The organism is Pseudomonas sp. MLB6B, assembly GCF_054508135.1.
The window spans coordinates 4436601-4549398 of the sequence record NZ_CP199313.1; the positions used below are offsets into that span (position 1 = coordinate 4436601).

Sequence of the window (112798 nt, forward strand, 5' to 3'; positions counted from 1 at the left end):
CCAAAGCGCTGAACATTCAACTCGGCTTCAATGCCAACGACGGTGACTGACCATGTTGCGACGCCAGGCCCTGAAACTCGGTAGCGCCCTGCTCGGCGCCCTCAACCTGAGCGGCTGGAGCCTGTCACGCCGCCGCGGCAGTCCTGCGCTGCTGCTGTCGGCCCGTGACGACGGCGACGGCAAGCACTATGCCGTCGGCTATCGCCTGGACGGCAGCCAGGTGTTCGCCACGCCCGTGGGCCAGCGTTGCCACGCGATCATCAACCACCCGACCCGGCCGCTTGCACTGTTCGTCGCCCGCAGGCCCGGTACCGAGAGCTACCTGATCGACCTGCGCGACGGGCGCCTGGTGCAGACCCTGACCTCGCAGCCCAACCGGCATTTCTACGGCCATGCGGTGCTGCACAAGGACGGCGAGTGGCTGTACGCCACCGAGAATGACACCACCGACCCCGGTCGCGGCGTGCTCGGTGTCTACCGTTTCGAGGGCGAGCGCCTGGTGCACAGCGGCGAGCTGTCGACCCACGGCATCGGCCCGCACGAATTGGCCTGGATGCCCGACGGCGAAACCCTGGTGGTGGCCAACGGCGGCATCCGTACCGAGGCCGAAAGCCGCGTCGAGATGAACCTCGACGCCATGCAGCCGAGCCTGGTGCTGATGCACCGCGACGGCACTCTGCTCAGCCAGGAGACCCTGAGCCAGTCGATGAACAGCGTGCGCCACCTGGCCATCGGCCAGGACGGCACCATCGTCGCCTGCCAGCAGTTCATGGGCGGCAGCGAGGAAACCGCCGAGCTGCTGGCCATCAAACGTCCGGGCCAGCCTTTCCAGGCCTTCCCGGTGCCAGAGGCGCAGTTGCAGAACATGGCGCAGTACACCGCCAGCGTGGCCATCCACGACGAACTGCGTCTGGTGGCGCTGACCGCGCCGCGGGCCAACCGCCTGTTCATCTGGGACTTGGACACCGCGGCAGTGCGCCTGGACGCGCCGATGCCCGACTGCGCCGGTGTGGGGGCGGTGCCGGACGGTTTCGTGGTCACCTCGGGACAGGGTCGCTGCCGGCTGTACGATTGCCGCAAACCGACCCTGGTGGGCCAGCCGCTGGAGCTGCCGTCGGGGCTGTGGGACAACCATTTGCACTTGGTCTAGGGCTTCGTGGGGGCGATGGTTCGGCGCGCTACGTCGAGCCTGGGTGACTTGGGTAAGGGTCGTTGGGCCGGCTTCGCCGGCCATCGCGGCTGAACCGGAGCGCCGACCGCCGGAGCGCCGGCCGGTCGCTCCCACAGGTTAGGGCGCTGGACCGGTCGCCCCTACACTCTGTCGCACCATGGCCTGCGTTGGTTATACTGCCCGGCTTTCCCGAACGAATGCCTAAGGGTCCCGCCGCGCATGGATAAGACCTACCAGCCGCACGCCATCGAATCTTCCTGGTACACCACCTGGGAGTCCGAAAACTACTTCGCCCCGCAAGGTGCAGGCGAGTCGTACACCATCATGATCCCGCCGCCGAACGTCACCGGCAGCCTGCACATGGGTCACGGTTTCAACAACGCCATCATGGACGCCCTGATCCGCTTCCGCCGCATGCAGGGTCGCGACACCCTGTGGCAGCCCGGCACCGACCACGCCGGCATCGCCACCCAGATGCTGGTGGAGCGTCAGATCGAGGCCCAAGGGCAGAACCGCCACGACCTCGGCCGCGAAGCCTTCCTCGACAAGATCTGGGAGTGGAAGGCGCAGTCCGGCGGCAACATCAGCCGGCAGATCCGCCGCCTGGGCTCGTCCGTGGACTGGAGCCGCGAGCGCTTCACCATGGACGACGGCCTGTCCGAAGCGGTCAAGGAAGCCTTCGTGCGCCTGCACGAGGACGGCCTGATCTACCGCGGCAAGCGCCTGGTGAACTGGGACACCAAGCTGCACACGGCGATCTCCGACCTCGAAGTGGAAAACCACGACGAGAAGGGCCACCTGTGGAACCTGCGCTACCCGCTGGCCGATGGCGCCACCACCGCCGACGGCGACGCCTACCTGGTGGTCGCCACCACCCGTCCGGAAACCCTGCTGGGCGACGCCGCCGTGGCGGTCAACCCGAACGACGAGCGCTACCAGGCGCTGATCGGCAAATTCGTCGAACTGCCTCTGGTCGGGCGTCTGATCCCGATCGTCGCCGACGACTACTGCGACCCCGAATTCGGCACCGGCTGCGTGAAGATCACCCCGGCCCACGACTTCAACGACTACGAAGTCGGCAAGCGCCACAACCTGCCGCTGCTCAACATCTTCGACAAGAACGCTTGCGTGCTCGCCGCCGCCCAGGCCTTCAACCTCGACGGTCGCCTCAACGAAACGGTCGATACCGCCCTGCCCGCCGCCTACGCCGGCCTTGACCGCTTCGCCGCGCGCAAGCAGATCGTCGCCGACCTCGACGCCCAGGGCCTGCTGGTCGGCGTCGACGACCACGCCTTGAAAGTGCCCAAGGGCGACCGCTCCGGCACCGTCATCGAGCCATGGCTGACCGACCAATGGTACGTCTCCACCAAACCCCTGGCAGAGCCGGCCATCGCCGCCGTGGAAGACGGGCGCATTGAGTTCGTGCCCAAGCAGTACGAGAACATGTACTTCTCCTGGATGCGCGACATCCAGGACTGGTGCATCAGCCGCCAGCTGTGGTGGGGCCACCGCATCCCGGCCTGGTACGACGAGTCGGGCCACGTCTACGTGGGCCGCGACGAAGCCGAAGTGCGCGCCAAGCACGACCTGGGCGGCGACATCGCGCTGCGCCAGGACGACGACGTGCTCGACACCTGGTTCAGCTCGGGGCTGTGGACCTTCTCCACCCTCGGCTGGCCGGAGCAGACCGAATTCCTGAAGAAATTCCACTCCACCGACGTGCTGGTCACAGGCTTCGACATCATCTTCTTCTGGGTCGCCCGGATGATCATGCTGACCATGCACCTGGTGAAGAACGAAGACGGCACCCCGCAGGTGCCGTTCAAGACCGTGTACGTGCACGGCCTGGTGCGCGACGGCCAGGGCCAGAAGATGTCCAAGTCCAAGGGCAACGTGCTTGACCCGCTGGACATCGTCGACGGCATCACCCTCGACGCCCTGCTGGAAAAACGCACCAGCGGCTTGATGCAGCCCAAGCTCGCCGAGAAGATCGCCAAGCAGACCAAGGCCGAGTTCCCCGAAGGCATCGCCAGCTACGGCACCGATGCGCTGCGCTTCACCTTCTGCTCGCTGGCCTCCACCGGCCGCGACATCAAGTTCGACATGGGCCGTGTCGAGGGTTACCGCAACTTCTGCAACAAGATCTGGAACGCCGCCCGCTACGTGCTCGACAAGGGCGAGGACTGCGGCCAGAACGGCGAAGCCTACGAGCTGTCGCTGGCCGACCGCTGGATCATCTCCCAGCTGCAGCGCACCGAAGCCGAAGTCACCCGCCAGCTGGAGCAGTTCCGCTTCGACCTGGCCAGCCAGGCCCTGTACGAGTTCATCTGGAACCAGTACTGCGACTGGTATCTGGAGCTGTCCAAGCCGGTGCTGTGGGACGAGCACGCCCCGGTCGAACGCGCTCGCGGTACCCGCCGCACCCTGGTGCGTGTATTGGAAGTGGCGCTGCGCCTGGCGCATCCGTTCATGCCGTTCATCACCGAAGAAATCTGGCAGCGCATCGCGCCGCTGGCCGGCGTGCAAGGCAAGACCATCATGCTGCAACCCTGGCCGGTGGCGGTCGATGAGCGTATCGACAGCGCCGCCGAAGGCGACATCGAGTGGCTCAAGGAACTGATGGTCGGCCTGCGCAACATCCGCGCGGAAATGAACATTGGCCCCGGCAAGCCGCTGCCGCTGTTCCTCAAGAACGCCAACGCCGACGACCAACGCCGCTTGCAGGAAAACGAAGCGCTGCTCAAGAAGCTGGCCAAGGTCGAGTCCTTCACCGTCCTCGGCGAGGCCGAGGAGGCACCGCTGTCGGCCACCGCACTGGTGGGCGACCTGCAAGTGCTGGTGCCGATGGCCGGGCTGATCGACAAGGATGCAGAACTGGCGCGCCTGAACAAGGAAATCCAGCGCCTGCAAGGCGAAGTGCAGCGCGTGGGCGGCAAGCTGTCCAACGCCGCCTTCGTCGACAAGGCGCCACCGGCGGTGATCGACAAGGAACGCGCGAAGCTGGCCGAGGCCGAACAGGCCCTGGCCAACTTCACCGAGCAGCACGCACGCATCGCCGCGCTGTAACGTTCACCGACGCGGTAGGTGCTGTTTAGGCGGCGCCTTATCGCAGACGCGGGGCAAGCCCGCTGTCGTTGCCCTCCCGGGTGCGGCAGTCGGCTTGCCCCGCGCCGTTTCACAGGATCGACCATGACCGACAGACCCACGCTGCACCCGCGCAACCGCCACCAGGGCCGTTACGACTTTCCGGCGCTGATCGAGGCCCACCCGGACCTGGCGCGCTTCACCCTGATCAACCCGTATGGCAAGCCCAGCATCGACTTCGCCAACCCCGAGGCGGTGCGGGTGTTCAACCGCGCGCTGCTCAAGGCCCAGTACGGCATCCAGCACTGGGACATTCCTGCGCAGTACCTGTGCCCGCCGATCCCCGGCCGCGCCGACTACGTGCACGTGGCCGCCGACCTGCTGGCCGGCGACACGGGTGGCGAGATACCGCGCGGTGCCCAAGTACGCGCGCTGGACATCGGCGTCGGCGCCAACTGCATCTACCCGCTGCTGGGCCACAGCGACTACCGCTGGCGCTTCGTCGGCTCGGACATCGACCCGGTGGCGCTGGCCTCGGCCAAGGCCATCGTCCACGCCAACGGGCTGGGCAAGGCCATCGCCCTGCGCCAGCAGAACAATGCCAAGGCCATCCTCGGCGGGCTGTTGCAGGCCGACGAACGCTTCGAGCTGACCCTGTGCAACCCACCGTTCCACAGCTCGCGCGAAGAGGCTACGCGCGGCAGTGCGCGCAAGTGGAAAAGCCTGGGCAAGCAGGACCCCAAACGCACCCTGCCGGTGCTCAACTTCGGCGGGCAGAACAACGAGCTGTGGTGCACAGGGGGTGAAATTCGCTTCGTGACCCAGCTGATCGATGAGAGCAAGGCCTGCGCGGCCCAGGTGCTGTGGTTCACCACTCTGGTGTCCAAGGCCAGCAATCTGCCCGCCATCGAAGCGGCGCTGAACAAGGCGGGCGTGGCCGCTCGGCAAGTGGTGGAGATGGGCCAGGGGCAGAAACGCAGCCGCATGGTGGCGTGGAGTTTCCATGACGCAGCGGCGCGCCAGGCATGGATCGGGCAGGCGAAACCCGACCCGGCCAAATCCCGGGCATGAAAAAGCCGCGCCCGGCAGCCGGGCGCGGCTCTCATCGCGTCGACAATTACTTGTTGACGGCGTCGGTCAGACCTTTGGCAGGTACGAACTTGACGACTTTCTTGGCCGCGATTTCGATGGCCTTGCCAGTCGATGGGTTACGACCGGTACGGGCAGGACGCTCGGAGACTTTCAGCTTGCCGATGCCTGGCAGGGTGATCTCGGCGCCGTTTTCCAGCTGGTCGGCAACGATCTGGCCCAGTTGCTCCAGTGCGTGCTTGGCGGTGGTTTTCGGCGCATCGATCGCTTCGGCGATGTCGGCAATCAGTTGGTCTTTGGTCAAAGCCATGGTGAATTCCTTAACTAAAAAATCAATGGTTGAGCAGCGTGGCAGGTACGTATCCAGCTGCTGCAGACAGTCTCGAGGGCAGCGCCAATCGGGTATGTAGATACACGAAAAAGCGATTGGTTCGACACGCCGCGCGCTGGCTGCCAGCAATGCGCCAGCCTGTGGGGCGCAAGAACGCGCAAAACTAACACAGGCTGTCGTCAAATTCCCCTGGAGACGTAGGTTTTGCTGAGGTTTTTCAGGGGTTTGCGTAAAAAACAGGCGTTTTGCATAAAAAACGTACAGGGGCCATTTCCGCCAGCCTGCGGCCACTGCGGCACGGCGTCCCTGGGTTAAACTCACCCCTTTGCCGCGCAGGCGCAGCCTGCCCCTTCACATCGAGAGTTTCATGCCAATCCGACACTGCATCGTTCACCTGATCGACAAGAAGCCCGATGGCACGCCCGCCGTGCTCCATGCCCGAGAGGCCGAGCTCAGCGCTTCGGAGGCCATCGAACACCTGTTGAGCGACCTCAACGACAGCTACAACGCCAAGCAAGGCAAGGCCTGGGGATTGTTCCATGGCGAATCCGGCGCCTACCCGTTCAGCGGCTGGCTCAAGGGCTATCTGGACGACGAGCAGGACTTCACCGCGTTTAGCCGCACGGCGGTCGAGCACCTGCAGAAGCTGATGGAAGAGTCCAACCTCTCCACCGGCGGCCACGTGCTGTTCGCCCACTACCAGCAAGGCATGACCGACTACCTGGCCATCGCCCTGCTGCACCACAGCGAAGGCGTGGCGGTGAACGCCGAGCTCGACGTCACCCCCTCGCGCCACCTGGACCTTAGCCAACTGCACCTGGCCGCCCGGATCAACCTGTCGGAATGGCGCAACAATCCCAACTCCAAGCAGTACATCTCGTTCATCAAAGGCAAGAACGGCAAGAAGGTCTCCGACTACTTCCGCGAATTCATCGGCTGCCAGGAAGGCGTCGACGGTCCTGGCGAAACCCGCACCCTGCTCAAGGCCTTCAGCGATTTCGTGGAAAGCGAGGACATGGCCGAAGAAGTGGCGCGGGAGAAGACCCAGACCCTGGTCGAGTACGCCACCAGCCAGACCAAACAGGGCGAGCCGGTCACCCTCGACGAACTGTCGAGCCTGATCGACGAAGACCGCCCTCGGGCGTTCTTCGAGCACATCCGCAACAAGGACTACGGCCTGTCGCCGGAGATTCCCGCCGATAAGCGCACGCTCAACCAGTTCCGCCGCTTTACCGGCCGCGCCGAGGGGCTGTCGATCAGCTTCGAAGCGCATCTGCTGGGCTCGAAGGTGGAATACGACGAAGAAGCCGGCACCCTGGTGATCAAGGGCCTGCCGACGCAACTGATCGATCAGCTCAAGCGTCGCAAGGACTGAGCGCCACGCCCTGGTAGCTGGCGACCAAATTTTCCTTGGCCGACTTGCGCAGCTTCTTCACCAAGCGCTCCTGGCGCAGGGCTTCTGACTTGTCGGGCCATCGCTCGACATACACCAGCGCCTGCGCCGGGCTGGTCTTGAAATAGCGCGCACCCTGCCCTTTCTGATGGCGCAGAAAACGCCGCTCGGGGTCGTCGCTGATGCCGCAATACAGCGAGCCATTGGCGGCGCGGACCAGATAGACGTACCAGGGTTTGCTTGCCGGTACAGGCAATTGTTCACTCACGACGCTCGTTCTTCCCATCATTAGTTTGGTGAGCCCACCACAAGAGGGCTCCACCATGTTCCGTACAGTATCCCGATTGGTCGCCTGCGCCGGCCTGTCCACCCTTGCCGTCGGCGTGCACGCCGCATCCGGTGCGCAAGTGGCCGAACGCATGCAGAACAACTTCGACGCCACGCCGGCACGCTGCGACGGCAATGCCGTTCCGGCCCATGTCTGTTCCGGCGTGCTGATCCGCGCCACCAAACCGTCGCCCAGCTATCACACCTGGCACCACAGCCCCAACACCAAGCTCAAGGGCGGCTTGTCGTTCTCCTACCTGCGCGCCGACCTGCCCGTGACGGCGCTGGCGGCCGATGCGCGCAGCGGCTTCACCCTGCACCCCCAAGCGCAACGCCCTGAAAACACGCTGCCCTACAGCGTGCTCTGCGCTTGGCCCACCGACGGCGACAGCTGGACCCGCAACGGCAATGGCTGCGGCGACAACGATCAGACCGCCAACCGCGAGCAGGCCTGTCACGAGCAGGGCGTGCACACCGCCGAAGACTGGATCGCCCGCTTCCGTCAGACTGGCGACTACAAGCAGCAATGTGCGTTCGACACGCGTTTTGCCCGCGTCCCCGGGCGCGACGAGGCCTTTCATCAAAGCCTGCGCGTCCAACAGATGTATGGCAGTGAATTGCCGTTCGCCTGGAACGAGCTGATCCTCCACGCCTGGAAGGAAGAAGAGTCGAACCGGCTACCGATCCAATCCTTTTTCTACATCGCCGGCATGCAGGGCGCACTCGAGCAGGCCCAAGCCGATCAGCGGGATTGGCACGCGACCTATGGCCGGATCGTTCCTGTGGTCAGGATCGAACTCGCCCGCTCGGCGGCGCAGCGTACCCAGTTCAGTTACCAAGACGCGGATCAGGCCGTCGCAGCTCGTTGATCATCTTCGACTCGCCTGAAAGGCGCGCAGGCCGCGCAAGGCCTGCGCGCGCACCTTGTTGTGCAGCATGGGCGACCAGCCCAACAGCCAACCGGGCACGCCCAGGGCTTGGCGCGACCAGCGCCAGAAATCGAAGCTGTCTCGATGTCGGCAGATCAGACCGTCGCGAAAGCTGAAGCGTGCCTGGCAATCGTTGACCACCCAGCGCTGCTTCGGCCCGAATCGATAGCGCGCCAGCCAATGGGCCTGGCCGTGCTCGGCATCGGCAGCGACCTGATCGACGCTCACCTGCAACCGTTCGGCGCGGCCCACCAGCATGCGCCACATGTCGCCGGCGTCCTGGCCCTGCAAGCGGCCGAACACCGGATCGTCGAACACGACGTCATCGCTGTAGCAGGCGATCATGGCCTCGGCGTCGCGACGCTGGAAAGCCTGGTAGAAGCGCTCGATCAGGGCGCGGTGGGTGTCGGTCATGGCAAGGTCCTGGCGGGGCTCGGGAAACGCACGATAATCCCTCGCGCTCCCCGACGCTATGCCCCTGTGCGGTGGGGCGGCAGCGCTACACGCGCTCGCTGACCGCCTGCACGTGCAACGCCCGCCCTGCCTTGAGGCCGAAACCGATCGCGCCCAGGCCCAGGCCTGCGAAGATCCAGCCCACGGCAGCCCAGCCGTCGGTGAAATCGTGCACCAGGCCTACGGCGAACGGCCCCATCGACGCCAGGGTGTAGCCCACACCCTGGGACATGCTCGACAGGTTCGACGCCACATGGGCGTCCTTGGAGCGCAGCACGATCAAGGTCAGGGCCAGGGCGAAGGTACCGCCCTGCCCCAGACCGAGCAGCACGGCCCAGCCCCACAGCCCGGACAGCGGCGCGTACAGGCAACCGAACAGCCCACCCAGGGTCATCAGCATCACCAGCACGATGGCCAGGCGCTGGTCCTTGCCGCGGGTCGCCAACCAGGGCGCACTGAGCGAGCTGACCAGTTGCACGATGACCGAACCGGACAGTACCAGGCCCGCCTGGGTCGGGCTCAGGCCGCGCCCGATGAGGATCGACGGCAACCAGCCGAACACGATGTAGGCCAGCGACGACTGCAAGCCCATGTACAAGGTGACCTGCCAAGCCAAAGGATCGCGCCACAGCCCGCGCACGCGGTAGGCGGCCTTGTGCAGGCCGTGCCCCTGGCGCGCCTGGGGCGACCAGACCAGCATGGCGACCAGCGCCGGCACCAGCCATACGCCCAGGCCGATGGCCCAGCTATCCGCGAAGTGATGGCTGATCGGCACGCTCGCACCCGCCGCCAGAGCCGCGCCCAGGCACAGGGCCATGGTGTAGACACCCATCAAGGTGCCGGCCTGCTTGGGAAAGTCGCGCTTGACGATGCCAGGCAGCAGCACGCCAATGATGCCGATGCTGGCGCCGGCCAGCAGGCTGCCGACGAACAGGCCGGTCACGCCCAGCGTGCTGCGCAGCAGGATGCCGATGGCCAAGGTCAGCAGGATGCCGAGAATCACCCGCTCGGCGCCGAAACGCCGGGCCAGGCGCGGCGCCAACGGCGCGAACAGACCCAGACAGAGTACCGGCAGGGTAGTCAGCAACCCGGCGGAAGACGCGCTCAGGCCCAGACGCTCGCTCACCTGCCCCAACAGCGGCGACAGGCTCGACAGCGCCGGGCGCAGGTTTAGCGCCACCAGCACCAGGCCCAGCAACAGCAGCCAGGCGCGCTGGGTGGGCGCTGGCGCCTGCTGCACCTGGGCGTCGTCGACTTCGGCGTCGATCAGCAGGTCGTCGAGCTCGCCGGGATGGCGAGCGTTCATAGCGGTCGTTGCAGTGCTCATGGCTGTACTCGCTCAGGATTCGATCAGGTCGCGGCTCAGGCGCTTGGCCCGCTCCGGGTCGCGCTGGGTGAGCGCGTCGAGAATCTGCTCGTGCAGGTCGAAGGTGTGCTGACAGCGCGCGGTGTGGCTCATGTTGTGCTCGACCGCAGCGCGTACCAGCCCGGAGAAGTAGCGGTACAGCTCGCTCAACGCCGGGTTGTGCGCGGCATCCACCAAGCGCTGGTGGAAGACCATGTCGGCCTCCAGGTACGCCTGCAAGTCGCCATGAAAGTGCGCGCCGCTATGGGTCAAGGCTTGTCGAAGCCCTTGCAGATCGGCCTCGGTGCAGCGCTGCGCGGCCAGACCGATGGCCTCGGCTTCGAGGATGTGCCGCGCTTCACGGGCGTGGTCCACGGAGCAACGTGACAAAGCCAGGACTGCCTGCAGAGGGTCCTGCACGGTGCGCAGGTAGCTGCCGTCGCCTTGACGGATCTCGATCAGGCCGCTGAAGGCCAGCACGCGCATGGCCTCACGCACGGTGTTGCGGCTGATGCCCAACTCCTGGGCCAATTCCGGCTCGGTGGGCAGGCGCTCGCCCACGGCCCAGTCGCCGGCGGCGATGCGCGCGCGCAGTTGCTCGACGGCCTGCAAAACCAGCGAGCGTTTGACGATTACAGACATAGGGTCAACCAGTCATAGGATGAATTTCGCAGGCGGCACGATAGATGTTTGTGGCTAGGCAGGCAAGCTCTGATTACAAGTGGGGCGGCGCTCCGGGACGACTGTAATGGCTAGCGTAGCGGCTTCGGTCCAGACCGACCCCTTCCTGCTTCAAAAATACAGCGCTTGAATTGGGCCTGCGACGCAGGCCATCGCGGCTGAAGCCGCTCCTACAGGAAATCATAAGCCCCTGTGGGAGCGGGCCTCAGCCGCTCCTGCAGGAAATCGCAAGCCCCTGTGGGAGCGGGCCTCAGCCGCTCCTACAGGAAATCGCAAGCCCCTGTAGGAGCGGCTTTAGCCGCGATGGCCTGCAACGCAGGCCCAGTACGGGCACTACGGTCTGTCAAGAAAGCGGTGGCCTGAATTGGACCCACGCGCACGTCAGACCAAAGCGTCGAGCAGTGCCTGGTTCATTTCTGGAGTGCCGACGGTGATGCGCAGGAACTGGGCGATCCGCGCTTGCTTGAAATGCCGCACGATCACGCCGTGCTCGCGCAGGCGCGCGGCCAGCTCGGCAGCATCCTGTTGCGGGTGGCGCACAAAGATGAAGTTGGCCGCCGAGGGCAGGACTTCGAAGCCTTTGGCCTCAAGCTGCGCCGCCAGGTGTTCGCGGCTGTCGATCACCTTTTGCCGGGTGGCATCGAAGTATTCGCGGTCGTCGAAGGCGGCGCTGGCACCAGCGATGGCGGCGCGGTCCAAGGGGTAGGAGTTGAAGCTGTTCTTGATCCGCTCCAGGGCTTCGATCAAGTCCGGGTGCCCTACCGCCAACCCTACCCGCAACCCGGCCAACGACCGGGATTTGGACAGGGTCTGGGTCACCAGCAGGTTGTCGAAGCGCGACACCAGGGCGATGGCGCTGTCGCCGCCGAAATCGATGTAGGCCTCGTCCACTACCACCAGCGAATCGGGATGCGCGGTGAGCAGCGCTTCCACCGCGTCCAGCGGCAGCAGGCAACCGGTAGGCGCGTTCGGGTTGGGGAAGATGATGCCGCCGTTGGGTTTGGCATAGTCGGCGATGCGGATCTGGAACTGCTCGTCCAGCGGCACCTGCTCGTAGGCGATGCCGTACAGCCCACAGTAGACCGGGTAGAAGCTGTAGCTGATGTCGGGGAACAGCAGCGGCGCGTCGTGCTGCAACAAGCCGTGGAAGATGTGCGCCAGCACCTCGTCCGAGCCGTTGCCGACGAACACCTGGGCCGTCTCGACACCGTAGTAGTCGGCCACCGCTTGCTTGAGGCGGTCGCTGTTCGGGTCGGGGTACAGGCGCAGGTCGTCGTTCAGCTCGGCGGCCATGGCGGCCAGGGCCTTGGGCGACGGGCCGTAGGGGTTTTCGTTGGTGTTGAGCTTGACCAAGCGGGTCAGCTTGGGCTGTTCACCCGGCACGTAGGGCACCAGATCCTTGACGAAGGGGCTCCAGAATCGACTCATGCTCAGTTCCCCTTGTCTTGGTCGAGGATGCGGTATTCGGCGCTGCGCGCGTGGGCGGTCAGCGATTCGCCACGGGCCAGGACCGACGCGGTCTGGCCCAGCTCGGAGGCGCCTTGCTCGGAGCAGAAAATGATCGAAGAGCGCTTCTGGAAGTCGTACACCCCCAGCGGCGAGGAGAAGCGCGCCGTGCCCGAAGTGGGCAGCACGTGGTTGGGGCCTGCGCAGTAGTCGCCCAAGGCCTCGCTGGTGTGGCGGCCCATGAAGATCGCACCGGCATGGCGGATCTGCGGCAACCAGGCCTGCGGATCAGCCACGGACAGCTCCAAGTGCTCCGGAGCGATGCGGTTGGCCACGTCGATGGCCTGCTGCATGTCGCGCACCTGGATCAACGCGCCGCGCCCGTTGATGGACTTTTCGATGATCTCGGCGCGCTCCATGGTGGGCAGCAGCTTGTCGATGCTGGCGGCCACCCGGTCGAGGAATTCGCCATCGGGGCTGACCAGAATGGCCTGGGCGTCTTCGTCGTGCTCGGCCTGGGAGAACAGGTCCATGGCGATCCAGTCCGGGTCGGTCTGACCATCGCACAGCACGAGGATTTCCGAAGGCCCGGCGATCATGTCGATGCCCACCTGGCCGAACACGTGACGTTTGGCGGTGGCGACGTAGATGTTGCCGGGGCCGACCACCTTGTCCACCTGCGGTACGCTTTCGGTGCCATAGGCCAAGGCCGCCACGGCCTGGGCACCGCCGATGGTGAACACGCGGTCGACACCGGCGATGCAGGCCGCAGCCAGCACCAGCTCGTTGACCTCGCCACGCGGGGTCGGCACCACCATCACCACCTCGCCCACGCCCGCCACCTTGGCCGGAATGGCGTTCATCAGCACCGAAGACGGATAGGACGCCTTGCCGCCGGGCACGTACAGCCCCGCGCGGTCCAGCGGCGTGACCTTCTGCCCTAGCACCGTGCCGTCGGCCTCGGTGTACTGCCAGGAATCCTGCTTCTGCCGCTCATGGTAGAGGCGCACGCGCTCGGCGGCTTTTTCCAGGGCCGTGCGCTGGGCCGGAGAGATGCGCGTCAGCGCCAGTTCCAGGCGCGCGCGATCAAGGATCAGGTCGGCCATGTGCTGCGCCTGCACGCCGTCGAAGCGTTGGGTGTATTCCACCAGCGCCGCGTCGCCGCGCTCGCGTACGCCTTTGATGATGTCTAGAACGCGCTGGTTGACCGCGTCATCGGAAACACTTTCCCAGCTCAGCAGATGGTCCAGATGGCGAGCGAAGTCGGCATCGGCAGCGTTGAGACGGGCAATTGCAGTAGACACGGTCATGACGTGGACCTCGAGTGAGTGACGGATGGTCAGGCGCCCAACGCTACCGTCCCTCCACGCGGGCGCCTGACGAAAAGGGCGTTGACGCGCAGGGACGGGCGCGACCTGCAAGTCGCGCGGCGATCAACCGCGGTGTCGCGACTCGACCGCCTGACGCAGGGCGTCGATCAGGCTCTGGATGCGCCCGTGCTGCATCTTCATGGAGGCTTTGTTGACCACCAGGCGCGAGCTGATGGTTGCGATCAGTTCCTGTGGCTCCAGGCCGTTGGCGCGCAGCGTGTTGCCGGTGTCGACCACGTCGATGATCTTGTCGGCGAGGTTGATCAAGGGCGCCAGCTCCATGGAGCCGTACAGCTTGATGATGTCGACCTGGCGGCCCTGTTCGGCATAGTAGCGCTTGGCGACGTTGACGAACTTGGTGGCCACGCGCAGTCGCCCTTTGGGTTCGGCGGCGCCCACGGCGCCCGCGGTCATCAGCTTGCACTGGGCGATTTGCAGGTCGAGCGGCTCGTACAGGCCCTGCCCGCCGTATTCCATCAGCACGTCCTTGCCGGCCACGCCCAGATCGGCCGCGCCATGCTCGACATAGGTCGGCACGTCGGTGGCGCGCACGATGAGCAGGCGCACGTCGTCCTGGGTGGTGGGAATGATCAGCTTGCGGCTCTTGTCCGGATTCTCGGTCGGCACGATGCCGGCCTCTGCCAGCAATGGCAGGGTGTCGTCGAGGATACGGCCCTTGGATAGCGCGATGGTCAACATGGGAAACGTCGTTCCTTAAGCGGCTGCTGCCGGCCAGGCCCACAGGCCCGGCCGTCTTCGATTCGGCTGGCGCGTCCTTGCGCCGAGACAGACTAGCCCGGCACGCGACGGATCTTCGCGCCCAGCATCTGCAGTTTTTCTTCGATGCACTCGTAACCACGGTCGATGTGGTAGATGCGGTCGATCAGCGTGTCGCCTTCGGCGACCAGTGCCGACAGCACCAGGCTGGCCGAAGCGCGCAGGTCGGTGGCCATGACCGGCGCACCCTTGAGCTGCGGCGTGCCGGTGACGATGGCGGTGTTGCCTTCGACTTGGATTTGCGCGCCCATGCGGTGCATTTCGTAGACGTGCATGAAACGGTTCTCGAAGATCGTCTCGATCACCGCGCCCGTGCCTTCGGCGATGGCGTTGAGCGAGATGAACTGCGCCTGCATGTCGGTCGGGAACGCCGGGTATGGCGCGGTCCGCAGGTTGACGGCCTTGGGCCGCTTGCCGTGCATGTCGAGGCTGATCCAGTCGTCGCCGGTTTCGATCTCGGCGCCCGCTTCCTTGAGCTTTTCCAGCACCGCTTCGAGGATGGTCGGATCGGTGTCCTTGAGCTTGACGCGACCGCCCGTCACGGCAGCGGCAACCAGGTAGGTGCCGGTCTCGATACGGTCGGGCATGACGCGGTAGGTAGCCGAGTGCAGACGCTCGACGCCATCGATGGTGATGGTGTCGGTGCCGGCACCCTGGACGTTGGCGCCCATGGCGTTGAGGAAGTTGGCCAGATCGACCACTTCCGGCTCGCGTGCCGAGTTCTGCAGCACGCTGCGACCGCGCGCCAGGGCGGCGGCCATCATGATGTTCTCGGTGCCGGTGACGCTCACGGTGTCGAAGAAGAAGTGCGCGCCACGCAGCCCGCCTTCCGGCGCCTTGGCCTTGATATAGCCGCCTTCGACCTCGATGGTCGCGCCCATCGCTTCGAGGCCGCGGATGTGCAGGTCGACCGGACGCGAGCCGATGGCGCAGCCGCCCGGCAGCGCCACTTCGGCCTCGCCGAAGCGCGCGACCATGGGGCCGAGCACCAGGATCGAGGCGCGCATGGTCTTGACCAGCTCATAAGGCGCGACCAGGGTTTTGATGGTGCGCGGATCGATTTGCACGGCCAGCTTTTCGTCGATCACAGGCTCGATGCCCATGCGCCCGAACAGCTCGATCATGGTGGTGATGTCGTGCAGGTGCGGCAGGTTGCCGACCGTGACCGGCCCATCGGCCAGCAGGGTCGCGGCCAGAATCGGCAGGGCAGCGTTCTTCGCCCCGGAGATGCGGATCTCGCCATCGATGCGAGTGCCGCCAGTGATAATCAGTTTGTCCATTGGTGTCTCGCCGCCAAGTTGGCTCAGGTGCGCTCAGCCCAGGCTGCGCTGCTGAAAAATTTCATGGTGACCGCGTGGATGCTGCCGTCGGCGATCCAGGGGTTCAGGTGAGCGTAAATCGCTTGCTGACGCTTGACCGGGCTCTGGCCGGCCAGCTCGTCGCTGATCACGTTCAGCTGGAAGTTGCAGCCCTGGCCTTCGACTTCAACCAGGGTTCCGGGCAATTTCTGTTCAAGGAAGCTCTTAACGTCTACGGCCTGCATGCTCAACCTCAATCGGCGCCCAGTGCGCGGGGGTCGGCCATCATACAAAAAAGCCCCTCGCCTGCGAAGCCCAACGAGGGACACGCTGACCGAGGGGCCTCGGGTCTGTACGAAAAGCCTTGATACTTGGTCATGCTGCGTTGAAAACAGACTGGATCGCCAGCCCGGGCTAGGCGCCCCCATCAAAATGCTCACGCACTACAGCACGCTCCGCTCTCTCACCTGTTTTCGCGGGGCCGCCATTGGCCTTGCCTGACCGGCGTCTCAAGACTTTTCATACAGACCCTGCGCATTCGCCATCAATCGCCGCTGAGCACCTCGCCCAGGTCGTAGACCTCGGCGATTCCACGCATCTCCTGGGGCAGCCCGCGCAGCTCCCAGAACTTGCCGGCGGCCTCGGCGTCCCGCATGAAGCTCAGCAGCAGGGCCAGGCCCACACTGCTGGAGCGGGTGACGGCCGAGCAGTCGAGCACCATGCGCGACTCGCGGCTGGCGGCGATCAGGGCCTTGCCCTCGCTGCGCAAGGCCGCGCCGGTGGTGTAGTCGAGCACGCCACTCAAGCGCAGCACGCCCGGCTTGTCCATGCTGACGGCGGCTGCAGTCATTTGACGGCCTTGTCCGGCGAGCTGTCGGCAGTCTGCTTGGCCTTGGCCACTTCGCCCGCCCAACCGTCGATGGTCTTGTCCAGGTCGTTGCCGTTGCGCTGCATGGCGTCGGCGAACTGATCGCGGAACAGCTTGCCGATGTTGATGCCGTTGACGATGACGTTACGCACTTTCCATTCGCCGCCAAGCTTGACCAGGGTGTACTGCACGGGGAAAACCGCGCCGTTGTTGCCCGATACTTTCATGCCGACGCTCGCGCGGTCGCCGTCTTCGCTGCGCGCGGGATCGACAGTGATGCCCTGGTTGTTGTATTCGAGCAAGGCGTTGCCATAGAACTGCATCAGGCTGCGCTTGAAGTTTTCTTGGAAGCGCTGCATCTGCGCAGGGCTGGCCTTGCGCGAATACTTGACGGTCATGATGCTCTTGGAAATGCCGTCGGCATCCACCACGGGGCCCAGAATGCCGTTGAGGGCGTTGTAGAACGCCTGCGGATCGGACTTGTAGCGCGCCTTGTTGGCTTGCAGGTCCGACAGCAGCGCGTCGGTGGTGCTCTTGATCACTTCATGGGCCGACTGCCCGGGGGCGGCCATCGCCAGCATCGGTAGGCAGGCCAGGATGACCAGCAGGCCACGTCGCAGCATCGAAATCATGGAAACTCCTTAATTAGCCGGGGCGGCTTCTTTTGCGTCTTTACCAACCGAGTTGAGCAGGAACTTGCCGATCAGATCTTCCAACACCAATGACGACTGGGTGTCGTGGATGGTTCCGCCGTCCTTGAGCACCTGGTCTTCGCCTCCGACGCTGATGCCGATGTATTTCTCGCCCAGCAGGCCAGCGGTGAGGATAGAAGCGGTGGAGTCGGTGGGCAGGTTGTTGACGCCCTGCTCCAGTTCCAGGGTGACGCGACCGGTGAAGCTGTCGCGGTCCAGGTCGATGGCGGTGACCTTGCCGATGGCGACGCCGGCCATGGTGACCTTGGCACGCACGGTCAGGCCGGCGATGTTGTCGAAGTAGGCATAGACCTTGTAGGTGTCGCTCGCAGGGCTGGCCGACAGGCCGCTCACGCGCAGGGCGAGGAGCAACAACGCCAGAATCCCGGCCAGCAGGAACAGGCCGACACCGATTTCCAGGGTGCGGTTTTGCATCAGAAGTCTCCAAACATCAGGGCGGTCAGGATGAAGTCCAGACCCAGGACTGCCAGCGAGGCATACACTACGGTCTTGGTCGTGGCACGGCTGATCCCCTCTGACGTGGGCTCGCAGTCATAGCCTTGGAACACGGCGATCCAGGTGACCACGAAGGCGAACACCAGGCTTTTGATCACCCCGTTGAGCACGTCGTCGGTGAACGACACGCTGTTTTGCATGTTGGCCCAGAACGAGCCTTCGTAGACGCCGAGCCAGTCCACGGCGACCCACGAGCCGCCCCAGATGCCCACCACGCTGAAGATCAGCGCCAGCAGCGGCAGGGAAATGAAGCCGGCCCACAGCCGTGGTGCGACGATGTACTTGAGCGGGTCTACGCCGATCATTTCCAGGCTCGACAGCTGCTCGGTGGATTTCATGTTGCCGATTTCGGCGGTCAGCGCCGAACCCGCACGCCCGGCGAACAGCAAGGCCGTGACCACCGGCCCCAGTTCGCGCAGCAAGGTCAGGGCGATCATCTGCCCCACCGCCTGTTCGGAGCCGTACTTGGTGAGGATGCTGTAGCCCTGCAGTGACAGCACCATGCCGATGAACACGCCCGACACGGCGATGATCGCCAGGGACATGACGCCCACCGAATAGAGCTGCTTTACCAGCAACTGGAAACCACCGCCGGTGCCACGGCCTAGCAACGCGTTGAACAGGAATAGGCAGGAGCGCCCCAAAATGGCGACGACATCGATGGCCGCGCGGCCAAACAGGCGGATACGTTCGAGAATGGATGTCTTGCGCATCAACGCGCCCCCAGCAAAGCGGCGCGATAGTCGGACGCAGGAAAATGGAAAGGCACCGGGCCGTCTGGATCGCCTTTCATGAATTGGCGAATGCGCGGATTGTCGGAGTTCATCAGCTCGTCCGGCGTGCCTTGGCCCAGCACCTGGCCGTCGCCCACGACATAGATGTAGTCGGCGATGCTGGCGGTTTCCGCCAGGTCGTGGGAGACCACGATGCTGGTGATGCCCAGCGCGTCGTTGAGCAGACGGATCAAGCGCACCAGTACGCCCATGGCGATCGGGTCCTGTCCGACGAAGGGTTCGTCGTACATGAGGATCTGTGGGTCCAGGGCGATGGCCCGAGCCAGCGCCACCCGGCGCTTCATGCCACCGGACAGTTCGTCCGGGCGCAGGTTGATGGCGCCGCGCAGACCGACGGCCTGCAGCTTCATCAGGACGATGTCGCGGATCATCTCTTCGGGCAGCTCAGTGTGCACACGCAAGGGAAACGCGACGTTCTCGAACACGTCGAGGTCGGTGAACAACGCACCGCTCTGGAACAGCACGCCCATCTGCTTGCGCGCATCGAACAGGTCGGCGCGCGACAGGCTCGGTAGGTTCTGCCCGGCCACCCACACTTCGCCCTTGGCCGGACGCAGCTGTGCGCCCATCAGGCGCAGCAGCGTGGTCTTGCCGCAGCCCGAGGGGCCCATGATGCCGGTCACCTTGCCACGGGGAATGCGTATGTCGACGTTGCTGAAAATACTGCGCGAGCCGCGCTGGAAGGACAGGCCCTTCAACTCGACCGCGTAGGCGCTATCCCCACTCATCTAGACTCCTTGCGATACAGCCCAGTGTTCATGGACGCGCGTCCTCATCAGGAAGACACAAGCGTCGCGGGCGGGCCGGTTAGCCGCGAACTATACCACCGCGCCGAAGCCCTTCCCAAGGCTACTGCCCGAGCATTCAGGCTATCGACAGTAAGGGAAAGTTTCAGTCTGACGATCAAAGGTGAGGGTTTTGTGCATTGCAGCTATAATCGCCGCCTTTCCCGCAAGCCATACGTTTCGACCATGAGCCAATCCAGCGAGCTAATCCATTCCGCCCAGCGCACTTTGCGTCTCGAGCTTGAAGCCGTGCAGGGCCTGCAAGCCCGCATCGATGGCGAATTCGTGCGTGCGTGCGAACTGATCCTGGCCAGCAAGGGCCGTGTGATCGTGCTGGGCATGGGCAAGTCAGGGCACATCGGCAGCAAGATCGCCGCCACCCTCGCCAGCACCGGTACCCCTGCGTTCTTCGTGCACCCGGCCGAAGCCAGCCACGGCGACATGGGCATGATCACCCGCGACGACGTGATCCTGGCCCTGTCCAACTCTGGTACCACGGCCGAAATCGTCATGCTGCTGCCGCTGATCAAGCGCCTCGGTACGCCCCTGGTGAGCCTGACCGGCAACCCGCAATCGACCCTGGCCCTGTCCGCCGCCGCCAGGCTCGACGCCCGCGTCGAGCACGAAGCCTGCCCGCTCAACCTGGCGCCGACCTCCTCCACCACCGCAGCCCTGGTGCTGGGTGACGCCCTGGCCATCGCACTGCTCGAAGCGCGCGGCTTCACGGCCGAAGACTTCGCCTTCTCGCACCCGGGTGGCGCCTTGGGCCGCCGCCTGCTGGTCAAGGTCGAAGACGTGATGCACGGCGACAGCGCGCTGCCGGTGGTAGAGCGTTCCACCCTGCTCAAGGACGCGCTGCTGGAAATGTCGCGCAAGGGCCTGGGCATGACCGTGGTGCTGGAAGCCGATGGCACCCTGGCCGGCATCTTCACCGACGGCGACCTGCGCCGTGCGCTGGACGGCAACATCGACGTGCACGCCACGCCCATCGAGGCGGTGATGACCTCACACAGCAAGACCGTCACTGCGCAGATGCTCGCGGCCGAGGCGCTCAAGCTCATGGAAGACTACAAAATCAGTTCACTGGTGGTGGTGGACGCCCACGATCGCCCCGTCGGTGCGCTCAACATGCACGACCTGCTGCGCGCTGGAGTAATGTGATGAACCCGGATCTGTTGCAACGTGGCAAAGCGATCAAGCTGGCCGTCTTCGATGTCGATGGTGTGCTTACCGACGGTCGCCTGTACTTCCTCGCCGACGGCAGCGAGTTCAAGTCGTTCAGTACCCTCGACGGGCAAGGCATCAAGATGCTGCGTGCCAGCGGTGTGATGACCGCGATCATCACCGGTCGCTCCAGCCCGGTCGTGGAACGGCGCGCCCGCAACCTGGGTATCGACCACCTGTTCCAGGGCCGCGAAGACAAGCTGGTTGTGCTCGACGGCTTGCTAGCGGAACTGAACCTGAACTATGAACAGGTTGCCTACCTGGGAGACGACCTGCCCGACCTGCCGGCGATTCGCCGCGTCGGCCTCGGCATGGCGGTGGCCAACGCCTCGCCATTCGTGCGTCAGCACGCCCGCGGCATCACGCTCGCGCGCGGCGGCGAAGGCGCCGCAAGGGAGTTCTGCGAACTCATCATGCAGGCCCAGGACACGTTGGACACTGCCCACGCCCATTACCTGTAGAGCTGCACATGTTTAGCAAAAAAGCCAAGAACATCGTTCTGTTCAGCGTGATCGCCGCCCTGCTGGGCGCCGTGGGCTACTGGAATCTGAGCCCGGAAAGTTTCCTCGACGACACGCCACAGGCGCAGGTCGACGAGAACGCGATCGACTACTATGCGATCAACGCCCACAGCGTGCAGTTTCTGCCCGACGGCAAGCGCCAGTACGAAATGACCGCTGACAAGATCGAGCACGTCAAGGCCAGCGAAGTCACTCTGGTGACCCAGCCGGACCTGCAGATGTACCGCGGCACCGCCTTTCCCTGGCACATCCAGAGCGAGCACGCCGAGGTCAATCCCGATGGCACCGAGGTGGAACTGATCGATTCGGTCAGGATCGCCCGCACCGATGAAAAGAACCGCGACACGCTGATCACCAGCAGCCGCATGACCGTGTTCCCGCAGAAGCAATATGCGCAGACCGAGCAAGCCGTTAGAATCGACGGCGCCGGTGGCACCACTACGGGCACAGGCATGAAGGCGTACTTGAAAGACGGCAGGATGGACCTGCTGTCCAACGTAAGAGGACAGTATGAGGCTCGTTAAAACCCTTCCCCTTTTGCTCAGCCTGAGCGCAGCACTGGGTAGCGCGAGCGCTTGGGCCCTGCCGACCGATCGCGACAAGCCGATCCGCATCCAGGCCGACAACGCGCACCTGGACGACAAGCAAGGCGTGGCCACCTACACCGGCGATGTCATCATCACCCAGGGTTCGATGATGATCAAAGGCAATACCGTGACCATCACCCGTGCGGCGTCCGGCGACATCGACGTGCTCACTTCGGTCGGCAACCTGGCGTATTTCGAGCAGCAACAGAGCGCAGCCAAGCCTGACAAGATGAAAGGCTGGGCAGTGACCATCCAGTACCAGGCGCAGAAAGACCTGGTCGTGCTCACCGATCGCGCCAAGGTGGAAAACGAAGGCAACACCACCGAAGGCGAGAAGATCGTCTACAACACCAAGTCCCAGATCGCCACAGCGGGCCGTGGCGGCAACGTCACCGCACCGCGCCAGCGTATCGACATGGTGATCCAGCCGAAGAAGAAGGCCGAGTGATGGCAACCCTCAAAGCCCAACATCTGGCCAAGAGCTATAAAAGCCGGCAGGTCGTTCGCGACGTCAGCCTGTCCATCGACAGCGGTCAGATCGTCGGCCTACTCGGGCCCAACGGCGCGGGCAAGACCACCTGCTTCTACATGATCGTCGGCCTGGTCCAGGCCGATCAGGGTCGGGTGCTGATCGACGATCTCGACGTCAGCCACCAGCCCATGCACGGCCGCGCCAAGGCCGGTATCGGCTACCTGCCACAGGAAGCGTCGATCTTCCGCAAGCTGTCGGTGGCCGACAACATCATGGCCATCCTCGAGACCCGCAAGGAGCTCGACGGCGACGGCCGGCGTCAGGCGCTGGAAAGCCTGCTGCAGGAATTCCACATCACCCACATCCGTGACAACCTCGGCATGAGCCTGTCGGGCGGTGAGCGTCGCCGCGTGGAGATCGCCCGTGCGTTGGCGACCGCGCCGAAATTCATCCTGCTCGACGAACCTTTCGCCGGGGTCGACCCGATTTCCGTGGGCGACATCAAACAGATCATCCATCACCTCAAGGCCAAAGGCATTGGCGTGCTGATCACCGACCACAACGTACGTGAAACGCTCGACATCTGCGAAACGGCATACATCGTCAACGACGGTCAGCTGATCGCCGAGGGCGATTCGGCTACCATCCTGGCCAACGACCTGGTGAAAGAGGTCTACCTGGGACACGAGTTCAGACTGTGAATGTTCGGCGGGCGTGCCCGCCGCATTGATCGAGGCTGGATCGCACTTTATTTGACACAGCGCCCTAGGCAAACGTTACAGTTTCAGGCATACAACTTGCTTAAAATTGGCGCCGCGGCGCCCTCGTGTAGTGGATGGCGCTTGCGCGCCGGCGAACAAGGTAATTAGCCCCAGCCATGAAACCATCGCTCGTCCTAAAAATGGGCCAGCAACTGACGATGACCCCGCAGTTGCAACAGGCCATTCGTCTGCTCCAGCTTTCCACTCTGGATCTTCAGCAGGAAATCCAGGAGGCCCTGGAATCCAACCCGATGCTCGAACGCCAGGAAGAAGGCGAAGACTTCGACAACAACGATCCCATGGCCGACAACGCCGAAAGCAAGCCTGCCAGTGAAGCGCACGACACTTCCTTCCAGGAGACCACCACCACGGTCGAGAACCTCGAAGAAGGGGATTGGGGCGAGCGCATTCCCAACGAGCTGCCGGTCGATACGGCCTGGGAAGACATCTATCAGACCAGCGCCAGCAGCCTGCCCAGCAACGACGACGACGAGTGGGACTTCACCACCCGCACCTCGGCCGGGGAAAGCCTGCAAAGCCATCTGCTGTGGCAGCTCAATCTGGTGCCGATGTCGGACGTCGATCGCATGATCGCCGTCACCCTGATCGACAGCATCAACCCCCAGGGTTACCTGGAAGACTCCCTCGAAGAAATCTGCGAGGGGTTCGATCCCGAACTGGACATCGAACTCGACGAAGTGCAGGCGGTGCTGCACCGCATCCAGCAGTTCGAACCTGCCGGCATCGGCGCCACGAGCCTGGGCGAGTGCCTGCTGCTGCAACTGCGCCAGCTGCCGGCCAATACGCCGTGGATGGCAGAGGCGCAGCGCCTGGTCAGTGACTTCATCGACCTGCTCGGCAGCCGCGACTACAGCCAGCTGATGCGCCGCATGAAGCTCAAGGAAGACGAGCTGCGCCAGGTCATCGAGCTGGTGCAAAGCCTCAACCCGCGCCCGGGCTCGCAGATCGAGTCAAGCGAACCCGAATACGTAGTGCCCGACGTCATCGTGCGCAAGGACAACGAGCGCTGGCTGGTGGAACTGAACCAGGAAGCGGTGCCGCGCCTGCGGGTCAACGCGCAGTACGCAGGCTTCGTGCGCCGCGCCGACACCAGTGCCGACAACACCTTCATGCGCAACCAATTGCAGGAAGCGCGCTGGTTCATCAAGAGCCTGCAAAGCCGCAACGAAACGCTGATGAAGGTGGCCACGCAAATCGTCGAGCACCAACGTGGTTTCCTCGACCTGGGCGACGAGGCCATGAAGCCGCTGGTCCTGCACGACATCGCCGAAGCCGTGGGCATGCACGAGTCGACCATCTCCCGGGTCACCACGCAGAAGTACATGCACACGCCGCGCGGTATCTATGAGCTGAAATACTTCTTTTCCAGCCACGTCAGCACGGCCGAAGGCGGCGAATGTTCGTCCACGGCAATCCGCGCGATCATCAAGAAACTGGTGGCGGCGGAAAATCAGAAAAAGCCATTGAGTGACAGCAAGATCGCTGGTTTACTGGAGGCTCAAGGCATCCAGGTAGCACGTCGCACCGTCGCCAAGTACCGCGAGTCGCTGGGCATCGCGCCCTCCAGTGAACGCAAGCGGCTGATGTAACGCCTGGATGTGCCACAGCGTTTCAGTGGCAGGTGCAACACCTGCCTCTTTATGCACGGCAATAAGGAGAAGCTGTATGCAAGTCAACATCAGTGGACACCATGTAGAAGTCACCCCACCCCTGCGCGATTACGTGGAGCAGAAGCTCAAACGTCTGGAGGGTCATTTCGACAAGATCACCAACGTGCAGGTCATCATGAAAGTCGAGAAGCTGCAGCAAAAAGTCGAAGCGACGCTGCAGATTCCTGGTGGTGAAGTGGTTGCCAACGCAGAACACGAAGACATGTATGCAGCGATCGATGCGCTGGCTGACAAGCTTGATCGCCAACTGAAAAAACACAAGGAAAAACAGCAAAGCCTGCTGCAAGGCGCAGCGGCCCGCTGACACCCCCCATCCATGATCCGACTTGAAACCATTCTGACCCCCGGCCGTTCGCTCGCGAACGTGCCGGGCGGTAGCAAGAAGCGCGCCCTGGAAAAGGTCGCCACCCTCATCGCCGAACAGGTGCCGGAACTGGAGATGCACGACATCTTCGAAAAACTGGTCGCCCGTGAAAAACTGGGCTCCACCGGTTTCGGCAACGGCATTGCCATTCCTCATTGCCGCCTGCCCGGTTGCACTGCACCGGTCAGTGCCCTGCTGCACCTCGATGCCCCTATCGACTATGACGCCATCGACGGCGCCCCGGTGGACCTGCTGTTCGTGCTGCTGGTCCCGGAAGCGGCCACCGATGCCCACCTCGAGCTGCTGCGCCAGATCGCCAGCATGCTGGACCGCAAAGAAGTACGCGAACGCCTGCGTGCGGCCACCACCAGCGAGGCCCTGTACCAGGTTGTCCTGGACGTTCAGAACGAGGCCTGACCATGCGCCTGATCATCGTCAGCGGTCGCTCCGGCTCCGGCAAGAGTACCGCCCTGGATGTACTGGAAGACCACGGCTTTTACTGCATCGACAACCTGCCGGCCGGCCTGCTGCCGCAACTGACGGAAAACGTCCTGCTCAAGGCTGAGTTGCAGCAGCCCAAGGTGGCGGTGTCCATCGACGCACGCAACCTGCCGGGCCACCTGTCGCGCTTTCCCGCCCTGCTGGAAGATGTTCGGTCAAAGCACATCCAGTGCAACGTCGTGTACCTGGACGCCGACGAAGACATCCTGCTCAAGCGCTTCTCCGAGACCCGTCGTCGCCACCCGCTGACCACTGCGGACCGTTCGCTGGCCGAAGCCATTCGCGTGGAAACCGATCTACTTGGCCCGATCGCGGATTTGGCCGACCTCAAGATCAACACCAGCAACCTCAACCTGTATCAATTGCGCGACTCGCTCAAGCTGCGCTTGCTCAACCAGCCCGAGCCTGGCACGGCGTTTCTGGTCGAATCCTTCGGTTTCAAGCGAGGCATGCCGGTCGACGCCGATCTGGTGTTCGACGTGCGTTGCCTGCCCAACCCTTACTGGAACTGCGAGCTGCGCGACCATTCCGGTCTCGAGCAGCCGGTGATCGACTATCTGGCCGCGCAACCCGATGTCGAGGAGATGTTCCAGGACATCTCCAGCTACCTGCTCAAATGGCTGCCACGCTTCGCCGCCAGCAATCGTGCCTACGTCACCATCGCCATTGGCTGCACCGGCGGCCATCATCGCTCGGTCTACCTCACCGAACGCCTCGGCGCCCTTTTGCAACAAACCCTGAAAAATGTCCAGGTTCGCCATCGCGACCTCTAGCCCACAGGATCCACCCTCCAATGCCCGCCCGTGAAATCACCATCGTCAACAAGCTCGGCCTGCATGCCCGGGCCGCCGCCAAGTTCGTGGGTGTGGCCGGGCGTTTCCCCTGCCAGGTAAAGGTAGGACGCGCACCCGACAAGCTGGTGGACGGCAAGAGCATCATGGCCGTGATGATGCTGGCTGCTGGCAAAGGCACCCAAGTGCATTTGCACACTGAGGGTGAGCAAGCGGACGAGGCATTGGCAGGCTTGGTGGAACTGATCGAGAACAAGTTCGACGAAGGAGAGTAGACCGCCCTCCCCGCACCTGCTTCGATCCTCAGGACATCGCAGTATCCATCACCATCATCAGGCAGAAGCCGAGACATAGCCCCAAGCTGGCCAGGCGGTGGTGCCCATTGCTGCGCGATTCGGGAATGATTTCCTGGGTGACCACCAACAGCATGGCGCCGGCCGCGCATGCCAGGCCCAGCGGCAATAGCAGCTCGGCGACATTGACCAACCAGGCGCAGACCACTGCCGCCACAGGCTCGACCAACCCGGAAGCGGCACCGATCAGAAACGCCCTGAAGCGCGACATGCCCGCCCCAGCCAAGACCAAGGCGATCACCAACCCTTCAGGCACATCCTGCAAAGCGATGCCCATGGCCAGGCTGTCGGCGTCGGGCATGCCGCCGCCGGCGGAGACGCCGATGGCCATGCCCTCCGGAATGTTGTGGGCGATGATGGCGATCACGAACAACCAGATGCGCGCCGCGATCACCGGGTGAGTGCCGTTGCCCACTAACGCCTCGGGTGAGGCGCCAGAGACCTTGAGGTCGACCAGAAACAGGCAGAGTGCTCCGCCCAATAGACCGAAGCTGATCAAAGCGCCAGCGCCCCAAGGGCTGTAGCCGATCGACTGCGCCGCTTCCAGCCCTGGAATGATCAACGAGAACGCCGTAGCGGCCAGCATCACGCCGGCGCCGAAGCCCAGCAGTGTGTCGGCCAGCGCCACCGGCATGCTGCGCACCACCAAGACCGGTACCGCGCCAAGTGCAGTACCCAGCGCGCACAGCGCACCCCCTTCGAGCGCACGCAGCATGCGTGGCTCGAGCTCCAGCCAGGCGATGCCCCGCGCGACCAGCAGCGCAGTGCCGACCAGCACCAGCAAGATACCCAGCGCTTGCCTGAACAGGCGCACGCTACCGACCGACATCACCTGTGAGCGCATGGGCGATCTGCTTATCGAGTGGCTTCGAGGTAACGACGCTCGACTTCCTGCCAGTCGATGACGTTGTAGAAGGCACCGATGTATTCAGGACGGCGGTTTTGATACTTCAGGTAGTAGGCATGCTCCCATACGTCCAGGCCCAGGATCGGCGTATTGCCATGCATCAACGGGCTGTCCTGGTTACCGCTGCTTTCCACCACCAGCTTTTTCTCCGGGGTGACGCTCAGCCAGGCCCAGCCACTGCCGAAGCGGGTCAGCGCAGCCTTGGTGAACGCTTCCTTGAAGGCTTCGAAACCGCCCAGTTCGGCCTTGATGGCTTCGGCGACCTGGCCGACCGGCTCACCGCCGCCGTTGGGCGACATGACGGTCCAGAACAGGCTGTGGTTGGCATGGCCACCACCGTGGTTGGTGACCGGACCGCGCAGGTTCTCGGGCAGTTGCTTGACCGCAGCGACCAGTTCCTCGACCGGTTTGTCGGCCCACTCGGTGTTTTCCACGGCGGCATTCAAGCCGTTGACGTAAGTCTGGTGGTGCTTGGTGTGGTGGATTTCCATGGTCTGCGCATCGATGTGCGGCTCGAGCGCGTCGTAGGCGTAAGCGATTTTTGGCAATTCGTAAGACATGTCAGTGAATTCCGTAGGCAGGGGTTGTGGAGGTCACGTCCGGCTGAGCGCTCAGCTCGCTGGCCACGGCCGCATTGCGATTGAGCAATCGTTCGGTACGAGGGTATTGACCGTATTCGGCGATGAAATTCAGCAATTCTATGTAGGTTCTGGCGCTATGGCGCAAAACAGCGTCGCGTAGCGGCTGCGACAGACGCAGATCCTGGCTGGCCTGCAACAGGCGCTGGTGCGCCGAGCACAGGTAGTCGGCACTCTCATGGGGCTGGTTCAACGCCAGATGCAGGTCGGCCAGGTTGTGGTGGGCGATGACGAACACCGCCACCGCTTCGTCGACGTCATGCCAGCGCTCGAACAGCACCTGGGCCAGGGCCAGGGCTTGCAGATAGAGCTCCCGGGCATCGACCAGATCGCCCTGCTCGAACAGCGCGTTGGCGTGTTGCGTGGTGCGTTTCCAGTGCAGCATGACGAACCTCCTCGGCGCGGCGGGTCAGAGACCGCCGGCAGTCAGTTTTTCCGGGTCCAGCAGGGTTTGCAGCTGGTCGCGGGACAGGTCGGTGTGTTCGAGCGCCACCTCGATGATCGGCCGCCCTTGCTTGTAGGCGGTCTTGGCGATCTCGGCAGCCTTGAGGTAGCCGATGATGGGGTTGAGCGCCGTCACCAGGATCGGATTGCGCGACAGCGCTTCCTTGAGCTTGGCGTCATTGACCGTGAAGCTGCTGATGGCTTTGTCGGCCAGCAGGCGACTGGTGTTGGCCAGCAGCTCGATGCTTTCCAGCAGATTGCGGGCGATGACCGGCAGCATCACGTTCAGCTCGAAGTTGCCCGACTGCCCGGCAACGGCGATGGTGGCGTCGTTGCCGATGACCTGCGCGGCGACCATCGCCGTGGCTTCCGGAATCACCGGGTTGACCTTGCCCGGCATGATCGAAGAGCCCGGTTGCAGGGCTTGCAGCTCGATTTCGCCAAGGCCGGCCAGAGGGCCGGAGTTCATCCAGCGCAGGTCGTTGGCGATCTTCATCAGGGCCACGGCAGCGGTCTTGAGCTGGCCCGACAACGCTACGGCGGTGTCTTGCGAGCCGATCAGAGCGAACAGGTTGGCGCCGGGCACGAATTCTACGCCCGTCAAGGTGCTCAGCTCGCGAGCGAAACCTGCGGCGAACTCGGGGTGGGCGTTGATGCCGGTGCCGACCGCAGTGCCGCCCTGAGCCAAAGCCTGCAATGCCGGCAAGGTGGACTCGATGTGCGCTTGGGCGCCCTTGACCTGCGCAGCCCAGCCACCGAGCACCTGGCTCAGGCGTACGGGCATGGCATCCATCAGGTGGGTGCGACCGGTCTTGATGTGGTGGTGTACCTGTCCGGCCTTGGCTTCGATGGCCTGGGCCAGATGCTGCAAGGCCGGCAGCAACTGCTCGCGCACCGCGAGCGCCGCGCTGACGTGGATGCTAGTGGGGATAATGTCGTTGCTGCTCTGTCCGCAGTTGACGTGGTCATTGGCGTTGACCGCCTCGCCCAGCACGCGGCTGGCCAAGGTGGCGATCACTTCGTTGGCGTTCATGTTGGAGCTGGTGCCGGAACCGGTCTGGTACACATCGACCGGGAAGTGCTGGATGAAGTTTTCGGCCAGCAGTTGCTCGACCGCCTGGACAATGGCCTCGCCCTGGGCCGAGCTGATCTGTTCGAGCTCGATGTTGGCTTTGGCCGCGGCGGCCTTGGCCAGCAGCAGCGCGCGGATGAACTGCGCCGGCATGCGCTGGCCGCTGACCGGAAAATTGTCGACCGCGCGCTGGGTCTGGGCCCCATAGAGGGCCTGGGCCGGCACCTGCAACTCGCCCATGCTGTCACGCTCGATACGGGTCTCACTCATCGTCAAATCCTTGCATCAGTTCTTCGTGGGAAATCGATGGCAGCAGCACGCACTTGGCCAGTTGCAGCGCATAGGGTTGCCAGAGCTGGTTGCATTCGCTGCGGTTGAGGGTGCGCAGGTCCAGCAGCGGGCGCCAGGCCTGGTCCAGGCACTGGCTGCGCCAGTGCCACGGCAGCATGCGGTCGCAGGCGGTGTCGAGCAGCAGGCGGAACGAGGTGAGTGCTACGGTCCAGGGCGCGGTGTCGGTGCAGCACACCAGGTAGCGTCCTTCGGCGAGGTAGTGTTCGATCAGGCGCGGCTCATCGGGCTCGATGGCACAGCGGATGCGGCGGCTCAGCCAGCGCCAGTTTTCCAGGTAGGGCAATTCGTGGAGAACGGTGTTCATGAACAGCATCGACCATGATGTGCAGAATGATATTCATTATTAATTGATAAATAGAATCACTTCAAGAGCCGCCCCACAAACAAAAGACCCGGCGCGATGGCCGGGTCTTCTTTCCAACAGGGATTTTTACGAGGCCATCAGCCTGTCAATTGCCTGCGACGGTCATGCGCTCGATCAACACCGAACCCGTATGGATGTTGCTGCGGGTTTCCAGATCGTTACCGATGGCGACGATCTGCTGGAACATGTCCTTCATGTTGCCGGCGATCGTGACTTCCTGAACGGCGAACTGGATCTCGCCGCTCTCCACCCAGTAGCCAGCGGCGCCGCGCGAGTAATCACCGGTCACCATGTTCAGGCCATGCCCCATCAGCTCGGTCACCAACAGGCCACGCCCCATTTTCTTGATCAACGCGGCCTGGTCGTCGTCGCCATGGGTCACGAACAGGTTGTGCACGCCTCCGGCGTTGGCCGTGCTCGGCAGCTTCAGCTTGCGTCCGGAATAGGTGCCCAACACATACGAAACCAGCTCGCCGTTTTCCACGAATGGCTTGGCGTAGGTGGCCAGGCCATCGCCGTCGAAACCGGCGCTGGCCAAGGCGCGAGGAATGTGCGGACGTTCGTCGAGGGTGAGCCAGCTCGGGAACAGGCGCTGGCCGATGCAGCCTTCGAGGAACGAGGATTTGCGGTAGAGGTTGCCGCCGGAAATCGCCCCGAGGAAGCTGCCGAACAGGCCACCGGCCAACTCCGCAGAGAACAGCACCGGCACTTCGCAGGTCGCTACCGGGCGGGCGCCCAAGCGGCTGGCGGCACGCTGCGCCGCACGCTGGCCGATGCTCACGGGGTCGGCCAGCAGCGTGCCCTGGCGATTGACGTCATACCAATAGTCGCGCTGCATCTGCCCGTCGCCTTCGGCGATCATCACGCAGCTCAGGCTGTGTCGGGTCGAAGCGTAGCCACCGACGAAACCGTGGCTGTTGCCGTACACTCGCACGCCCTGGTGGGTGCTGAGCGAGGTGCCGTCGGCATTGCGGATGCGCGGGTCGGCTTCGAAGGCAGCCGCTTCGCAGACCAGGGCCTGCTCGATGGCCTGCTCGGGGCTGATGTCCCAAGGATGGTAGAGGTCCAGCTCGGGGATGTCGCGGGCCATCAGTTCGGCATCGGCCAGGCCCGAGCATTCGTCTTCGGAGGTGTGCTTGGCGATGGCCAAGGCCGCCGCCACGGTTTCACGGATCGCCTCCGGGCCGCTGGCCGAGGTGCTGGCCGAGCCCTTGCGCTGACCGACGTACAGGGTGATACCGAAACCCTGGTCACGATTGAATTCGACCGTTTCCACCTCGCGCTGGCGCACCGTGGTGGACAGCCCCTGTTCCAACGACACCGCCACTTCGCAGGCGCTGGCGCCCTGGCGTCTGGCTTCGGCGACGATCGCCTCGACCTGCTCCTGCAACGCCGGCAGGTCCTTCGGGCCTACGCTCTGGACTGCACTCATGGTTATCTCCCATCAAATTCTGCGTTCGGCACGGGCCATGCTACGACCGGGCCGGACAAGCGGCCCCCGACTGGTTATCATGGCGACGATTTCCTGCGGACTGCCACCATGGTTGATTCATACGACGACGCCTTCGACGGCGAAAAAAGCAAAACCCAGATCAAGCGCGAGCTGCTTGCGCTGGTCGAACTGGGCGAACGCCTGACCACACTCAAGGCCGACACCCTGGCCCGCCTGCCGCTGACCGACGCTCTGCGCAAGGCGCTGGCCGATGCCAGCAAGCACACCTCGCACATCGCCCGCAAACGGCACATGTCGTTCGTCGGCAAGCTGATGCGCGACCAGGACCTTGAGGCCATCAATGCGGTGTTCGAACAGGTCGACACGTCGAGCCGCCAGTACAACGAACGCTTCCACAATCTGGAGCGCTGGCGCGATCGCCTGGTCGACGGCAACGACGAAGACCTGGAACGTTTCGTCAACGAGTTCCCCGACACCGACCGCCAGCACCTGCGTTCGCTGATCCGCCATGCCCAGCACGAGAAGGCGCGCAACAAGCCGCCAGCCGCCGCGCGCAAGGTGTTCAAGTACATCCGCGACCTCGACGAGCTGCAGCGCGGCCTGCGCTGAGCCCTGGCCGCTCGCCCATCGTGGGGCACGCCGGCTCGGCGTTTCGTCCCACGATGGCGCCCTTCACGCTCCCGTACCGCCTACCGTGATGGCATCGAGCTTCAAGGTGGGCTGACCGACGCCGACCGGCACCGATTGGCCGTCCTTGCCGCACGTACCCACGCCGCTGTCCAGGGCCAGGTCATTGCCGACCATCGACACCCGGCTCATGGCTTCCGGACCATTGCCGATCAACGTCGCGCCCTTGACCGGCGCGGTGATCTTGCCGTCCTCGATCAGGTACGCCTCGCTGGTGGAGAACACGAACTTGCCGCTGGTGATGTCGACCTGGCCGCCGCCCAGGTTGGCGCAGTACAGGCCGCGCTTGACCGAACGAATGATCTCTTCGGGGTCGCTTTCGCCGGCACGCATGTAGGTGTTGGTCATGCGCGGCATGGGCAGGTGGGCATAGGATTCGCGGCGACCGTTACCGGTGACCGCCATGCCCATCAGGCGCGCGTTGAGCTTGTCCTGAATGTAGCCCTTGAGCACACCGTTCTCGATCAGCGTGGTGCACTCGGTAGGCGTGCCTTCGTCGTCGACGCTGAGCGAACCGCGACGGCCTTCCAGGGTGCCGTCGTCAACGATGGTGCACAGCGAAGACGCGACCTTCTGGCCGATGCGCCCACTGAACGCCGAGCTGCCCTTGCGGTTGAAGTCGCCCTCAAGACCATGGCCCACCGCTTCGTGCAGCAACACACCGGACCAGCCGGAGCCCAGCACCACTGGCAAGGTGCCGGCCGGCGCGGGCACCGCTTCGAGGTTGACCAACGCCTGGCGCAGCGCTTCGCGGGCATAGCCCATGACCTTTTCTTCGGTGAAGAAGCGATAGTCGGTACGCCCGCCACCGCCCTGCCCGCCCCGCTCGCGGCGGCCGTTCTGCTCGACGATGACGCTGACGTTGAAGCGCACCAGCGGCCGCACGTCAGCGGCCAGGCTGCCATCGGCGGCGGCGACCAGGATGCGCTCCCAGACCCCGGCCAGGCTGACACTGACCTGCTGGATACGCGGATCCAGGGCGCGAGTCGCGGCGTCGACGCGCTTGAGCAGGTCGACCTTCTCGGCGCGGCTGAACACGTCCAAGGGATTGTCAGCGCCATACAGCGCAGTCACGTCGCGGCTCTGGAACGCCTGCACACGGCCGTTCTGGCCGGCGCGGGAGATCGAGCGTGCGGCGGTGGCTGCGGCGGTCAGCGCTTCGAGGTTGATGGCGTTGCTGTAGGCGAAGCCGGTTTTCTCGCCCGACTGGGCACGTACGCCCACGCCCTGGTCGAGGTTGAAACTGCCTTCCTTGACGATGCCGTCTTCCAGCGCCCAGGTTTCCGAGACCTGGCCCTGGAAATACAGGTCGGCGGCGTCGATGCCAGGGCCCGCCAGGGCGCCCAGCACACTTTGCAGGCTGTCGAGGGTCAAGCCGCCCGGGGCCAGGAGTTGCTCACTGACGGTGGATAACATCTGGCTCATAGTCACTCCAAAAGGTGCGCAGGCCGCACGGCGTCCTGCGAGAAAAAGCGCCGGTGAGCGAACACCGGCATCCGCGTCCGTATGGACGCTTGTTCGTCAGCATCGCGCGTGGCCAGCAGCACGGCCTCGCCCTGTGCCTGTTCGGCGAGTATCCGCCCCCAGGGATCGACGATGGCCGCATGGCCATGGGTTTCGCGCGGGCCTGGGTGCAGACCGCCCTGGGCCGCCGCCAGCACGTAACATTGGGTTTCGATGGCGCGCGCACGAATCAAGACCTCCCAGTGCGCGGCGCCCGTCACCGCCGTGAAGGCCGAGGGCGCGCTGATCAACTGCGCGCCTGCCGCACGCAAGGCGCTGTACAACTCGGGAAAGCGCAGGTCGTAGCACACCGTCAGGCCCAAACGACCGACCGGCGTGTCGGCCACCACCACCCGATCACCTGAAGCATAGTCATCCGATTCGCGATAACGCCCACGGTTGTCGCTGACATCGACATCGAACAGATGCAGCTTGTCGTAGCGTGCGGCGATCTCGCCATCTTCGTCGATCAACAAGGAACAGGCACAGGCCTTGCCGTGGGGTGTGTCGATCGGGGGCAAGGGCAAGGTACCTGCGACTATCCATAACTTGAGGGCGCGGGCGGTACGTTTCAACCACGGCAGGATCGGCCCCTGGCCCAGCGCTTCGTCCAGGCCGATGCGTGCGGCGTCGCGGCGCCCCATGGCGGCGAAGTTTTCCGGCAGCACCGCCAGACGGGCGCCGCCCGACGCGGCCTGTTCGAGTAGCCGCCCGGCTTGGCGCAGGTTGGCCAGCAAGTCGTCCTGGCTGACCATCTGGATCACGGCAATGCTCATGGGCAGGCTCCTAACGACCGCGGGTAAAGGGTTTCACGAAGGTGATCTTAGGCTCTTTCAGAGGGCCCACGACGCGGTAATTGACGCTGGCAAAACGCGCCACCCGGTCGCCGAGCAGCCGGTCGACGATGAACAGCGCCCCGCCGACCACCGGCGCACCCACCAGCAGGGCCGCCAGCGGCAGGTTGTTGGTGACCGGCAGCGCCACTTTGACGTTGGCCACCACCCGCTCATGCACCATGTCCACGGTACCGTCGATCTCGATGTCGCTCGAAGGGCCGGTCATGCGGATCGGCTCGCGAGTGACGTAACGGCCGCGGCTGACCGCGAGCAACGCCTTGACCCGGTCGTAGGCCAGGCCTTTGCCGAACAGGTCCGAGAAGTCCAGGCGCAGGCGCCGGCCCAAGGCGTCGAAATTGAGCAGGCCGAACACGCGCAGGGCCTGGGCGCCGCCGTCCACTTGCTTGAACTGACCGTCGCGCATCGACACCTGCAGGCTGCCGGACACCTTGTCCAGCCCGACCCAGGCCGGTGAGCCCGGCCAGCGCGCATCCACATTGAGGTGGAAATCGCGGCTGGTGACCGAAGGCGCGAAGCCCCAGGCCTCGAGCACATCGGCCAGGTTGCGGCCCGACACGCGCCCCTTGTACCAACTGTTGCTGCGCCCGGTGCTGCCTTCCCAGGCGGCGCTGCCGTTGGCTCGCAGGCCCTTGAGGTCGACGTCGATATCGTCCACCGACACGCCGCGTCCGGTCGGGCGCAGTTTCAGCGCCACACGCCCGTAGAGGTCGTCGCCACGGTAGAGCTTGTCGATGCCAAGGTCCAAGGCAGGCGCCTGGTGAGGGTCGTAGCTGGCCAGCGGGTCGCGCGACGGCGCGCCCGGGTCCTGGTCCGGCTGCGCAGGCGGCAAGCGCAAGGTTTGCAAGCGTATGACCAACGGTGCGTTCTTGGCATCGGCCAGGCGCGCGTCGCCGATCACTTCGCGGCTGTCCAGACGCAGATCCCAGGCGCTGGCACCGCGCCGCAGGCGGACTACGGCCTGGTTGAGGGTCATGCCCGAGGCGTCGATGCGGCCAATGCTCAGGTCCGCGCCTTGCAGCACCTGGCGCGCACTGCCACCCGGATCGTCGCCAGCGAGTTGGCCGGCCTGCTGTTGCCAGGCGCCCAGGTCCAGACTCTCCAGGCGGCCGCGCACCCACAGGCCCTGGCCAGCGGGTGGTGTAGGCTGGCCGCCGCTGCCCAGCAGCAGCTCGCCACGGCCCTCGGTCAGGCGCTTGGCCGGGGCAATGTAGGCCAGTTGCGCAAGATCGGCATAACGCGCGTCCATGCGCCGCTGGCTGCCGTCGAGAGTCATGCTGAAATGGCCATCGCGTGCAGTCGAAGCCGCCTTGCCGAAGGGCGCAGGCAGGTCGATGCGCAGCCCTTTGAGGTTGGAATCGACCAGCAGACGGTTTTCCCGGCTGCCGAGGTCGACCTGCAACTGGTACGGCAATTCGCCGTCCAGAGGCAGCGCCTGCTTGAATTGCAGCCAGTCGGTCAGGGTCTGCAGCGCGATCTGCCCGCTCGCCTCAATACGGGTCTGCATCTGCCCGCCCTGGCCTTGCGCAGTGATCTGCGCGGTCACGGGCCGGTCGAAGGCGCGCAGGCTGATGTCGCGGCCGCTCAAGCCCTTGGCCAGGTCGAACTGGAAATCGCCCGTGACCTGACTCAGTTTCAACTCTGGTGAAGCGATGTTCAGGGTCGCGTCACGCGTGGCGAAATCCACCAGCACCTCGGGCGTTGCGCCTTTGGCCAGCGGAATGTCCAGGCTCAGCTCGCCGCTCAACGGGCCCTTGCCTTCCCAGCCGGCGAACACGTCTTCGGTGCCGATCGGCGCCTCTTGAAGGATTTTCAGGCCGTCGGCCAGTTTGCCGTCGACCTTGCCGCGCACTTGCAGGTGGCTGGGCTGGCCTGGCTTGGCATGGGGAATCTCGACCTTGACCTGGCTCAGCCCGGTGTCGAGTATCCGGCCACGCTCGGCCACCACGCGCACGCCGGCATCGTCGACATAGACCTTGCCATCGACCTGCTTCAGATGCGGCCAGCCTGGCTGGAAGTCGAGCGCGGCGTTGCGCACCGCGAAGAACAGGCTGAGGGTGCGCGAATGGGCCGGCGCATCGTGGTGCAGCGAACCCTGGTACTGGAAGTAGCCCTCGTCCACATCGCCTTGCAGAATGGCGCTGCGCAGCCACTTGTCGACGTCGTCGCCCAGCACTTCGGGCAGGTATTTGGCGGTGTAGCGACCGTCACCCTCGGTCAGGCCCACGCGCAGGTCCATGTAGTCTTCGTGTCCAGGTTCGAGGAACAGCCGAATGAGGAAGTCGCCGGCGATGTTGCCTTCCTTGCCCTTCACCTTCAAGTACGGCGCCACCAGGGTGAAGCTCTGCTTGTTCAGGGTCCAGGTGAGCCGCGCGTTGGCCTGCTCGTAGTGCCAGGGTTTGGCGAAGATCGGGTACAGGTGCAGCATGAAGGCTTGGCTGTCCAGGCGCAGTTCGCCGTGGCCCAGGTCGCCCTGAATGCTGCCGCTGACGTTGTCGGCGCCCGGCGCGCCGTGATAGGCGTCGAAGCCTACCCGTTCCAGGTTGGCAGCGAATTGCGCGCGCTGGTCGCCCTCGGCTTTGGGACGCAGATCGAGGCGCAGGTTGCGCAGCGCGCCGGTCACCTGCAAGGCATCGACGGCCTTCATGGCGGGCTCGGGCAGAGGTGCCAGCGCGTGGATCACCGGGGTCAGGGGGGTCAGGTCGATACGGTCGGCCTGGACTTCCCAGCGCTCTTGTTCGGGCGTCTGAGCGTCGGTCTGTTGCAGCTTCAAGCGCGACTGCCATGCCGTCTCGCCGATCCGCGCCGCCAATGAATCGACCTGTACGGCCAAGCCTTGGGCATTGCGCTCGAGCCAAGCCGAGAGGGCTACCTCTTTCACACTGATCGGCTTGCGTCCTTCATGAGCACCGCGCAGTTGCGGCGCCTGTACTCGGACCACTGCTTTTTGCAGTGTGCGCTTGCCCCATTCCAACCACACCTGACCGCCCGCCTGCAACCGATCGGCCTGCCAGGCGCCGAGCAGGCGTGGCGGTATCCACTGTGCCCACTCGGCCTGCGGCAGGCTCACGTAGGCCTGCACGGCGCCGTCGCGCCACTGCTCGGCGCGGACCTGGCCATGCAGCACGGCCGACAGCGGCTGGCCATCGGGCAGCGTGGCGCGCATTTCGAGCGATTGTCGTTGGCTGCCGGCGCGCAGGCCGAGTTCGACGTAGGTGAGCGTCAGCGGTTCACGCTGCCAAGGATGCAACGTGACCTGGCTGTCGAACAGATCGACCCGGCCCAGTTGGCGCAATTGCTTGAGGATCCGTTCCGGGTCGCTGGGTGCGTCGTCGCGCTGCGGCAGGCCTTCGAGGGTCCACTGGCCTTCCTGGTTTTCACGCACGATGAGTTGCACACCGCTGACCTGCAGGTCGGCCAGACGCACCTCGCGCGACTTGAGGCTGCCCCACAGGTCAGGCACCACCTTGACGTCGTCCAAGCGTAGCGAAGACTGACCCTCGCCGATCTGCACGTCATGCAGGCTGAGCACAGGCGAAAGCCGCAGCCAACGGCCTTCGAGCGCGCCGATGTGTACCGGCACACCTACCGCCTCGCTGACCTTGCGTTCGATGTCGGCGCGGTACTCGGCCACCAGCGGCACCAGCACGCGGCCCAGGCTGGCATATAGCGCCAGCAGTACCGCCAGCAGCGCGCAGGCGCCCAAGCCCCAGCGGGTCAAGGCGCCCGGAACGCGCGTCATACGTCCCATGGCCATGGCCCTCGTAGTCGTATTTCGATAATGGCCACGGGTAACGCGCAGGCCATGCCTGCGCCATCAACCCCGCTCAGAGCAGCACCACGTCGTACTGCTCTTGCGAATACATGGACTCGACCTGGAAGCGGATGGTTCGACCGATGAACGCCTCCAGTTCGGCCACGTTGCCCGACTCCTCGTCGAGCAACCGGTCGACCACCTTCTGATTGGCCAGCACCCGGTAGCCCTCGGCTTGATAGGCGCGTGCCACGCGCAGAATTTCCCGAAAGATTTCGTAGCAAATGGTTTCCGGCGTCTTCATCCGCCCGCGCCCGTGGCAGGCGCTGCACGGCTCGCACAGCACCTGATCGAGGCTTTCGCGGGTGCGCTTGCGGGTCATCTGCACCAGGCCCAGCTCGGTGATGCCGATGATGTTGGTCTTGGCATGGTCGCGTTCGAGCTGCTTTTCCAAGGTACGCAACACCTGGCGCTGATGCTCTTCGTCTTCCATGTCGATGAAGTCGATGATGATGATGCCGCCCAGGTTGCGCAGGCGCAGTTGCCGGGCGATGGCGGTGGCGGCTTCGAGGTTGGTCTTGAAGATGGTCTCTTCGAGGTTGCGGTGGCCGACGAACGCCCCGGTGTTGACGTCGATGGTGGTCATGGCCTCGGCCGGATCGACCACCAGGTAGCCCCCCGACTTGAGCGGTACCTTGCGCTCGAGCGCCCGCTGGATTTCGTCTTCGACGCCATACAGGTCGAAGATCGGCCGCTCGCCGGGGTAGTGCTCCAGGCGGTTGGACAGTTCGGGCATCAGCTCGCCGACGAACTGCGTGGCGCGCTGGAAGGTTTCCCGCGAGTCGATACGGACCTTCTCGATCTTGGCGTTGACCAGGTCGCGCAGGGTGCGCAGGGCCAGGTCCAAGTCCTGGTAGATCACCGTCGGCGCGCCGCAGGTCTTGATCTGGCTGGCGATCTGTTCCCAGAGGCGGCGCAGATAGCGGATGTCCTGCAGGATGTCGTCGGCGCGCGCGCCTTCGGCGGCAGTGCGCAGGATGAAGCCACCGGCGTCCTTCATCTCTTCCCTGGCCATGCAGTCGCTGACCACCTGCTTGAGGCGCTCGCGCTCGGCTTCGTCTTCGATCTTCAGGGAAATGCCGACATGGCTGCTACGCGGCATGTACACCAGGTAGCGCGACGGAATCGACAGTTGCGTGGTGAGCCGCGCGCCCTTGGAGCCGATCGGGTCCTTGGTCACCTGCACCACCAGGCCCTGACCTTCGTGCACCAGGGCGCTGATGGTTTCCACCGCAGCGCCTTCGCGCAGGGAAATCTCCGAAGCGTGGATGAACGCCGCGCGCTCCAGGCCGATGTCGACGAAGGCCGCCTGCATGCCGGGCAGCACCCGCACCACCTTGCCCTTGTAGATGTTGCCGACGATGCCGCGGCGTTGGGTGCGCTCGACATGCACCTCTTGCAGCACCCCGTTTTCGACCACTGCCACGCGTGACTCCATCGGCGTGATGTTGATCAGAATCTCTTCACTCATGGCAGGTTCTCGTCGGAGGTAGCGGCTAATGATGGAGGGCGGTAGGCCGCCTGGCTAGTGGCTATGTGCGATCGAGAGGCACCGACTGCCAACAGGCGACGCCGAACTCGCCGAGCAATGCCGCGGTTTCCTGCAAGGGTAACCCCACCACGGCCGAATAACTGCCGCTCAAATGGCTGACGAAGACGGCGCCCAGCCCCTGGATGGCGTACCCGCCCGCTTTGTCGGCCGGCTCGCCGCTGGCCCAATAGCGCTGCGCTTCTTCGACGCAGATGGTACGAAAGCTGACTTGGCTGGCGACGTACAGGCTGCGCGTACGGGCGCCATCGGTGACGGCGACGGCAGTCAGTACCTGATGCTCGCGTCCGGACAGGCTGAGCAGCAGCGTCTGGGCATGGGCGGCGTCGCGCGGTTTGCCCAGCACCTGACCGTCGAGCACCACGACGGTGTCGGCCCCCAGTACCACGCCGGGCGCTTGCAGCAGGGCGAACCCGGCCTGGGCTTTCGCACAGGCCAGACGCTCGACGTAGTGCTCGGCCGTCTCGGTGGGTCGCAGGGCTTCATCGACCGGCGCGCTGAGCACGGTGAACGACACGCCCACCTGGGTCAGCAGTTCGCGGCGTCGCGGTGAGCCTGAGGCCAGGTAGAACGGGGGCATGGTCATCTCCTTGAAGGTCGCGTCGGGCCGCTGGGCCTTGCGACGGAATCCGCGGCAAGATCGTTGCCGGGGTGCAGCCTGCTTTTGGGTAGGCCTGGGCGCGCCGTTCACGTGCCAGGCCAGCGCGCCGCCAATCCAATCTTGGCGGCGCGTCCGGGCTAGTTGATGCGCAATCTGCGGCGCACGTCGCGCAGGGCAAAGCTCAGCCATGGCCAGAGCAGCGCACTGATGAACGCCGACCACACCAGCGCCAAGGTCGGCAAGCGGTTGCCGGTCAAGGCGCTGAGCCACAGCTGGACCAATTGGGCGATGCCGAAGATCACCAGGATCACCAGGCTCTGTTGCCACATGGGAAAATTGCGCATGCGCTGTTGCAGGCTCAATACCAGGAAGGTGATGAGGGTGAGCACCAGTGCGTTCTGGCCCAGCAGCGTGCCGTAGAGCACGTCTTCGGCCAGGCCCAGAAAGAAGGCGGTGGTCATGCCGACCCGGTTGGGCAAGGCCAGGGCCCAGAACGACACCAGCATCGCCAGCCACATGGGGCGGAACACTTCGAGGAAATTGGGCATCGGCGACACGCTGAGCAGCAGGCCGACGGCGAAGGTCAGCCAGATTACCCAGCCGTAGTTGCTGCGCGGACGAGCCATCATTGCCTCCGGGGTTGTGCTGCGGACGCAGGCGGTTGCGCGGGCGTCGCGGTGCCGGTGGCAGGTGCGGCGCTGGAAGGTGTCGGCGAGGGCGTGGCGGCAGGCGACGTGCCGGTCGCCGGCGCGTTACCTTGCGGCGCCTGGCCCTGTGCGGGGCTGGCCGGGGTACTCGGCGCGGCGCCACCCTGCCCTGTCGCAGGGCTCGCCTGCTCGCCAGCGGCGCCCTTGCGGTCGGCCTCTTCCTGGGCCATGGCCGCTTCGGTAGCGCGCTGCTCAGGAGTGCGGCTGTCGCTGAACACCAGCAGCATGTAGCGGCTGCGGTTCAGCGAGGCGGTGGGAATGGCGCGGACGATGGCGAACGGCTGGCCGGAATCGTGGATCACCTCGTTGACCGTGGCCACCGGGTAGCCGGCCGGGAAGCGCTCGCCCATGCCGGAGCTGACCAGCAGGTCGCCTTCCTTGACGTCGGCGGTGTCGGCGACATGGCGCAATTCCAGGCGCTCCGGGTTGCCGGTGCCGCTGGCGATGGCGCGCAGGCCGTTGCGGTTGATCTGCACCGGGATGCTGTGGGTGGAATCGGTCAGCAGCAGCACCCGCGCGGTATAGGGCATCAGCTCGACCACCTGACCCATCAGGCCGCGGGCATCGAGCACCGGCTGACCGAGGAACACGCCGTCACGCTCGCCCTTGTTGATCAGGATGCGATGGGTGAAGGGGTTGGGATCGACGCCGATCAGCTCGGCCACTTCGACCTTCTCGTTGACCAGCGCCGAAGAGTTGAGCAGCTCGCGCAGGCGCACGTTCTGCTCGGTCAGGGCCGCTAGCTTCTGCAGCCGTCCCTGAAGCAACAAGGCTTCGGTCTTGAGCTTTTCGTTTTCCGCGATCAGTTCGGTACGGCTGCCGAACTGCCCGGCCACGCCCTGCCAGATGCGCTGCGGCAGATCGGTGACCCAGTACGACTCCATCAACACCAGGCCCATCTGGCTGCGCACCGGCTTGAGCACGGCGAAACGCGCGTCGACCACCATCAGCGCGACCGACAGCACGACCAGAACCAGGAGGTGGATGCCCAGCGAGGGGCCTTTGGAGAAAAGCGGTTTAATGGGCCGTTCCTCGTGGACGACTCAGGAGGTCATTGGACATGGGACAACGCACCAGCCTGGTTGCAGGTTGACGGAAACGACGCGGCGAGCGGCGTCAGACGACGCACACAGGTAGCACTGTGGGTGCTACCTGTAAAGCGCGGAGAGAGGCTTCGGCACGCTTGCGCCTACACGGATCACTCGCTCGAGAGCAGGTCCATCGCGTGTTTGTCCATCATTTCCAGCGCACGGCCACCGCCACGCGCCACGCAGGTCAGCGGGTCTTCGGCGACGATCACCGGCAAGCCGGTTTCCTGGGCCAGCAGCTTGTCCAGGTCGCGCAGCAGTGCGCCGCCACCGGTCAGCACCAAACCGCGCTCGGCGATGTCGGAAGCCAGCTCCGGCGGGGACTGTTCCAGGGCGCTCTTGACTGCCTGGACGATGGTCGCCAGGGATTCCTGCAGCGCTTCGAGCACTTCGTTGGAATTGAGGGTGAAGGCACGCGGGACGCCTTCGGCCAGGTTACGGCCACGCACATCGACTTCGCGGGTTTCGCCACCGGGGTAGGCGGTGCCGATTTCCTGCTTGATGCGCTCGGCGGTGGACTCGCCGATCAGGCTGCCGTAGTTGCGGCGCACATAGGTGACGATGGCTTCGTCGAAGCGGTCGCCGCCGACGCGGACGGATTCGGCGTAGACCACGCCGTTGAGCGAAATCAGGGCGATTTCGGTGGTGCCGCCGCCGATGTCGACGACCATCGAACCGCGGGCTTCTTCGACCGGCAGGCCGGCACCGATGGCGGCGGCCATGGGCTCTTCGATGAGGAACACTTCGCGTGCGCCGGCACCCAGGGCCGACTCGCGAATGGCGCGGCGCTCAACCTGGGTGGACTTGCACGGCACGCAGATCAGCACACGCGGGCTGGGCTGCAGGAAGCTGTTTTCGTGCACTTTGTTGATGAAGTACTGCAGCATCTTTTCGCACACGCTGAAATCGGCGATGACGCCGTCTTTCATGGGGCGGATGGCGGCGATGTTGCCAGGTGTACGGCCGAGCATGCGCTTGGCTTCGGTACCGACAGCGACGACGCTTTTCTGGTTGCCATGGGTACGGATGGCAACAACCGAGGGTTCATTCAGTACGATACCGCGCTCACGCACGTAGATTAGAGTGTTGGCCGTGCCCAGGTCGATCGACAGATCGCTGGAAAACATGCCACGCAGTTTCTTGAACATGGGAAAGGGACCCTGGGGAAAGCGTGGGTAAAAAAGAGCGGCAAACTCTAACAATGGCGGGGATTTTGGGCAAGGAGCCAATATGTTAAATTGGCAGTTTTTCCGAGCACGCCAGCAGAAGATCGCGGCCCTTCGACCATCAAAAGCCTGTCATGTTCCCTGTCGGGCAATTGTTCCTTTTTGTTTCCTAGTCCTGGAGAACCCCATGGCGCTTGAACGCTGCGACGTGGAAAAGATCGCTCACCTGGCCCGCCTGGGCCTCGATGAAGCCGAACTGCCACGCACCACCGACGCCCTGAACAGCATCCTCGGGCTCGTCGACCAGATGCAGTCGGTCGACACCGACGGCATCGAGCCCCTCGCCCACCCCCTGGAGGCCAGCCAGCGCCTGCGCCCCGACCAGGTCACCGAACACAACCAGCGCGACCGTTACCAGGCCGTCGCGCCGGCGACCGAAAACGGTCTGTACCTGGTTCCGAAAGTCATCGAGTAAGGGATAGAGCCTGCCATGCACCATTTGACCCTGGCCGAGATCGCCCGCGGACTCGCCGACAAGTCGTTTTCCTCCGAAGAGCTGACCGCAGCGCTGCTGCAGCGCATCCGGTCGCTCGACCCACAGCTCAACAGCTTCATCACCGTCACCGACGAGCTGGCCCTGCAACAGGCGCGCGCCGCCGATGCGCGCCGCGCCGCCGGTGAGAGCGGCGCGCTGCTGGGTGCCCCGATCGCCCACAAGGACCTGTTCTGCACCCAGGGCGTGCGTACCAGCTGCGCCTCGAAGATGCTCGACAACTTCACCGCGCCCTACGACGCCACCGTGGTCGCCAAACTGGCCGAGGCCGGCATGGTCACCCTGGGCAAGACCAACATGGACGAATTCGCCATGGGCTCGGCCAACGAGTCGAGCCACTACGGCGCCGTGAAGAACCCGTGGAACCCCGAACACGTGCCCGGTGGCTCCTCCGGCGGTTCGGCCGCCGCCGTGGCCGCGCGCCTGACGCCGGTGGCCACCGGCACCGACACCGGCGGTTCGATCCGCCAGCCTGCCGCGCTGACCAGCCTGACCGGCCTCAAGCCCACCTACGGCCGCGTCTCGCGCTGGGGCATGATCGCCTATGCGTCGAGCCTCGACCAGGGCGGCCCGATGGCGCGCAGCGCCGAAGACTGCGCCCTGCTGCTGCAAGGCATGGCAGGCTTCGACGCCAAGGACTCCACCTCCATCGACGAGCCGGTGCCCGACTACAGCGCCAGCCTGAACAACCCGCTCGAAGGCCTGCGCATCGGCCTGCCGAAGGAATACTTCGGTGCCGGCCTCGACCCGCGCATCGCCGACCAGGTCCAGGCCACCGTCGATGAGCTGAAGAAGCTCGGCGCGGTGGTCAAGGACATCAGCCTGCCGAACGTGCAGCACGCCATCGCCGCGTATTACGTCATCGCCCCGGCCGAAGCCTCCTCGAACCTGTCGCGTTTCGACGGCGTGCGCTTCGGCCACCGCTGCGACAACCCAAAGGACCTGACCGACCTGTACAAACGCTCGCGCGGCGAGGGCTTCGGCCCCGAAGTGCAGCGGCGCATCATGGTCGGCGCCTACGCGTTGTCGGCCGGCTACTACGACGCCTACTACCTCAAGGCGCAGAAGATCCGCCGCCTAATCAAGAACGACTTCATGGCCGCCTTCGAAGGCGTCGACCTGATCCTCGGCCCGACCACGCCGAACCTGGCCTGGAAACTCGGCGCCAAGGGCAACGACCCGATCGCCGCGTACCTGGAAGACGTCTACACCATCACGGCCAACCTGGCCGGCCTGCCGGGCCTGTCCATGCCGGCCGGTTTCGTCGACGGCCTGCCGGTCGGCGTGCAGTTGCTGGCCCCGTACTTCCAGGAAGGCCGCCTGCTCAACGTCGCACATCGCTACCAGCAGGTCACCGACTGGCACACCCGTGCCCCCAACGGCTTCTGAGGAATTCATACATGCAATGGGAAGTTGTGATCGGGCTGGAGATTCATACCCAGCTCGCGACCCAGTCGAAGATTTTCTCCGGCAGCGCCACCACCTTCGGCTCCGAGCCCAATACCCAGGCCAGCCTGGTCGATCTGGGCATGCCGGGCGTACTGCCGGTGCTCAATGAAGAAGCCGTGCGCATGGCGTGCATGTTCGGCTTGGCGATCGACGCCGAGATCGGGCCGCGCAACGTGTTCGCGCGCAAGAACTACTTCTACCCCGACCTGCCCAAGGGCTACCAGATCAGCCAGATGGACCTGCCCATCGTCGGCAAGGGCCATCTGGACATCGCCCTCGAAGACGGCACCGTCAAGCGCATCGGCGTCACCCGCGCGCACCTGGAAGAAGACGCCGGTAAGAGCCTGCACGAAGACTTCAACGGCGCCAGCGGCATCGACCTCAACCGTGCCGGCACGCCGCTGCTGGAGATCGTCTCCGAACCGGACATGCGCAGCGCCAAGGAAGCCGTGGCCTACGTCAAGGCCATCCATGCCTTGGTGCGCTACCTGGGCATCTGCGACGGCAACATGGCCGAAGGCTCGCTGCGCTGCGACTGCAACGTGTCGATCCGCCCCAAGGGCCAGACCGAGTTCGGCACCCGCTGCGAGATCAAGAACGTCAACTCGTTCCGCTTCATCGAGCGCGCCATCAACAGCGAAATCCAGCGCCAGATCGAGCTGATCGAAGACGGCGGCAAGGTCATCCAGGAAACCCGCCTGTACGACCCGAACAAGGACGAGACCCGCTCCATGCGCAGCAAGGAGGAAGCCAACGACTACCGTTACTTCCCCGACCCCGACCTGCTGCCGGTGGTCATCGAACCGGCGCTGCTCGACAGCATCCGCGCGTCCCTGCCCGAACTGCCGACGCAGAAGGTCGAGCGCTTCCAGGCCCAGTACGGCCTGTCGGCCTACGATGCCAACGTGCTGGCGGCCAGCCGCGAGCAGGCCGACTACTTCGAACAGGTGGCCAAGGTCGGCGGCGACGCCAAGCTCGCGGCCAACTGGGTGATGGTCGAGTTGGGCAGCCTGCTCAACAAGCTGGGCCTGGACATCGACGAGTCGCCGGTCAGCGCCGAGCAGCTCGGTGGCATGCTGCTGCGCATCCGCGACAACACCATCAGCGGCAAGATCGCCAAGACCGTGTTCGAGGCCATGGCCGCCGGTGAGGGCGACGCCGATGCCATCATCGACAGCAAGGGCCTCAAGCAGGTCACCGACAGCGGCGCCATCGAAAGCATGCTCGACGACATGCTGGCGGCCAACGCCGAGCAGGTCGAACAGTACCGCGCTGCCGACGAGGCCAAGCGCGGCAAGATGTTCGGCTTCTTCGTCGGCCAGGCGATGAAGGCGTCCAAAGGCAAGGCCAACCCGGCCCAGGTCAACCAGTTGCTCAAGGCCAAGCTCGAAGGCTGATCGCTACTGCCCCGCCGCCCACGCGGGCGACCGCTGCGTGCTTGCCTTGGGCAGGCACGCAGCGCGTCGTCCACGTCCGCCAAGGAGCCCCTCTCCGATGCACACCCCCCGACTTCTTCTGCCGCTCGTCGTCCTGCTGAGCGGCTGCGCCAGCCACAACGTCGCCCCCCGTAGCTACGACGACACCGGCATGGCGTCCTATTACGGCGCGCGCCATCAAGGCAAGCGCACCGCCAGTGGCGAACCCTTCAACCCATACGCCTTGACCGCCGCCCACCGCAAGCTGCCGTTCGGCAGCCGCCTGCGCGTGACCAACCTGGCCAACCAGCGCAGCGTGGTGGTGCGTATCAACGACCGTGGCCCGCACCGGCGTGGCCGGCTGATCGACCTGTCGCGCGGCGCGGCGGAAAAAATCGGCATGCTGCGTAGCGGAACCGCGCGCGTGCGGGTACAAGGGTTGGGCCGTTAACCCGTGGAGCCTTGACCATTTCCCTGCTCGCCACCCTCCCCCCGTTCAGCCTGCTGCAACTGTGCGCAGGCCTGGTCCTGCTGGTGCTGGGCGCCGAACTGCTGGTGCGCGCCGCCCTGCGCCTGGCCTCTCGCCTGCACGTGCGCCCACTCATCATCGGCCTGAGCCTGGTCGCCTTCGGCAGCACCGCCCCGCAACTGACGGTCAGCTTGCAAGCGGCCTACCAGGGCGCGCCCGATGTGGCGGTGGGCAGCGTGATCGGCAGCAACATCTTCAACATCCTGGTGATTCTGGGCCTCACGGCACTGATCATTCCGTTGCGGGTCTCGCGGCAACTGGTGCGGGTCGACCTGCCGTTGATGATCGGCGCCAGCGCGTTGACCTATCTGCTGGCGGCCAACGGCTATCTGGGCCGCCTCGAGGGCAGCCTGCTGTTGCTCGGCCTGGTCGGTTACTTGCTGGTGCTGTGGCGCCAGTCACGCCACTACGCCCGCGCCTACACCGCGCCCTGCACCCTGCATGTGGGGCGCGCGCGCTTCTGGAGCGTGACTTCGCTGCAAGTGGCCGGAGGCCTGCTGCTGCTCAGTTTGGCGGGATATCTGGTGCTTGAAGCAGCGATCGAACTGGCGACCGACCTAGGTCTCTCGGAACGAGTAATCGGGCTGACCGTGGTCGCCGTCTGCACCTCCCTGCCGGAGCTGGCCGCTGCGCTGGTCGCCGCCGTGCGCGGCGAGCGGGAGGTGGCGGTGGGCACGGTGATCGGCAGCAACCTGTTCAACCTGCTGGGCGTGCTGGGGTTGACCGCGCTGGTCACGCCCGAACCGCTGTCGATCTCGCCCAACGCCTTGGCCTTCGACCTGCCGGTGATGCTCGGCGTGGCCGCGCTGAGCCTGCCGGTGTTCTATTCGGGTTACCGCATCACCCGCGCCGAGGGCCTGGTGCTGCTGGGCCTGTACCTGGCCTACGGCCTGCACGTGATGACGTTCACCGTCGGCATGCCGCTGGCCGGGCGCCTGGAGCACCTGATGTTCTTCTATGTATTGCCAGTACTGTGCACGGTCCTGCTCTACACCACCCTGCGCGCTTGGCGCCGCCAGCACTGAACCGGCTGGCGGCCGTGGGCGTCAGGCCTTGGCCTGGCGCAACTTCTTCAGTTTGAAGGCCACCCACAGCACCGCGATCCAGGCCGGAATCAGCAGCACCGAAATGCGGATCGGCGGCGTCAGGTACATCACAACCAGAATCACCACGATGAAGGCCAGGCACAGGTAATTGGTGAACGGGTGCCCCAGGCTGCGGTAGAACGGCGTCTGCCTCTGGGCCAGCTTGGCCTTGCGGAACTTGAGGTGGGTGATGCTGATGCTCGCCCAGTTGATCACCAGCGCCGACACCGCCAGGGCCATGAGCAGGCCGAAGGCTTCACCGGGCATGAGGTAGTTGATCACCACGCACAGGCCGGTCGCCAGCGCCGACATGCCCAGCGCCACCAGCGGCACGCCGCGCTTGTTGAGCTTGAGCAGCGGTCGCGGGGCGTCGCCTTGGCTGGCCAGGCCAAACAGCATGCGGCTGTTGGCGTAGACGCAGCTGTTGTAGACCGACAGCGCCGCTGTCAACACCACCACGTTGAGCACCGTGGCCACCAGGTCGCTGTCCAGTTCGTGGAAGATCATCACGAACGGGCTGCCGCCCTGCACCACCTTCTGCCATGGGTACAGCGCCAGCAGTACCGCCAGGGCGCCGATGTAGAAGATCAGGATGCGGTACACCACCTGGTTGGTGGCCTTGGGGATGCTCACCCGCGGGTTGTCGGCCTCGGCGGCGGTGATGCCCACCAGTTCCAGGCCGCCGAAGGAGAACATGATCACCGCCAGGGCCATGACCAGCCCGGTCACGCCATTGGGGAAGAAGCCGCCGTGCTGCCAGAGGTTGGCGACGCTGGCTTCAGGGCCGCCGTTGCCGGTGCCGAGCAACCACACGCCGAAACCGATCATGCTGACGATGGCCGCCACCTTGACCAGAGAGAACCAGAACTCCATCTCGCCATAGACCTTCACCTGGGTCAGGTTGATGGCGTTGATCAGTACGAAGAAGATCGCCGCCGTGGCCCATGTGGGGAAGTCCGGCCACCAGTATTTGACGTAGATGCCCACGGCGGTCAGCTCGGCCATGCCCACCAGCACGTACACCACCCAGTAGTTCCAGCCCGATACGAAGCCTGCGAATTCGCTCCAGTAGCGGTGCGCGAAGTGGCTGAAGCTGCCGGCGACCGGTTCTTCCACCACCATTTCACCGAGTTGGCGCATGATCAGGAACGCCATCAGGCCGGCGATGGCATAACCCAGCAGCACCGACGGGCCGGCCAGCTGGATGGTCTGGGCGATGCCCAGGAACAGGCCGGTGCCGATCGCCCCGCCCAGGGCGATCAGCTGGATATGGCGGTTCTTCAACCCGCGCTGCAGCGGATCGGGCGTGTTCTGCTCGTGCATGAGGTGTCCTTTGGCTCAGAAGGCAGTGGCGGGAAGGTAGACGGCAGGGAGCATCTAGATCCATCCGCCCCACTGCAAGACGAAAATGCCGATGTTGGTGGTGATCGCCGCCATCAGCGTGGTGATGACGATGATCGAGGCCGCCAGTTCGTGGTTGCCATTGGCCGCGCGGACCATGACGTAGCTGGCCGCCGCCGTGGGGCTGGCCACATATAGGAAGAGAATGCCCAGATCGGCGCCGCGAAAGCCGCACAGCCAGGCGCCGAGGGTGCCGAACAGCGGCAGCCAGACCATCTTCATCAGGCTGGCGTGCATGGCCAGCCGGCCACTGTCACGCAGCGCCGCCAACGACAGGGTGCCGCCGATGCAGATCAACGCCAGGGGCAGGCTCATCTGTGCCAGGTAATCGCCGGAGGTCAGCAGCCAGTTGGGCAACGGCACCTGGGCATAGGCCATGGGCGTGGCGATGACCACGCTGAGGATCAGCGGGTTGCGCGCCAGGCTCTTGCACAGGCTCCAGGGGTCGGACTTGAGGTCGGGGCTGTACACGGCCAGCACCACCGCCGACAGGCTGTTGTAGAACAGGATTACCACCCCGGCCAACACCGCGCCCAGCGACACCCCGACATCACCGTACAGGCTGGCCGCCAGGGCAAGACCGATGACACCGTTGTTACCGCGAAACGCGCCCTGGGTGTAGACGCCGCGCTCGTGCGGCGGGCAGCGCCAGATCGCCACCCCCCAGCACAAGGCGAAGCCCAGCACCGTGGCCACCACGAAGTAGCCGATCAGGCCGGGGCGAAAGGCCGACGACAGGTCGGCGTGGTAGATGCCGAGGAACAGCAACGCCGGCATGCACACGTTGAACACCAGGTTGGAGGCCACCCGGTTGAAATTGTCGTCGATGACGTGGATGCGTTTGAGCAGCACACCGAGGAACAGCATGGCGAATACGGGCGCCGTGACGTTCAGGGTCTGGATCAGCAGGGCGAGCATGTACGGGGGTGTCCTGGGCGGTGCGGTCAGGGCGTCGATGATACGCCAGTGCTCAGGGCTTGAGGTTTTTTACCCGTGAGAAAAGGCAGTTTCCTACGAAACTGCCCTGATCGAACGACTGGTACTCAGCGCCGTACGGGACGCTTCTGCAACTTGCGCTGCAAGGTGCGACGGTGCATGCCCAAGGCGCGGGCAGTGGCGGAAATGTTGCCCTCGTGCTCGCCCAGCACGCGCTGGATGTGCTCCCACTGCAAACGGTCGACCGACATCGGGTTGTCCGGCACCAACGTGTCGAGGTTGGCGTGTTCGGACAGCAGCGCCGCCAGCACGTCGTCGGCGTCGGCCGGTTTGCACAGGTAGTTGCAGGCGCCGCGCTTGATCGCCTCCACGGCGGTGGCGATGCTGGAGTAGCCGGTCAGCAGCACCACGCGCATGTCCGGGTCCAGCTCCAACAGCTTGGGCAGCAGCACCAGGCCCGAGTCGCCTTCCATCTTCAGGTCGAGGGTGGCGTAGTCGGGCAGGTCGCGCTTGGCCAACTCATAGCCTTCTTCGGCCGAGGCCGCGGTGCTGACGCGGAACCCCCGGCGGCTCATGGCGCGGGCCATGACACGGGTGAAGGTGGCGTCGTCGTCCACCAGCAGCAGGTGGGGCAGTTCTTCGCCTTCGACCTGGATTTCTTCGCTCATCGTTGTTCTCCTGGCGCGCCGTAGGGCAGGCGCAATTCGGTCAGGGTGCCGCCCTGGTCATGGCTGTAGAGTTTCACCGAGCCGCCGGCACGGGTCACGCTGGCCTTGCTCAGGAACAGGCCGAGGCCGAAGCCTTTGCCCTTGGTGGTGATGAAAGGCTTGCCGATGGCTTCGGCAATGGCCGGTGGCACGCCCGGGCCATGATCGCGGATGCTGATCAGAATGTCCTGCTCGTTCCAATCCAGTTGCACTTCGAGGTTGTCCGGGCAAGCATCGGCGGCGTTGTTCAGCAGGTTCAGCAGGGCCTGGGTCAGATCGGGCGGTGGCGACAGGCGCGGCACGTCGCCGTCGTGCAGCCGCTGGAAACGATAGCTGGTTTCCGGGCGCATCAGGTGCCAGCGGTTCAGCGCCTCGTCCAGCCAGGCGGTGACGTCCTGCTCGACGATGGCCATGCGCCGGTTGGCCTCGGCCGCGCGCACCAGTTGCTGCAGGCTGTGCTTGCACGACTGCACCTGGTCCTGCAGCACGATCAAGTCTTCCTGCAACTGCGGGTCGGTGTGGTCCTGGCGCATCTCGTTGAGCAGCACGCTCATGGTCGCCAGTGGCGTGCCCAGCTCGTGGGCGGCGCCGGCGGCCTGGGTGGCGACGGCCAGCAGCTGTTCGTCGCGCAGGCTGTCTTCGCGGCGCTCGGCGCGCAGCTGCTCGGCGTTGCGCAGCTCCTCGGCCATGCGCGCGGCGAAGAAAGTGATCACCGCCGCGGCCAGGGCGATGCTCAGCCACATGCCGTAGACCTGCATGGTGTCGCGCGCCATGGGCATGCTTTCCAGCGGGTAGAACTGCACCAGCAGCAGGCTGTAGGCGGCCAGGGCGATCCCGGAGAGCACCAGCGAGTAGATCCACGGCAAGGTCACCGCGGCGATGGCTAGCGGTACCAGGTAATACGACACGAAGGGGTTGGTCGAACCGCCCGAGTAGTACAGCAGCGCGCTGTGGATCAACAGGTCGCAGGCCAGTTGCAGCGCGTATTCGAGCTCGGTGACCGGCAGCGACAGGCGCAAGCGCAAGGCGGTGAAGGCGCAGAGGAGCGACGACAACGCGAGCGTTATGGCCAGCGACAGCCAGGGCAGCGGCAGCAGTTCGGTCCAGTAGGCGACGCCCACCGAGCCGGCCTGGGCGGCGAGCACCAGCACGCGGATGACGGTCAGGCGCCAGAGGTTCAGGCGGGTGGCGGACAACGGAGGTGGGGCGGCGAGCATGCGCTCTCCTGATGGTGACAGCGGAAAAACCCACGAAGTATACCCAAGCGGCCTTCTTCGCTGAAGCGATGCGGCAAAGCGCCACACTTTGACACAAGGCCAATGGAGTGTCTTTGAACCGCATTCGCCACGCCCGGTCTGATGGCCATGCGGGAAACAGTACCACCCGCCTCGATGCCTTCACCGCCAAGGAGCTTCATATGACCATTCCCCGTCGCAGTGCCGCCGTACTCATCGCCTCCGGCCTGCTCGCCAGCCTGCCGGCGCTGGCCGCCGACGAGCCGCGTTACAACCAGGTTTCGCTGCGCGCCGAAGTGAGCAAGGAAGTGGCCCGCGACCTGATGGTCGTCACCCTCTACACCGAAGCCCAGGACAACGACCCCGGCAAGCTCGCCAAGCAAGTCACCGATGTGATGAACAAGGCCGTGCAGCAGGCACGCACCGTCCAGGACGTGAAGATCAGCCAAGGCAGCCGCAACAGCTACCCGGTCTACGACAACAAAGGCCAGAAGATCAACGGCTGGCGTGAACGCGCCGAACTGCGCCTGGAAAGCGCCGACTTCCCGGCCTTGTCCAAGCTCACCGGCGAGCTGCTGCAAGACCTCAAGATGGGCGGCATGGACTTCTCCATCGCCCCGGCCACACGCAAGACCAGCGAAGACGCCCTGCTCAAGGAAGCGGTCGATGCCTTCAAAGCCCGCGCGCAACTGGCTACCGAAGCCCTGGGCGGCTCGGGCTACAAAGTGGTCAACCTCAACCTCAACAGCAGCGGTTACCCACGCCCTTACCTGCGCAGCGCGCCGATGGCGATGAAGGCCATGAGCACCGATGAAGCGGCGCCGTCGCCGGACGTCGAGGCGGGCACCAGCGAAGTGAGCATGAATGCCGACGGCATGATCGAGATTCAGATGCCACAAGGGCAGTGACGACAGGGAACGGAGGCGCGCAAGGCGCCTCCGTTCAGTCTCCAAAGTAAGTATTCCTTCATGCTTTTGGGCAACTTCCTACATCAAACTACTATCTTTCTGATTAACTGAAAAATCACGAAAAACGTCGATCAAGCATTTAACGCTCGATCAAATCGCGACAAGTCGCTGTAACTTACATCGATGCGACATCGATGTACGTTCGTTCTACTTTTTCGCCGTCATTGCCCTTCCGAGCGTTGCAATGACCCCTACCCTGGACAAGTATCCCTGGGTCGGCTCACGAGGCCATCTCACTCGAAAAAGTACAAGAATGAGGCCAACATGCTCAAAACCGCAGTTCTCCCTCTTCTGGTCGGAGCAGGCTTTCTGCTCGGCAGCATGCACGCCCACGCCGCGTCCAACCTGGTGTTCTGCTCCGAAGGCAGCCCCGCCGGATTCGACCCTGGCCAATACACCACCGGCACCGATTTCGATGCCTCGGCCGAAACCCTGTTCAACCGCCTGACCCAGTTCGAGCGCGGCGGCACCGAGGTGATTCCCGGCCTGGCCGAGCGCTGGGAGGTGTCCGAAGACGGCAAGGCCTATACCTTCCACCTGCGCCAAAACGTCAAGTTCCACACCACCGACTACTTCAAGCCTAGCCGCGCCTTCGATGCCGACGACGTGCTGTTCACCTTCAACCGCATGCTCGACCGCAACCACCCGTTCCGCAAAGCCTACCCGTCCGAGTTCCCGTACTTCACCGACATGGGCATGGACAAGAACATCGCCAGCATCGAGAAAATCGACTCGCACACCGTGCGCTTCACGCTGAATCAGGTCGATGCCGCATTCATCCAGAACCTGGCCATGAGCTTCGCCTCGGTGCAGTCGGCCGAATACGCCGATCAACTACTGAAAAAGGGCAAGCCCGCCGAGATCAACCAGAAGCCCATCGGCACCGGCCCGTTCGTGTTCGGCAAATACCAGAAAGACGCGCTGATCCGCTTCAAGGGCAACAAGGACTACTGGAAACCCGAAGACGTGAAGATCGACAACCTGATCTTCGCCATCGCCACCGACCCTTCGGTGCGCATGCAGAAGCTACGCAAGAACGAATGCCAGGTCACCCTCTTCCCACGCCCGGCCGACATCGCCGAGCTGAAGAAGGACCCTAACCTGCAAATGCCCGAGCAGGCCGGCTACAACCTGGGCTACATCGCCTACAACGTCATGGACAAGATCAAGGGCAGCGACCAGCCCAACCCCATGGCCCAGCTCAAGGTGCGCCAGGCGCTGGACATGGCGGTGAACAAGGGGCAGATCATCGAGTCCGTGTACCAGGGTGCCGGGCAACTGGCGGTCAACGCCATGCCGCCGACGCAGTGGTCGTACGACACCAGCATCAAGGACGTGCCCTACGATCCGGAAAAGGCCAAGGCCCTGCTCAAGGAAGCCGGCATCAAGGAAGGCACCGAAATCACCCTCTGGGCTATGCCCGTGCAACGCCCCTACAACCCCAACGCCAAGCTGATGGCCGAGATGCTGCAGGCCGACTGGGCCAAGATCGGCATCAAGGCCAAGATCGTCAGCTACGAATGGGGCGAGTACATCAAGCGCTCCAAGGGCGGCGAGAACGGCGCCATGCTGATCGGCTGGAGCGGCGACAACGGCGACCCGGACAACTGGCTCGGCACCCTGTTCGGCTGCGATGCGCTGGAGGGCAACAACTTCTCCAAGTGGTGCTACAAGCCCTATGACGACCTGATCAAGCAGGCCAAAGCCACCACCGACCACGAGCGGCGCAGCGAGCTGTACAAGCAGGCGCAGCGCATCATCAAGGAACAGGTGCCGATGACGCCGATCGCCCACTCCACCGTGTACCAACCGATGCGCAAGAACGTCGAAGGCTTCAAGATCAGCCCGTTCTCGCTCAACTCGTTCTATGGCGTCAGCGTGAAATAACCCGCGCCCTCCAGTCGAACCGCATGCCCAAGGAAGGGCCACGCACCGCTACAAGGAGTTGCCATGCGTATCCCCTTCCTGCTCTGCGCCCTGCTCGGCGCGGGGTTGCTGAGCCACACCTCCACCACCCTGGCCAAGAGCCTGGTGTTCTGCGCCGAAGCCAGCCCGGCAGGGTTCGACATCGCGCAGTACACCAGCGCCACCGACAGTGACGCCAGCACGCCGATCTACAACCGCCTGGTCGAATTCGAACGCGGCGGCACGGCCGTGCACCCGGCCCTGGCAACGGCCTGGCAGGTGTCCGAAGACGGCCTGCGCTACACCTTCCAATTGCGCGAAGGGGTCAAGGTGCACAGCAACAAGGCCTTCACCCCCAGCCGCGACTTCAACGCCGACGACGTGCTGTTCACCTTCCAGCGCATGCTCGACCGCCAGCACCCCTTCCGCCTGGCCTACCCCGCCGAATTCCCCTACTTCGTCAGCATGGGTTTCGACAAGAACCTGCTCAAAGTGGAAAAGCACGGCCCGTTGAGCGTGACCTTCCACTTGGCCCAAGTCGATGCCGCGTTCATCCAGAACCTGGCCATGGCCTTCGCCTCGATCCTCTCCGCCGAATACGCCGAGCACCTGCTGGCCGAGGGGCGCCCCAGCGACATCAACCAGCAGCCGATCGGCACCGGGCCGTTCGTCTTCCAGCGCTACCAGAAGGACGCGCAGATCCGCTACCGCGCCAACCCCGCCTACTGGGCGCCGGACGAGGTCAAGGTCGACACCCTGGTGTTCTCCATCAATACCGACCCCTCGGTGCGGGTGCAGAAGCTGCGCCGCAACGAATGCCAGGTCACCCTCAACCCGCGCCCCGCCGACCTGCCCGCGCTCAAGGCCGACCCGGCCATCGAGGTCTTGCAGCAGGCCGGCTTCAACCTCGGCTACATCGCCTACAACACCCACCGCGCGCCCTTCGACCGGTTGGTGGTGCGCCAGGCCCTGGACATGGCGGTGAACAAGCGCGCGATCATCGACGCGGTGTATCAGGAAGCCGGGCAGATCGCGGTCAACGCCATGCCGCCGACCCAATGGTCGTATGACGCCAGCATCACCGACGCCCCCTTCGACCCAGAAAAAGCCAAAGCCCTGCTCAAGCAGGCCGGGGTCACGGAAGGCACCGAGATCACCCTCTGGGCCATGCCCGTGCAGCGCCCCTACAACCCCAATGCCAAGCTCATGGCGCAGATGCTGCAGGCCGACTGGGAAAAACTGGGCTTGAAGGTGCGCATCGTCAGCTACGAATGGGGCGAATACCTCAAGCGCCTCAAGCAAGGCGAACACGACATCGCCCTGGTCGGCTGGACCGGTGACAACGGCGATCCCGACAACTGGCTCGGCACCCTCTTCGGCTGCGCCGCCATCGGCAGTAACAATTATGCGCGGTGGTGCGACCGGCCCTACGACGCTCTGGTGACCCAAGCCAAGCGCATCACCGACCCGGCCGAGCGCAGCGTGCTCTATCAACAGGCGCAGCAGCGGCTCAAGCAGCAGGTGCCGATCACACCAGTGGCGCACTCGACGGTGAGCCAGCCGCTGCGCGCCACGGTGAGCGGTTTCAAGGTCAGCCCGTTCGGCCGTAACACCTTCTCCGGCGTCAGCACCGAATAACCCTATCCGTATGCCCGGGAGCGCTTCTGCACTTCCGTGGCCGCGTGCGCCCGGCATTTGCCTGCGGCCCAACACCCGATCGAGCGACATGCAGCGCCAACACCCCTATGCGACACCCCTACCCGCGCCAACGCGGGCCATAACTAGAAAGGAGCATGCACCATGAAAACACCCTACCTTGCCGCGGCTTTGGCCCTGGGCAGTTTCAGCGAAGCGGCCCTGGCCGAAGCGGTCAGTCAGGCGTTCATCCCCCTGCAACGCGCGGCCTCCGCGCAGGAGCAGGCACCCGGCTTCGTCGAAGGGCAAAGCCTGTCCGGCACCACGCGCAACTGGTATGCCCGCGAAACCGCCGCGCGCGGGCCGCTATGGCGCTACTACAAGGCCGACGGCACCCGCCACGACAGCCACAGCCGGGAAAACTGGCTGCAAGGTACCATCCTCAACTACAGCTCGGGCTTCACCCAGGGCACGCTGGGTTTCGCGGTCGAGGCCGCCGGCTACAACGCCGTGGCCCTGCTGCAGGACCGCGAAAAAGTGGCCGGCCCCAACAACCGCACTCTGACCCACAGCGACGGCGACGTGATCGCGCAATGGAGCAAGCTGGGCCTGGGCAATCTCAAGGCGCGCCTCTCCAATACCATCCTCACCGTCGGCCGGCACACGGTCGATACGCCGGTGATGGCCTACATCGGCAACCGCGCCCTGCCGTCGAGCTTCCAGGGCGCCAGCCTGCACAGCGCCGAGTTCGACACCCTGAGCTTCGATGCCGGCACCTTCGACCGCGTCTCGCCGCGTACCGAACAGAGCCTGAGCAAGTTCCGCAGCGAGTACGGCGCCACCGGTGTGGAGACCGACCGGGTGAGCATGTTCGGCTTCACCTACCAGCCGCTGGCAAGCCTCACCACCAGCCTGTACGCCTCCAAGGTCGACGACTTCTGGCACCAGTACTACTTCGGCGCGGTGCACGAACTGGGCGACAGCGACACGCTGAGCCTGTCGACCGGACTCAATTACTACAAGACCCGCGACACCGGCCAGCGCAAACTCGGCGAAATCGACAACGACACCTACAGCCTGTCCTTGGCCCTCACCCACCAGGCGCACACCGTCCAGGTGGCCTGGCAGCAGGTCAACGGCAACGAGTATTTCGATTACCTGCACGAAACCAACGGCATCTTCTTGGCCAACTCGCTGCTGTCGGACTTCAACGGCCCCAACGAGAAATCCCTGCAGCTCTCGTACGTGCTGAACATGGCGCCCTTCGGCGTACCAGGGCTCAAGTTCAACGTGTACAACGCGCGCGGCTGGGGCATCGACGGCACCCATTACCGCGGCACCGGGTACGACGTGGCCGGGTTGCAAGGCGAAACCCACTACGAATACGGCATCGGCACCAGCTATGCGATCCAGAGCGGCCCGTTGAAGGACACGGCGATCCGCGCCACCTACACCACCCACCGCGCCAGCAAGAACCAGGGCGATGGCAGCCTGAACGAGTTCCGGGTGGTCACCACCGTACCGTTCAACATCCTTTGACACGCACTGCCATGGCGCCTTGCCGCGCCATGGCAACTATCCTGCAACGATCGCTCAGGAGATCGCATGAAAACGCCCGCACTCACCGCCGCCTTGCTGTCGCTGTGCCTGGGCCTGGCCGGCCAGGCGCTGGCCAAGCCCCTGGTGGTCTGCACCGAAGCGAGCCCCGAGGGCTTCGACGTGGCGCAGTACACCACCGCCGTGACCTTCGATGCCGCCGCCCAGACCCTGTTCAACCGCCTGGTCGACTTCGTGCCCGGCAGCACCGAACTGCAACCTTCGCTGGCCGAACGCTGGACGGTCAGCGACGACGGCCTGGTCTACACCTTCCACCTGCGCCGCGGGGTGCAGTTCCATCGCACCGCCTACTTCACGCCCACCCGGGAATTCAACGCCGACGACGTGCTGTGGAGCTTCCAGCGCCAGCTCGATCCCAAACACCCCTGGCACGACAAGGCCAGCGTGGGCTTCCCCTACTTCGAGAGCATGGCTTTCAGCCAGTTGATCCGCTCGGTGGAAAAGACCGATCCCTACACCGTGGTCTTCACCCTCAAGCGTCGCGAGGCGCCATTCCTGCACGACCTGGCCATGGGCTTCACTTCGATCTACTCCGCCGAATACGCCGACCAACTGCTGGCCGCGGGCAAGACCGCTGAACTCAACAGCAAGCCGGTCGGCACCGGCCCGTTCGTGTTCCAGCGCTACCGCAAGGACGCGCAGATCCGCTATACCGCGCACCCGGACTACTTCCTCGGCGCGCCGCCGGCCGACACCCTGGTGTTCGTCATTACCCCCGACAACAACGTGCGCCTGCAAAAGCTGCGCGCCAACGAGTGCCAGGTGGCGCTGTACCCCAAGCCCGACGACGTACCGAGCATCGAGGCCGACCCGCAGCTGAAGGTGGCCTCGATCGAAACCCTGGTCACCAGCTACATCGCCCTCAACACCCAGCACCCTTTCCTCAAGGACGCGCGCGTGCGCAAGGCCATCAACCTGGCCTTCGACCGGCGCACCCACGTCGAACAACTGTTCGGCCCCGGCAACGCGCTGGAGGCGACCAACCCCTTCCCGCCCACGGTGCTGGGCTTCGACGGCGACCTGCGCAACCCGCCCTACGACCCCGAGCAGGCCCGCGCCCTGTTGCAGGAAGCCGGCGTGCCGACCGGCACGGTGCTGACCCTGTTCACCCGCAACGGCGGCGGCCCGAGCAACCCCAACCCGCGCCTGTCGGCCGAAATGCTGCAAGCGGACTTGGCCAAAGTCGGCCTGGTGGTCGACATCCGCGTGATGGAGTGGGCCGAGATGTTGCGTCGCGGCAAACGCGGCGAACACGACCTGCTGGCCAGCGGTTGGGCGGGCGACAACGGCGACCCGGACAACTTCCTCACCCCCCTGCTGGGCTGCGAAGGGGCCAAGAGCGGCGAGAACTACGCCCGCTGGTGCGACCCGCGCTTCCAGACGCTGATCGACCAGGCGCGGGAAATCATCGAACCTGCGGCGCGCGGCAAACTCTATGAGCAAGCGCTGAGGGTGTACGATGAGGCCTGGCCGTGGTTGAACATCGCCCACCCAAGGGTGTTCACCGCCATGCGCCAAAACGTCGAAGGCTTTCAACCCAGCCCGCTGACCAACAACAACTTCGCCACCACCCAGGTGAAGTAGTTCAGAACAACGATCGCCGGCACCGACAGGCAGCCGGCGGCACCTGCCGTGCCGGCTGACCGTCGCATGGCCTGAAGAGGTACCGACATCCATGTTGAGTTTCATTGCCCGCCGCCTGGGCCTGCTGATCCCGACCTTCTTCGGCATCACCCTGCTGACCTTCGCCCTCATCCGCCTGATCCCCGGCGATCCGGTCGAGGTGATGATGGGCGAGCGTCGGGTCGACCCCGAGATGCACGCTCAGGCCATGGAGCGCCTGGGCCTGAACAAGCCACTGCCGGCGCAGTACCTGGACTACATCGGCAAGCTCGCCCATGGCGACCTGGGCGAATCGCTGCGCAGCCGCGAAAGCGTGTGGAGCGAATTCACCACCCTGTTCCCCGCTACCCTGGAACTGGCCGGCGCCGCCTTGCTCTTCGCCGGGGTCGTCGGTCTGCTGGCCGGGGTGATCGCCGCGCTCAAACGCGGGTCGCTGTTCGACCATGGGGTGATGGGCATTTCGCTGGCCGGCTATTCCATGCCGATCTTCTGGTGGGGCCTGGTGCTGATCATGTTCTTCTCGGTCAGCCTGGGCTGGACACCGGTGTCGGGGCGCAACGACGTGCTGTTCGACGTGGAGCCGGTGACCGGCTTCATGCTCATCGACACCCTGCTCAGCGGCGAGGAAGGCGCGTTCAAGGATGCGGTGATGCACCTGATCCTGCCGGCCATCGTACTGGGCACCATTCCCCTGGCGGTGATCGCGCGCATGACCCGTTCCTCGATGCTCGAAGTGCTGCGCGAAGACTACATCCGCACCGCCCGCGCCAAGGGCCTGTCGCCAGCGCGGGTGGTGTTCATCCATGGCCTGCGCAACGCGCTGATTCCAGTACTGACGGTGTTCGGCCTGCAAGTCGGCGCCTTGCTGGCCGGCGCCGTGCTGACCGAAAGCATCTTTTCCTGGCCGGGCATCGGCAAGTGGCTGATCGAGGCCATCGGCGCGCGGGACTACCCGGTGGTGCAGAACGGCATTCTGCTGATCGCCTGCCTGGTGATCCTGGTCAACTTCGTCGTGGACATCCTCTACGGCCTGGTCAACCCCCGCATCCGCCATCAGCGCTGAGGACTCGCCATGACCACGCCTACGCTCAAATCCATGGTCGCCGCCCAGCCGGTGGACCAAAGCCTGCTCTACCCCTCCCCCTACAAGGAATTCTGGCACGCCTTCTCGCGCAACAAAGGTGCAGTGGCCGGGCTGTTCTTCATGTGCCTGGTGGTGTTCTGCGCCCTGTTCGCCCCCTGGGTGGCGCCGCACAACCCCAGCGAGCAGTACCGCGATTTTCTCCTCACCCCGCCGGTGTGGCTCGACGGCGGCACCTGGCGCTTCGTGTTCGGCACCGACGAGCTGGGCCGCGACCTGCTCTCGCGGCTGATCCAGGGCGCGCGCCTGTCGCTGCTGATCGGCCTGTCGTCGGTGGTGCTGTCGCTGATTCCGGGCATCCTCATGGGCCTGTTGGCCGGCTTCTTCCCGCGCATCCTGGGCCCGGCGATCATGCGCCTGATGGACGTGATGCTGGCCCTGCCGTCGCTGCTGCTGGCGGTGGCCATCGTCGCCATCCTCGGCCCTGGGCTGATCAACACGGTGATCGCCATCGCCATCGTCTCCTTGCCCTCCTACGTGCGCCTGACCCGCGCGGCGGTGATGAGCGAGCTGAACCGCGACTACGTCACTGCCGCACGCCTGGCCGGTGCCGGCCTGCCGCGACTGATGTTCGTCACTGTGTTGCCCAACTGCATGGCACCGCTGATCGTGCAGGCCACCCTAAGTTTCTCTTCGGCGATCCTCGACGCTGCTGCGCTGGGCTTCCTCGGCCTGGGCGTGCAACCGCCGACGCCCGAGTGGGGCACCATGCTGGCCTCGGCCCGCGACTACATCGAACGCGCCTGGTGGGTGGTGAGCCTGCCCGGGCTGACCATCCTGCTCAGCGTGCTGGCAATCAACCTGATGGGCGACGGCCTGCGCGATGCGCTGGACCCGAAACTCAAGAACGCCGCCTGAGGAGAACGCCATGTCCCTGTTGACGATCGACAACCTGAACGTGCGCTTCGGCGACGCCAATGCAGTACCCGTAGTCGACGGCCTCGACCTGTCGGTGGAGGCCGGCGAGATCCTGGCCATCGTCGGCGAGTCGGGCTCGGGCAAGTCGGTGACCATGATGGCGCTGATGGGCCTGATCGATGCGCCCGGGCGCATCACCGCCGACACCCTGAATTTCAATGGCAGCGACATGCTGACTCTAAGCCGCCGGCAACGGCGCAAGGTGGTCGGCAAAGACATCGCGATGATCTTCCAGGACCCGATGACCGCGCTCAACCCGAGCTACACGGTGGGTTACCAGATCGAAGAGGTGCTGCGCCAGCACCTGGGTCTGAAGGGCCGTGCGGCACGCCAGCGCGCCCTGGAGCTGCTGCGCAAGGTCGAGATTCCCGCCCCCGAGAGCCGTCTGGACGCCTACCCGCACCAACTGTCGGGCGGCATGAGCCAGCGTGTGGCGATCGCCATGGCCATCGCCGGCGAGCCGCGCCTGCTGATCGCCGACGAGCCGACCACCGCGCTCGACGTGACCATCCAGGCGCAGATCATGGAACTGCTGGTGGCCTTGCAGAAGGAGCAGGACATGGCGCTGATCCTCATCACCCACGACCTGGCCGTGGTCGCCGAAACCGCGCGCCGGGTGTGCGTGATGTACGCCGGCCAGGCCGTGGAGCTGGGCCAGGTGCCGACCCTCTTCGACCTGCCGGCCCACCCCTACAGCGAAGCGTTGCTGGCGGCGATCCCTGAGCACAGCCTGGGCGCCGAGCGCCTGGCCACCCTGCCCGGCATCGTGCCCGGCCGCTACGACCGGCCCCAGGGCTGCCTGCTGTCGCCGCGCTGCCCCTACGTGCAGGACGACTGCCGCCAACAGCGCCCACCCCTCGAGCCCAAGGCGCATAGCCTGGCGCGTTGCTTGCACCCATTGAACCAGGAGGTGGCGTGATGGCCGTCGTTCTCACCGCTCGCGACCTGACCCGTCACTACAGCGTGTCCCGTGGCCTGTTCAAGGGCACGGCCGTGGTCCAGGCGCTCAATGGCGTTTCCTTCGAACTCGAGGCCGGCAAGACCCTGGCCGTGGTGGGCGAATCCGGCTGCGGCAAGTCCACCCTGGCCCGCGCCCTGACGCTGATCGAAGAGCCCAGCGCCGGCTCCCTGCAGATCGACGGCGTGGAAGTGGCCGGCGCCGGCAAGGCCGAACGCAAGCAATTGCGCCGCGACGTGCAGATGGTGTTCCAGAGCCCCTATGCCTCGCTCAATCCGCGACAGAAGATCGGCGACCAATTGGCCGAACCGCTGCTGATCAACACGTCCCTGAGCAAGGCCGAGCGCCGCGCACGGGTGCAGGCGATGATGGAGCAGGTGGGCCTGCGCCCCGAGCACTACCAGCGCTACCCGCACATGTTTTCGGGCGGCCAGCGCCAGCGCATCGCCCTGGCCCGGGCGATGATGCTGCAACCCAAGGTGTTGGTGGCCGACGAGCCGACCTCGGCGCTCGACGTGTCGATCCAGGCCCAGGTGCTGAACCTGTTCATGGACTTGCAGCAAAAATTCGACACCGCCTACGTCTTCATCTCGCACAACCTGGCCGTGGTGCGCCATGTGGCCGACGACGTCCTGGTGATGTACCTCGGCAAACCGGTGGAGATCGGGCCGAAGACCGACCTCTACGACAAGCCGCTGCATCCTTACACCCAGGCGCTATTGTCAGCCACTCCGACCATCCACCCCGACCCGGCCAAGCCCAAGCTGCGCATCAGCGGCGAACTGCCCAATCCCTTGAACCCGCCCAGCGGCTGCACCTTCCACAAGCGCTGCCCCTATGCCACCGAACGCTGCGTCAACGAAGTGCCTCTGCTGCGCCCGGTGCATACCCGGCAGGTGGCTTGCCACTACGCCGAGCAGTTCCTCTGACGCTTGAAACGTCGACATGAAAAAGGGGCCGCGATTGCGGCCCCTTCTTCGTTCGACGTTCTTCGACTCAGTGCACGAAGATGGCGATCAGAATGATGATTGGAATTGGGATCCCGAGGAACCAAAGCAGCAATGAACGCATGGTGAATCTCCTTGATGAGTCGTCTTAACGAACGGTACGGGTAGTGGCGTAGGTGTCTTCGACGTAGACCACGCGGTCACGGCGACGGCCACCGAAGAGGGCGGCGAGGCTGGCGAAGAAGGCGCCGCACAGCAGGGCGACGAAGGTCCACAGCGCGGTCCATGCAGCGACCTTGGTCGCGGTGTCGGCAGCTTGTTGGGCCTCGACCTTGGCTTGTTGCACTTGAGCCAGGACCTGGTCCACACGGGCTTCGGCTTCAGGCTGGGTCAGACGGGTACGCTGGGCAACCAGTTGCGCGAGGTAGGTGCGGTCGGCCGGCTCCAGGCTGCCGCCTTGGGCGATGCCGCGGGCCAGAATGCGAGTGGCGACGCCGTTGGCGGCATCTTCGCTCACGCTTACAGGTGCATCGCTACGGAACAGACCGTCGACGAAGTAGCCCATAGGGTCGGCATTGCTCGACGAACCATCGGCGGTGGCGGCAGCGGCGGCGCCTGCACCGGCTACTACGCTGGCACCGGCTTTGGCGCCTGCACCGATCACGTTACCGGCAGCGCTGACGATCAGCACGCCGGCGACCAGCACCGAAACGGCCCACGACAGGAAACCATGCGCGGTGTCACGGAAATACACTTCGTCGCCGTGCAGGTTGGCCCACTTCACCCGTAGACGACCGGCGAGGTAACCGCCTGCGCCCGAGGCGATGATCTGCGTCACCAGCAACCATACGATGGTCGAGATACCCAACGCTTGTGCGCTGGCGCCTTCGTTTTCCCAAGGCGAGGTCGCGGCGAAACCTAAACCGGTTCCCAGTACGACAAGGATGAGTGACAGGGACGCTGCGGCGGCAGCACCGGCGAAGATAGCGGCCCAGGATACGCCCGAACGGTTCGGGGCCTCGGAGACAGCGGTTGGCAGATCGGCAGTGGTTATCATGACTCGGCGCCTTATGAAGGTGAGCAAAACTTTTGTGGGGCTTGCATAGGGGGACAGTGCAGCCCGCGTGCCAGATATGACTAAAAATGACTTTCAATTAAATCAACGACTTACGAAAAATTCCTTTCTTAGAATCGTGCGAAACGCCCGAAGCCATTCAAATGGAGTGGGCGTATTGCAGGGTCGCTGCGGCAACTGGACGCATGCTGGCGCATCAGGCTTGTCGGCGATGACGCAGCGATGCACTATCGCGCCATGACCGCCCCTCTTCTTCGCGATGGCCCCGAGCAAACGCCGCTGACGGCGGACGTGGTCATGCGCTATCACCTGAGCTGGAAACACCGCGACCTAGACGCTGTGATGGCGCTCTATCACCCGCAGGTGCGCTACCACGACTACTTTCAGAACCGTGTGCTCGACTACGTGCAATTGCGCGACTACGTGAAGGTCTGCCTGCCTCACCACGCCGGGGAAGACATCGTGCACAACGACCGGATTCGCGTGGACGGCTGCAAGGCGTTCATCCAGTACGAGGTGACGGTGCATGGGGGCGAGGGGCTGGTCACTTTCCAGTCCAGCGAGGTCATCACCGTCAGCGACGGGCTGATCTGCCAGGTGAACGAATACGCGACCCTGGTGCGCGAGACGGTCGCCAGCCGCGGCGACCGGCAGGCCCGCCCGGCCACTAGCCGCCTGGGGCTGTCGCCGCGTCAGTTGAGCACCATGGCCCAGGACCTGGAACAATACTTCCAGCGCCGCCGCCCCTACCTGGATCCCGAATTGGACCTGCAACGGGTGGCCAGCGAAAGCGGCTACAGCCGCAACCAGATTTCCTACCTGCTCAACCAGGTGTTGGGGCAGAGCTTCTACCGCTACGTCAACCAGGCGCGCTTGCAGCATCTGCTCGGGCAACTGGAGGCGGGTTCGAGCGGCGCGCGCGTCGACGAGTTGGCCTTCGCTGCGGGGTTCAACTCGCTCTCGGCCTTCTACAAATGCTTCCGCGAGCGCACCGGGCTTTCGCCCAAGGCCTACCTAGACCAGAAACGTCCCGTATAGACCCCACCCCGCTTTTCTCTGCGTGCACGCACGCAAGACATCGCCCACATCGCCCGACTAGCATCCTCTCCACACCTGCAACGGCAGTAGGAGGGGTAGCGATGCAAGCCTGGCGCACGATCAGCCTGTGGATGGACCAGCTCGACGAGCCGCTCGACCCACGCCCGTCCCTGCAACACGACCTGGACGTCGACGTGTGCATTATCGGCGCCGGCTACACCGGCCTGTGGACCGCCTACTATCTCAAGCGCCAGGCCCCGCACCTGCGCATCGCCATCCTCGAAGCCAACACCGCAGGCTTCGGCGCTTCGGGCCGCAACGGCGGCTGGCTGATGGGCAACCTGCTGGGCGAAGACCGCATGCTCGCCACGCTTTCGGCCCAGCAACGCCGCGCCAGCGTCGACCTGCTGCACGGCATCCCCGACGAAGTGCAGCGCGTGCTGCAGCGCGAAGGCATCGACTGCGACTACCGCAAGGCCGGGGTGATCTACTGCGCCGCCCGCTACCCCGAGCAGGAACGCCACCTGCGCGCCTACCTCGACGACCTGTACCGCCAGGGCATGAACGAGGACGACTACCGCTGGCTCAAGCCCGAGCAACTGGCCGGGCAACTGCGTGCCAGCAATGCCTATGGCGCGATTTTCAGCCCCCATGTGGCGACGATCCACCCCGCCAAACTGGTCCGCGGGCTGGCGCGGGTAGTCGAAAGCTTGGGCGTCGCGATCTACGAAAACACTTCCGCGCAAGACTGGCATACCGGCGAAGTGCTGACCGCCCAAGCCCGCGTGCGCTGCCAATGGGTGGTGCCGGCCGTCGAAGGCTATGCCGCCAGCCTGCCGCCGCTTGGGCGTTACCAGCTGCCGGTGCAGAGCCTGCTGGTGGCGACCGAGCCGCTGCCTCCCTCGGCCTGGGAGCGGATCGGTCTGGGCCAGGGCCAGGCGTTCAGCGAGGGCAGCCGTCAGGTGACCTACGGCCAGCGCACGCTCGACGACCGTCTGGTGTTCGGCGCCCGCGGCGGCTACCGCTTCGGCGGCCGTCTGCGCGAGGACTTCACCCTGAGCGAAGCCGAAGTCGAGCTGCGCCGCTACCTGTTCGGCGAACTGTTCCCGCACTTGAAGCACGTGCGCATCAGCCACTCCTGGGGCGGCAACCTGGGCATGGCCCGGCGTTTCCGGCCGCACATGCTGTGCGACCGCCAACGTGGCCTGGCCCTGGCCGGCGGCTACGGTGGCGAGGGGGTGGGCGCCAGCAACCTGGGCGGCCGCACCCTGGCCGCGCTGATCCTCGGCCAACACAACGCACTCACCGCCCAGCCCTGGGTGCACGACAACCGCCCCCTGTCGAGCCTGGCCGGTTGGCCACCTGAGCCGTGCCGCTGGCTGGGCTACAACGCGATCATCCGCAGTTTCGTGCACGAGGACCGCGTGCTCGCCGATCCGGCCAGCCCAGCCTGGCGTCGCCGCTTCGCCACGGGCCTGGCAGGGTTCATGGAAGGCTTCATGCACTGAGTTGCGCCCACCTTCACAGGAGACCCACCGCCATGCACATCACCCAGTTCAAACACACCGACAGCACCGTGCTGGACACCTCCAGCCCAGTCGCCGTACCGCTCGGCGAGCCTGTGGCCGTCACCTCGGTCACCTGCGTGGAACGCAGCGACGGGGTGGAAACCGGCATCTGGGAATGCACCCCAGGGCGCTGGCGGCGGCAGATCGTGCAGCAGGAGTTCTGCCATTTCATCAAGGGCCGCTGCACCTTCACACCCGATGGCGGCGAGCCCCTGCTGATCGAAGCCGGAGACGCCCTGATGCTACCGGCCAACAGCACCGGCACCTGGGACATCCAGGAGACCGTGCGCAAAACCTATGTATTGATTTTCTGATCCGCTGATCGCCTGCCGTTCTTCGACAACAACAGACCAAGCAAGGTAAACCGGACATGCGCACACTCCTCCTCGCCCCCCTGATGCTGACCGCAGGCCTGGCCAACGCCGCCGACTCGGTGAAGATCTACAACTGGTCGAGCTACATCGCGCCCGACACGTTGCAGAACTTCCAGAAAGCCACCGGCATCGTGCCGACCTACGACGTCTACGACAGCAACGAAACCCTCGACGGCAAGCTGATGACCGGCCACTCCGGCTACGACGTGGTGTTTCCGTCCAACCACTTCATGGCCCGGCAGATCCAGGGTGGGGCCTTGAAGCGCCTGGACAAGGCGCAGTTGCCGAATTGGCAGAACCTCGACCCGCGCCTGCTCAAGGTGCTGGAGGTGAACGACCCGGGTAACCAGTACGGCTTCCCTTACCTGTGGGGCAGCACCGGCATCGGCTACAACGTCGACAAGGTCAAGGCGGTGCTGGGCGAGGACGCGCCGCTCGATTCCTGGGACCTGATCTTCAAGCCCGAGTACCTGAGCAAGCTGAAAAGCTGCGGCGTGGCGATGCTGGACAATGGCCCGGAACTGCTGCCGATCGCTCTCAATTACCTGGGCTTGCCGCACCACAGCCAGAAGCCCGAGGACTACGAGAAAGCCAAGGCGCTGTTGATGAAGGCGCGGCCGTACATCAGCTATTTCCATTCGTCCAAATACACCGGCGACCTGGCCAACGGCGACGTGTGCGTGGTGGTGGGCTTCTCGGGCGACGTTCTGCAGGCGAAGAACCGCGCCGAAGAGGCGAAGAACGGGGTCAAGGTGGGCTATTCGATTCCCAAGGAAGGCGCGCCGCTGTGGTTCGACATGGTCGCCATGCCGGCCGATGCGCCGAACGAGAAGGCGGCCTACGCCTACATGAACTACCTGCTGCAACCCGACGTGATGGCCAACATCAGCGACTCGGTGCAGTACGCCAACGGCAACCTCAAGGCCAATGCCCTGGTGCAACCGGCGTTGACCCAGAACACCATGATTTACCCGAGCGACGCGGTGATGGGCAAGCTGTTCGCCCTGGAATCGATGCCGGCGAAGATCGACCGCATCCGCACGCGGATCTGGACCAGCATCAAGGCGGGGAACTAACCACACAGAAACGACCAGCGCCCTGTAGGCGCGGCCGGCTCGGCGCCTCGACAAACCGCGACGGCTGCCATACCCCCTGTGGGAGCGGCCGGTCCGGCGCTCCGGTCAGCCGCGATGGGCGGCAACGCCGCCCCATTCCAGATCGTATCGTTGTTTCTGATGAACCGCGGTGGCTGGACTGGGCCTGCGTTGCAGGCCATCGCGACTGAAGTCGCTCCCACAGAAAGAAGTCGCTCCTACAGGCGATCAATGGTGCTCGCGGGTGGCGCGGAATTTCACGTCCGGCCAGCGCTCTTCCATCAGCGCCAGGTTGACCCGGGTCGGAGCCAGATAGGTCAGGTGGCCGCCGCCGTCGATGGCCAGGTTTTCGAAGGCCTTGGTCTGGAAGTCTTCGAGCTTCTTCTTGTCGTCGCAGCTGATCCAGCGGGCCGACCACACGGTGATCGGCTCGTAGGCGCACTCGACCTTGTATTCCTCCTTCAGACGGCTGGCGACCACATCGAACTGCAGCACGCCGACCGCGCCGAGGATGATGTCGTTGCTGCGCTCGGGGAAGAACACCTGGGTCGCGCCCTCTTCGGCCAGCTGTTGCAGGCCCTGGCGCAGTTGCTTGGACTTGAGCGGGTCTTTCAGCCGCACGCGGCGGAACAGTTCCGGGGCGAAGTGCGGAATGCCGGTGAAGCCCAGCACCTCGCCTTCGCTGAAGGTGTCGCCGATCTGGATGGTGCCGTGGTTGTGCAGGCCGATGATGTCGCCGGCATAGGCCTCGTCGAGCTGTTCACGCTCGGAGGAGAAGAACGTCAGCGCATCGCCCACGCGCAGGTCTTTGCCCAGGCGCACGTGGCGCATCTTCATGCCCTTCTCGTAACGGCCCGAGCAGATGCGCATGAAAGCGATGCGGTCGCGGTGCTTGGGGTCCATGTTCGCCTGGATCTTGAACACGAAGCCGGTGAACTTCTCTTCCACAGGCTCGACGGTGCGCTCGTTGGCTACCCGGCCCAGTGGCCGTGGCGCCCAGTCCACCACCGCATCGAGCACGTGGTCGACGCCGAAGTTGCCCAATGCGGTACCGAAGAACACCGGGGTCAGCTGACCGTTGATGAACTCGTCCTGGTCGAACTCGTGGCAGGCGCCCTGCACCAGCTCCAACTGCTCGACGAAGCTGTCGTACTGGTCGCCCAGGTGCGCGCGGGCCTCGTCGGAGTCGAGCTTTTCGATGATCTTGGTTTCGGTGCGCTCGTGGCCGTGCCCTGGGGTGTAGACGATGATGTAGTCGCCGGTCAGGTGGTACACGCCCTTGAAGTCGCGATAGCAGCCGATCGGCCAGGTGATCGGCGCGGCCTTGATCTTGAGCACCGCCTCGATCTCGTCGAGCAGCTCGATGGGGTCGCGGATGTCGCGGTCGAGCTTGTTGATGAAGCTCACGATCGGCGTGTCGCGCAGGCGGCAGACGTCCATCAGGGCGATGGTCCGTGGCTCGACCCCCTTACCGCCGTCGAGCACCATCAGCGCGGAGTCGACCGCGGTCAGGGTGCGGTAGGTGTCTTCGGAGAAGTCTTCGTGGCCGGGGGTGTCGAGCAGGTTGATCATCTGCTCGCGGTAGGGGAACTGCATCACCGAAGTGGTGATGGAGATACCGCGCTGCTTCTCCATTTCCATCCAGTCGGAGGTGGCGTGGCGGTCGGACTTGCGCGACTTCACGGTACCGGCGACGGCAATGGCCTTGCCCATCAGCAGCAGCTTCTCAGTGATGGTGGTCTTACCGGCGTCGGGGTGGGAAATGATGGCGAAAGTGCGGCGCTTCGCGACTTCGGCGGCCTGTTGGGTCATGGGAAATCGCCTGACTGGGTCTTCGAAAAAGGGGCGGTATGATACCCGATCCTGCCGCTAGACCAAAGCTGTGGCAGCGGCCGGCCCGTGCCACCTCGCAACGCCCAGCCCGCCTGGCCGAAACACGGACCGGTAAGCGCGCTGGCGCTTGGCGTGAAACCAGTGTTTTCACTGGCCGAATCGCCCTCCGATACCTGTTTTTTCCTGCCGAACGCCACCCCAGGCAGTGGATCAACGCTAGCCAAATGCCTGCCAACGTGTAAACCTTTGTGCCCTTCGGAGACGTCCGCTCCCCTGCCGCACCCCGCGTTCCAGGGCTGGCGACACCTGCTTCACGAGCCTGACGAGGCTTGGCTCATGGCGTGATTGGCTGCCGCTCGCCGGCGCCGCGCCGCTACTCGCGAACCCACTGCCCGCCGCTAGCGATGTCGGTCTACCGGGACGTGCGTTCGCCGACCAGAAAAAGGAGTCCACCTGTGGCAAGACGCTACGGAAAAGGGCTGATGGGATGGGCTGCCGTGCTCGTCATCCTGGCCCTGCTGATCCACTGGATCGGCCTCGACACGATCGCCCGCTACCAAGGCGACCTTGGTTTCTACCTGCAAGCGCACCTGGTGCTGGTGCTGGCTTCGATGGCGGCGGCGTTGGCCGTGGGCATCCCCGCCGGCATTGCCTTGAGTCGGCCGCACAGGGTCGACAAAGCCGAGCGCTTCATGCAGTTCTTCAACGTTGGCAACACCATCCCTCCCCTGGCCGTTCTGGCCATCGCCCTCAGTGTCCTAGGCATTGGTGCCGGCCCCGCGATCTTCGCCCTGTTCCTCGCCTCCCTGCTGCCCATCGTGCGCAACACCTACGAAGGCCTGAAGAACGTCCCCGCCTCGCTCAAGGAAGCCGCCACCGGCATCGGCATGACGCCGCGCCAGCAACTCTGGCAAGTGGAGCTGCCCAACGCCGTGCCCATCATCGTCGGCGGCGTGCGCGTGGCCCTGGCGCTGAACGTCGGCACCGCGCCCCTGTCGTTCCTGATCGGCGCCAACAGCCTGGGCAGCCTGATCTTCCCCGGCATCGCCCTGAACAATCAGCCGCAACTGCTGCTCGGCGCCGCCTGCACCGCACTGCTGGCACTGCTGCTCGACGCGCTGGTGAGTTTTTCCAGCAAGCGCTGGCTGGAACGCGGCCTGGCCCACTGAACGAGGACTGTCATGAAACGATTGATCGCCATTGCCCTGGGCGCGGCCTTGCTGTGCGCAAGCGTCGCCCAGGCCGCGCAAAAACCGCTGATCCGCATCGGCGCCCGGGTCTTCACCGAGCAGACCATCCTCGCCGAAATCACCGCGCAGTACCTGCGCGCCAATGGTTTCGACGTGCGCATCACCTCGGGCTTGGGCAGCAACATCGCGCGCCAGGCCCAGGAGACCGGGCAGCTCGACATGCTCTGGGAATACACCGGGGTGTCGCTGGTCTCCTACAACCACATCGAAGAGCGCATGCCCAGCCCCGAGGCCACCTACGCCAAGGTCAAGCAGCTCGATGCGCAGAAAGGCCTGACCTGGCTGGCCCCGTCGAAATTCAGCAACACCTATGCGCTCGGCCTGCCGCAGAAGGTGGCCCAGGCCTATCCGCAGATCGCTAGCATCAGCGACCTGACCCGCGTGCTCGACGACGAATCCGAGCGCAACCACCTGGTGGCCCTGGACACCGAGTTCGCCAACCGCCCCGACGGCCTGGTCGGCCTGCGCGAGCTGTACGGTATGCCGCTGGACCGACGCAACATCCGCCAGATGGACTCGGGCCTGGTGTACACCGCCATGCGCAACGGCCAAGTGTTCGCCGGCCTGGTCTACACCACCGACGGCCGTTTGAACGCTTTCGACATCAAGCTGCTCGAAGACGACCTGCACTACTTCCCCGACTACACCGCCGCCCCCGTGCTGCGCACCGAAGTGCTCGAGGCCCATCCGCAACTGGCGACGCTCCTCGAACCCCTGGCCGCGGCGCTCGACGACCAGACCATGCGCACGCTCAACGCGCGCATCGACGTCGAGCACCAGAGCCCCACCCGCGTGGCCGCAGCCTTCCTGCGCGAGCACGCACTCGGCGAGGTGAAACCATGAGCCTGTTCGATACCTTCAGCCATCTCGACTGGGCGCAGGTGCTGCAACTGACCTTGCAGCACCTGACCCTGGTCGGCGTCGCCGTGGGCCTGGCGATTCTCCTGGGCGTGCCGCTGGGCATCCTGATGACGCGCTTCCCGGCCGTGGCCGGCCCGGTACAAGCCTGCGCCACCGTGCTGCTGACCATCCCCTCCATCGCCCTGTTCGGCCTGCTGCTGCCGTTCTACTCCAAGTTCGGCCAGGGCCTGGGCCCGCTGCCGGCGATCACTGCCGTGTTCCTCTACTCGCTGCTGCCGATCCTGCGCAACACCTACCTGGCCCTGACCAACGTCGAGCCTGGTATCCGCGAAGCGGCGCGCGGCATCGGCATGACCTTCGGCCAGCGCTTGCGCATGGTCGAGCTGCCCATCGCCGTGCCGGTGATCCTCGCCGGGGTGCGCACCGCCGTGGTGATGAACATCGGCGTCATGACCATCGCCGCGACCATCGGCGCCGGCGGCCTGGGCGTGCTCATCCTCACCTCCATCAGCCGCAGCGACATGTCGATGCTGCTGGTCGGCGCCGTGCTGGTCAGCCTGCTGGCCATCATCGCCGACCTGCTCCTGCAAACCCTGCAACGTGCCCTGACTCCAGAAGGACTGCGCTCATGATCGAATTGAAGAACCTCAGCAAAACCTTCACCGCCAACGGCAAGCAGATCAAAGCCGTCGACTCGGTCAGCCTGACCGTCAACGAAGGCGAAATCTGCGTGTTCCTGGGGCCTTCGGGCTGCGGCAAGAGCACCACGCTGAAGATGATCAACCGCCTGATCGCACCCACCTCGGGTCAGGTCTTCATCAACGGCGAAGACACCACGGGCCTGGACGAAGTGACCCTGCGCCGGCACATCGGCTACGTGATCCAGCAGATCGGCCTGTTCCCCAACATGACCATCGAAGAGAACATCACCGTGGTGCCGCGCCTGCTGGGCTGGGACAAACAGCGCTGCCACGAGCGCGCCCGCGAGCTGATGAGCATGATCAAGCTCGAACCCAAGCAGTACCTGCAACGCTACCCGCGCGAACTGTCCGGCGGCCAGCAACAGCGCATCGGCGTGATCCGCGCGCTGGCGGCCGATGCGCCGGTGCTGCTGATGGACGAGCCCTTCGGCGCGGTCGACCCGATCAACCGGGAAATGATCCAGAACGAGTTCTTCGAGATGCAACGCGCCTTGAACAAGACCGTGATCATGGTCAGCCACGACATCGACGAAGCCATCAAGCTGGGCGACAAGATCGCCATCTTCCGCGCCGGCAAGCTGTTGCAGCTCGACCACCCCGACACCCTGCTCGCGCACCCGGCCGACGAGTTCGTCAGCAGCTTCGTCGGCCAGGACAGCACCCTCAAGCGCCTGCTCCTGGTCAAGGCCGAAGACGCCGCCGACAATGCCCCGTCGGTCAGCCCGGAAACGCCGGTGGCCGATGCCTTGGAACTGCTCGACGAGCACGACCGCCGCTATGTGGTGGTGACCGATGCGGCGAACAAGGCGCTGGGTTATGTGCGCCGCCGTGACATGCACCGCCAGCAGGGCACATGCGGCGACTTCCTGCGCCCGTTCAACGCCACCGCGTCGCACGAAGAGCACCTGCGCATCCTGTTGTCGCGCATGTACGAGTTCAACCGCGCCTGGCTGCCGGTGCTCGATGCCGAGCAGGTGTTCCTCGGCGAGGTGACCCAGGAGTCGATCGCGGCGTATTTGAGTTCGGGCCGTTCGCGGGGCGCGAAGACCAGCATCGTGTCGCCGGCCGAGGCGGTGTCCTGAAGCGCTGAGAAAAAATGCGCCAGTAACAAAAAATTTATGGCCACGCCGTCCGTGCATTCGCACAGGTGGCGTGGCCATAAATATGCACAGTTGTAGGAGCGGCTTCAGCCGCGATGGGCTGCGCAGCAGCCCCATCCAGACCACCGCAGGGTCCATGCGGTAACGCATTCGCTCGGTTGGGCCGACTACGTCGGCCATCGCGGCTGAAGCCGCTCCTACAAGGGGTCATCCACAATATTTAACGCTTGCCGATCCCACCGGAACATCCGCCCGCCGAGCCAGTCGATCACTCAGGGCGCGGGCCGGATTCGCCTGTTGATTCCACGGTCCCCACGCCCTACAGTGCGCGCCGAACGTCCATGCTGGAAACGATCCATCCGGCTCCGACCTGCGCCGTCCAAGGCCGCGTCGAGCCCTCCAACGTGGGGATACGGAGGGCGTTCGTCTGCAACCACTTATTCATTCCGTTTGCCCATGGAGTCCTTGAGCATGTCGATCCAAGTCGAAGACTATTTCGCACGTGACACTTTCACCAAGATGAAGGCGTTCGCCGACAAGCAGGAAACCCCGTTCGTCGTCATCGACACGCAGATCATCAGCAAAGCCTACGACGACCTGCGCGCCGGTTTCGAATTCGCCAAGGTCTACTACGCGGTCAAGGCCAACCCGGCCGTAGAGATCATCGACCTGCTCAAGGACAAGGGCTCGAACTTCGACATCGCCTCGATCTACGAGCTGGACAAGGTGATGAACCAGGGTGTGAGCGCCGACCGCATCAGCTACGGCAACACCATCAAGAAGTCCAAGGACATCCGCTACTTCTATGAGAAGGGCGTGCGCCTGTACGCCACCGATTCCGAAGCCGACCTGCGCAACATCGCCAAGGCCGCGCCGGGCTCGAAGGTCTACGTGCGCATCCTCACCGAAGGTTCGACCACCGCCGACTGGCCGCTGTCGCGCAAATTCGGCTGCCAGACCGACATGGCCATGGACCTGCTGATCCTCGCCCGTGACCTGGGTCTGGTACCTTACGGCATCTCCTTCCACGTCGGCTCGCAGCAGCGCGACATCAGCGTGTGGGACGCGGCCATCGCCAAGGTCAAGGTGATCTTCGAGCGCCTGAAGGAAGAAGACGGCATCGAGTTGAAGCTGATCAACATGGGTGGCGGCTTCCCGGCCAACTACATCACCCGCACCAACAGCCTGGAAACCTACGCCGAAGAGATCATCCGCTTCCTCAAGGAAGACTTCGGCGACGATCTGCCGGAAATCATCCTCGAGCCGGGCCGTTCGCTGATCGCCAACGCCGGCATCCTGGTCAGCGAAGTGGTGCTGGTGGCGCGTAAGTCGCGTACCGCCGTGGAGCGCTGGGTGTACACCGACGTGGGCAAGTTCTCCGGCCTGATCGAAACCATGGACGAATCGATCAAGTTCCCGATCTGGACCGAGAAGAAAGGCGAGATGGAAGAAGTGGTGATCGCCGGCCCGACCTGCGACAGCGCCGACATCATGTACGAGCACTACAAGTACGGCTTGCCGCTGAACCTGGCCATCGGCGACCGCCTGTACTGGCTGTCGACCGGCGCCTACACCACCAGCTACAGCGCAGTGGAATTCAACGGTTTCCCGCCGCTGAAAGCGTTCTACCTCTAAGCCTCGATCAAGGGCCACCCAGCGGTGGCCCTTTCTCCAAGCGTTCTACCCTCCCCCCGTTTCGCTCAGTACTCCAGCTGGAAGCCGTCGGCATCCAGGTTGGCGGGGAAGCGTGCGCGGTAGGCGGCCAGTTCCGTCGCGCGCAGTTGCACGGTGAACACGCCGTCGGCCTCGCCTGCGCTGAGCAGGCTTTCGCCGTGGTAGTCCAGCACCTGGCTGTCGCCGCTATAGCCGAAGCCTTTGCCATCGGTGCCCACGCGGTTCACCGCGGCCACGAAGCACAGGTTCTCGATGGCGCGCGCCGGTAGCAGGCGATTCCAGTGCAGGCGGCGGGCGGCCGGCCAGTTGGCCGTATAGAGCAGCAGGTCGGTGTCGGCAGCGTCGCGGCTCCACACCGGAAAGCGCAGGTCGTAGCAGATCAGGGGGCGAATGCGCCAGCCGTTGAGCTCGAACTGCACCTGGCGCTCACCGGGGGTGTAGTGCTTGTGCTCGCCGGCCATGCGGAACAAGTGGCGCTTGTCGTAATGCAGCAGCTCGCCGTCAGGCCGCGCCCACAGCAGGCGGTTGCGGTGGCTGCCGTCGGCGGCGCGGACGATCACGCTGCCGGTCACCACCGCGCCGAGCTTCTTGGCCTGGGCCTTGAGCCACTTGCTGGTCGGGCCGTTCTCGGCTTCGGCCAGGCGCTCGGACTCCATGGAAAACCCGGTGGTGAACATCTCCGGCAGCACGACCAGGTCGGCACCGGTTGCTTGCTCCAGCAGGGTTTCGAAATGGTCGTGGTTGGCTTGGCGGTCCTGCCAGGCCAGTTCGGTCTGTACCAGGGCGAGGGTCAGGTCGGGCAGTTGGCTCAGATCGCGCATAGTTTCTCCGCCGCGTGCTGCAGCGTCTCCTCACGTTTGGCGAAGCACAGACGCAGCAGGCGTTGCTCGGCGATGGGTTGCTGGTAGAACACCGAGACCGGAATGCTCGCCACACCATGCTCGCGGGTCAGCCACACAGCCATCTCCTGGTCGTTGAGGTCCGGGCGGATCGCCGAATAGTCGACCAGCTGGAAATAGGTGCTTGGGGTGGGGGTATAGCGCAGGCGCGAGCCTTGCAAGAGGTTGCAGAACAGGTCGCGCTTGGCCTGATAGAAGGCCGGCAGCTCATCGATGTGCTCGGGATGCGCGGCCATGAAATCGGCCAGCGCGTGCTGCAAGGGCGTCACCGCGCAGAAGTTGACGTACTGGTGCACCTTGCGCAGCTCGCGGCTCAAGGCCGGTGGCGCGACCACGTAGCCGATCTTCCAGCCGGTCACGTGGTAGGTCTTGCCGAACGAGCTGACCACGAACGTGCGCGCGTACAACGCCTCATGGGCCAACAGGCTAGCGTGCTGGGCACCGTCGTAGACAAGGTGTTCGTAGACTTCGTCGCTGATCAGGTAGAGGTCGCGCTCGGCGACCAGTTGCGCCAGCCGGTCCAGGTCGGCACGCGTGATCAAGGCGCCGCTGGGGTTGTGCGGCGAGTTGAGCACCACCAGCCGCGTGCGCGGGGTCAAGGCGTCGCTGAAAGCCTGCCAATCGATGGCGAAATCGCCGTCGCTCAGTTGCACGTGCACGCAACGGCCACCGGCCAGGGTCACGGCCGGGTCGTAGGCGTCGTAGCAAGGGTCGAAGATGATGGCCTCGTCACCGGGCTGGATCACCGCCTGGATCGCGCAGAAGATCGCCTCGGTGGCGCCGGGGGTGATGGTCACCTCCAGCTCGGGGTCGACCTTGGCGCCATACAGCCGCGCCACCTTGCTGGCCACCTGCTCGCGCAAGGCCGCCAGCCCGATCATGGGCGCGTACTGGTTATGGCCGGCGCTGACATGGCGGCCCACCGCCTCGAGCAAGGGCTGGGGTGCGGTGAAGTCGGGGAAACCCTGGGACAGGTTCAGGGCACCGGTCTGCGCCGCCAGCTGCGACATGGTGGTGAAGATGTTGGTGCCGACGTGGGGCAGCTTGCTGCGGATCATGTAGCCCTCTTCCTACAAGTGCGAGGACTATAAGCTACAAGCTCTGGGCCATAAGAAAAAGCGGCATGGGTCACCCCATGCCGCTTTCTTACCAATGGCCGCAATGGGTCGATCAGCGCTTGTCGCGGCGCTTCTTCTCGGCCTTCTTGTGGTGCGACATCAAGCGGCGCTTCTTGTTGACCTGACGGTCGGTGAGGGTGTTCTTCTTGCCCTCGAAGGGGTTCTCGCCGCCCTTGTACTCAATGCGGATCGGCGTGCCGACCAGCTTGAGCACGCGGCGGTAGGTGTTTTCCAGGTAACGCGAGTACGAACGTGGAATCTTCTCGGTCTGGTTGCCGTGAATCACGATCAGCGGCGGGTTGGCGCCGCCCAGGTGGGCATAGCGCAGCTTGATGCGCCGGCCGTTGACCAGCGGCGGCTGGTGCTCGCTGATGGCGTCTTCGAGGATCTGCGTCAGGCGGCTGGTGGGCCAGCGGGTCACGGCCGACTTGAACGCGGCCTGCACCGACTTGTACAGGTTGCCCACGCCGGTGCCGTGCAGCGCCGAGATGAAGTGGATGTCGGCGAAGTCGACGAAGAACAGCCGGCGTTCCAGCTCGGTCTTCACGTAGTCGCGCTCGCCCGGCTGCATGCCGTCCCATTTGTTCAGGGCGATGACGATGGCGCGACCCGCTTCCAGGGCGAAGCCCAGCAGGTTGAGGTCATGGTCGACCACACCTTCGCGGGCATCCATGACGAAGACCACGACGTTGGCGTCCTTGATCGCCTGCAGCGTCTTGACCACCGAGAACTTCTCGACTTCCTCGTGGATCTTGCCACGGCGGCGCACCCCGGCGGTGTCGATGAAGGTGTACTTCTCGCCGTCGCGCTCGAAGGGGATGTAGATGCTGTCACGGGTGGTGCCGGGTTCGTCGTAGACCACCACGCGCTCTTCGCCGAGCATGCGGTTGACCAGAGTCGACTTGCCGACGTTGGGGCGCCCGATGATGGCGATCTTGATGCCATCCTTTTCACTCGGCCCGGGAATGCGCACCGCTTCTTCGCCTTCGGCGACGTCGGCGTCCAGCGCTTCTTCTTCGGCATCGCGCGGGATGTGTCCGAGCACCGACTCCATCAGCGCATTGATGCCGCGGCCCTGTGCGCCGGCCACCGGCACGGCGTTGCCCATGCCCAGCGGCGAGAACTCGGCGCGGGCCACGTCGGCATCGATGTTGTCGATCTTGTTGGCGACCAGCACGGCGGACTTGTTGCGCTTGCGCAGGTGCTCGGCAATCATCTGGTCGGCTGCGGTCATGCCGGCACGGGCATCGACCAGGAACAGCACATAGTCGGCTTCTTCGATGGCCAGCAGCGATTGCTCGGCCATCTTTTCGTCCATGCCGACTTCGTCGCCGGTGATGCCCCCGGTGTCGACCAGGATGTAGGAGCGACCCTGCCAGCTGGCATCGCCGTACTGGCGGTCACGGGTCAGACCCGACAGGTCGCCGACGATGGCGTCGCGGGTCTTGGTCAGGCGGTTGAACATGGTGGACTTGCCGACGTTCGGCCGCCCTACCAAGGCGATTACGGGAACCATGCGGCTCTCCACTGGTGAATTCTTGAAAATGCAAAGGCCGCTGCAGGGCAGCGGCCGGAGTTCGTGCGGTGCCGGCGGCACCGCGGCTCAAGGTCGGCAAGACCCTGAGCATAGCGTCAGCGCAGGGTCAGTGCCTCGAGCTTGCCGCTGTTGCCGAAGACATAGATGGTGTCGTCGACCACCAGGGGCCGGGCGCGCAGGCCATCGCTGTCGATCCGCTCACGGCCGACGAAACGGCCGTCGACCTGGCTGAGCAGGTGCAGATAGCCTTCGAAGTCGCCCACGGCCACATAGCTGGAGAACACTTCCGGCGCCGAGAGCTGACGACGCGCCATGGTGTCGTTGCTCCACAGGGCGCTGGAGGAGCGCTCGTCGACGCTTTCCACCGTCCCCGACGCTTCGCTCACGTAAACGTTGCCGAAGCCCTGAGCCACGCCCACGTAGCTGGAGGCGTCGCGCTGCCACAGCACACGGCCGCTTTCCACGTCCAGGCCCGCGACGCGGCCCTGATAGGTGCTGACGTACAAGGTGCCACCGGACAGCAGCAAGCCGCCGTCGATGTCCACCACGCGCTCGAGCTCGGAACGGCCTTGCGGCACGGCCACGCGGCTTTCCCAGACCGGCACGCCGTTCTGGATGTCCACGGCGACGACCTTGCCGGTCGACAGGCCGGCGATGGCCAGACGGTTGGTGACGACTGGCGCGCCGGTGCCGCGCAAGGTCAGCACGGCCGGCGAGCTTTCGTAGATCCAGCGACGCTCGCCGGTGGCGGCGTCCAGGCCGATCAGGCGATCGTCCTGGGTCTGCACCACGACCACGTCACCGTTGTTGGCAGGCGGCGCCAGCACTTCGCTGTTCACCCGCGAGCGCCAGCGCTCGGCGCCGGTGCTCGAGTCCAGGGCGATCACTTCGCCCTTGAGGGTGCCGAGGGTCAGCAGGCCATAGCCCACGCCCACCGCGCCCGAGACGGGCAGATCGAGGTCCTTCTCCCAGACCACGTCGCCGGTGCGGCGGTTGAGCGCGTACACCTCACCGTTCACATCGGAGGCGAAGATGCGGTCGTTCTCGATCGCCGGCACCAGCAGATTGTATTTCTCACCCTGACCGTCGCCGATCGAACGGCTCCAGAGTTTCTTGAGCGCCACTTCCTCCTTGAACTGGGTCAATTCGGCCGGTGGCAGTTCTTTTTTGCCGTTGCTGCTGCAACCTGCGGCCAAAACGGCCAGGGCCAGCACTGCTGCTTGTTTCCAACCGATCACGTCACGCGTCCCCTTTGGCCAAGTCGTCCAGCTTCAATTGCAGTCCACCGGTCGCGGCGTCGTCGGACAACGCGGCCTTGGCCTTTTCGTAGGCGCCGTGCGCATCGTCGGCACGCCCCAGTTGTACCAGCAAGTCACCCTTGAGCTCCTCGCGGCTGGCGAGGAAGGCTTTCTCGGCATCGCCGTCGAGCAGTTTGAGGGCTTCTTCGGCTTTGTCCTGCGCGGCCAGTACACGGGCCAGGCGCTGACGGGAGATCTCGCCCAGGGTGGCGTCGGCCGGCTTGTCCATCACGCCCTTGAGCTCGGCAGCGGCGTCGTCGAGCTTGCCGCTTTCGACTGCGACCTTGGCCACGAACAGGCTGCCGTATTGCGCGTAAGGCGTGCCGCCGAAGTCGCTCTTGAGCTTGCCGGCCAGTTCCGCCACCTTGGCCGTGTCCGGCGTGCCGGTCGGCGTCAGGGTGGTTTCCAGCAGCGCCTGGTACAGGCTCGAAGCCCCCTGGGACTGGTTGGTCTGGTACTTGTGCCAGGCCTGCCAGCCCATCACCACGGCAGCGGCGAGCAAGGCACCGGTGAGCAGCGGTTTGCCGTTGCGGTTCCACCAGTCCTTGGCGCCAGCCAGGCCCTCATCATCGATACTCGACACCCCAATACTCCTTCTCAGCAATTCGGCTATAGAACCGCGTCACGCTTGCGCGATGGCGGCTTGCAGGTGCTCGGCCAGAGCATCCCAGGCAATGTTCTGTTGTTCGCCCTGGCCACGCAGGGGCTTGATACCGACGGTCTCGCCGGCCAGTTCGTCATCGCCCAGGATCAGCGCGAACAGCGCACCACTCTTGTCGGCTTTCTTGAACTGGCTCTTGAAGCTGCCGCCGCCGGCGTTGACCGCCAGGCGCAGGGCCGGCAGGCGGTCGCGCAGGCGCTCGGCCAGGCGCAGACCGGCCAGCTCCGCCTGCTCGCCGAAGGCGCACAGGTAGACGTCGATCTGCCGGCTGATGGCGGCGGGGACTTTGTCGAGGGTTTGCAGCAGCAGAATCAGGCGCTCGATGCCCATGGCGAAACCGACACCAGGGGTAGGTTTGCCGCCCATCTGCTCGACCAGGCCATCGTAGCGGCCACCGGCGCAGACCGTACCCTGGGCGCCGAGTTTGTCGGTGACCCATTCGAAGACGGTCTTGCTGTAGTAGTCCAGGCCGCGCACCAGCTTGGTGTTGATGACGAAGGGAATGCCGGCGGCGTTCAGGCGCGCCTTCAGACCTTCGAAGTGGATGCGCGATTCTTCGTCGAGGTAGTCCTCGAGCTTGGGCGCATCGACCAATACCGCCTGGGTGCCGGCGTCCTTGCTGTCGAGCACGCGCAGCGGGTTGCTCTTGAGGCGGCGCTGGCTGTCTTCGTCCAGATGTTCGAGACGCGCCGAGAGGAACTCGACCAACGCATCGCGGTAGCGGGCACGGGCTTCGCTGGTGCCCAGGCTGTTGAGCTCCAGGGTGACCGCGTCGCGGATACCCAGCTGGCCCCACAGGCGCCAGCTGAGCATGATCAGCTCGGCATCGACGTCCGGCCCGTCGAGGTTGAACACCTCCACACCGATCTGGTGGAACTGCCGGTAGCGCCCTTTCTGCGGGCGCTCGTGGCGGAACATCTGGCCGGTGTACCAGAGCTTCTGCACCTGGCCGTTGCCGGTGATGCCATGCTCGAGCACCGCACGCACGCAGGCTGCAGTGCCTTCGGGGCGCAGGGTCAGCGAATCGCCGTTGCGGTCCTCGAAGGTGTACATCTCTTTTTCGACGATGTCCGTGACTTCGCCGATCGAGCGCTTGAACAGCTCGGTGAACTCGACGATCGGCGTGCGGATCTGGCTGTAGCCATAGCCGTCCAGCAGGCTGGCCACGGTACCCTCGAAGTAGCGCCAAAGCGGCGACTGGTCGGGCAGGATGTCGTTCATGCCACGAATGGCTTGCAGCGATTTGCTCACGGAAAGTCCTTACGAATCTGTTTCTCAGCCACGGGCGATCAGTGCCGCGTCGGCGTCGGCCTTTTCGGCCGCTTTCTGGCGGATGAGCCTTTCCAGCTCATCGACCAGGTTGTCGTTGCCCAGTTTCTGCGACGGCTTGCCGTCGATGTACACCAGGTTCGGCGTGCCGCCGGTCAACCCCACATGGGCTTCCTTGGCTTCGCCCGGGCCGTTGACCACGCAGCCGATCACGGCGACGTCCATCGGCACCAGCAGGTCTTCCAGGCGCCCTTCCAGGTCGTTCATGGTCTTGACCACATCGAAGTTCTGCCGCGAGCAGCTCGGGCAGGCGATGAAGTTGATGCCACGCGAGCGCAGACGCAGGGACTTGAGGATGTCGTAGCCGACCTTCACTTCCTCGACCGGGTCGGCCGCCAGGGAAATGCGGATGGTGTCGCCGATGCCTTCGGCCAGCAGCATACCCAGGCCCACGGCGGATTTCACCGTGCCCGAGCGCAGGCCACCGGCTTCGGTGATACCCAGGTGCAGGGGTTGCACGATCTGCTTGGCCAGTTGCCGGTAGGCATCGACCGCCATGAACACGTCGGAGGCCTTGACGCTGACCTTGAAGTCCTGGAAATCCAGACGGTCGAGGTGCTCGACGTGGCGCAGGGCCGACTCGACCAGCGCGGCTGGGGTCGGCTCGCCGTACTTCTTCTGCAGGTCTTTTTCCAGCGAACCTGCGTTGACGCCGATACGGATCGGGATGCCACGGTCGCGGGCGGCATCGACCACGGCGCGTACGCGGTCTTCGCGGCCGATGTTGCCTGGGTTGATGCGCAGGCAATCGACGCCCAGTTCGGCCACGCGCAAGGCGATGCGGTAGTCGAAGTGGATGTCGGCGACCAGGGGCACGCTGACCTGCTGCTTGATGCGACCGAAGGCTTCGGCGGCGTCCATGTCCGGCACCGAGACCCGCACGATGTCCACGCCCGCATCGACCAGGCGCTGGATCTGCGCCACGGTGGCGGCGACATCGTTGGTGTCGGTGTTGGTCATGCTTTGCACGGCAATGGGCGCATCGCCGCCTACCGCTACGTTGCCGACCCAGATTTTCCGGGATTCGCGCCGTTTGATCGGAGATTCACCGTGCATGTCTTACTGTCCCAACTTGAGGCGAGCGGTCTCGCCACTGGTGAACGGTGCCAGGTTGACCGCCTGGCCGTTGTAGCTGACCTGCGCGCCGCGGGCGAAGCCCAGACGCACGGCGAACGGCGGCTTGCCGCTGAGTTCGAGGGTATCGCCCTTGCGCTTGACCGAGCTGGTCAGCACCTTGCCGTTGCCGTCGGTGACCTGGGTCCAGCAGTCGGCCACGAAGGTCATGGCGATCTTGCCCGCACCTTCGGGTACGGCGGTAGCGCTTTGCGGAGCAGTCACGGGTGCGGTGGCCTGAGCAGGCGCTGCCGGTGTGGTGCTGGGCGCGGTCGAGACGATGGGCGCCTGAGTGGTGGCAGGCTGGCTTGGAGTGGCGGCTGGCGCTGTTGATTCGGTCGCCGTCTGTTCGGTAGGCGCAGGTTGCAGCGCTAACTCGGTCGACTGGGGCTGCTGCGCCGCGGAGACGGCCTGGTCTTCGGGCTCGTCGAGCGGATGGATTTGCGTGGTGCCGTCGGCGCTCTCGACCTCGACGTGCTCCAGGGCCATCTGGGTCAGGTCCTTGCCGCGCAGGGTGCCTTGGTCCTGCCACCAGACGAAGCCGCCGCCGATCACTGCGATCAGCACCAGGAGGCTGACGCCGCGCAGGATGTTCTGCGACAGGCGCCGCGGCTCTTCGATGCGGCCCAGCGAGTGCACGTCGCTGCCCTTGGCATTGGAACCGGTGACTTGGTCGAACGCGGCGACCAACGGAGCCTGGTCCATGTCCATCAGCTTGGCGTAGGCGCGGATGTAGCCACGGGCGAAGGTGTGCCCCGGCAGCTTGTCGAAGGCGCCGGTTTCAAGGTTGTTCAGCGAAGTGACCGTCAGGTTGAGCCTGCGCGCGACCTCGGTCTGCGACCAGCCACGCTGCTCACGGGCCTGGCGCAAGGTGTCTCCAGGGTGCTGGTGAGTCGCTGATGCTGCTTCGGGATGCACGGCGTTCATCGTTGCTCCGACACGTATTGCTGATATTCCGGCGTATCCGGATAAAGGCGTTGTAGTTGCTGCCCTAGGTGGGCGGCATCGATCTCTTCGGTAAACACTCGACCCAGGCGCGTCCCTAGCAGCAGGCTGCGGGCGTCCGGCTCGCTCAGCTGGCTGAAACGGTGGTAGTAGTCCCGAGCCGGCACATAATGCCTGTTTTCGTAGGACAACTCAGCCATTTCCAACAATGCCCTGGGCTGGCGGGGATCGAGTTGCAGCGCTTTGTGCAAATACGCCTGCGCCTGCTGGCGCTCGCCCTGCCTGAGCGCGGTCAGGCCGAGGTTCTCGTAGATTCGCGAGCGCTGAGGATACAGGGTATCGCCGGCCGCTTGGCGAAACATCTGCTCGGCCTGGCGAAAATCGCCCTGGGCGTAGAGAAACGAGCCGTAGTTGTTGCGGATTCGGGTGTCGCCGGGCCGTTGCTTCAAAGCTTCGACGAAGTGGGTGCGGGCCAGGGTCGGCTCGCCCTGCGCCTGGAACACCAGCGCCAGGGCGGCGTGGGCATCGGCATCGCGCGCATCGAGGGCCAGGGCACGGCCCAGAGGTGCCTTGGCCTGCTCGGCGAGGCCCTGCTGAAGATAGCCCAGGCCTAATTGCACATAGGCATGCACCGCCCGCTCGCGCCCTTCGCGCGTCGCCAGAGGATCGCCCGCGCCGCTCGACACACAGCCGACCAGCAGCGAAAACCCAAGAATCGACAGCACGGCGCGCAGGCTCATGGGCGAGGTGTCCGTCAGGGGCGCGCGGCGTTGTCTGACAGTTCGGTGTCGGCAGCCACCTGGCGCACAGCGATGTAGCGCTCGCTGCGGCGGGTGCGGTCCATCACCTGGCCGACCAGCTGGCCACAGGCCGCGTCGATGTCCTCACCGCGCGTGGTGCGGGTGGTGACGTTGAAGCCGGCGTGGTGCAGCAAGTCCTGGAAGCGGCGGATGGCGTTGTTGCTCGGCCGCTCGTAGCCCGAATGCGGGAACGGGTTGAAGGGGATCAGGTTGATCTTGCACGGTACGTCGCGCAGCAGCTCGATCATCTCGGTGGCGTGCTGGGGCTGGTCGTTGACGTCCTTGAGCAGGGTGTACTCGATGGTCAATACGCGCTTGCCGCCCAGGGTGGACATGTAGCCCATGCAGGACTCGAGCAGCATCTTCAACGGGTACTTCTTGTTGATCGGTACCAACTGGTTGCGCAGCGCATCGTTGGGCGCATGCAGCGACAGCGCCAGCGACACGTCGATGTGCTTGGCCAGTTCGTCGATCATGGGTACCACGCCCGAGGTGGACAAGGTGACGCGACGCTTGGAAATGCCATAGCCCAGATCGTCCATCATGATCTTCATGGCGGCGATGACATTGTCGAAATTGAGCAACGGCTCGCCCATGCCCATCATCACCACGTTGGTAATCGCGCGGTCGACTTTGGCTGGAACGGTGCCGAAGGATTTGTTCGCTAGCCACACCTGACCGATCACTTCGGCGGCGGTGAGGTTGCTGTTGAAGCCTTGCTTGCCGGTGGAACAGAAACTGCAATCCAGGGCGCAGCCGGCTTGCGACGACACGCACAGGGTGCCGCGATCGTCGGTGGGAATGTAGACGGTCTCGACGCAGCTGCCGGAGGCAATGCGGATCACCCATTTGCGGGTGCCGTCTGCGGAAATGTCTTCGCTGACCACTTCCGGCGCACGAATTTCGGCAACGGCCTCGAGCTTTTCGCGCAAGGCCTTGCCGACGTTCGTCATGGCGGCGAAGTCGTCGACGCCAAAGTGGTGAATCCATTTCATCACCTGACCGGCGCGGAAGCGCTTCTCTCCGATCGAATCGAAGAACTGTTCCATTTCCTGCTGGGTCAGACCCAGCAAGTTGATTTTGCCAACAGATGTCGTCATGGATTCACCCTCACTCGTAAGCTTTCGCTTAGCGAGTGGTTACCTCGGTAGCAGCGAAGAAGTAAGCGATTTCGCGAGCGGCAGCGGCTTCGGAGTCCGAACCGTGGACGGCGTTGGCGTCGATGGACTCGGCGAAGTCAGCGCGGATGGTGCCGGCAGCGGCTTCTTTAGGGTTGGTGGCGCCCATCAGCTCACGGTTCTTGGCGATGGCGTCTTCGCCTTCCAGAACCTGAACCACGACCGGGCCGGAGATCATGAAGGCAACCAGATCACCGAAGAAGCCGCGCTCTTTGTGCTCGGCGTAGAAGCCTTCGGCCTCGGCCTTGGACAGTTGCTTGAGCTTGGACGCGACGATGCGCAGGCCGGCTTCTTCGAAGCGCGAGGTGATCTTGCCGATCACGTTCTTGGCAACGGCGTCAGGCTTGATGATCGAGAAAGTACGTTGAACAGCCATGGAAAACTCCAGAAGTTTTAGTGTTACGAAAAATTAAACCCGCAAATTATACGCGGGTTCGAGGGCATTGCCTAACCTGCAGGTGTCGCTAATCGGCTTCTTCTATCCAGGCCGCCTGAATGGCCTCAAGGACCTTCTCGCCGCCACGCGCCGGATCGTCACTGAAATCGGGCAATTCCTGCACCCAACGGCTCAGGTTGACGAAATTCAGGTAACGAGGATCGACTTCCGGCTTGCTTTCCGCAAGCTGGATGGCGATCTCAAGTACATCAACCCATTTCAGACTCATGCTGCACTCCTCAATGCGGCGCTTCGGCGGCGTGGTTGAGCGAATACTTGGGAATCTCGATGGTCAGGTCGTCGTCGCCGACCACCACCTGGCAACCCAGGCGCGACTGCGCCTCCAGGCCCCAGGCCTTGTCGAGCATGTCTTCTTCCAGTTCATCGGCCTCATCCAGGGAGTCGAAGCCCTGGCGCACGATGCAGTGGCAAGTGGTGCAGGCCTTGACGCCGCCACAGGCGCTTTCCATCTCGATGTGATGCTCGTGGGCCAGCTCCAGGATGTTGGTCCCGGACGGCACGTCCACGGTCAGCCCCTCGGGACAGAACTTTTCATGCGGCAGGAATTTCACCAGCGGCATCGGTTACTCCTCGATCTCATTCAGGTTGCGCCCGGCCAGTGCGGCTTTGACCGTCGAATCAAGGCGACGGGCGGCAAATGCATCGGTCACCTGCGACAGACGCTTGGTCTGTTGCTCGATGGCGGGGCCATCGGTGCCGGCCAGCAAATCACGTAGGTCCTGCATCTGGAATTGGATGGCTTCGCGCTCTTCGGCGCTGAGCAGGCGCTCGCCATCGGCGTCCAGGGCGCCTTGCACCGCTTCGAGCAGGCGCTCGGCATCGACTTGGTGCTCGCGCAACTGGCGGGCATTGCGGTCGGCGCCGGCGTGCTCGAAGGAATCGGTGAGCATGCGCGCGATTTCGCCGTCGGTCAGGCCGTACGACGGTTTGACCTGGATGCTCGCCTCCACGCCCGAACCCAGTTCGCGCGCAGCCACGCTGAGCAGCCCGTCGGCATCGACCTGGAAGGTCACGCGTATCTTCGCCGCGCCCGCCACCATGGCCGGGATGCCGCGCAGCTCGAAGCGCGCCAGCGAGCGGCAGTCGCTGATCAACTCGCGCTCGCCCTGGAGGACGTGGATCATCATGGCCGACTGGCCATCTTTGTAGGTGGTGAACTCCTGGGCGCGGGCCACGGGAATGGTGGTGTTGCGCGGAATCACCTTCTCCATCAGGCCGCCCATGGTCTCAAGCCCCAGCGACAGCGGGATGACGTCGAGCAGCAGCAGTTCGCCGCCTTCGCGGCGGTTGCCGGCCAGGGTGTCGGCCTGCACGGCGGCGCCGATGGCGACGACTTGGTCGGGGTCGATGGACGTCAGCGGTTCACGCCCGAACAACGCGCCCACCGCTTCACGTACGCGCGGCACGCGGGTCGAACCACCGACCATCACCACCGCCTGCACTTCGTCGAACTCCACGCCACTATCCCGCATGGCACGGCGGCAAGCCTTGAGGCTGGTGGCGATCATCGGTTCGATGAGGCTTTCGAAGGTGGCGCGGCTCAGCTCGCCGGCCCATTGGCCGTGGGCCACCGAGACACTGGCCTGCTCGGTCAGCGCTTCCTTGGCCTGGCGCGCGGTCTGCAACAACAGGCGCTGAGTGGCCGGATCGAGATCGGCGGACAACCCGGCCTGGTCGATGATCCAACCGGCGATGGCATGGTCGAAATCGTCGCCGCCCAAGGCAGTGTCACCGCCGGTGGCGAGCACTTCGAACACGCCGGCGGTCAGGCGCAGGATGGAAATGTCGAAGGTGCCGCCGCCCAGGTCGTAGATGGCCACTACGCCTTCGGCGTTCTGGTCCAGGCCATAGGCCACGGCTGCGGCGGTCGGCTCGTTGAGCAGGCGCAGGACGTTGAGGCCGGCCAGACGCGCGGCGTCCTTGGTGGCTTGCCGTTGGGCGTCGTCGAAGTAGGCCGGCACGGTGATCACCGCGCCCACCAGCTCGCCGCCCAGACTTTCTTCGGCGCGCAGGCGCAGCACCTTGAGGATGTCGGCCGAGACCTGCACAGGGCTTTTCGGGCCTTGTACGGTGTCGATGAACGGCATGTGCGACTCGCCGCCGACGAAGCGGTAAGGCAGTTGCTCGCCCAACTGCTTGACGTCGGACAGCCCGCGCCCCATCAGACGCTTGACCGACAGGATGCTGTTGAACGGGTCGCTGGGCGCCGCATCGCGGGCACTCAGACCCACGTCGGTGCGGTCTTCGAGGTAGCGCACCGCAGAGGGCAGAATGAGGTTGCCTTGGGCGTCGGGCAGCGGCTCGCTGCGACCGCTGCGCACCGCTGCGACCAGGGAATTGGTGGTGCCCAGGTCGATCCCCACGGCCAGACGGCGCTGGTGCGGCTGGGGGCTCTGACCGGGTTCGGCGATCTGCAATAGGGCCATGCTTATCTGAATACCTTAGGCGTCATCACGGGTAACGCCGGGTTAATCGTCGAGGCGCTCTTCGAGCTGGCGCACTTCTTGGGAGAGCTTGTCGAGGAACTGCATGCGGCGCATCAGACGCTCGGCCTGCTCGCGCTCGGCCGGCACGTCCCAGCACTGTGCGAACTCGTCGTCGAGCGCGGTCTGGGCGAGCTTGAGCCGGCGCTTGAAGGCGCCCACACCGTCGATGTCGGCCTCGTCCTGCAGATCTTCGAGCTCTTCGCGCAACTGCATCTGCTGAAGCAGGAACTCGGGATCGTGCACCGTGACTTCCTGCGGCACCTCGTGACCACCGATGGCCAGCAGGTAGCGGGCGCGGCGCGGCGCACTGCGCAGGGTCTGGTAGGCGTCGTTGAGGGCGGCGGATTTTTCCAGGGCGACACGTCGCTCGCGCTCGGAAGCATCGGCGAAGCGGTCGGGATGGACCTCGCGGGCCAGCTCGCGGTAGCGAACGGCCAGCTTGTCGAGGTCCAGGCGGAAGGCCGGCTGCAGGTCGAACAGCGCGTAATGGCAGACAGTACCCACGTCAGGCCTCAGACATTGAAGCTTTCGCCGCAGCCGCATTCGCCGCGCACGTTGGGGTTGTTGAACTTGAAGCCTTCGTTCAACCCTTCCTTGACGAAATCGAGCTCGGTGCCGTCGAGGTAGACCAGGCTTTTCGGGTCGATGATGACCTTCACGCCATGGTTCTCGAACACCTGGTCTTCGCCTGCCAGTTCGTCGACGAACTCGAGCACGTAGGCCAGGCCCGAGCAGCCGGTAGTACGCACGCCCAGGCGGATGCCTTCGCCCTTGCCGCGCCCGTCGAGGGAGCGGCGGATATGGTTGGCGGCGGCTTCTGTCATGCTGATAGCCATCGAAACTCCTTACCTCAACATCGGTGGTCGGCTACAAGAAACTCAGACCAGACCTTTCTTCTGCTTGTAGTCGCGCACGGCTGCCTTGATGGCGTCCTCGGCGAGTACCGAACAGTGGATCTTGACCGGTGGCAGCGCCAGTTCTTCGGCCAGCTGGGTGTTCTTGATGGTCTCGGCTTCGTCGAGGGTCTTGCCTTTCATCCACTCGGTAGCCAGGGAGCTGGAAGCGATGGCCGAACCGCAACCGTAGGTCTTGAACTTGGCGTCTTCGATCACGCCCTGCTCGTTGACCTTGATCTGCAGACGCATCACGTCGCCGCACGCCGGGGCGCCGACCATGCCGGTGCCGACATCGGGGTCTTCAGCGTTCATCTTGCCAACGTTACGTGGGTTTTCGTAATGGTCGATGACTTTTTCACTGTATGCCATGGTGCAATTCCTTCTTCATCAGGTGAGCCGCTCTTGCCGGCGGCTGCTTAGTGGGCAGCCCACTCGATCTTGGAGATGTCGACGCCGTCTTTGTACATGTCCCACAGCGGCGACAGTTCGCGCAGCTTGTTCACGGCCTGGCAGACCTGCTGCGCGGCGTGGTCGATCTCTTCTTCCTTGGTGAAACGACCGAAGGAGAAGCGGATGGAGCTGTGTGCCAGCTCGTCGTTGCGGCCCAGTGCGCGCAGCACGTAGGACGGCTCGAGCGAAGCGGAGGTGCAGGCCGAACCGGAAGAGACGGCGATGTCCTTGAGCGACATCAGCAGCGACTCGCCCTCGACGTAGTTGAAGCTCAGGTTCAGGTTGTGCGGCACGCGGGCGGTCTGGCTGCCGTTGATGTACAGCTCTTCGAGGTCGGAGACCTGCTTGAAGAAGCGGTCGCTCAGCGCCTTGACGCGCACGTTCTCGCTGGCCATTTCCTGCTTGGCGATGGCGAAGGCTTCGCCCATGCCGACGATCTGGTGGGTCGGCAAAGTGCCCGAACGCATGCCGCGCTCGTGACCGCCGCCGTGCACCATGGCTTCCAGGCGTACGCGCGGCTTACGGCTGACGTACAGCGCGCCGATGCCTTTGGGGCCATAGACCTTGTGCGCCGAGAACGACATCAGGTCGACTTTCATGTTCTGCAGGTCGATCTCGACCTTGCCGGCCGACTGCGCGGCATCGACGTGGAACAGCACGCCTCGCGAGCGGGTCAGTTCGCCGATGGCGGCGATGTCGTTGATCGAACCGACTTCGTTGTTCACGTGCATCAACGAGACCAGGATGGTGTCGTCGCGCAGCACCGCCTCGACCATGGCCGGGGTGACGATGCCGTCGGCGCCGGGTTCGAGGTAGGTGACTTCGAAGCCTTCACGCTCCAGTTGGCGCGTGGTGTCCAGGACCGCCTTGTGCTCGATCTTGGAGGTGATGATGTGCTTGCCTTTGGTCTGGTAGAAATGCGCCACACCTTTGATCGCCAGGTTGTCGGACTCGGTGGCACCGCTGGTCCAGACGATTTCGCGCGGGTCAGCGTGGATCAGCTCGGCCACTTGGCGGCGAGCGTTTTCCACCGCTTCCTCGGCGCGCCAGCCGAAGGCGTGGGAGCGCGAGGCCGGGTTCCCGAAGTTGCCGTCCATGGTCAGGCAGTCGACCATTTTCTGGGCGACACGGGGATCGACCGGGGTGGTCGCGGAGTAATCGAGGTAGATCGGCAACTTCATTGAATCTCTCCTATCAGGCGTTGGCGTCGCTCGTCGTCACGGTCAGTCGACGGCGGACGTCTCAATCTTGTCCATGTGCGCGCTATGGCCCGCTACACGGCGCAGGTCCTGGCGATGGGCAACTTCTTGCACCTCGCGGCGCGTGACGAGGTCAGCCAGGCTGATGCCACTGAGGAACGTGTGGATCTGCTGGCTGAGGTCGCACCACAGGTGGTGGGTCAGACAGGTATCACCGGAATGACAATCTCCAAGCCCCTGGCAGCGGGTGGCGTCGACCGACTCGTTGACGGCGTCGATGACCTGGGCCACCTCGATCGTTCCCATGGCACGGGACAGCTGATAGCCGCCACCTGGACCACGAACGCTGGAAACCAGGCTGTTGCGCCGCAACTTGGCGAACAGTTGCTCCAGGTAGGAAAGCGAGATGCCTTGGCGCTCGGAGATATCAGCCAGTGACACCGGCCCGTGCTGCGCGTGCAACGCCAGGTCGAGCATGGCGGTTACGGCGTATCGGCCTTTGGTTGTGAGTCGCATGGCTATGGGCACCACGGGAGTTACGGAATGAGTGCAAGTATGCTATTTCCGAGCATTTGAGTCAACTATAAGACCTAGCGCTTTAGTCGGGATTAGCTCGGGAAGTGGTCGCGAGTGTAGCAGACCGCGGCGCAGGTGCACACGCCGCGGTGCCATCATGGCGAAATCAATGCGGCCTGACGTCGCTGGGCGGCGCAGCCGCGGGCTCGACGAAATCCTCTTCGGGCAAGGCTGGCAACGCTTTGCCGCTATAGTCGCTGCCCAGCTTGGTCAAGGCGCCGCACATGCCTTCGAGGCGCTCGTCCACGGCCTGCAGGTGGTCGAGCATCTGGCCCATGGCGCGCGCCACCGGGTCGGGCATGTCGCCGCTGACCCCGTAGGCGTCGAAGCCGATCTTCTCGGCCATGGCCTTGCGCCTGGCTTCGACGTCGCTGCCCTCTTCGGGCTTGACGATGATGCGCCCGGGAATGCCCACCGCCGTGGCTCCGGCCGGCACAGCCTTGGTCACCACCGCATTGGAGCCGATCTTGGCCCCGGCACCGACGGTGAACGGCCCCAGCACCTTGGCGCCGGCACCGACCACTACGCCGTCTTCCAAGGTCGGGTGGCGCTTGCCCTTGTTCCAGCTGGTGCCGCCCAGGGTCACACCTTGGTAGAGGGTGACGTCGTCGCCGATCTCGGCGGTTTCGCCGATGACGATGCCCATGCCGTGGTCGATGAAGAAGCGTCGGCCGATGGTGGCACCGGGGTGGATCTCGATGCCGGTCATCCAGCGGCCGAAGTTCGACACCAGACGCGCCAGCCACTTGCAGTCGCGCACCCATAAGGCATGCCCGACACGGTGCAGCCAGATGGCGTGCATGCCGGGGTAGCAGGTCAGCACCTCGAACGTATTGCGAGCGGCCGGGTCGCGGTGGAACACGCTCTGGATATCTTCACGCAGGCGTTCGAACATGGCTTTTCAGTCCTTTCTCTTATGCGGCTCGCCGCGCGCGACTTTCTGCGTTTCGGTGAGGATGCCGCGCAAGATGCTCATCTCCGAATGGTTGACCGTGCTGCGCCCATACAGACGGCGCAGGCGCGCCATCAGGTGGCGGGGCTTTTCCGGGTCGAGGAAACCGATCTGCACCAGGGTCTGCTCTAGGTGCTCGTAGAAGCGCTCCATCTCGTCCATGGTCGCCGGTTCTTCGCTGGCGTCGGCCTTCTCCGCGACCGGCGCTGCCTGCTGCGCTGCCAGCCAGGCGGTACGCACCTCATAGGCGAGCACCTGCACGGCGGCGGCCAGGTTCAGCGAGCTGAAGTCGGGATTGGAAGGAATGTGCACATGGAAGTGGCAGCGCTGCAGCTCTTCGTTGGTCAGCCCCGCATGCTCGCGGCCGAATACCAGGGCGACCTGCTCGCCGCCGGCGGCCTGCCCGACGGCCTTGGCGCCGCATTCACGAGGATCGAGCATGGGCCACGGCAGGCTGCGGTCGCGGGCACTGGTGCCCAACACCAGGCTGCAGCCGACCAGCGCCTGCTCCAGGCTGTCGACCACTTCGGCGCCGGCCAGCAGGTCGTCGGCACCCGACGCGCGGGCACTGGCTTGCTCGGAAGGGAAGTCCCTAGGCTGCACCAGCACCAGGCGCGACAGGCCCATGTTTTTCATGGCACGCGCAGCGCCGCCGATGTTGCCGGGGTGGCTGGTATTGACCAGAACAACACGAATATTGTGCAACAAGGCGATGTGCTCACTGTGGCGGGTTTTGGGGGCAGCAATCTTACAGAAGCGACCCCGCCAACGCCACGCGGGCTAACGTGGCACTTTTGCCGACGCGGATTTCTGATAGAATGTCCGGCTTTCTTCTTTAACATTCCAGGTGACCCGACCATGCAGCCTATGCTGAATATCGCGCTGCGCGCCGCTCGCAGCGCCAGCGAACTGATTTTCCGCTCCATCGAACGCCTGGACAGCCTCAAGGTCGACGAAAAGGGCGCCAAGGACTACGTGTCCGAGGTTGACCGCGCTGCCGAAGACGCCATCGTCAAAGCCCTGCGCAAGGCCTATCCGAACCACTCGATCCAGGGTGAGGAAACCGGTTTCCACGCCGGCAGCGGCGAAGACGGCAAAGACTACCTGTGGATCATCGACCCGCTCGATGGCACCACCAACTTCCTGCGCGGCATTCCGCACTTCGCCGTCAGCATCGCGTGCAAATACCGCGGTCGCCTGGAACATGCGGTCATCGTCGATCCGGTTCGCCAGGAAGAATTCACCGCCAGCCGTGGCCGTGGCGCCCAGGTCAACGGCCGCCGCCTGCGGGTCAGCTCGCGCAGCAGCCTCGACGGCGCCCTGCTCGGCACCGGCTTCCCCTTCCGTGACGACCAGATGGCCGACCTCGACAACTACATGGGCATGTTCCGCGCCCTGACCGGCCAAACCGCAGGCATTCGTCGCGCCGGCGCCGCCAGCCTCGACCTCGCCTACGTGGCGGCCGGTCGTTTCGACGGCTTCTGGGAGTCGGGCCTGTCCGAGTGGGACATGGCCGCAGGCGTGCTGCTGATCCAAGAAGCCGGCGGCCTGGTCAGCGACTTCAACGGCGGTCACGACTTCCTCGACAAGGGTCACATCGTCGCGGGCAACATCAAGTGCTTCAAGGCCATCCTCACGGCCATCCAACCGCACTTGCCCGAGCACCTGAAGCGCTAAGTCGGCACGCAGCACCGAGCCCCCGTCAAGCCCGCTTGGTCGTGGCGGCCCGGTGCCTCGGCCCATCGGTCAGGGCTGCACCGCAGCCCTTGTCCGAATACCTCTCCAGAACATTCCTCCAGATCCACTCGGCAAGCCTTGCGCTGTCGGGCGTTTTCGCTCGCCCTCCCGAACCCCACTGCCAATCCGAAGGAATCCGCCGGACCACAGGCGGTCACCTATAGGCAATCGATAACGATCACCTACAGGACAGCATCATGACCCAACTCGCACTAGTCGTAGGCGCCAGCGGCATCGTCGGCAGCGCTACTACACAGTTGCTGCTGGACAACCAGTGGCAGGTCGCGGCCCTGTCCCGCCAGCCGTCTACCCTGCCCGGCGTGATACCGGTCGCAGCCGACCTGCAAGACCCGCAGTCGGTACGCGACGCGCTGGCCGATCTGCGCCCCACGCACGTGTTCATCACCACTTGGTCGCGCCAGGCCACCGAAGCGGAAAACATCCGCGTCAACGCCGCCATGGTGCGCAATCTGCTCGACGCCCTGCGCCCGGCCAAGAGCGTGCAGCACGTCGCCTTGGTGACAGGCCTGAAGCACTATCTCGGCCCCTTCGAGGCCTACGGCAAAGGCACCCTGCCGCAGACCCCGTTCCGTGAAGAGCAGGGCCGCCTGGATGTGGAAAACTTCTACTATGCCCAGGAAGACGAAGTCTTCGCCGCTGCCGAGCAGGACGCTTTCACCTGGAGCGTGCACCGCCCGCACACCGTGATCGGCGTGGCCGTGGGCAACGCCATGAACATGGCCACCACCCTGGCGGTGTATGCCTCGATCTGCAAGCACACCGGCCGGCCGTTCGTGTTCCCCGGCTCGCGCGTGCAGTGGGACAGCCTGACCGACATGACCGACGCCCGGCAGCTGGCCAGCCAACTGCTGTGGGCCGCCACCACGCTTGCGGCTGCCGACCAGGCCTTCAACATCACCAACGGCGACGTGTTCCGCTGGAAGTGGATGTGGAGCCGGATCGCCGAGTACTTCGACATTCCCGCCGCCGAACTCCCGACCTCCCCTGCCCCGCTGGAAACGCAGATGGCCGATGACCAGCGAGCCTGGACGCAACTGGCGGCCGAACATGGCTTGAAGGAAAGCGACATCAATCGCCTGATCTCGCCTTGGCACACCGATGCGGACCTTGGCCGGCCGATCGAGGTGGTGACGGACATGTCGAAAAGCCGCCTGTTGGGCTTCACCGACTACCAGGCCAGCGACCGAGCCTTCTTCGATGCCTTCGACCGGTTGCGCAAGGAAAAGCTGATTCCTTGAGCGATGCGGTGCGGCGGATCGGCCCGACCCGTCGCCGTCGCCGTCGCCGCTGCCCAAGCAAAAAAAATCCGACACCCTCAGGGGTATCGGATTTCTGCATCGATGCCGCGATCCGGCATGTGGACTATTGGCAGCGCATCGTCTTCAATCAGCGCTCGCCGACAATCCTGCCAACAGCCTCACTGCCCCGGCTGCGCCTGGCTCAGGACCAGCTTGCCGTTCTTGTCCAGCGGAATGCTCGAACCGGGGTCGCGGTCCATCTTGATCTGCCCGGCCTGGTCGCCGATGGTGTACTTGACGTTATAGCCCACCACCTTGTCGCTGATATCGTTGACCGTGTTGCAGCGGGTTTGCGTGGTGGTGTAGGTGTCACGACGCTGCATGCCCTCCTGCACCTTGTTGCCCGCATAGCCACCGCCCACTGCGCCAGCCACGGTAGCCAGCTTCTTGCCGGTGCCGCCGCCGATCTGGTTGCCCAACAGGCCGCCAGCGAGGGCACCGACCACCGTACCGGCGATCTGGTGCTGGTCCTTGACCGGCGCCTGGCGCGTCACGGTCACGTCCTTGCACACTTCACGCGGCGTCTTGATCTGCTGCTTGATGGGCTGCACGTCGGTCACCTGAGCGTACTCCGGGCCTTTGTTGACCAAGCTGTAGGTAGCAAACGCCCCACCGGCCGTCACCGCCACGGCACCCAGCACCGTCCCTACCAGCATTGATTTGTTCACGTGAACCTCCTGATCTATCCAGCGGGTCCGCGCCCGCGCTTGTCCCAGCCTTGGAGCGAAAAAAAAGGCGCGAGTTCAACACTCGCGCCTTTCGTTTCGCCCAATGGCGTAGGACTTTTCCTTACGGGCGGTCGTCCACACCTTCAGCTTTGACCGGAGGAATCAGGTCTTCGCTGTTCAGGTTCAGCCAGATCAGCACCACGTTGGCGATGTAGATCGACGAGTAGGTGCCGGCCAATACGCCGATGAACAGCGCCAGGGAGAAACCGAACAGGTTGTCGCCGCCGAAGAACAGCAGCGCGGCGATGGCCAGCAGGGTCGACACCGAGGTGGCGATGGTGCGCAGCAGCGTCTGGGTGGTCGAGACGTTGATGTTCTCGATCAGCGACGCCTTGCGCATGACCCGGAAGTTCTCCCGCACCCGGTCGAACACCACGATGGTGTCGTTGAGCGAGTAACCGATGATCGCCAGGACCGCCGCCAACACGGTGAGGTCGAAGGTGATCTGGAAGAACGACAGGATGCCCAGGGTCACCACCACGTCGTGGATCAGCGAGACGATCGCACCGACCGCGAACTTCCACTGGAAGCGGAAGGCGAGGTAGATGAGGATGCCGCCAAGTGCCAGGAGCATGCCCAGGCCGCCCTGGTCGCGCAGCTCTTCACCGACCTGCGGGCCGACGAACTCGACGCGCTTGAGGGTGGCCGGGTTGTCGCCACCGGCCTTTTTCAAGGCCTCGGCCACTTTGCTGCCCAGTTGCGGATCGTCGCCGGGCATGCGCACCAGCAGCTCGGTGGTGGCACCGAAACTCTGCACGATGGCTTCGTGGAAGCCCGAGCTGTTGAGCTCCTCACGCACGGCTTTCAAGTCGGCCGGGCGTTCGTAGTTCAGCTCGATCAGCGTACCGCCGGTGAAGTCCAGGCCGAAGTTCAGGCCCTTCTGCCACCAGCTGAACAGCGCCAGCACGGTGAGCAGTACGGTGATGGCGAACGCGCTGTTGCGCACGCCCATGAAGTTGATGGTTTTCATGGTTATTCCCTCAGACCCACAGCTTCTTGATGTCACGCCCGCCGCAGGTCAGGTTGACCATGGCACGGGTCACCATGATGGCGGTGAACATCGAGGTGAAAATCCCGAGGGACATGGTGACCGCGAAGCCCTTGACCGGGCCGGTACCCATGGCGAACAGGATGCCGCCCACCAGCAGGCTGGTCAGGTTGGCGTCGATGATCGCGGTGTAGGCACGGTTGAAGCCTTCGTGGATGGCGCGCTGGGCCGACATGCCGCTTTTCAGCTCCTCGCGGATACGCGAGAAGATCAGCACGTTGGCGTCGACCGCCATGCCCATGGTCAGAACGATACCGGCGATGCCCGGCAGGGTCAGCGTGGCGCCCAGCAAGGACATCAGCGCCAGCAGCAGCACCATGTTGCCCGCCAGGGCGATGGTGGCGATCACGCCGAAGCCGCGGTAGATGGCGATGATGAACAGCGAGACGAACAGCATGCCCCACAGCGACGCATCGATACCCTTGGTGATGTTGTCGGCACCCAGGCTCGGGCCGATGGTGCGCTCTTCGGCGAAGTACATCGGCGCGGCCAGGCCACCGGCACGCAGCAGCAGGGCCAGCTCGGACGATTCGCCCTGGCCGTTGAGCCCGGTGATGCGGAACTGGCTACCCAGCGGCGACTGGATGGTCGCCAGGCTGATGATCTTCTTCTCTTCCTGGAAGCTCTGGACCGGCACTTCCTTCTCGACACCGTCGACCGTCTGCTTGACGTAGCGGGTGGTCGGCTTCTGCTCGATGAAGATCACCGCCATGCTGCGCCCGACGTTGCTGCGCGTGGCGCGGCTCATCAGTTCGCCGCCATGGCCGTCGAGACGGATGTTGACCTGCGGACGGCCGTGCTCGTCGAAACTGGCCTGGGCGTCGGTGACCTGGTCACCGGTGATGATCAGACCGCGCTCGACCGGCGCGGAACGGCCGCCTTCGCGGAACTCGAACACTTCGCTGGTGGCCCGCGACGCGCCGGGCTCGGCACCGAAGCGGAACTCCAGATTGGCGGTCTTGCCGAGGATGCGCTTGGCTTCGGCGGTGTCCTGCACGCCCGGCAGCTCGACCACGATGCGGTTGGCGCCCTGGCGCTGCACCAGCGGCTCGGCGACGCCGAGTTCGTTGACCCGGTTGCGCACGGTGGTGAGGTTCTGACGAATCGAGTATTCACGGATTTCGGTGACCTTGGCCTGGGTCAGCGCCAGACGCAGCACGGCGAGGTCGTTGCGCTCGGAGGTGGTCAGGTCGAAATCGTTGAAATTCTTGCGCACCAGGCTGCGGGCCTGTTCGCGGGTGGCGTCGTCGGCGAAGCCGAGCATGATGCCGCCGTCTTGTTGCGGCAGGCTGCGGTAGCGGATGCGTTCCTTGCGCAGCAAGGTCTTCACTTCGCCTTCGTAGACCTTCATGCGCGCGCTCATGGCCTTGTCCATGTCCACTTCCAGCAGGAAGTGCACACCACCGGACAGGTCCAGGCCCAACTTCATGGGGCTGGCGCCGATCTTGCGCAGCCACTGCGGGGTGGTCTGCGCCAGGTTCAGGGCCACGACGTAGTCGTCGCCGAGGGTCTTGCGCACCACATCCTTGGCCGGCAGTTGCGCTTCCTGGTCGCTCAGGCGGATCAGGCCACTGCCCTTCTCACCCAGGCTGGCGCCCTTGACCGCGATACCGGCGTCGGTCAGTGCCTTGCTCACGCGATCCAGGTCGGCCTGGTTGACCTGCAGCGCCGAGCTGGCACCGCTGATCTGCACGGCCGGATCGTCCGGGTAGAGGTTGGGAGCGGAATAAATGAAACCGATCGCCAGTACCAGCACGATCAGTGCGTATTTCCACAGAGGGTATTTGTTCAGCATCACGCCGCCCGTTCAAGACGCGGGGCGCGTTGCGCGCCCCGACTGGAAAAAAAATCGCTGCCTCAGATCGCCTTGAGCGTACCTTTGGGCAGGGTGGCCGCGATGGCGCCCTTCTGGAACTTCAGTTCGACGGTATCGGATACTTCCAGCACCACGAAGTCATCGGACACTTTGACGATCTTGCCGGCGATACCGCCGTTGGTGACAACTTCGTCGCCTTTCTGCAAGTTGCCCAGCAGGTTCTTTTGCTCTTTGGCGCGTTTGGCCTGCGGGCGCCAGATCATCAAGTAGAAGATGACCAGGAAACCGACCAGGAAGATCCACTCAAAACCAGCGGGGCCGGCAGCAGCGGGGGCAGCGGCGTCCGCGTAGGCGGCGGGAATCAGAAAGCTCATGTGACACTCCAGTTGCTAGCGTTATGCAAAGACGGGGTTTGCAATTCGGTGAAGAACACTTAGTCCAAAGGCGGCACGGGAAGCCCGCGCTTGGCGTAGAAGGCGTCGACAAAGGCGGCCAATTTACCCTGTTGAATAGCCTCGCGCAAACCAGCCATCAGGCGCTGGTAATGGCGCAAGTTGTGGATCGTATTCAACATGCTGCTGAGCATTTCCCCACACTTGTCCAAGTGGTGCAGATAGGCGCGGGAGAAGTTGCGGCAGGTGTAGCAATCGCAGGTTGGGTCCAGTGGCGATTCATCGTGGCGATGGAACGCGTTGCGAATCTTGATCACGCCGGTGTCGATGAACAGATGGCCGTTGCGCGCATTGCGCGTGGGCATCACGCAGTCGAACATGTCGACGCCGCGGCGCACACCCTCCACAAGATCCTCGGGTTTGCCCACCCCCATAAGGTAACGAGGTTTGTCAGCGGGCATCTGACCGGGCAGGTAATCGAGCACCTTGATCATTTCGTGCTTGGGCTCGCCCACCGACAGACCGCCGATGGCCAGGCCGTCGAAACCGATCTTGTCCAGGCCCTCGAGCGAGCGCATGCGCAAGTCTTCGTGCATGCCGCCCTGGACGATGCCGAACAGCGCCGCGGTGTTGTCGGCATGGGCATTCTTCGAGCGCTGCGCCCAGCGCAACGACAGCTCCATCGAGGTGCGCGCCACGTCGTGCTCGGCCGGATACGGCGTGCATTCATCGAAGATCATGACGATGTCCGAGCCCAGGTCGCGCTGCACCTGCATGGACTCTTCCGGGCCCATGAACACCTTCGAGCCGTCGACCGGCGAGGCGAAGGTCACGCCTTCTTCCTTGATCTTGCGCATGGCGCCCAGGCTGAACACCTGGAAGCCACCGGAATCGGTCAGAATCGGGCCTTTCCACTGCATGAAATCGTGCAAGCCGTTGTGCTTCTTGACCACCTCGGTGCCCGGGCGCAGCCACAGGTGGAAGGTGTTGCCCAGGATGATCTCGGCGCCGGTGGCTTCGATGTCACGCGGCAGCATGCCCTTGACCGTGCCATAGGTGCCCACCGGCATGAACGCCGGGGTCTCGACCGTGCCACGGGGGAAGGTCAGCCGACCGCGACGGGCCTTGCCGTCGGTGGCCAGCAGTTCGAACGACATTCGACAGGTGCGAGTCATGCTTGATCCTCGGGGCCGCGCGGCGCCGGATTGCGGGTGATGAACATGGCATCACCGTAACTGAAGAAGCGGTACCGCTGTTCGACCGCCGCCGCATAGGCGGCCATGGTCTCGGGGTAACCGGCGAAGGCCGAGACCAGCATCAGCAGCGTGGACTCGGGCAGGTGGAAGTTGGTGACCAGCGCGTCGACCACGTGGAACGGCCGACCGGGGTAGAGGAAGATGTCGGTGTCGCCGCTGAAGGCCTTGAGCACGCCATCGCGCGCGGCGCTCTCCAGCGAGCGCACGCTGGTGGTGCCCACCGCCACCACACGGCCGCCGCGCGCGCGGCAGGCGGCCACTGCGTCGACCACGTCCTGGCCGACTTCCAGCCATTCCTTGTGCATGTGGTGGTCTTCGATCTTATCGACCCGCACCGGCTGGAAGGTGCCGGCGCCCACATGCAGGGTGACGAACGCCTGCTCCACGCCCTTGGCCGCGATCTGCGCCAGCAGGCCCTGGTCGAAATGCAGGCCGGCCGTAGGCGCGGCCACGGCACCGGCGCGTTCGGCGTAGACGGTCTGGTAACGCTCACGGTCGGCGCCTTCGTCCGGGCGGTCGATATAGGGCGGCAACGGCATGTGGCCGACACGCTCGAGCAGCGGCAGCACCTCTTCGCCGAAACGCAGCTCGAACAGCGTGTCGTGCCGCGCCACCATCTCGGCCTCGCCGCCGCCGTCGATCAGCAACTGGGTGCCCACCTTGGGCGCCTTGCTGGCCCGCACGTGGGCCAGCACGCGGTGGCTGTCGAGCACGCGCTCGACCAGCACTTCCAGCTTGCCGCCGGAGGCTTTCTGGCCGAACAACCGCGCCGGAATCACCCGTGTGTTGTTGAACACCATCAGGTCGCCCGGGCGCAGGTACTCGAGCAGATCGGTGAATTGCCGATGCGCCAACGCCCCGCTCGGCCCATCGAGGACCAGCAGGCGGCTGCCGTGGCGCTCGGCCAAGGGATGGCGAGCGATGAGGGAATCGGGGAGTTCGAAGGAGAAATCGGCGACGCGCATGATCAGGTTCGGTTCGACAAAGCCGGGAAGTTTAGCCCACTGAGTGAAAATTGACTATGAAACACGATTGACCGACGGACGGAGCCTCTCTATACTGCGCCGCGTTGGCCCTGATGGCGGAATTGGTAGACGCGGCGGATTCAAAATCCGTTTTCGAAAGGAGTGGGAGTTCGAGTCTCCCTCGGGGCACCATGTACATAGTTCCAAACTTCCCCAGGAAGCCAGGAGCAACGAAGAAACCGGCCACTGAGCCGGTTTTTTTGTGCCTGCCATTTTGCTGTGCTTCGGGCAACTGCCAAATCCATCGCTATGGCGTTTGCCGGTGCTGACTCCCTCGCCGCCAGCTCCCGCACCGCCCCTATCGCCCAGCTGCCATTCATGGCTTATGCCTCACGGGAATGGCAATTGGCAGCAAGCCTTCAACCATGCGTCAACGATGTGAGGGCAAAGCCAAAATGTAGGCATGGATGCCTACCCAGCAATCAAGCTTGCGCGGGCCCGCCACCGTTCCGAGGCTTAAGGGTTGTCCTGCTTATAGGTATGGTCGGGGTTGATGACCATTTCCTTCGCGAGAGCATCCAGTTCTTCGCTGTGATAAAGATCCAGGCACTTCAAGAAATCGAACCGGACACCTTTGACTTCATCCTCGACCAGTGGATTTTCATAGTCCCTGGCCAGATAGCTATTCACCAAGGCTTTGACCTTATCCGGACTCTTCTCCAAGTCATAGTACGTCCAGTCGCGCAAGGCGCTGACACTACTTCCGGCATCGGTCGAAGCGCCCTTGTCATCCGCATAGGCGTTTGCCACGCAGGTCGCGAACACCATGTCTTTATAGTTCTGCCCGTAGCTTCGCTCGATACTTTGTGGGGACGAGTGAACATCAGCTGCGCAGGCCGGCAGCGCGGTCAGCGTACAAGCCAGGAAACCCAAGAACCCTTTCATCAAATCAAGCTCCAGAAATTCGCCCGGTCCGTACGATAGGTGACACCTGGCTCATTGAAATAACAATGGTCGTAGCACGTAGTGCCATCGAACAACGTCGCATGGCCTTGCGCGTCACCCCAGCCAGACACCTCAAAAAGTACTACACCCCTCTTGCCAGCCAGGGCGCCGCCGCCAGTGGGCGGGTATTTGACCACATCCGGCTTGCCCCACTTGGACTCCAGGAACGTGATCAGATTCTTCACCCGGAAAAAATATTGCCGCTGGTCTCCCCCTGACACCGTCTGCCCCGGAATCTTGGGAATGGTAAGCCCTGCCTGGTTCAAGATGTAGCTCATGCGTACGGCGCAGGTATTGCTCCACTTCTGGGAGGGGTCTGGATTATTGATGTTTTTTTCGACATACCCTCCGATCAAGGTCGCGACCTTTAACCCCGAGTTAGCCGGATCGTAGATTTTCTGAGACGCCGCCCAAGCAGCTGCGAAAGAAGGCCTAGCCATTATTCATCCTTGCTGAAAACCATTGATGAAGGCAAATGGAGTACACGACATCAAGAACGGGCCTTCCTTAATACGACCCCATGCACGCGACACGTGGAAATCTATCACTGCGTCCAAGAAACCGGCAAGCCATGCGGCATCCTTCGATCCGGACATTGCAGACCGCCGGGTTCGGGCAGAAATAACCTATTGTCGAATCGAGTAAGTTTGCATGAGGGCATGACACTACTCCGCCACATACTGGCCATCGGAGCACAGCTTGTTATCAATTGGCCATTGCCAAGTGTTCGCTTTCGCTATCGTAGCCTCGAGCTTAATTACCACTCTGCTGAACACTCGCCCATCCTTATCTTACTGAGGCAGCCGTGTACTGCATCGCCTGGCAAGCACCCGCTGCACTTCCAAAGTGTCAGGCAATTGCCAGCTACTCAAATCGTTGAAAAAAGCCAAGCGCGCGGCTGCGCGCTTGGCCTTTCGATTGTCTAGCAACTCCTTGACGATAGGTCGAAGGTGGCCGAAGAACCCTCAGGCGCTACTTCCCGCCCCCAATCTTCCACTTGAAGTGCACCATCCCCCACACCAGGCCAATCACCGCCGACAAGGTCGACGCGCACAACACGCTCAACTTGGCCACCGCCAGCAGGTGCGCATCGTCGAAGGCCAGGCCCGCGATGAAGATCGACATGGTGAAGCCGATACCGGCCAGCAAGCCCACCAGCACCACCCCGCCCCACTTCACGTTCTGCGGCAGGGTGCACAGGCCGCTGCGCACCAGAACGAGCGTGGCGAGGAAGATGCCCACCGGCTTGCCCAGCACCAGCGCCATGACCACGCCGTAGGCGACGGAGAAGCTGATCGGCACGTCCAGCTGTGCGCCCTGCACGTTCACCCCGGCGTTGGCCAAGGCGAACAGCGGCATGATGGCGAACGCCACCCAAGGGTGCAGGCGTTCCTGCACCCGCTGCACCGGCGGCACCACTTCGCGCTCGGCCAGACGGATCTGCTTGAGTGGCGTGGAGACCTTCTTCTCGCCCTGGTCGACGCGGTGCAGCAAGTCGCGGAACGCCTTGGACATGAGGTCGAGCGGCCGCTCGTGGGACGGCGCGGAACGCACCGGCGTGATCAGGCCCAGCACCACGCCGGCCAGGGTCGGGTGCACGCCCAACTTGAGCAGGCCGGCCCAGACGATCACGCCCGGCACCACATAGGCCCAGGCCGTGCCGATGCCCATGCGCTGCATGAGCAGCACCAGCGCAAGGCCTGCGCCGGCGATGCCGAGCCCGGCGAAGTCCAGGCTGGCGGTGTAGAACACGGCGATGATCAGGATCGCGGCGATGTCGTCGATGATCGCCACGGCCAGCAGGAAAATACGCAGGTTGGCCGGAATCGACTTGCCCAGCAGCGCCAGCACACCGACGGCGAAGGCGATGTCGGTGGCGGTCGGCACCGCCCAACCGTGGCTCGAGGGCAGGCCCCAGTTGTAGGCGAGATAGATACCGGCCGGCACCAGCACCCCGCCTAGGGCGGCGCCCAGAGGCAAGGTGGCCATGCGTGCGTTGGACAGAGCGCCGTCCTGGATTTCCTGGCGGATTTCCATGCCGACCACCAGGAAGAAGATGGTCATCAGGCCATCGTTGACCAGAAAGTGCAGCGACTGGCCCAGGCTCAACGAGCCGATGCTGAGCACCACCTGGGTGTGCCAGAAAGCTTCGTAGGAGGCACTGGCCGAGCTGTTGGCCCAGATCAGTGCGGCGATCGCGGCGATGACCAGGGCGATACCGCTGACGGCTTCGATGTGGGCGAAACGCTCGAACGCGGCCAGGGCCTGGCTGGTGAGACGCTGCGGACGGGGAATGACGGTGGATGCGGGAGTATTGGGTGCGGGCACGTTGACGCCTCACCAGCGGCCCGACCGGTGTTGGATATTTAACCTGCGAGCCAGCGACATGCCTTACGCACCCAGGCGGCATTGTAGGCCCGGCGCCGGCCTGGTGCAAAAGGCTGCGGTCGGGAAGAGGGCCAATTTCCATGGCCCTGGCCCGATTGTGGATTTTTCTTACACGGCCATGGCGTGGAGGCGGATGACCAAGCTCCGCTCGATCCGATAGAGGATTCGTTGAGCCTTCCACGACTACGGTCTCCCCTTCCGGCTCACGCGCACGGCCTGGATTGGTCATCCAATCCAGTCTAAGCCACTCCCGTAATAAATCCTTACAGTCTGCCCACACCGGCATACGGCATACCACTCGGCGGATTCTATGCCTACCATCGCTAATTTCGATTGGCAATAGCTATGTGCCACCATTACCCTCCCTTCCATTGGACCTAATCCATAAGTTATGCATGCCGATAGCCTTCGTCATGCTGCCCATCTACCCCTCCAGAATCCAAATCATGAAATCGACTGTGCCCTGCCTCGCAGCACTGATGCTGTTGAGTGGGTGCAATGGAATGCCCACCAGTTCGTTCGCTTCAAACCCCACCTATGACCAAGCGTTTGTCGTCTATTCCGGCGGCCCGCTGCCGCTGCTGCTGATGGCCTCGGCCATCCAGTGGAACGAGGACTACGCCGTTACGGCCAAGCACACGCCCTTCCTTCCAGGAGTGGTGCACGAAGGCCTGGGCGATATCGTGTTCTTCCGTCACAAGGCCAAGCAGATTCCACAATGGCGCCAGTTCGTGCCAGGCGAGTCGGTTACGGCCGTAGGCTTCAATGGGCTGGCGATGCCCGTGCAAGGCCATGGCCACGCGTTGACCTCGCTGGTGCGCCTGCCGGGGACCGGCGGCGGGGTGTTCTATTCCGTGCATGACGGCCCGTTGGTCAAGGGCATGTCAGGGGGGCCGTTGTTCGCCGACGACGGCAAGGTGGTCGGCATCAACGTCGCTTACATAGACAAGGACGGTATCGACGCCGCTCGCCGCCCGGACCTGGCCAAGGCCAAACGCATCAGCGTGTTCATGCCCTACGCCGAGATAGACCGGGAATGGCAACGCTACCAGTACAAACTGGCGCACCAGGGCGCCGAGCCGAAGCGGCCGCAGCCGATCGCGGCACTGGTCGCCAAGGCGCCCGGCAACTGATCGCCAGCGGTCGCGCCTCTGCATCTGGCGCGGCGCGTGCGCCTCAGACCGACGCTGCCGACGCCTCGTTGGCCAGCACGAAACCGGCCAGGACCACCCGGTTGCGGCCGCCGTGCTTGGCTTGGTAAAGGGCCATGTCGGCGGCGTGCAGCCACGCGTCGGCACTCACCAGCGCCGGGCCATGGGCGGCTACGCCGATGCTCAAGGTCACGCGCAGTTGGCCTAACTCCGGGTGACGGAAGTCTTCGACGGCCTGGCGCAGGCGCTCGAGGATCTCCTGCGCCTGTACGGTGGAGGTTTCCGGCAACAATACGCAGAACTCGTCGCCGCCATAGCGCGCCATCGGGTCGCGTTTGCGTAGTTGCGCGGCAAGGGTGGCGCTGATGGTGCGCAGGATACTGTCGCCCACCAAGTGCCCGTAGGTGTCGTTGATGTGCTTGAAGTGGTCGACATCGATCAGCGCCAGGTGCGTGGGGACCGCTTGCGCGCGGCAGCGCTCGAACTCGCGCAGCAGCAAGTCTTTCAAGGCCCCATGGTTGGTCAGGCCGGTCAGGCTGTCGGTCTGGCTCAGCCGAGCTAGGGCACGCTTGTGCTGATTGAGCTGGGTCATCACTTGGTAACAGACCATGCCGACGGCGATGGGGTAGATGAGCAGGATCGGCAAGCATGCCAGCATCTGTTGCTGGGTGGTCGGCGGTAGCAACGGCGGGCCGTATAGCCATAACCCCACGACTATGCCCATGGCCTGCGCGGCAAAGGTCTTGACCAGCATGTGCCAACCGCCGGCGGCGATCTTGTCCATGGCGATCATCGACAGGACGATCACGCTGGGCAGCGGGTTGAGGCCCATCACTCCCACCCAGGCACCGCCGGCGAAACCGTCGAACAGCAGGTTGCGCTGTTCGGTACGGAACGGGTTGGCCGATCTGCGCGCCAGCTGAAACGCCACATGCGGCCAGACGAAGCCGTGCGCTAGCAGCAGCAACCAGAGCCAGGCGCCGGGCTGCAATGGCCAAATGCCGATCGCCACGCAGAAGAAGCCCAGACCGGTGCCGATGGCGCGCGGCAGATACATGCGCCTGGCGAACGACAGACCCTTACCGGCGGGCTGATGCATGGATGAGTACCGAATGGATGGGGTGTCGGGTTTCGACACGGATGGAAGTAAAGGTGGCCAGGCCACAGGAAGGCATTGTGCCATCACCACTTGAATCGGTACACATCTGCACAAAGGCTTACGCGAACCTTGTTCCCTTAGTGGCGTCGGATGCTCACTGTTCATGCACACGAGGTCGTGCCTTGAAAGATTTCATTGCCCGCAAAGTCCATCTGGTGACGAAAACCTTCGGCTACATCGGTTGGTCGTTGTTCTGGCTGCTGATCTGGGACGTGGTCGTCACCATCGATTTCATGCTGTTCCTCAACAGCAAGTTCAACTTGCCGCTGATTCCGCTCACCCTGCTCGGCTCGGCGCTGGTGGTGCTGGTGAGCTTTCGCAACAGCAGTGCCTACAACCGCTGGTGGGAAGCGCGCACCTTGTGGGGTGCGATGGTCAACAACTCGCGCAGTTTCGCGCGGCAGGTACTGACCTTGGTCGACGATAGCGACGAGCGTCTCAACCCGGTCAAAGCCACCCTGCTGCGTCGCCAGGTGGCCTACGTCAACGCCCTGGCCGCGCAGCTCAAGGGCGAACCCTGCCGCCCGGAACTGACGGCGTTCATCCCGCACACCGAATTCGAGCGGCGCAACGGCTCGAACAATTTCGCCAACGACATCCTTGCCGGTTCCGCCGCGCTGTTGGCGAACGAATACAAGGCCGGTCGGCTCGACAGCATCCGCCTGGCGCGGCTGGAGTCGACCATGGTCGACATTTCCAACGCACAGGGCGGTATGGAGCGTATCGCCAACACACCCCTGCCCTTTCCCTACGTGTATTTCCCGCGGCTGTTCATCAGTTTGTTCTGCCTGATCGTGCCAGTGGGCATCGTCGAATCGCTGGGCTGGTTCACGCCGCTGGCTTCGACCGTGGTCGGCTTCATGCTGCTGGCCATCGAGCGCATCGGCACCGACTTGCAGAGCCCGTTCCGCGCCAGCGAACACCAGATCAAGATGGACACCATCTGCGAAACCATCGAGCGCAACCTGGAGTCGATGCAGCGCGAAGCGCTGTGCGACGAGCCGGTGCCGGAACTGGAGCGGGTCTAGCCTTCGGGGTTGGCCAGCTGCTCGAGTTCGCTGGCGCGGTCGCGGGTCATGTCTTTGACGCACATCGAGGCATCGACCCGAGACAGGGTGCCGCCGCCCAGGCTGCCATGGAAGCTGCAATTGGCATCACGGTAGGCCAGCCAGCTTCGCTGGACCGTGCGCAGGGTTTGCTTCTGCTCGGTGTCCAGCTTGCCCATCAGTTGTTTGTAGGCGGCGTTGAGGCGCTTGTCCTGGGCCTCGTGCTCGGTCTGGATGCAGGTCAGCATCAGCGTCGTGCTGGAGGCGGTGTCGATGCATTGGGTGTAGGCCGCAGAATCCTCTGCCGCCTGCGCGCCGGTGGCGGTGAGCAGCAACGCCAGGCAGGCGCCGGTCAGGGAACGAAGAACCATGTGAACTCCTTTCGATTGGGTGGAAGGGCCGTCTGCCCGGCGCGCAAAAAGCGAGCGCCGGCCAATTCGGCGCCACGGATCGCACGCGTGGATGCGGGTGCCATCGGCCCTGGCCGCGCAGTGTAGCGCTGCCCTGCTCCGGGTGCAGCGCCTCGGCTACCGCGTTTAGGCCACCGGCGGCTCCAGCAACAGACCGTACAGCCCCGAATCGGACAACTCCCCCGCCACGCACCAACGCGCCCGCAGGGTGCCTTCGAGCACGAACCCCTGCCGCTCCAACGTACGCGCCGAGCCCTCGTTACGCGGGTCGATCTCGGCCTCCAGGCGGCGCAGGTGCAGGGTGTGAGCCAGGTAATCGATGAAACAGGTCAGGGCTTCGTCCATGTAGGCGCGCCCTTGCACGGCCGTGGCCAGGCAGTAGCCGATCTCGCCACGGCGCGACACCTCGTCGAGGTTGAACAACTGCACCATGCCGATCAGTTCGCCGTTGTCGCGGCGGTACATGCCCAGCTTCAGTTGCTGGCCCGCGAGATAGGCCTGGTGGTCATCCGCCAACGCCGCCTGCGCCTCGGCCACGCTTTGCCACGGCGCGTGGTGCCAATATCGCATCACCTGTGGGTCGGCCATGATGGTCAACCAGGCCTGCGCATCGTCCTGGGTCATGGGGCGCAGTTGCAGGCGCGGGCTTTCCAGGCAGAGATCGAGGGGGAAACTGCGAAGCTGGGTCAAGCCGGACCTCCTTGGCATGTGCGGTCATGTGACCGGGTAGTGTCGGCCGACCGGGCACGCCGAGCGCCCCGGCCTTGGTCGAATGGACACGCCGATGCTACCTCGCCACGCCGGTGTCACGCCACGCGCGCGCCGTCGTCATCCGGCCAGTGCGGCTCGTTGGCGCCGGGCGGCGTCAGCGGTGGCAGGCCGTAGGCCGCGCGGGCCTTGTCGCAACTGGGGTTGTGCACGCCTTCGACCCATGACGCTTCGAACTCCCGACAAGGCGTCGAGCGGTTGGCGTAGATGCTGCAGCCCACCTGCTTGCCGATCTCGCCTTGCAGGCTGGTGCAACGACAGGGCTTGGCGTCGGTGCCGATCATGGCCACCCGTGAGGGGCTGATCTGCACCAC

The 112798-nt window shown here is 64.4% G+C and carries 113 protein-coding genes and 1 tRNA gene (2 of these 114 only partly in view); 45 read left to right on the plus strand and 69 right to left on the minus strand.

Going from position 1 to position 112798, the window contains the following annotated elements:
- From ACSMEV_RS19585 to rlmF, 4 genes are all read left to right on the plus strand, one after another.
- Positions 1–50, plus strand: the end of a protein-coding gene (locus tag ACSMEV_RS19585) for an imelysin family protein (protein WP_459206613.1). It extends 1015 nt beyond the left edge of the window; 50 of the gene's 1065 nt are visible here — the last part of the coding sequence; the start codon falls outside the window, past its left edge; the stop codon is at positions 48–50.
- Between the two features lie 2 nt (positions 51–52).
- On the plus strand, positions 53–1150 hold the full coding sequence (locus ACSMEV_RS19590; protein WP_459206614.1) for a DUF1513 domain-containing protein: 1098 nt from the start codon (positions 53–55) through the stop codon (positions 1148–1150).
- A 240-nt stretch (positions 1151–1390) separates the two neighbouring features.
- Positions 1391–4237 (plus strand): valine--tRNA ligase, encoded by a 2847-nt coding sequence (locus ACSMEV_RS19595; protein WP_459206615.1) that lies wholly within the window; start codon positions 1391–1393, stop codon positions 4235–4237.
- 123 nt (positions 4238–4360) lie between these two features.
- A complete protein-coding gene (rlmF, locus tag ACSMEV_RS19600; RefSeq protein ID WP_459206616.1) occupies positions 4361–5326 on the plus strand; it encodes a 23S rRNA (adenine(1618)-N(6))-methyltransferase RlmF in 966 nt (321 codons plus the stop codon).
- Between the two features lie 46 nt (positions 5327–5372).
- Here rlmF and ACSMEV_RS19605 read toward each other — a convergent pair whose 3' ends face one another.
- A complete protein-coding gene (locus ACSMEV_RS19605) occupies positions 5373–5654 on the minus strand; it encodes an HU family DNA-binding protein (protein WP_296263191.1) in 282 nt (93 codons plus the stop codon).
- 388 nt (positions 5655–6042) lie between these two features.
- On the opposite strand from ACSMEV_RS19605, the gene yejK reads away from it, so the two are divergent.
- A complete protein-coding gene (yejK, locus tag ACSMEV_RS19610) occupies positions 6043–7050 on the plus strand; it encodes a nucleoid-associated protein YejK (protein WP_459206617.1) in 1008 nt (335 codons plus the stop codon).
- On the opposite strand, the gene ACSMEV_RS19615 is transcribed toward yejK, so the two are convergent.
- A complete protein-coding gene (locus ACSMEV_RS19615) occupies positions 7031–7336 on the minus strand; it encodes a GIY-YIG nuclease family protein (RefSeq protein ID WP_459206618.1) in 306 nt (101 codons plus the stop codon). The genes yejK and ACSMEV_RS19615 overlap by 20 nt on opposite strands.
- Before the next feature lie 55 nt (positions 7337–7391).
- Between ACSMEV_RS19615 and ACSMEV_RS19620 the strand changes: the two genes are divergently transcribed.
- Complete coding sequence (locus tag ACSMEV_RS19620) at positions 7392–8264, plus strand: hypothetical protein (RefSeq protein WP_459206619.1); 873 nt, start codon at positions 7392–7394, stop codon at positions 8262–8264.
- Here ACSMEV_RS19620 and ACSMEV_RS19625 read toward each other — a convergent pair whose 3' ends face one another.
- The 13 genes from ACSMEV_RS19625 to ACSMEV_RS19685 all read right to left on the minus strand — a co-directional run bounded on the left by ACSMEV_RS19625 (position 8265) and on the right by ACSMEV_RS19685 (position 19292).
- Complete coding sequence (locus ACSMEV_RS19625; protein WP_459206620.1) at positions 8265–8738, minus strand: nuclear transport factor 2 family protein; 474 nt, start codon at positions 8736–8738, stop codon at positions 8265–8267. It abuts the gene before it with no gap.
- A gap of 85 nt (positions 8739–8823) precedes the next feature.
- Positions 8824–10104, minus strand: a complete 1281-nt coding sequence (locus ACSMEV_RS19630) for a CynX/NimT family MFS transporter (protein ID WP_459206621.1) — start codon at positions 10102–10104, stop codon at positions 8824–8826.
- A 12-nt stretch (positions 10105–10116) separates the two neighbouring features.
- Entirely contained in the window at positions 10117–10764 is a 648-nt protein-coding gene (locus tag ACSMEV_RS19635; RefSeq protein ID WP_313738618.1) for a FadR/GntR family transcriptional regulator, read from the minus strand.
- 420 nt (positions 10765–11184) lie between these two features.
- Positions 11185–12231: a histidinol-phosphate transaminase gene (gene hisC, locus ACSMEV_RS19640; RefSeq protein ID WP_459206622.1), complete on the minus strand. Its 1047-nt coding sequence runs from the start codon at positions 12229–12231 to the stop codon at positions 11185–11187.
- 2 nt (positions 12232–12233) lie between these two features.
- Positions 12234–13559, minus strand: a complete 1326-nt coding sequence (gene hisD, locus ACSMEV_RS19645; RefSeq protein WP_459206623.1) for a histidinol dehydrogenase — start codon at positions 13557–13559, stop codon at positions 12234–12236.
- 123 nt (positions 13560–13682) lie between these two features.
- The gene (hisG, locus tag ACSMEV_RS19650) at positions 13683–14318 is read right to left on the minus strand and encodes an ATP phosphoribosyltransferase (RefSeq protein ID WP_314488061.1); all 636 of its coding nucleotides are present in this window, start codon (positions 14316–14318) and stop codon (positions 13683–13685) included.
- 92 nt (positions 14319–14410) lie between these two features.
- On the minus strand, positions 14411–15676 hold the full coding sequence (murA, locus tag ACSMEV_RS19655) for a UDP-N-acetylglucosamine 1-carboxyvinyltransferase (protein ID WP_459206624.1): 1266 nt from the start codon (positions 15674–15676) through the stop codon (positions 14411–14413).
- A 23-nt stretch (positions 15677–15699) separates the two neighbouring features.
- The gene (locus ACSMEV_RS19660) at positions 15700–15939 is read right to left on the minus strand and encodes a BolA family protein (RefSeq protein ID WP_296263173.1); all 240 of its coding nucleotides are present in this window, start codon (positions 15937–15939) and stop codon (positions 15700–15702) included.
- Between the two features lie 299 nt (positions 15940–16238).
- Complete coding sequence (locus ACSMEV_RS19665; RefSeq protein WP_459206625.1) at positions 16239–16544, minus strand: STAS domain-containing protein; 306 nt, start codon at positions 16542–16544, stop codon at positions 16239–16241.
- Positions 16541–17194, minus strand: a complete 654-nt coding sequence (locus ACSMEV_RS19670; RefSeq protein WP_459206626.1) for an MlaC/ttg2D family ABC transporter substrate-binding protein — start codon at positions 17192–17194, stop codon at positions 16541–16543. Before ACSMEV_RS19670 ends, ACSMEV_RS19665 begins: the two co-directional genes overlap by 4 nt.
- A gap of 9 nt (positions 17195–17203) precedes the next feature.
- On the minus strand, positions 17204–17689 hold the full coding sequence (mlaD, locus tag ACSMEV_RS19675; RefSeq protein WP_296263167.1) for an outer membrane lipid asymmetry maintenance protein MlaD: 486 nt from the start codon (positions 17687–17689) through the stop codon (positions 17204–17206).
- Positions 17689–18483 (minus strand): lipid asymmetry maintenance ABC transporter permease subunit MlaE, encoded by a 795-nt coding sequence (mlaE, locus tag ACSMEV_RS19680; protein WP_459206627.1) that lies wholly within the window; start codon positions 18481–18483, stop codon positions 17689–17691. The genes mlaD and mlaE overlap by 1 nt, the downstream gene beginning before the upstream one ends.
- A complete protein-coding gene (locus ACSMEV_RS19685) occupies positions 18483–19292 on the minus strand; it encodes an ATP-binding cassette domain-containing protein (RefSeq protein ID WP_459206628.1) in 810 nt (269 codons plus the stop codon). The genes mlaE and ACSMEV_RS19685 overlap by 1 nt, the downstream gene beginning before the upstream one ends.
- 243 nt (positions 19293–19535) lie before the next feature.
- On the opposite strand from ACSMEV_RS19685, the gene ACSMEV_RS19690 reads away from it, so the two are divergent.
- From ACSMEV_RS19690 to ACSMEV_RS19735, 10 genes are all read left to right on the plus strand, one after another.
- Complete coding sequence (locus ACSMEV_RS19690) at positions 19536–20510, plus strand: KpsF/GutQ family sugar-phosphate isomerase (RefSeq protein WP_459206629.1); 975 nt, start codon at positions 19536–19538, stop codon at positions 20508–20510.
- Entirely contained in the window at positions 20510–21034 is a 525-nt protein-coding gene (locus ACSMEV_RS19695) for a KdsC family phosphatase (RefSeq protein WP_296263160.1), read from the plus strand. The genes ACSMEV_RS19690 and ACSMEV_RS19695 overlap by 1 nt, the downstream gene beginning before the upstream one ends.
- An 8-nt stretch (positions 21035–21042) precedes the next feature.
- The gene (gene lptC, locus ACSMEV_RS19700) at positions 21043–21618 is read left to right on the plus strand and encodes an LPS export ABC transporter periplasmic protein LptC (RefSeq protein ID WP_459206630.1); all 576 of its coding nucleotides are present in this window, start codon (positions 21043–21045) and stop codon (positions 21616–21618) included.
- A complete protein-coding gene (gene lptA / locus ACSMEV_RS19705; RefSeq protein ID WP_296263156.1) occupies positions 21605–22129 on the plus strand; it encodes a lipopolysaccharide transport periplasmic protein LptA in 525 nt (174 codons plus the stop codon). The genes lptC and lptA overlap by 14 nt, the downstream gene beginning before the upstream one ends.
- A complete protein-coding gene (lptB, locus tag ACSMEV_RS19710) occupies positions 22129–22854 on the plus strand; it encodes an LPS export ABC transporter ATP-binding protein (RefSeq protein WP_459206631.1) in 726 nt (241 codons plus the stop codon). The genes lptA and lptB overlap by 1 nt, the downstream gene beginning before the upstream one ends.
- Before the next feature lie 176 nt (positions 22855–23030).
- Positions 23031–24524, plus strand: a complete 1494-nt coding sequence (locus tag ACSMEV_RS19715) for an RNA polymerase factor sigma-54 (RefSeq protein ID WP_296263153.1) — start codon at positions 23031–23033, stop codon at positions 24522–24524.
- Between the two features lie 76 nt (positions 24525–24600).
- Positions 24601–24909, plus strand: a complete 309-nt coding sequence (gene hpf, locus ACSMEV_RS19720) for a ribosome hibernation-promoting factor, HPF/YfiA family (protein ID WP_296263151.1) — start codon at positions 24601–24603, stop codon at positions 24907–24909.
- A 12-nt stretch (positions 24910–24921) separates the two neighbouring features.
- A complete protein-coding gene (gene ptsN, locus ACSMEV_RS19725) occupies positions 24922–25386 on the plus strand; it encodes a PTS IIA-like nitrogen regulatory protein PtsN (protein ID WP_296263149.1) in 465 nt (154 codons plus the stop codon).
- A 2-nt stretch (positions 25387–25388) separates the two neighbouring features.
- Entirely contained in the window at positions 25389–26243 is an 855-nt protein-coding gene (gene rapZ / locus ACSMEV_RS19730) for an RNase adapter RapZ (RefSeq protein ID WP_459206632.1), read from the plus strand.
- Positions 26244–26263: 20 nt separating this feature from the next.
- Positions 26264–26536 carry an HPr family phosphocarrier protein gene (locus ACSMEV_RS19735; RefSeq protein WP_459206633.1) on the plus strand — a complete coding sequence of 91 codons (273 nt, stop codon included), beginning with the start codon at positions 26264–26266 and terminating at the stop codon, positions 26534–26536.
- 28 nt (positions 26537–26564) lie between these two features.
- Here the strand turns inward: ACSMEV_RS19735 and ACSMEV_RS19740 are convergent, their stop codons facing one another.
- From ACSMEV_RS19740 to pmbA, 6 genes are all read right to left on the minus strand, one after another.
- A complete protein-coding gene (locus ACSMEV_RS19740; RefSeq protein WP_459206634.1) occupies positions 26565–27458 on the minus strand; it encodes a ZIP family metal transporter in 894 nt (297 codons plus the stop codon).
- Between the two features lie 11 nt (positions 27459–27469).
- Positions 27470–28081, minus strand: a complete 612-nt coding sequence (locus ACSMEV_RS19745; RefSeq protein WP_459206635.1) for a superoxide dismutase — start codon at positions 28079–28081, stop codon at positions 27470–27472.
- A 1-nt stretch (position 28082) separates the two neighbouring features.
- Positions 28083–28544 (minus strand): hypothetical protein, encoded by a 462-nt coding sequence (locus ACSMEV_RS19750; protein ID WP_459206636.1) that lies wholly within the window; start codon positions 28542–28544, stop codon positions 28083–28085.
- Between the two features lie 24 nt (positions 28545–28568).
- Positions 28569–29945 (minus strand): class II fumarate hydratase, encoded by a 1377-nt coding sequence (locus ACSMEV_RS19755; RefSeq protein WP_459206637.1) that lies wholly within the window; start codon positions 29943–29945, stop codon positions 28569–28571.
- Positions 29938–30339, minus strand: a complete 402-nt coding sequence (locus ACSMEV_RS19760) for a FagA protein (protein WP_459206638.1) — start codon at positions 30337–30339, stop codon at positions 29938–29940. Before ACSMEV_RS19760 ends, ACSMEV_RS19755 begins: the two co-directional genes overlap by 8 nt.
- A gap of 136 nt (positions 30340–30475) precedes the next feature.
- The gene (pmbA, locus tag ACSMEV_RS19765) at positions 30476–31822 is read right to left on the minus strand and encodes a metalloprotease PmbA (protein ID WP_459206639.1); all 1347 of its coding nucleotides are present in this window, start codon (positions 31820–31822) and stop codon (positions 30476–30478) included.
- Between the two features lie 108 nt (positions 31823–31930).
- Between pmbA and yjgA the strand changes: the two genes are divergently transcribed.
- Entirely contained in the window at positions 31931–32452 is a 522-nt protein-coding gene (gene yjgA / locus ACSMEV_RS19770; protein WP_296263131.1) for a ribosome biogenesis factor YjgA, read from the plus strand.
- A 63-nt stretch (positions 32453–32515) separates the two neighbouring features.
- Here the strand turns inward: yjgA and tldD are convergent, their stop codons facing one another.
- The 8 genes from tldD to mreB all read right to left on the minus strand — a co-directional run bounded on the left by tldD (position 32516) and on the right by mreB (position 43794).
- Positions 32516–33955: a metalloprotease TldD gene (tldD, locus tag ACSMEV_RS19775; RefSeq protein ID WP_459206640.1), complete on the minus strand. Its 1440-nt coding sequence runs from the start codon at positions 33953–33955 to the stop codon at positions 32516–32518.
- Between the two features lie 2 nt (positions 33956–33957).
- Positions 33958–34809, minus strand: coding sequence for a carbon-nitrogen hydrolase family protein (locus ACSMEV_RS19780; RefSeq protein WP_459206641.1), 852 nt, complete (start codon positions 34807–34809; stop codon positions 33958–33960).
- A 10-nt stretch (positions 34810–34819) separates the two neighbouring features.
- Positions 34820–38644, minus strand: coding sequence for a YhdP family protein (locus ACSMEV_RS19785; protein ID WP_459206642.1), 3825 nt, complete (start codon positions 38642–38644; stop codon positions 34820–34822).
- Positions 38645–38714: 70 nt separating this feature from the next.
- A complete protein-coding gene (rng, locus tag ACSMEV_RS19790; RefSeq protein ID WP_459206643.1) occupies positions 38715–40172 on the minus strand; it encodes a ribonuclease G in 1458 nt (485 codons plus the stop codon).
- Positions 40173–40233: 61 nt separating this feature from the next.
- A complete protein-coding gene (locus tag ACSMEV_RS19795; protein ID WP_459206644.1) occupies positions 40234–40830 on the minus strand; it encodes a Maf family protein in 597 nt (198 codons plus the stop codon).
- A 158-nt stretch (positions 40831–40988) separates the two neighbouring features.
- A complete protein-coding gene (gene mreD / locus ACSMEV_RS19800; RefSeq protein WP_459206645.1) occupies positions 40989–41477 on the minus strand; it encodes a rod shape-determining protein MreD in 489 nt (162 codons plus the stop codon).
- Positions 41477–42544, minus strand: coding sequence for a rod shape-determining protein MreC (mreC, locus tag ACSMEV_RS19805; protein WP_459208387.1), 1068 nt, complete (start codon positions 42542–42544; stop codon positions 41477–41479). Before mreC ends, mreD begins: the two co-directional genes overlap by 1 nt.
- 212 nt (positions 42545–42756) lie before the next feature.
- The gene (gene mreB / locus ACSMEV_RS19810) at positions 42757–43794 is read right to left on the minus strand and encodes a rod shape-determining protein MreB (protein ID WP_296263119.1); all 1038 of its coding nucleotides are present in this window, start codon (positions 43792–43794) and stop codon (positions 42757–42759) included.
- Positions 43795–43999: 205 nt separating this feature from the next.
- Between mreB and gatC the strand changes: the two genes are divergently transcribed.
- The 5 genes from gatC (at position 44000) to ACSMEV_RS19835 (ending at position 48783) form a co-directional block, all read left to right on the plus strand.
- Positions 44000–44287 (plus strand): Asp-tRNA(Asn)/Glu-tRNA(Gln) amidotransferase subunit GatC, encoded by a 288-nt coding sequence (gene gatC / locus ACSMEV_RS19815; protein ID WP_413048646.1) that lies wholly within the window; start codon positions 44000–44002, stop codon positions 44285–44287.
- Between the two features lie 15 nt (positions 44288–44302).
- Positions 44303–45754, plus strand: a complete 1452-nt coding sequence (gatA, locus tag ACSMEV_RS19820) for an Asp-tRNA(Asn)/Glu-tRNA(Gln) amidotransferase subunit GatA (protein ID WP_459206646.1) — start codon at positions 44303–44305, stop codon at positions 45752–45754.
- 11 nt (positions 45755–45765) lie between these two features.
- A complete protein-coding gene (gene gatB / locus ACSMEV_RS19825; protein WP_459206647.1) occupies positions 45766–47211 on the plus strand; it encodes an Asp-tRNA(Asn)/Glu-tRNA(Gln) amidotransferase subunit GatB in 1446 nt (481 codons plus the stop codon).
- Positions 47212–47308: 97 nt separating this feature from the next.
- Positions 47309–47680 carry a septal ring lytic transglycosylase RlpA family protein gene (locus ACSMEV_RS19830; RefSeq protein WP_459206648.1) on the plus strand — a complete coding sequence of 124 codons (372 nt, stop codon included), beginning with the start codon at positions 47309–47311 and terminating at the stop codon, positions 47678–47680.
- Between the two features lie 77 nt (positions 47681–47757).
- Entirely contained in the window at positions 47758–48783 is a 1026-nt protein-coding gene (locus ACSMEV_RS19835; RefSeq protein ID WP_459208388.1) for a calcium/sodium antiporter, read from the plus strand.
- A gap of 21 nt (positions 48784–48804) precedes the next feature.
- Here ACSMEV_RS19835 and ACSMEV_RS19840 read toward each other — a convergent pair whose 3' ends face one another.
- The 4 genes from ACSMEV_RS19840 to ACSMEV_RS19855 all read right to left on the minus strand — a co-directional run bounded on the left by ACSMEV_RS19840 (position 48805) and on the right by ACSMEV_RS19855 (position 53104).
- Entirely contained in the window at positions 48805–50166 is a 1362-nt protein-coding gene (locus ACSMEV_RS19840) for an amino acid permease (protein ID WP_459206649.1), read from the minus strand.
- A gap of 54 nt (positions 50167–50220) precedes the next feature.
- A complete protein-coding gene (locus tag ACSMEV_RS19845) occupies positions 50221–51162 on the minus strand; it encodes an AEC family transporter (RefSeq protein ID WP_459206650.1) in 942 nt (313 codons plus the stop codon).
- Positions 51163–51287: 125 nt separating this feature from the next.
- Positions 51288–51848 carry a response regulator transcription factor gene (locus ACSMEV_RS19850; RefSeq protein ID WP_459206651.1) on the minus strand — a complete coding sequence of 187 codons (561 nt, stop codon included), beginning with the start codon at positions 51846–51848 and terminating at the stop codon, positions 51288–51290.
- Positions 51845–53104, minus strand: coding sequence for an ATP-binding protein (locus ACSMEV_RS19855; RefSeq protein ID WP_459206652.1), 1260 nt, complete (start codon positions 53102–53104; stop codon positions 51845–51847). Before ACSMEV_RS19855 ends, ACSMEV_RS19850 begins: the two co-directional genes overlap by 4 nt.
- A 200-nt stretch (positions 53105–53304) precedes the next feature.
- Here ACSMEV_RS19855 and ACSMEV_RS19860 point away from each other — a divergent pair, with 200 nt between their 5' ends.
- From ACSMEV_RS19860 to ACSMEV_RS19900, 9 genes are all read left to right on the plus strand, one after another.
- Positions 53305–54030 carry an SIMPL domain-containing protein gene (locus tag ACSMEV_RS19860; RefSeq protein ID WP_459206653.1) on the plus strand — a complete coding sequence of 242 codons (726 nt, stop codon included), beginning with the start codon at positions 53305–53307 and terminating at the stop codon, positions 54028–54030.
- A 324-nt stretch (positions 54031–54354) separates the two neighbouring features.
- Positions 54355–55977, plus strand: a complete 1623-nt coding sequence (locus ACSMEV_RS19865; protein ID WP_459206654.1) for an ABC transporter substrate-binding protein — start codon at positions 54355–54357, stop codon at positions 55975–55977.
- A 63-nt stretch (positions 55978–56040) separates the two neighbouring features.
- Positions 56041–57633: an ABC transporter substrate-binding protein gene (locus ACSMEV_RS19870; protein ID WP_459206655.1), complete on the plus strand. Its 1593-nt coding sequence runs from the start codon at positions 56041–56043 to the stop codon at positions 57631–57633.
- Between the two features lie 162 nt (positions 57634–57795).
- The gene (locus ACSMEV_RS19875; RefSeq protein WP_459206656.1) at positions 57796–59169 is read left to right on the plus strand and encodes an OprD family porin; all 1374 of its coding nucleotides are present in this window, start codon (positions 57796–57798) and stop codon (positions 59167–59169) included.
- A 66-nt stretch (positions 59170–59235) separates the two neighbouring features.
- On the plus strand, positions 59236–60831 hold the full coding sequence (locus ACSMEV_RS19880) for an ABC transporter substrate-binding protein (RefSeq protein WP_459206657.1): 1596 nt from the start codon (positions 59236–59238) through the stop codon (positions 60829–60831).
- Between the two features lie 91 nt (positions 60832–60922).
- Positions 60923–61933 carry an ABC transporter permease subunit gene (locus tag ACSMEV_RS19885; protein WP_296263091.1) on the plus strand — a complete coding sequence of 337 codons (1011 nt, stop codon included), beginning with the start codon at positions 60923–60925 and terminating at the stop codon, positions 61931–61933.
- A 9-nt stretch (positions 61934–61942) separates the two neighbouring features.
- Entirely contained in the window at positions 61943–62869 is a 927-nt protein-coding gene (locus ACSMEV_RS19890) for an ABC transporter permease subunit (protein WP_459206658.1), read from the plus strand.
- A gap of 10 nt (positions 62870–62879) precedes the next feature.
- Positions 62880–63848 carry an ABC transporter ATP-binding protein gene (locus ACSMEV_RS19895; RefSeq protein WP_459206659.1) on the plus strand — a complete coding sequence of 323 codons (969 nt, stop codon included), beginning with the start codon at positions 62880–62882 and terminating at the stop codon, positions 63846–63848.
- A complete protein-coding gene (locus ACSMEV_RS19900; protein ID WP_459206660.1) occupies positions 63848–64816 on the plus strand; it encodes a peptide ABC transporter ATP-binding protein in 969 nt (322 codons plus the stop codon). Before ACSMEV_RS19895 ends, ACSMEV_RS19900 begins: the two co-directional genes overlap by 1 nt.
- Positions 64817–64982: 166 nt before the next feature.
- Here the strand turns inward: ACSMEV_RS19900 and ACSMEV_RS19905 are convergent, their stop codons facing one another.
- Positions 64983–65891 carry a hypothetical protein gene (locus ACSMEV_RS19905; protein ID WP_459206661.1) on the minus strand — a complete coding sequence of 303 codons (909 nt, stop codon included), beginning with the start codon at positions 65889–65891 and terminating at the stop codon, positions 64983–64985.
- Positions 65892–66131: 240 nt separating this feature from the next.
- On the opposite strand from ACSMEV_RS19905, the gene ACSMEV_RS19910 reads away from it, so the two are divergent.
- The 4 genes from ACSMEV_RS19910 to ACSMEV_RS19925 all read left to right on the plus strand — a co-directional run bounded on the left by ACSMEV_RS19910 (position 66132) and on the right by ACSMEV_RS19925 (position 69965).
- Positions 66132–66947, plus strand: coding sequence for a helix-turn-helix domain-containing protein (locus tag ACSMEV_RS19910; RefSeq protein WP_459206662.1), 816 nt, complete (start codon positions 66132–66134; stop codon positions 66945–66947).
- A 101-nt stretch (positions 66948–67048) separates the two neighbouring features.
- Positions 67049–68455, plus strand: coding sequence for an NAD(P)/FAD-dependent oxidoreductase (locus ACSMEV_RS19915; protein ID WP_459206663.1), 1407 nt, complete (start codon positions 67049–67051; stop codon positions 68453–68455).
- 32 nt (positions 68456–68487) lie between these two features.
- The gene (locus tag ACSMEV_RS19920; protein WP_459206664.1) at positions 68488–68829 is read left to right on the plus strand and encodes a cupin domain-containing protein; all 342 of its coding nucleotides are present in this window, start codon (positions 68488–68490) and stop codon (positions 68827–68829) included.
- A 56-nt stretch (positions 68830–68885) separates the two neighbouring features.
- The gene (locus ACSMEV_RS19925) at positions 68886–69965 is read left to right on the plus strand and encodes a polyamine ABC transporter substrate-binding protein (protein ID WP_459206665.1); all 1080 of its coding nucleotides are present in this window, start codon (positions 68886–68888) and stop codon (positions 69963–69965) included.
- 246 nt (positions 69966–70211) lie between these two features.
- Here ACSMEV_RS19925 and ACSMEV_RS19930 read toward each other — a convergent pair whose 3' ends face one another.
- On the minus strand, positions 70212–71795 hold the full coding sequence (locus tag ACSMEV_RS19930) for a peptide chain release factor 3 (RefSeq protein ID WP_459206666.1): 1584 nt from the start codon (positions 71793–71795) through the stop codon (positions 70212–70214).
- 503 nt (positions 71796–72298) lie between these two features.
- Between ACSMEV_RS19930 and ACSMEV_RS19935 the strand changes: the two genes are divergently transcribed.
- The 5 genes from ACSMEV_RS19935 to ACSMEV_RS19955 all read left to right on the plus strand — a co-directional run bounded on the left by ACSMEV_RS19935 (position 72299) and on the right by ACSMEV_RS19955 (position 77363).
- Positions 72299–72985: an ABC transporter permease gene (locus tag ACSMEV_RS19935; protein WP_409522246.1), complete on the plus strand. Its 687-nt coding sequence runs from the start codon at positions 72299–72301 to the stop codon at positions 72983–72985.
- 12 nt (positions 72986–72997) lie between these two features.
- Entirely contained in the window at positions 72998–73909 is a 912-nt protein-coding gene (locus ACSMEV_RS19940) for a glycine betaine ABC transporter substrate-binding protein (protein ID WP_459206667.1), read from the plus strand.
- Positions 73906–74559 (plus strand): ABC transporter permease, encoded by a 654-nt coding sequence (locus ACSMEV_RS19945; RefSeq protein ID WP_459206668.1) that lies wholly within the window; start codon positions 73906–73908, stop codon positions 74557–74559. Before ACSMEV_RS19940 ends, ACSMEV_RS19945 begins: the two co-directional genes overlap by 4 nt.
- A complete protein-coding gene (locus tag ACSMEV_RS19950) occupies positions 74556–75710 on the plus strand; it encodes an osmoprotectant ABC transporter ATP-binding protein OsmV (RefSeq protein WP_459206669.1) in 1155 nt (384 codons plus the stop codon). Before ACSMEV_RS19945 ends, ACSMEV_RS19950 begins: the two co-directional genes overlap by 4 nt.
- 489 nt (positions 75711–76199) lie before the next feature.
- Positions 76200–77363 (plus strand): type III PLP-dependent enzyme, encoded by a 1164-nt coding sequence (locus ACSMEV_RS19955; RefSeq protein ID WP_296263064.1) that lies wholly within the window; start codon positions 76200–76202, stop codon positions 77361–77363.
- A gap of 65 nt (positions 77364–77428) precedes the next feature.
- Here the strand turns inward: ACSMEV_RS19955 and ACSMEV_RS19960 are convergent, their stop codons facing one another.
- The 21 genes from ACSMEV_RS19960 to trmJ form a co-directional block, all read right to left on the minus strand.
- On the minus strand, positions 77429–78223 hold the full coding sequence (locus ACSMEV_RS19960) for an amidohydrolase (protein ID WP_459206670.1): 795 nt from the start codon (positions 78221–78223) through the stop codon (positions 77429–77431).
- Positions 78211–79359, minus strand: coding sequence for a pyridoxal phosphate-dependent aminotransferase (locus ACSMEV_RS19965; RefSeq protein WP_459206671.1), 1149 nt, complete (start codon positions 79357–79359; stop codon positions 78211–78213). Before ACSMEV_RS19965 ends, ACSMEV_RS19960 begins: the two co-directional genes overlap by 13 nt.
- A 112-nt stretch (positions 79360–79471) precedes the next feature.
- A complete protein-coding gene (gene der / locus ACSMEV_RS19970; RefSeq protein WP_459206672.1) occupies positions 79472–80935 on the minus strand; it encodes a ribosome biogenesis GTPase Der in 1464 nt (487 codons plus the stop codon).
- A 116-nt stretch (positions 80936–81051) separates the two neighbouring features.
- Positions 81052–82194, minus strand: a complete 1143-nt coding sequence (gene bamB, locus ACSMEV_RS19975) for an outer membrane protein assembly factor BamB (RefSeq protein ID WP_313738564.1) — start codon at positions 82192–82194, stop codon at positions 81052–81054.
- A 1-nt stretch (position 82195) separates the two neighbouring features.
- Complete coding sequence (locus ACSMEV_RS19980; protein ID WP_296263054.1) at positions 82196–82837, minus strand: tetratricopeptide repeat protein; 642 nt, start codon at positions 82835–82837, stop codon at positions 82196–82198.
- 39 nt (positions 82838–82876) lie between these two features.
- On the minus strand, positions 82877–84166 hold the full coding sequence (gene hisS / locus ACSMEV_RS19985; protein ID WP_459206673.1) for a histidine--tRNA ligase: 1290 nt from the start codon (positions 84164–84166) through the stop codon (positions 82877–82879).
- A gap of 24 nt (positions 84167–84190) precedes the next feature.
- Positions 84191–85300 (minus strand): flavodoxin-dependent (E)-4-hydroxy-3-methylbut-2-enyl-diphosphate synthase, encoded by a 1110-nt coding sequence (gene ispG / locus ACSMEV_RS19990; protein WP_296263049.1) that lies wholly within the window; start codon positions 85298–85300, stop codon positions 84191–84193.
- Between the two features lie 3 nt (positions 85301–85303).
- Entirely contained in the window at positions 85304–86284 is a 981-nt protein-coding gene (locus tag ACSMEV_RS19995; RefSeq protein ID WP_459206674.1) for a RodZ domain-containing protein, read from the minus strand.
- Positions 86281–87042 carry a type IV pilus biogenesis/stability protein PilW gene (gene pilW / locus ACSMEV_RS20000; protein ID WP_459206675.1) on the minus strand — a complete coding sequence of 254 codons (762 nt, stop codon included), beginning with the start codon at positions 87040–87042 and terminating at the stop codon, positions 86281–86283. Before pilW ends, ACSMEV_RS19995 begins: the two co-directional genes overlap by 4 nt.
- Positions 87043–87056: 14 nt before the next feature.
- On the minus strand, positions 87057–88202 hold the full coding sequence (rlmN, locus tag ACSMEV_RS20005) for a 23S rRNA (adenine(2503)-C(2))-methyltransferase RlmN (RefSeq protein WP_459206676.1): 1146 nt from the start codon (positions 88200–88202) through the stop codon (positions 87057–87059).
- 28 nt (positions 88203–88230) lie between these two features.
- Positions 88231–88656, minus strand: a complete 426-nt coding sequence (gene ndk / locus ACSMEV_RS20010) for a nucleoside-diphosphate kinase (RefSeq protein ID WP_459206677.1) — start codon at positions 88654–88656, stop codon at positions 88231–88233.
- Between the two features lie 88 nt (positions 88657–88744).
- Positions 88745–88945, minus strand: coding sequence for a Fe-S cluster assembly protein IscX (gene iscX / locus ACSMEV_RS20015; RefSeq protein ID WP_314487938.1), 201 nt, complete (start codon positions 88943–88945; stop codon positions 88745–88747).
- Positions 88946–88955: 10 nt separating this feature from the next.
- A complete protein-coding gene (gene fdx / locus ACSMEV_RS20020; RefSeq protein WP_459206678.1) occupies positions 88956–89297 on the minus strand; it encodes an ISC system 2Fe-2S type ferredoxin in 342 nt (113 codons plus the stop codon).
- 3 nt (positions 89298–89300) lie between these two features.
- Positions 89301–91163 carry a Fe-S protein assembly chaperone HscA gene (hscA, locus tag ACSMEV_RS20025; protein ID WP_459206679.1) on the minus strand — a complete coding sequence of 621 codons (1863 nt, stop codon included), beginning with the start codon at positions 91161–91163 and terminating at the stop codon, positions 89301–89303.
- Positions 91164–91205: 42 nt separating this feature from the next.
- The gene (hscB, locus tag ACSMEV_RS20030) at positions 91206–91727 is read right to left on the minus strand and encodes a co-chaperone HscB (protein WP_296263035.1); all 522 of its coding nucleotides are present in this window, start codon (positions 91725–91727) and stop codon (positions 91206–91208) included.
- An 8-nt stretch (positions 91728–91735) separates the two neighbouring features.
- A complete protein-coding gene (gene iscA, locus ACSMEV_RS20035) occupies positions 91736–92059 on the minus strand; it encodes an iron-sulfur cluster assembly protein IscA (RefSeq protein ID WP_028695982.1) in 324 nt (107 codons plus the stop codon).
- A gap of 42 nt (positions 92060–92101) precedes the next feature.
- Positions 92102–92488 (minus strand): Fe-S cluster assembly scaffold IscU, encoded by a 387-nt coding sequence (gene iscU / locus ACSMEV_RS20040; RefSeq protein WP_296263032.1) that lies wholly within the window; start codon positions 92486–92488, stop codon positions 92102–92104.
- A gap of 47 nt (positions 92489–92535) precedes the next feature.
- Positions 92536–93750, minus strand: coding sequence for an IscS subfamily cysteine desulfurase (locus tag ACSMEV_RS20045; RefSeq protein ID WP_313738555.1), 1215 nt, complete (start codon positions 93748–93750; stop codon positions 92536–92538).
- Between the two features lie 42 nt (positions 93751–93792).
- Positions 93793–94284, minus strand: a complete 492-nt coding sequence (gene iscR, locus ACSMEV_RS20050) for a Fe-S cluster assembly transcriptional regulator IscR (protein WP_296263030.1) — start codon at positions 94282–94284, stop codon at positions 93793–93795.
- A gap of 166 nt (positions 94285–94450) precedes the next feature.
- Positions 94451–95239 (minus strand): serine O-acetyltransferase, encoded by a 789-nt coding sequence (cysE, locus tag ACSMEV_RS20055; RefSeq protein WP_459206680.1) that lies wholly within the window; start codon positions 95237–95239, stop codon positions 94451–94453.
- Between the two features lie 6 nt (positions 95240–95245).
- A complete protein-coding gene (gene trmJ / locus ACSMEV_RS20060; RefSeq protein WP_459206681.1) occupies positions 95246–96004 on the minus strand; it encodes a tRNA (cytosine(32)/uridine(32)-2'-O)-methyltransferase TrmJ in 759 nt (252 codons plus the stop codon).
- A gap of 150 nt (positions 96005–96154) precedes the next feature.
- Here trmJ and suhB point away from each other — a divergent pair, with 150 nt between their 5' ends.
- Together suhB and ACSMEV_RS20070 are read left to right on the plus strand one after the other, a co-directional pair.
- A complete protein-coding gene (suhB, locus tag ACSMEV_RS20065) occupies positions 96155–96973 on the plus strand; it encodes a type III secretion system regulator SuhB (RefSeq protein WP_296263025.1) in 819 nt (272 codons plus the stop codon).
- A 257-nt stretch (positions 96974–97230) separates the two neighbouring features.
- A complete protein-coding gene (locus ACSMEV_RS20070; RefSeq protein ID WP_459206682.1) occupies positions 97231–98292 on the plus strand; it encodes an SDR family oxidoreductase in 1062 nt (353 codons plus the stop codon).
- A gap of 179 nt (positions 98293–98471) precedes the next feature.
- Here ACSMEV_RS20070 and ACSMEV_RS20075 read toward each other — a convergent pair whose 3' ends face one another.
- The 6 genes from ACSMEV_RS20075 to queA all read right to left on the minus strand — a co-directional run bounded on the left by ACSMEV_RS20075 (position 98472) and on the right by queA (position 104557).
- Positions 98472–99020 carry a glycine zipper 2TM domain-containing protein gene (locus ACSMEV_RS20075; RefSeq protein ID WP_459206683.1) on the minus strand — a complete coding sequence of 183 codons (549 nt, stop codon included), beginning with the start codon at positions 99018–99020 and terminating at the stop codon, positions 98472–98474.
- A gap of 121 nt (positions 99021–99141) precedes the next feature.
- The gene (gene secF / locus ACSMEV_RS20080; RefSeq protein WP_313738551.1) at positions 99142–100050 is read right to left on the minus strand and encodes a protein translocase subunit SecF; all 909 of its coding nucleotides are present in this window, start codon (positions 100048–100050) and stop codon (positions 99142–99144) included.
- Positions 100051–100060: 10 nt separating this feature from the next.
- Entirely contained in the window at positions 100061–101923 is a 1863-nt protein-coding gene (secD, locus tag ACSMEV_RS20085) for a protein translocase subunit SecD (RefSeq protein ID WP_413046382.1), read from the minus strand.
- Between the two features lie 62 nt (positions 101924–101985).
- Positions 101986–102318, minus strand: a complete 333-nt coding sequence (gene yajC, locus ACSMEV_RS20090; RefSeq protein ID WP_028695973.1) for a preprotein translocase subunit YajC — start codon at positions 102316–102318, stop codon at positions 101986–101988.
- Positions 102319–102377: 59 nt separating this feature from the next.
- On the minus strand, positions 102378–103493 hold the full coding sequence (gene tgt / locus ACSMEV_RS20095) for a tRNA guanosine(34) transglycosylase Tgt (protein ID WP_459208389.1): 1116 nt from the start codon (positions 103491–103493) through the stop codon (positions 102378–102380).
- Between the two features lie 14 nt (positions 103494–103507).
- On the minus strand, positions 103508–104557 hold the full coding sequence (gene queA / locus ACSMEV_RS20100; protein WP_313738549.1) for a tRNA preQ1(34) S-adenosylmethionine ribosyltransferase-isomerase QueA: 1050 nt from the start codon (positions 104555–104557) through the stop codon (positions 103508–103510).
- A gap of 107 nt (positions 104558–104664) precedes the next feature.
- On the opposite strand from queA, the gene ACSMEV_RS20105 reads away from it, so the two are divergent.
- A tRNA-Leu gene (locus ACSMEV_RS20105) sits at positions 104665–104749 on the plus strand.
- A 324-nt stretch (positions 104750–105073) separates the two neighbouring features.
- Here the strand turns inward: ACSMEV_RS20105 and ACSMEV_RS20110 are convergent.
- From ACSMEV_RS20110 to nhaA, 3 genes are all read right to left on the minus strand, one after another.
- Entirely contained in the window at positions 105074–105502 is a 429-nt protein-coding gene (locus ACSMEV_RS20110) for a type VI secretion system amidase immunity protein Tai4 (protein WP_459206684.1), read from the minus strand.
- On the minus strand, positions 105502–106002 hold the full coding sequence (locus tag ACSMEV_RS20115) for a type VI secretion system amidase effector protein Tae4 (RefSeq protein ID WP_459206685.1): 501 nt from the start codon (positions 106000–106002) through the stop codon (positions 105502–105504). The genes ACSMEV_RS20110 and ACSMEV_RS20115 overlap by 1 nt, the downstream gene beginning before the upstream one ends.
- Positions 106003–106534: 532 nt before the next feature.
- Positions 106535–107890 (minus strand): Na+/H+ antiporter NhaA, encoded by a 1356-nt coding sequence (nhaA, locus tag ACSMEV_RS20120; protein WP_459206686.1) that lies wholly within the window; start codon positions 107888–107890, stop codon positions 106535–106537.
- 539 nt (positions 107891–108429) lie between these two features.
- Between nhaA and ACSMEV_RS20125 the strand changes: the two genes are divergently transcribed.
- The gene (locus ACSMEV_RS20125) at positions 108430–109083 is read left to right on the plus strand and encodes a S1 family peptidase (protein ID WP_459208390.1); all 654 of its coding nucleotides are present in this window, start codon (positions 108430–108432) and stop codon (positions 109081–109083) included.
- A 43-nt stretch (positions 109084–109126) separates the two neighbouring features.
- Here ACSMEV_RS20125 and ACSMEV_RS20130 read toward each other — a convergent pair whose 3' ends face one another.
- Complete coding sequence (locus tag ACSMEV_RS20130) at positions 109127–110200, minus strand: diguanylate cyclase (protein ID WP_459206687.1); 1074 nt, start codon at positions 110198–110200, stop codon at positions 109127–109129.
- A gap of 182 nt (positions 110201–110382) precedes the next feature.
- Here ACSMEV_RS20130 and ACSMEV_RS20135 point away from each other — a divergent pair, with 182 nt between their 5' ends.
- Positions 110383–111288 carry a bestrophin family protein gene (locus ACSMEV_RS20135; RefSeq protein WP_459206688.1) on the plus strand — a complete coding sequence of 302 codons (906 nt, stop codon included), beginning with the start codon at positions 110383–110385 and terminating at the stop codon, positions 111286–111288.
- Here the strand turns inward: ACSMEV_RS20135 and ACSMEV_RS20140 are convergent.
- From ACSMEV_RS20140 to ACSMEV_RS20150, 3 genes are all read right to left on the minus strand, one after another.
- Positions 111285–111677, minus strand: a complete 393-nt coding sequence (locus ACSMEV_RS20140) for a lysozyme inhibitor LprI family protein (protein ID WP_459206689.1) — start codon at positions 111675–111677, stop codon at positions 111285–111287. The two genes, ACSMEV_RS20135 and ACSMEV_RS20140, sit on opposite strands and share 4 nt — an antisense overlap.
- Positions 111678–111842: 165 nt before the next feature.
- Positions 111843–112406 carry a GNAT family N-acetyltransferase gene (locus ACSMEV_RS20145; RefSeq protein WP_459206690.1) on the minus strand — a complete coding sequence of 188 codons (564 nt, stop codon included), beginning with the start codon at positions 112404–112406 and terminating at the stop codon, positions 111843–111845.
- A 116-nt stretch (positions 112407–112522) separates the two neighbouring features.
- A protein-coding gene (locus ACSMEV_RS20150; RefSeq protein WP_459206691.1) for a YkgJ family cysteine cluster protein crosses the window boundary here: on the minus strand, positions 112523–112798 show its 3' portion. Its footprint extends 111 nt past the window's final position; the window shows 276 of its 387 coding nt (coding positions 112–387); its start codon lies beyond the right edge, outside the window; the stop codon is at positions 112523–112525.

Bases quoted from the DNA above. Each gene is read 5' to 3' on its own strand.
- lptC (WP_459206630.1), top strand. From the start codon at position 21,043: ATGTTTAGCAAAAAAGCCAAGAACATCGTTCTGTTCAGCGTGATCGCC.
- ACSMEV_RS19900 (WP_459206660.1), top strand. From the start codon at position 63,848: ATGGCCGTCGTTCTCACCGCTCGCGACCTGACCCGTCACTACAGCGTG.
- ACSMEV_RS19910 (WP_459206662.1), top strand. From the start codon at position 66,132: ATGCACTATCGCGCCATGACCGCCCCTCTTCTTCGCGATGGCCCCGAG.
- secF (WP_313738551.1), bottom strand. From the start codon at position 100,050: ATGAAAACCATCAACTTCATGGGCGTGCGCAACAGCGCGTTCGCCATC.
- ACSMEV_RS19845 (WP_459206650.1), bottom strand. From the start codon at position 51,162: ATGCTCGCCCTGCTGATCCAGACCCTGAACGTCACGGCGCCCGTATTC.
- iscX (WP_314487938.1), bottom strand. From the start codon at position 88,945: ATGAGTCTGAAATGGGTTGATGTACTTGAGATCGCCATCCAGCTTGCG.
- mlaD (WP_296263167.1), bottom strand. From the start codon at position 17,689: ATGCAAAACCGCACCCTGGAAATCGGTGTCGGCCTGTTCCTGCTGGCC.
- ACSMEV_RS19890 (WP_459206658.1), top strand. From the start codon at position 61,943: ATGACCACGCCTACGCTCAAATCCATGGTCGCCGCCCAGCCGGTGGAC.
- mlaE (WP_459206627.1), bottom strand. From the start codon at position 18,483: ATGCGCAAGACATCCATTCTCGAACGTATCCGCCTGTTTGGCCGCGCG.
- ACSMEV_RS19915 (WP_459206663.1), top strand. From the start codon at position 67,049: ATGCAAGCCTGGCGCACGATCAGCCTGTGGATGGACCAGCTCGACGAG.
- ACSMEV_RS20070 (WP_459206682.1), top strand. From the start codon at position 97,231: ATGACCCAACTCGCACTAGTCGTAGGCGCCAGCGGCATCGTCGGCAGC.
- ACSMEV_RS20130 (WP_459206687.1), bottom strand. From the start codon at position 110,200: ATGCATCAGCCCGCCGGTAAGGGTCTGTCGTTCGCCAGGCGCATGTAT.
- ACSMEV_RS19760 (WP_459206638.1), bottom strand. From the start codon at position 30,339: ATGCTGTTCATGAACACCGTTCTCCACGAATTGCCCTACCTGGAAAAC.
- secD (WP_413046382.1), bottom strand. From the start codon at position 101,923: ATGCTGAACAAATACCCTCTGTGGAAATACGCACTGATCGTGCTGGTA.
- ispG (WP_296263049.1), bottom strand. From the start codon at position 85,300: ATGCACGGTGAATCTCCGATCAAACGGCGCGAATCCCGGAAAATCTGG.
- ACSMEV_RS19660 (WP_296263173.1), bottom strand. From the start codon at position 15,939: ATGCAGGCCGTAGACGTTAAGAGCTTCCTTGAACAGAAATTGCCCGGA.
- ACSMEV_RS20140 (WP_459206689.1), bottom strand. From the start codon at position 111,677: ATGGTTCTTCGTTCCCTGACCGGCGCCTGCCTGGCGTTGCTGCTCACC.
- cysE (WP_459206680.1), bottom strand. From the start codon at position 95,239: ATGTTCGAACGCCTGCGTGAAGATATCCAGAGCGTGTTCCACCGCGAC.
- ACSMEV_RS19865 (WP_459206654.1), top strand. From the start codon at position 54,355: ATGCTCAAAACCGCAGTTCTCCCTCTTCTGGTCGGAGCAGGCTTTCTG.
- iscR (WP_296263030.1), bottom strand. From the start codon at position 94,284: ATGCGACTCACAACCAAAGGCCGATACGCCGTAACCGCCATGCTCGAC.
- ACSMEV_RS19590 (WP_459206614.1), top strand. From the start codon at position 53: ATGTTGCGACGCCAGGCCCTGAAACTCGGTAGCGCCCTGCTCGGCGCC.
- ACSMEV_RS19795 (WP_459206644.1), bottom strand. From the start codon at position 40,830: ATGCCCCCGTTCTACCTGGCCTCAGGCTCACCGCGACGCCGCGAACTG.
- ACSMEV_RS20045 (WP_313738555.1), bottom strand. From the start codon at position 93,750: ATGAAGTTGCCGATCTACCTCGATTACTCCGCGACCACCCCGGTCGAT.
- ACSMEV_RS19735 (WP_459206633.1), top strand. From the start codon at position 26,264: ATGCCCGCCCGTGAAATCACCATCGTCAACAAGCTCGGCCTGCATGCC.
- ACSMEV_RS19695 (WP_296263160.1), top strand. From the start codon at position 20,510: ATGAACCCGGATCTGTTGCAACGTGGCAAAGCGATCAAGCTGGCCGTC.
- ACSMEV_RS19750 (WP_459206636.1), bottom strand. From the start codon at position 28,544: ATGCTGCACTGGAAACGCACCACGCAACACGCCAACGCGCTGTTCGAG.
- ACSMEV_RS19955 (WP_296263064.1), top strand. From the start codon at position 76,200: ATGTCGATCCAAGTCGAAGACTATTTCGCACGTGACACTTTCACCAAG.
- ACSMEV_RS19965 (WP_459206671.1), bottom strand. From the start codon at position 79,359: ATGATCCGCAGCAAGCTGCCCCACGTCGGCACCAACATCTTCACCACC.
- hisC (WP_459206622.1), bottom strand. From the start codon at position 12,231: ATGAGTCGATTCTGGAGCCCCTTCGTCAAGGATCTGGTGCCCTACGTG.
- ACSMEV_RS19995 (WP_459206674.1), bottom strand. From the start codon at position 86,284: ATGAACGCCGTGCATCCCGAAGCAGCATCAGCGACTCACCAGCACCCT.
- ACSMEV_RS19960 (WP_459206670.1), bottom strand. From the start codon at position 78,223: ATGCGCGATCTGAGCCAACTGCCCGACCTGACCCTCGCCCTGGTACAG.
- rng (WP_459206643.1), bottom strand. From the start codon at position 40,172: ATGAGTGAAGAGATTCTGATCAACATCACGCCGATGGAGTCACGCGTG.
- ACSMEV_RS19880 (WP_459206657.1), top strand. From the start codon at position 59,236: ATGAAAACGCCCGCACTCACCGCCGCCTTGCTGTCGCTGTGCCTGGGC.
- queA (WP_313738549.1), bottom strand. From the start codon at position 104,557: ATGCGCGTCGCCGATTTCTCCTTCGAACTCCCCGATTCCCTCATCGCT.
- ACSMEV_RS20110 (WP_459206684.1), bottom strand. From the start codon at position 105,502: ATGAAAGGGTTCTTGGGTTTCCTGGCTTGTACGCTGACCGCGCTGCCG.
- ACSMEV_RS19635 (WP_313738618.1), bottom strand. From the start codon at position 10,764: ATGTCTGTAATCGTCAAACGCTCGCTGGTTTTGCAGGCCGTCGAGCAA.
- mreD (WP_459206645.1), bottom strand. From the start codon at position 41,477: ATGGCTCGTCCGCGCAGCAACTACGGCTGGGTAATCTGGCTGACCTTC.
- yajC (WP_028695973.1), bottom strand. From the start codon at position 102,318: ATGAGCTTTCTGATTCCCGCCGCCTACGCGGACGCCGCTGCCCCCGCT.
- rlmN (WP_459206676.1), bottom strand. From the start codon at position 88,202: ATGACGACATCTGTTGGCAAAATCAACTTGCTGGGTCTGACCCAGCAG.
- ACSMEV_RS19885 (WP_296263091.1), top strand. From the start codon at position 60,923: ATGTTGAGTTTCATTGCCCGCCGCCTGGGCCTGCTGATCCCGACCTTC.
- ACSMEV_RS19715 (WP_296263153.1), top strand. From the start codon at position 23,031: ATGAAACCATCGCTCGTCCTAAAAATGGGCCAGCAACTGACGATGACC.
- rapZ (WP_459206632.1), top strand. From the start codon at position 25,389: ATGCGCCTGATCATCGTCAGCGGTCGCTCCGGCTCCGGCAAGAGTACC.
- ACSMEV_RS19670 (WP_459206626.1), bottom strand. From the start codon at position 17,194: ATGATTTCGATGCTGCGACGTGGCCTGCTGGTCATCCTGGCCTGCCTA.
- hscA (WP_459206679.1), bottom strand. From the start codon at position 91,163: ATGGCCCTATTGCAGATCGCCGAACCCGGTCAGAGCCCCCAGCCGCAC.
- ACSMEV_RS19940 (WP_459206667.1), top strand. From the start codon at position 72,998: ATGAAACGATTGATCGCCATTGCCCTGGGCGCGGCCTTGCTGTGCGCA.
- ACSMEV_RS19945 (WP_459206668.1), top strand. From the start codon at position 73,906: ATGAGCCTGTTCGATACCTTCAGCCATCTCGACTGGGCGCAGGTGCTG.
- hisD (WP_459206623.1), bottom strand. From the start codon at position 13,559: ATGACCGTGTCTACTGCAATTGCCCGTCTCAACGCTGCCGATGCCGAC.
- ACSMEV_RS19755 (WP_459206637.1), bottom strand. From the start codon at position 29,945: ATGAGTGAGACCCGTATCGAGCGTGACAGCATGGGCGAGTTGCAGGTG.
- hisG (WP_314488061.1), bottom strand. From the start codon at position 14,318: ATGTTGACCATCGCGCTATCCAAGGGCCGTATCCTCGACGACACCCTG.
- hpf (WP_296263151.1), top strand. From the start codon at position 24,601: ATGCAAGTCAACATCAGTGGACACCATGTAGAAGTCACCCCACCCCTG.
- lptB (WP_459206631.1), top strand. From the start codon at position 22,129: ATGGCAACCCTCAAAGCCCAACATCTGGCCAAGAGCTATAAAAGCCGG.
- ACSMEV_RS19930 (WP_459206666.1), bottom strand. From the start codon at position 71,795: ATGACCCAACAGGCCGCCGAAGTCGCGAAGCGCCGCACTTTCGCCATC.
- pilW (WP_459206675.1), bottom strand. From the start codon at position 87,042: ATGAGCCTGCGCGCCGTGCTGTCGATTCTTGGGTTTTCGCTGCTGGTC.
- ACSMEV_RS19895 (WP_459206659.1), top strand. From the start codon at position 62,880: ATGTCCCTGTTGACGATCGACAACCTGAACGTGCGCTTCGGCGACGCC.
- ACSMEV_RS19625 (WP_459206620.1), bottom strand. From the start codon at position 8,738: ATGACCGACACCCACCGCGCCCTGATCGAGCGCTTCTACCAGGCTTTC.
- gatB (WP_459206647.1), top strand. From the start codon at position 45,766: ATGCAATGGGAAGTTGTGATCGGGCTGGAGATTCATACCCAGCTCGCG.
- ndk (WP_459206677.1), bottom strand. From the start codon at position 88,656: ATGGCTGTTCAACGTACTTTCTCGATCATCAAGCCTGACGCCGTTGCC.
- gatC (WP_413048646.1), top strand. From the start codon at position 44,000: ATGGCGCTTGAACGCTGCGACGTGGAAAAGATCGCTCACCTGGCCCGC.
- murA (WP_459206624.1), bottom strand. From the start codon at position 15,676: ATGGACAAACTGATTATCACTGGCGGCACTCGCATCGATGGCGAGATC.
- ACSMEV_RS19840 (WP_459206649.1), bottom strand. From the start codon at position 50,166: ATGCACGAGCAGAACACGCCCGATCCGCTGCAGCGCGGGTTGAAGAAC.
- ACSMEV_RS19685 (WP_459206628.1), bottom strand. From the start codon at position 19,292: ATGAGTGGGGATAGCGCCTACGCGGTCGAGTTGAAGGGCCTGTCCTTC.
- ACSMEV_RS19855 (WP_459206652.1), bottom strand. From the start codon at position 53,104: ATGCTCGCCGCCCCACCTCCGTTGTCCGCCACCCGCCTGAACCTCTGG.
- ACSMEV_RS20115 (WP_459206685.1), bottom strand. From the start codon at position 106,002: ATGGCTAGGCCTTCTTTCGCAGCTGCTTGGGCGGCGTCTCAGAAAATC.
- ACSMEV_RS19740 (WP_459206634.1), bottom strand. From the start codon at position 27,458: ATGCGCTCACAGGTGATGTCGGTCGGTAGCGTGCGCCTGTTCAGGCAA.
- ACSMEV_RS19745 (WP_459206635.1), bottom strand. From the start codon at position 28,081: ATGTCTTACGAATTGCCAAAAATCGCTTACGCCTACGACGCGCTCGAG.
- fdx (WP_459206678.1), bottom strand. From the start codon at position 89,297: ATGCCGCTGGTGAAATTCCTGCCGCATGAAAAGTTCTGTCCCGAGGGG.
- ACSMEV_RS19860 (WP_459206653.1), top strand. From the start codon at position 53,305: ATGACCATTCCCCGTCGCAGTGCCGCCGTACTCATCGCCTCCGGCCTG.
- suhB (WP_296263025.1), top strand. From the start codon at position 96,155: ATGCAGCCTATGCTGAATATCGCGCTGCGCGCCGCTCGCAGCGCCAGC.
- ACSMEV_RS19870 (WP_459206655.1), top strand. From the start codon at position 56,041: ATGCGTATCCCCTTCCTGCTCTGCGCCCTGCTCGGCGCGGGGTTGCTG.
- iscA (WP_028695982.1), bottom strand. From the start codon at position 92,059: ATGGCTATCAGCATGACAGAAGCCGCCGCCAACCATATCCGCCGCTCC.
- tldD (WP_459206640.1), bottom strand. From the start codon at position 33,955: ATGAGCCAGATGTTATCCACCGTCAGTGAGCAACTCCTGGCCCCGGGC.
- ACSMEV_RS19850 (WP_459206651.1), bottom strand. From the start codon at position 51,848: ATGAGCGAAGAAATCCAGGTCGAAGGCGAAGAACTGCCCCACCTGCTG.
- ACSMEV_RS19690 (WP_459206629.1), top strand. From the start codon at position 19,536: ATGAGCCAATCCAGCGAGCTAATCCATTCCGCCCAGCGCACTTTGCGT.
- mreB (WP_296263119.1), bottom strand. From the start codon at position 43,794: ATGTTCAAGAAACTGCGTGGCATGTTTTCCAGCGATCTGTCGATCGAC.
- ACSMEV_RS19605 (WP_296263191.1), bottom strand. From the start codon at position 5,654: ATGGCTTTGACCAAAGACCAACTGATTGCCGACATCGCCGAAGCGATC.
- ACSMEV_RS19905 (WP_459206661.1), bottom strand. From the start codon at position 65,891: ATGATAACCACTGCCGATCTGCCAACCGCTGTCTCCGAGGCCCCGAAC.
- ptsN (WP_296263149.1), top strand. From the start codon at position 24,922: ATGATCCGACTTGAAACCATTCTGACCCCCGGCCGTTCGCTCGCGAAC.
- lptA (WP_296263156.1), top strand. From the start codon at position 21,605: ATGAGGCTCGTTAAAACCCTTCCCCTTTTGCTCAGCCTGAGCGCAGCA.
- ACSMEV_RS19665 (WP_459206625.1), bottom strand. From the start codon at position 16,544: ATGACTGCAGCCGCCGTCAGCATGGACAAGCCGGGCGTGCTGCGCTTG.
- yjgA (WP_296263131.1), top strand. From the start codon at position 31,931: ATGGTTGATTCATACGACGACGCCTTCGACGGCGAAAAAAGCAAAACC.
- ACSMEV_RS19630 (WP_459206621.1), bottom strand. From the start codon at position 10,104: ATGAGCACTGCAACGACCGCTATGAACGCTCGCCATCCCGGCGAGCTC.
- ACSMEV_RS19595 (WP_459206615.1), top strand. From the start codon at position 1,391: ATGGATAAGACCTACCAGCCGCACGCCATCGAATCTTCCTGGTACACC.
- rlmF (WP_459206616.1), top strand. From the start codon at position 4,361: ATGACCGACAGACCCACGCTGCACCCGCGCAACCGCCACCAGGGCCGT.
- gatA (WP_459206646.1), top strand. From the start codon at position 44,303: ATGCACCATTTGACCCTGGCCGAGATCGCCCGCGGACTCGCCGACAAG.
- ACSMEV_RS19950 (WP_459206669.1), top strand. From the start codon at position 74,556: ATGATCGAATTGAAGAACCTCAGCAAAACCTTCACCGCCAACGGCAAG.
- ACSMEV_RS19620 (WP_459206619.1), top strand. From the start codon at position 7,392: ATGTTCCGTACAGTATCCCGATTGGTCGCCTGCGCCGGCCTGTCCACC.
- tgt (WP_459208389.1), bottom strand. From the start codon at position 103,493: ATGTCGTTCGAACTGCTGGCCACCGACGGCAAGGCCCGTCGCGGTCGG.
- ACSMEV_RS20125 (WP_459208390.1), top strand. From the start codon at position 108,430: ATGCTGTTGAGTGGGTGCAATGGAATGCCCACCAGTTCGTTCGCTTCA.
- ACSMEV_RS19830 (WP_459206648.1), top strand. From the start codon at position 47,309: ATGCACACCCCCCGACTTCTTCTGCCGCTCGTCGTCCTGCTGAGCGGC.
- ACSMEV_RS19875 (WP_459206656.1), top strand. From the start codon at position 57,796: ATGAAAACACCCTACCTTGCCGCGGCTTTGGCCCTGGGCAGTTTCAGC.
- ACSMEV_RS19920 (WP_459206664.1), top strand. From the start codon at position 68,488: ATGCACATCACCCAGTTCAAACACACCGACAGCACCGTGCTGGACACC.
- pmbA (WP_459206639.1), bottom strand. From the start codon at position 31,822: ATGAGTGCAGTCCAGAGCGTAGGCCCGAAGGACCTGCCGGCGTTGCAG.
- ACSMEV_RS19785 (WP_459206642.1), bottom strand. From the start codon at position 38,644: ATGGCCATGGGACGTATGACGCGCGTTCCGGGCGCCTTGACCCGCTGG.
- ACSMEV_RS19780 (WP_459206641.1), bottom strand. From the start codon at position 34,809: ATGAGCATTGCCGTGATCCAGATGGTCAGCCAGGACGACTTGCTGGCC.
- der (WP_459206672.1), bottom strand. From the start codon at position 80,935: ATGGTTCCCGTAATCGCCTTGGTAGGGCGGCCGAACGTCGGCAAGTCC.
- ACSMEV_RS19935 (WP_409522246.1), top strand. From the start codon at position 72,299: ATGGGATGGGCTGCCGTGCTCGTCATCCTGGCCCTGCTGATCCACTGG.
- ACSMEV_RS19925 (WP_459206665.1), top strand. From the start codon at position 68,886: ATGCGCACACTCCTCCTCGCCCCCCTGATGCTGACCGCAGGCCTGGCC.
- yejK (WP_459206617.1), top strand. From the start codon at position 6,043: ATGCCAATCCGACACTGCATCGTTCACCTGATCGACAAGAAGCCCGAT.
- iscU (WP_296263032.1), bottom strand. From the start codon at position 92,488: ATGGCATACAGTGAAAAAGTCATCGACCATTACGAAAACCCACGTAAC.